This window comes from Acidimicrobiales bacterium, from assembly GCA_041394245.1.
GTDB lineage: Bacteria > Actinomycetota > Acidimicrobiia > Acidimicrobiales > Aldehydirespiratoraceae > JAJRXC01.
In genome coordinates, this window is sequence record JAWKIR010000003.1 from 57,207 (window position 1) to 172,549 (window position 115,343).

Consider the following 115,343-nt stretch of genomic DNA (forward strand, 5'->3'; position numbering starts at 1 on the left):
GACGAATTCGGCCTCGGCCACGTCCACCGGCCCGGGTAGGACCACGGCGAATTCGTCACCGCCGAGGCGGGCCACGAGGTCCCCCGGCCGCACGGCCAGACGCAAGCGGTCGGCGACCACGACGAGGAGTTCGTCGCCCCGGTCGTGGCCCAGCGAGTCGTTGATGTTCTTGAAGCGGTCGAGGTCGAGCAGGAGTACCGCCACCGACCCGGATCCGTCGGCGACCCGGTGGATCTCGTCGAGCAGTCGGCGGCGGTTCGCGAGCCCGGTCAGCTCGTCGTGCGATGCCTGGAACCGCAGCAGCTGCTCGGCCCGGCGACGCTCCGTCACGTCCTCGATGTGGATCAGCCAGAAGTGCTCTCCGCTCTCGCCCTCGATCACCGATCCGCGCATCTGGCCCCAGACTCGGGTGTCACCGGGTCCACGGAACGCCGCCTCCGAGGTCAGCTGACCGTTGGCCTCCTCGGCCCACGCAACGGTCTCGTACTGGTCGTCGTAGACGTGTTGCGGGGACGTGCCGACCAACGCTTCGGCCGACTCCGCTCCCACGAAATCGACGAATGCCTGGTTGCACGTGATCAGTTTGAGTTCCTCGTCGCGCAAGACGACGCCGATCGGCGCACCCAGGAACGCCGCCTGGGCATAGCGCTGGGCCGCCGTCCTGGCGCCAACTTCCTGGATCATCCGGCTGAGCGACTCCAGGAGATCGATCGTGTCCTCTGACCATTCCGACGTACTCGAGGCCGCGAGCATGATGTGCTCGACCGATGATCCGTCCCCTCGAGGGATCGCGAGACGGGTCCGGCCCCAGTCGTCGTCGACGTCGACGACCCGCTGGGCGACCGTGCCCGACGTTCGCGCCGCATCGAGCAGGGAACCGGGCTTCCAGGGTCGTTCGGCCGGAAGCTCGTCGGGATGGGTGTCGTCGTGAACCCAGACAGCCGACCGCAGGTAACGCTCGTGGCGCGACTCGACGGTCCAGTCGACAAGGAGATCGATGCCGCAGAACTCGGCCACTGCTCCCATCACCCGGGCGAGCACGTCGCGGAAGTCGTCGGGCGTCGCCTCGGCCAGTTCCGCTGCGCACTTGCTGAGCAGGCGCTGCGCCGCCAGGCGCTGTTGGGCGACCCGTTCCTCGACCAGTCGGGCCCGGAACTGTCCGAGCATCACGGCGAAGGAGCGGATCACCTCGACGGCGTGGTCGGCGATCGCCCGACTGGCGGCGACGGTGACGAGCGAGTCGATTCGACCGCCGATCGTGACGGGGAACACCGCGATCCGCACACCGTGGCCCCACTGTTCGTCGACGAACGCGGACCACTCGGGTTCGGTCTGCACCGCCTCGATCTCGCTCAGCTGGTCGACCTGCAATTCGCCGGTGAACTGCAGCTCCTGGCCAGGTATCGGGCGCGGACGGTCCGGCACCGACCACGAAGACTCGACGATGCTTCGGCCGGACCGCACCCCGCGAAGGCAAACCCCCTCGAGCTCCAGCTCGACCCCGAGTCGGGCCAGTGCCCGAGCGGCGGCGGCATCGGAACTGTCGAGCGACGCCCCGAGGAACGTCTCCGCGATGTCGGACAGCACGTCGTCGAGGTGGAGCCGCCGGGTGATCTCCTCCTCGGCCCGAAGCCGCACCTGGAGCTGACCCACGAGATCGGCCGTGGCGTTGGCGAGCTCCCGGGCGGCTTCAAGATGCGGAACCTCGCCGGTCGACCAGATGAAGGTCAATGCCGCCGGCGGCAGCCCGGTGCCCCGAATCGGTGCGACCACCGTCGTCCACTTGCCGTCCACACTGTCCCGCAGCGGCGGCGCGTCCGCGCGCTGCGAGTCGAGCACGCTCACCCGGATCTCCGGGGCCATGAGCTCGTCGATCAAGGGCATCGAGTTCCGGTTGAGCGTGGTGCCCACGTCGATCGGGAACGACTCCGGTTCGGACCACGAGTGGGTGATGGAGATCGTCTCCCGATCGGCCTCGACGCGGGCGATGAGTGCGAGATCGGCGCCGAGGTGGGCCGCCATCCGCTCGAGCGTCTCGCCGATCGCGGCGTCGGCGGTGGCCGTATTGGCCTCGAGGAACAACTTGCCGGCGCCAACGAGCGCGCGTTGGGCGACGAGCAGCTCCGACGAGGCCCGCTCCGCGGCGACACGACCCCGCGTCTGGGCGATGAGCGACACGAGCGTGGACAGCGCGTCGAACTCGGTCGGGTTCCAGTCGCCGTCACCGATGCGGCTCACTGCGAGCAATGAGTCGCCCTGACCGACCGACGCCGGGAGCAGTGCGACGGTTCGGGGCGTGGTGCGGAGGTCGAGCGAGTCGGTCATCTCGGGCCCGACGAGCGCATCGACGAGTTCGGCGAGGTCGAGGACCCGCGGCTCCGAGATGTACTCGCGCAGGCTGTAGTCGCCGGCGCCCGGGATGACCGAGATGTCGGGAACCGGGAGACGGCGGAACTCGGGCGGCAGCGGCGTCCTTGCGACCATCGTCGGAATCTCGATCGTGGTGTCGTCGACCACGTCGATCAGGACGACCGATTCGAGGCCGTAGACGTCCTTCACTTCGCGCAGCGCCTGGTCCACCACCGCCTCGAGCGAGTCGGGAGACACGCCTTGGAACCGGGCGGCGAGGGCGACCGTCAGGTCGTCGAGACGGAGACGTTCGCGGAGGCGCTCCTCGATCCTGATCCGGCTGTGGAACTGACGCAGGAGCATCACCACGCCGTGGATCAGCTCGAGATCCCGCTCGTCCCAGCTGTTGGTGGCCGACGCGACCACCAACACCACGCTCTCCTGCGGACGTTCGTCGATGAGGGCGACCAGTGCGTAGCCCCGCCGCCAGCCGCGTCGGGCGCAGAGTTCCTCGCCGACCACCAGTTCGAGACCCACGACGGCGACTCCGCCACCGGCGACGACTGCGTCGCGAACGGCGGGATCGGGTGTCGCCAGGAACCCCTCACCGAGATCCACCCACTCGTCGACCGACCAGGAATGCGTGGCGTGACCCGACATCGTGGCCGGGTCGATCGACCAGATCCCGATCGACAACGCGTCGAGCACCTCGGCGATGCGGGCGATGGCGTTCTCGATGACGGGCGCGGCGGTCTGGGCGGTGGCGTCGATGAACGACGCGCCCAGCTCCCACAGGACATCCTGCGAGACCCATGACCGACTGGGTTTCGACATCGTTCAGTCATCGGCCGAAAAAGCGCCGATCTGAGTCGGCGGTCTCGCCGGTCAGCTCCGGGGAACGCCGTGGTACGGACTTCCCGCCTCTTTCCACTCCCCGAAGAGCTCCATGAAGGCCTCACCGAACGGATCGATGTCCTGGAGCGGCATGGCGGCTCGACGGACCGTGAAATCCATCGGCGCCAGCCGAGCGGCCTCGGCGAACCAGTGCGCAGCCCGCTCGGTGTCGCCCTCTCGGCGGAGGTGCGCGGCGAGACGGAACGCGAGGCGGGCGTCGACCTCGTCGTCGTCCAGATCGTCGATGTCGGAATCGGCATCGTCGGGAACGACGCCGTCGCGAACCCACGCCCGGACCTGGTCCATGTGCGCGTCAGGGGTGATGCCGGTGAAGTCGACGAACAGGTCGCTGCCCACCTCGGCCGAGTTCGGCCGAGCGATCGAACCATCGGCGTCGATCCACACGACCGTGGGCACGTTGCTGATCGCGTAGAGCTCGGCGAGGAGATGGTCACGATCGAGCAGCACCGGGAAGGTGATGCCCTGCGCCCACTCACGCACGTCGTCGACCGATTCGTCGAGGAAGGCGCCGATGACCGTGAATCCATCGGCCTGGAGCTCGTCATGAAGTGTCTGCCACCCGGGCAGCTCGTAGCGGCAACCTCACCAACTGGCGAAGGCGATCAGCAGTCGCTTGCGGTCCTTGAACTCCTCGAGCGAACGAAGCTTGCCGTCGAGATCGGGCAGCGAGAAGCCGGGGGCGACCCGTCCCTTGAGGGCAGCCCGTCGATCGGCGGCCGGCGCACTCACCGCAACGACCGCGGCCTGCTCGTCGACCATCGAGGCCATACCCAGCACCGAGGCGACGGCGCCGAGATCGATCCGGTCACCGTTGCGCACCGCCGCATCGGGACGCACCGGGACGCACACGTCGCCGCGGCACAGTCCTTCGGGCTTGAGTTCCCAACCCAACGCCTCTGCGACACCGCCGGCATCGGTGAGGACCCTCCCGTCGACCACGGCGGCCTCGATCTCGTGCAGCGGAACCGCACCGGTCGCATCCTGGTTGAGTACCTTCACCGTCGGCATGTCTGCCCCCTTCGTGGACGAAGATAGCGTGCCGGGCCATGAGTGACTTTGTGAAGTTCGAACGAGACACGGCGCCGGGCGTCGCCACGATCCGCATCGACCGCCCGAAGGTCAACGCGATCAATGGCGATGTACTCGCCGGCGTGCTGTCGATCTGCGAGCAACTCGTCGACGACACCGACACCCGTGCGGTGGTGCTCACCGGCGGTGAACGCAACTTCGCGGCCGGGGCCGACATCACGGCATTCCCCGACTTCGACCGTGAGGCGGCGCTCGAGTTCTCGCGCTACTTCAACCGCGCCGCGCTGGCGCTCGAGAACCTTCCCCAGGTCACCGTCGCCGCGATCAACGGGTACGCGCTCGGTGGTGGCCTCGAGCTGGCGCTCGCCACCGACTTCCGGATCGCCGCCACCGATGCCCGGCTCGGCATGCCCGAGATCCTTCTCGGCATCATCCCCGGCGGCGGCGGCACGCAACGCCTGAGCCGACTCGCCGGTATCACCCTGGCCAAGGATCTCGTCTACTCCGGTCGCCACATGACCGCCGACGAGGCGCTCGCGGCCCGCATCATCTCGTCGGTCCACGAACCCGACGAGGTGCAGGCAGCCGCCGTCGACCTCGCGGCCCGCTATGCCGGCGGACCCGCCTCGCTGCGCATCGCGAAACGGGTGATGCTCGCGGGATACCACGAGCCGCTCGACGCCGCCGTCGAGATCGAGGCGCAGGGGTTCGCCGACACCTTCGCGACCGAGGACAAGGTCACGGGCGTCGCCAGCTTCATGGAGCACGGGCCGGGCAAGGCGACCTTCACCGGCCGCTGAGCCGGACCTCGGGGCGTTGGTGATCAGGCGACTTCGAGATTGTTGAGGCGAAACGTCGCGAGCGCGAGCGCCGCCACCGCCACGACGAGCGGCACCACGATGCCCGCCACCTGCGACAGGTCGCCGAGGGCGATGTCGACCCCGGTGCGGTCGGTCAGGATCGAGCTGAGGTAGCCACGCACGGCGACCTTCGCCGCCGCGCTGCCGAAGCTCGCGACGAGCCCCTCCCAGATGAGGATGTAGCCGAGCCCCCACACGATCGGGTTCTTCACCACCAACCCGAGCAGCACGAAGATGGCGCTGTAGGCGAGGATGCCGACGATGGTGGCGATCACCGAGGCGACCACCAGCTCGGATCCGGCATCGAGCAGGATCGCGGTCAGGGTCATCGGGATCAGGGTCAGCGGCAGGCTGACCGTGAGCGCGGCGAACCATGCGCCGACGGCCACCCCAGAACGGGGCATCGGCCGGAGCCAGAGGTAGACGAGCGTGCCGTCCTCGCGGGTGTCGCCCAACGACGCACCGGCGAACACGAGGGCGACGATCGGCACCAGCAGCGTGAACCCGATCAGCGAGACGACGAACACCCCGTCCTCGAGCTGCTGCAGCGCGATGTCGGCAGGGGACAACGGGGGGAACTGTTGGTCCGGGGCGGCCCGACCGACGAGCCAGCCGAGGAGCACGACGATGCCGCCGATGCAGATCAGTGCGGTCACCCTCCCACGAGTGAGAAGTTGGCGGACCAGGACCCGGTAGACGACGCGAATCGTGTCGATGACGTTGACCGTGCCGCTCATCGGCCCTCCACCAGGTATCGGAAGACGCTCTCGAGATCGTCATCGAGGGGTCGCACGCCCCGCAGCCGGACGTCGAGTTCGCGGGCGATGGGCGCGAGCTGGCGTCCGAACGTGTCGACGTCGGTCGTGTCGAGTTCGATGCCCTCGGCATCGACATGGGCCCCGTCGACGATGGATCGCCCGAGCAGGGCGGCGGCCAGGCGCCGCGGGTCGTCGGCCTCGACGCGGATGCGGTGCGGACGGTCGTCCATCAGCTCGCGGAGCGCGTGATAGTCGCCCGATGCGGCGAGGCGACCCTGGGCGATGACGAGGATCCGCGATCCCAGCTTGGCCACCTCGTCGAGAACGTGACTGGAGACGAGGAGGCACTTCCCCGCTGCGGCGAGCTCGTTGAAGAGGGCGATCATCCGACGGCGCTGCACCGGATCGAGGCCGGTGAGGGGCTCGTCGAGGATCAGGACCGCCGGATCGTTGACGAGGGCGGCCGCCAGCTTCACCCGTTGGCGCATCCCCTTGCTGTAGGCACCCACGCTCTTGGTGTCGGTCGCATCCAGCTGCACGATGTCGAGCACACGACGCGCCGCGGCGGCCGGGTCGTCGACCCCGTGCATCATCGCGGCGATCTCGACGAACTGGCGGGCGTCGAGCCGGTCGAAGAGTCCGTCCTGTTGTGGCGCGAGGCCGATCTGTCCGCGCACTGCGGTGTCGGTGCGGGCGTCGCGGCCGAGCACGCGGACCGTGCCCCGGGTCGGCGGGGCCAACCCGCACAGCATCCGGAACAGGGTCGACTTGCCCGCACCGTTGGGTCCGAGCAGGGCGGTGATCCCCGGGCCGACGGTGAACGACACGTCGGACACGGCGACGACATCGCCGAAGGCCTTGGTGACGTTGGTGACCGACACCATGGGCGGGGGCGGTGGCGGCTGAGCCGAGGACGGCGGTGGCGGCTGAGCCGCAGGCGGGGGTGGCAGGCTCGACATCATGCACCGGCCCTGCGATAGCGGGCCCAGAGGGTGGCACTCGCGGCGGCCACCCAACCGAGGTTGGCCGCATAGACCCGTTCGGTGGCGATCTCGGGGTACTGGCCGGGGTCGCCGAAGATGCGGGCGATCATCTCCATCGGCATGTTGACCGGATCGAGCAGGCGCCATTGCGTCGACTGGTCGGCGACGTCGACGAGGATCTGGACGACGATCAGCGAACCCAGCATGGTGAGCACCACGGCGAGGCTGGCGAACGCCCGCCGGTCGGTCAGGCTCGCCGCACCCCTGCTGATGAGGGCGTAGACGATCGACGCGAGGGTGCCCGAGACGAGGATCCGGAGCATGGTCAGGATCCAGTCGCCCACCCCGTCGGGGCCGAGCGACGCGAAGGTCATGCCGAGGAGATAGACGATGGTCGGCACCAGGACGATCAGGGCCATCAAGCCGGAAACCGACAGCACCTTCGCACCGAGATAGGTCTGGCGGGTCAGCGGGGTCGACAGGTAGAGCGACAGCATGCCGTCGCGCCGGTCGCGCACCAGCGCCTCGGGCGCGACCAGGCCGGTGAAGAGGACCATCGCGGCGATCGACTGGCGGGCCAGCTCGGAGTAGGCCGGGATGATCCCGACGAGGAAGTCGTTGATGAACTCGTCGCCGCCCAGCAGCACCGCGGCGCCCACGAAGACCACGGCCGGCAGCATGGCGACGATGACGACGAGCGCCGGGGCGATCTTGTGGCGGGCCTTGCGGCCGAGGCCGAGGACGCTGCGGGTCGTGTGCCACGCCGTCGAGCGGACAGCGCCCCACACGCCCTTGCGGCGGCCGTCGAACTTCCGGTAGCCGCGGTCGAGGATCTGGGCGGAGCCGTCGGTGGTCATGTCGGCACCGCCTCGAACAGGTCTTCGAGCCGGCGCCGGCGTTGCTCGATACGCCGGACCCGTGCAGAGGAATCGGCGATCGCGTCGCGGACCGCGTCGGCGATGTCGTCGGCCGACGCACCCAACACGTCCATGCGGGCCGAGTCCGGCTCGCGGGTCACCCGCAGCCCGGCCGCCGTGAGACGGGCGACAACCGCCTCGACGGCATCAGGGACGTCGTCGATCTCGGCGAGCTCGACGGTCACGCCCTCGACATCGCCCACGAGTTCCTTCAACGGTCCCTGGGCGACGAGGCGACCGGCATCGAGGGCCACGACATTGTCGCAGATGCGCTCCACCTCTTCGAGGAGATGCGACGACAGCAGGACGTCGATCTGGTACTCGGTGCTGATCTGACGGATCAGCAGGAGCATCTCGTCACGCTGCACCGGATCGAGCCCATCGGTCGGTTCGTCGAGGAGCACGAGGCTCGGGTCGGCCGCGATGGCCTGGGCGAGCTTGACCCGCTGGCGCTGCCCGGTCGACATCGTGCCGAGGGCCCGGAACCGCTCCTCGCCGAGCCCGACGAGCCACAGGGCATCGCTCGCCCGCGAGCGGGCCTCGCTGCGGGGCATGCCCCGCACCTCGGCGAGGTGCTTCACGAAGTCGGAGGCCGGCATGTCGTCGGGGAAGACGTTGCGTTCGGGGCCGTAGCCGACCATGGACCGGAGTTCGGCGCCCTGGCGCAGCGGGTCGAGGCCCAGCACGGAGACCGACCCGCCCGTCGGGGTCCGCAATCCCAGCACGATCGACATGAACGTGGTCTTGCCGGCACCGTTGGCCCCGACGAGGCCGGTGACGCCGGGCGGCACCTCGAGTGTCAGCGTGTCGAGGGCGCGATGGGTTCCGAAGACCATGGACACCCCGCTCGCCGCAATGACACTCACGGGCGTCATCATTGCCCACACCGGGTCCCCACGGCGTCCACCCCGAGGATGATTCGCGAATCAGTCGACGAGACGCTTCTCGAGCATGGTCACGCGTTTGGTGCCACCCTCGGTGTCCTGCTCGCCGACGGAGGCGAAACCCCGGGCCTCGTGAAAAGCGAGCGACACGTCGTTGCGGGGCTCGATGTTGACCTCGGCGAGCATGACCCGATGGTCGTCGGCCCGGCCTCGGCGGGCGAACTCGTCGTAGAGGCGGGTGCCGACACCGAGACCGCGACCCTGCTCGGCCACCACGATGCGGTCGACATAGATGAACGCGTCGTAGCGGGCGCTGAACCACGCGTAGTTCAGGGATCCGTAGTCGAGACCGGGGCCGATCAGACCGATCACGAAGCCGGCGATGGATCCGTCGGGACCGTCGATCACGAGGAAGCTGTGGGCCTCGGCGAGGAACCAGTCGAGATCAGCACGGCTCAGCTCGTTGACCGCGGGGACGGCCGCGTTGTTGTGCACGAGGATCTCGTCGAGATCCCCTTCCGTGGCGAGGCGGACGGTCATCGCCCCTCCTTACACCAGCAACGCGTCCTCACACCAGCAACGCGTCGGTGATGACCTCGACGAGGGCGGGGCCGTCGTGGGCGAGGGCTGCGGCGATCGCCTCGTCGAGGTCCTCGATCGACGTGACCCGGATGCCCTTGGCCCCGCACACCTCGGCGAAATCGGCGAAGTTCGGGTTGTGCAGCGAGGTTTGCCACACGTCGAGGTCGGCGGCCCGCTGTTCCTTGCTGATCTTGCCGAGCTCAGCGTTGTTCATCACCACGTGGGTGATGTTCATCCCGTACTTGACCGCCGTGGTCAGCTCCATCGCATACTGACCGAACCCACCATCGCCGGAGATGGACACGACGGCCCGGCCCGCGAACTCGGGTCGGCTTCTGGTCGCCGCCCAGCTCCCCATGGCGGCGGGGAACGAGAACCCGATCGATCCGAGGTAGCCCGACATCAACACCGACTGCTCGGCGACCTCGAAGTAGCGGCCGAACGAGTAGGTGTTGTTGCCGACGTCGACGGGAACGATGGCATCGGCGGGCACGAGCCGCGACAGCGCGTCGAACAGCGCTGCCGCGTTGATCCCGTTGCCCTGATCGTCGGCTCGCCGGCTTGCCTTCTCCTCCCGCCAGATCTTCCAGCGCGATGCGGTCTCGGCGACCATCGCGTCGACTCGTTCGGTGTCGGCATCGACCGCAGCAGCAAGGGCCGACGCGGCGATGCCGACATGGGCCTGGACCGGAACGGTCACGGAATGGAAACGGCCGAGGGCCATCGGGTCGAAGTCGATCTGCACGATCGGCTTGTAGTCGGAGATCCCGGTGTGGTTCGCGAACGACACCCCGAACGCGAGCAGCAGGTCCGCCTCGTTCATGAACCAGCTCGCGATGGGGGTACCGCTGCGACCGAGCACGCCGCAGGCGAGAGGATGGGCGTCGGAGACCGACCCCTTGGCCTTGAAGGTGGTGGCCACCGGAGCGCCGATCCGTTCGGCGAGCGCCAGGATCTCGGTGATGCCCTCGCGCGCTCCATGGCCGACGATGATGACGGGCCGCACCGCCGCTGAGAGCGCGTCGACTGCCGCCGCAAGCGCGTCGGCCGGCGGCGCGATCGCTCGACTGCCGGTGCGGCCATCGGGTGAACCGGCCGACACGCCGTCGGCTGCCGGGAGTTCCTGGACCTCATCGGGCAACACGAGATGGGCGACGTCCCGTTCGACGAGCGCAGTCTTGCAGGCGAGGTTCATGAGCTCCGCATGGTCGGAGCCGGCCTGCACGGTCTCGGAGTAACGGGCGACATCCGCGAACGCGGCGGCGAGGTCGGTGTCCTGGAACGCACCCCGACCACGGACCTTCGACGGCACCTGACCCGAGAGCGCGAGCACGGGGGCCCGATCGGTCTTCGCGTCGTAGAGCCCCGTCATCAGATTGGTCGACCCCGGGCCGGCGATGGCGAAGCAGGCGGCGAGCCCGCCGGTCAGCTTGCCGTAGGCCGTCGCCGCGAACGATGCGGCACCCTCGTGGCGGATGCCGATGAAGGTGAGGTCGCCACGTTGCTCTGCGACCCGCATGGCGTCGGCGAACCCCAGATTCGAGTGACCGACCATGCCGAAGACGTGAGTGACGCCCCACTTCGTCATCGTCTCGACCATCACGTCGCTCACGGTGCGGACGCGTGGCGACTCGACCGGGAGCGCGACATAGACCCCGTCGTCGCGCACCTCGGTGCGGAACGCGTCGGGGGCGTCGGCAAAGTCACCGGGGGGCACGCCGTTCTTCGGCGAGTAGTCGTAGCCGTGCCACGGACAGCGCAGCCAGCCGCCCTCGATCGACCCCTCGCCGAGCGGTCCACCCTGGTGCGGACAGGCGTTCCCGAGGCAGCCGTAGCCGCCCTCGGCGGTGTGAGTGACGCAGAGGCTCTCGTGGCCGATCGTCACTGTGGCCACCCGACCCTCGGGAACCTCGTCGAGCTCGACCAGCTTGTGCCACTCGAACTCACCCCCGGGGAGCGCGGGTTCCGTGGTCGAGGGCGTCTCAGTCATCGCACACCTCCGTAGGCGACGCCGGAGAGATCGGCCATGTCCTTGCTGAACGTCGTCAGGTCGTCGAGGCAGAACTCCCGCACGTGGGTGTGTCCGCACGCCCTGGCCAACACGCCCATCAGCTCGGTCGACGCCGCGAAGAACCGATGGAGCCGCTCGGCCGCCTCGTCGACGGGGAGCCGCTCCCGAAGCTCCGGCTTCTGGGTCGCGATACCGACCGGGCAGTTGTCGGTCGAGCACGCCCGCATGCCGATGCAACCGATCGCCTGCATCGCCGAGTTCGACACCGCCACCGCGTCGGCGCCCAGCGCGAGGGCCTTCGCGAAGTCGGTGTGGGTCCGCAACCCGCCCGTGATGACGAGCGTGATGTCGGATCGACCACGGGCGTCGAGATGTCGACGGGCCCGCGCCAACGCGGGGATGGTCGGCACCGAGATGTGGTCGCGAAACACCACGGGCGCGGCTCCGGTGCCGCCGCCACGACCGTCGAGGATGATGTAGTCGACACCGATGCGTAGCGCGGCGTCGATGTCGTCCTCGATGTGCTGGGCCGAGAGCTTCACCCCGATCGGGACGCCGCCCGACATCTCACGGACGTCGTCGGCGAGGCGGCGATAGTCGTCCTCACAGGTGAGATCCGCGAACGTCGACGGCGAGATCGCGTCCTGGCCGGGCTCGAGCCCCCGCACCTCCGCGATCTTCCCCTTGACCTTGATCCCGGGGAGATGTCCCCCGGTGCCCGTCTTCGCACCCTGGCCCAGCTTGAAGTGGAACGCCTGGACGTCGGCGACCTTGTCGAGCGACCAGCCGAACCGACCACTGGCGAGTTCGTAGAAATAGCGGGAGTTCTCGGCCTTCTCCTCGGGAAGCATGCCGCCCTCCCCCGAACAGATACCCGTACCCGCCAGCTCGGCGCCCCGGCCCAGCGCGACCTTCGCCTCCTCGCTGAGGGCACCGAAGCTCATGTCGCTCACGAAGATCGGGATCTCGAGATGGAGGGGCCTCTCCGCGTTGGGGCCGATCACGACGTCGCTCCCGACCGCCACGTCGTCGAGCTGGGGCTTGCGGGCCAGCTGCGCCGTCACGAACTGGATGTCGTCCCACTTCGGCAGCCGGTCGCGCTCGACGCCCATCGATGTGACCGGCCCGTGATGACCCAGGTAGTCGAGGCCTTCGTCGGCCAACCGGCGGATCAGGGAGACGTGTGGCTCGGCCGGGTCACCGTGCGGGTCCTGGAACTCGCCTTGATAGGCCTCGCGGTCGTAGGGCTGGGGGTGCTCCTTGATCCACGCCGCGATCTCCTCTGCGTCGACCATCAGGTCGTCGCCGTCGATCCACGACGAGAACTTGTGGAGTCGCTCGCGGTTGTCGTAGCTCGACACCCCGGTGTGGAACACATAGTCCCAACCGTGCAGCCCACAGAGCAGGTTGTCGCCCACCACGCGACCATCGGCCATGTGCGCGCCCCGGTGCAGACACCGGCCGTAGAGAACCGACTGGTTGTCGTCGAACCGTACGATCACGAGGTCGACCCCGTCGACGAACGCCCCGACCGGTTGGCGGTCCGGCACCTCGCTCCATGCCGCGATCTTCACAGGCTGCATCATCCACTCCTCGTCACCGGCGCCGCTCCACAGCCTGGCCCATCTCGGCGGCCGGCGGTATTTCGGGCCGAACGCGGTACGGATACTCATTGCCTACTCATGCATACTCATTGCCTACCCATTACTTACTGACTGCTGCGTACTCATTGCTGCGTGTGGTTCGGCCGACGGGATGACTCGATGATGGAATCGATGGCGGAGAACGAGGCGATGATGCCCACGCGACGACGAGACGACCGACGGTGAGCGGCGCGATCGGTAGCGACCGTGTCGACGTCGCGATCGTCGGTGCGGGCATCCTCGGGCTGACCACGGCACGGGCCCTGCTCGCCCGCGACCCGCGCCGTCGCATCGTCGTCCTCGAGAAGGAGGCGACCCCCGCGTTCCACCAAACCGGGCGCAACTCCGGCGTCATCCACTCGGGCATCTACTACAAGCCCGATTCGGGCAAGGCGGCCATGGTTGCCGCGGGACGGCACGACCTGATGGCGTTCCTCGACGAGCACGGCATCACCTACGAGATGTGCGGCAAGGTCGTGGTGGCGGTCTCCGACGACGAGCGGCCCCGGCTCGACGCGCTCGAGGTCCGCGCCGCCGAGAACAATGTCGCGACGGAGCGACTCGACCGGGTCGGCCTGCGCGAACGCGAGCCCCACATCGAAGGCGTCGCCGCCCTCCGGGTGCCGAGCGCCGGAATCGTCGACTATGGCGAGGTCTGCGTCGCCCTCGTCGACGATCTCACCGCTGCCGGCGTCGAGATCCGCCTCGGCACACCGGTGACCGGCGCCACGGTGACAGCCGACGGTGTGCGGATCACGACCGGACACGGGACGATCACCGCAGGTTCGATCATCAACTGCGGTGGCCTCCATTGCGACCGGGTCGCCGCTGCGGCCGGCGCCGACACCGACGGCGTCCGGATCATGCCGTTCCGCGGCGAGTACTACGAGCTCGCCCCGGGCGCCCGTCATCTGGTCAACGACCTCGTCTACCCGCTCCCCGATCCCGATTTCCCGTTCCTCGGCGTCCACCTCACCCGCATGATCGACGGCAGCATCCACGCCGGTCCGAACGCGGTGCCCGCGCTGAAGCGTGAGGGCTACCGGTGGCGCGACGTCTCGATGCGCGACTCCGCCGAGATCGCCTTCGCCCGGCGAACATGGATCCTCGCCCGCAAGTACTGGCGCAAGGAGGTCGGCGAGATCCACCGCTCCCTGAGCCGACGCGCGTTCCTCGAAGCGCTCCAGCGACTCTGTCCCGAGCTCACGAACGACGACCTCGAACCATCGGGTTCGGGTGTGCGGGCCCAGGCGATCACGCGTGACGGCACCCTGCTCGACGACTTCGCGTTCGCCGACAGCGAACGAGCCGTCCATGTCCTCAACGCGCCCTCTCCGGCGGCGACGGCGTCGTTCGCCATCGCCGAGACCGTGGCCGATCGCCACGAACGGGTCGTCGCCGGCCTCTGAGACGGTCCCCGCGGCCCGATCCGGATCTGCACGACATCTTCACATCGTCCGCGGGTCTCCCACACCCGAGGTTCTCTACGGTGGTCGCCGTGGGGAAGATCCTTGTAGTGGAAGACGAGCCGGCGATCGCGGCCGCGGTGGCGGCGCGGCTCGAGTCGGTCGGTCATGAGGTCGAGGTGTGCCACGACGGTGCCGAGGCGGTGCAACGGTGCCAGGACCTCGAGCCCGATCTGGTGGTACTCGATCTGCTCCTGCCCGGCCTCGACGGCCTCGAGGTCTGCCGACGGATCCAGGCCGAACGGCGGGTGCCGGTGGTGATGCTCACCGCCCGCGACGACGAGACCGACATGCTGATCGGCTTCGCGGTCGGCGCCGATGACTACCTCACCAAACCGTTCAGCCCGCGGGAGCTGGTCGCCCGGGTCACCGCCGTCCTGCGCCGGGTCGCCGACGAACCGAACGATCCGACCTCGCCCGACCATCGGTTGGGCGCGATCGAGATCTGGCGGGCCAGCCGACGGATCCGGGTCGAGGAGCGCGACGTCCATCTGACCCCGACCGAGTTCGATCTGCTGGCCCAACTCGCGGCCGCGGCGCCGACCGTCATGACCCGCGAGCAGCTGCTCGTGGCGGTGTGGGGATACCGCGACGGATCGGGCGCACGTACCGTCGACAGTCACGTCCGGGCCGTGCGCCGCAAGCTCGGCGACGACGTGATCCGCACGGTGCACGGCATCGGCTACGCGATCGGCGACATCTGATGCAGCGCTTCCGTCCGCTCGATGTCCTCCCCTCGATCAAGCTGAAGCTGTCGGCGATCATCATCGGGGCGATCGCCATCGCCGCGCTGGTGAGCACCATCGGCTTCCGCCTCGACTGGCCGGTGTGGGTCCGGCCCGTCATCTCGGCCACCATCGGTGTGTCGATCATGTGGCTGTTCGCGCGCGGCATCGTCTCCCCGCTGCGGGAGATGGCCGCCGCGGCGACACGGATGGCGAGGGGCGACTACGGGGCGACCGTCACGGCCACGTCGGCCGACGAGGTGGGCGATCTCGCCCGGGCGTTCAACGCGATGGCGCGGCAACTCGAAGAGGTCGACCGCGACCGTCGCGATCTCATCGCGATGGTGAGCCACGAGCTGCGGACGCCGATCACTGCGCTCCAGGCCAACCTCGAGAACATCGTCGACGGTGTCACCGTCGCCGACGACGAGCTGCTGGCATCGATGCTCTCCCAGACCGAGCGGCTCGGCCGGCTGGTGTCGCAGCTCCTCGATCTGAGCCGGCTCGAGTCCGGGGCCACGATCCTCTCGCTCGAGGAGGTCGATCTCGCAGATCTCGGGCACGAGGCCGCGCAGGAGGTCGCGCTGCACCGACCAGACCAGCGCATCGAGATCGACGTCGAGCCCGCCGGCCTCGTCGTGACGGCGGATCGCGAACGACTCCACCAGGTCATCGCGAACCTGCTCGACAACGCGACCCGGTTCAGTCCCCCGGGTGAGCCCGTCGTCCTGCGCGGCTCGCTGCTCGGCGACGACGTGCGGATCGAGGTCATCGACCGAGGCCCGGGCATCCCCGAGGGCGATGCGGTGCGGATCTTCGAGCGCTACCAACGCGGCAGCCACGTCCGTTCGACCGAGTCGGGTGGCACCGGCCTCGGACTCGCCATCGCCCAGTGGGTGGTGGAGCTCCATGCCGGCACGATCACGGCGCGACCCGGCGATCCCCACGGGTGCCGGATCGAACTCGACCTGCCTCGCAACGGCGCAGCCCGATGACCTCGACGCTTCCGCCGCCACCCCGAGCCGAGGACCGCACCGACGTCGAGTCGCCCGAACTCTGGCGCATCGCGCCGTCGGCCGCCGTGCTCGTGTCGCTGCTGGTGGGAGGCCTGGCCGTCGATCTCGGGATGCGACATCCCGCCGGTGCACTGTCCGTCGTCGCGGTCGCCGTCGCCGGTCTGGCCGGACGACGCGGGGGCTGGGTCCGCGGCCCTCTCGCACGACGGCTGCTCGGGCTCTCCCTCCTCCCGGCCTCGATGCTGATGTTGCGCGACGCGTCGTGGCTGACCGTCCTCGACCTCGGCGCCGCGGTCGGGCTGATCGTCCTGGCGGTCGCGGTCCGCGGAGAGCCGCGGTCGATCGGACGGGCGCTGGGGCGCCTCGTCCATCCTGTGGGGGCGCTCGAACCCGCGACGATGTCGGTGCGCCTGGTCGCCGATTCGGCACGGGCCACACTGACCGGCCGCGATGTGCTCGGGCGCCGCATCCTCCGGCTGACGCGAGGACTCTCGATCGCTGTCCCCGTGACCGTGGTGCTGGCGGCGCTGTTGTCGGCGGCTGATGCCGTCTTCCGCTCGTGGCTCGAGGTCCCGTTCGACGCGACGATGATCCTCGACCACGCCGTCGTCGTCATGGTCGGCGCCGCCGCCACAGCGATGCTCGCCGGTCACGGCGCTTGGGCCCGTCCGAGACCGGCGCCGGCTCCGCGCCGGTTCGTCGGCCCGACCGAGGCCTCGGTGGTACTCGCCGGCGTCGTTGCCGTCTACGGCGTGTTCGTGGCCTCCCAGATCATCGCGATCGCGGCCGGCGGCGGCTATGTCGAGCGCACCACCGGCCTCACCTATGCCGAGTACGCGCGGGCCGGCTTCTTCCAGCTCGTGGCCGCGGCGATCCTCACACTGGTCGTGCTCGTGATGCTGCGGCGTCATCGACGCGCCGCCTCCCCCCGACTCGCCCGCCGACTCGTCGTCCTCGAGCTCTCGACGGTCGGCCTCACCCTCGTCGTGGTGGGCGTCGCCATCCGTCGCCTGTTCCTCTACGAGGCTGAATACGGGCTGACGGTGCTGCGGTTCTCGACCATCGTCTTCGCACTGTTCATCGGGTTCGTCTTCATCGTGACCGGGCTCTCGATCGTCGGTCGACTCCGCCACGATGCCGCGGCAGTGGTGATGATCGGCGCCCTGGCAACGCTCCTCGCCGTCAACGTGGCGAATCCCGAACGGATCATCGCCGAACGCAACATCGCCCGCTTCGGCGGCACCGATCAGCTCGACATCGACTACCTCGTCGACCATCTCGGCGCCGACGCGCTGCCCACGATGCTCGCCGATCCGGCGGTCGCCGCCCGCGTGTGTGGGCGACACGTCGACGATCGGCTGATCGTTTTCAACTGGAGTCGGGTACGCGCCGCCGCCGCGCTCGCCGATGCCTGCGGCTAGACGGTGGACGCCTCGGGCTCGGGCTCGGGCTCGGCCAGCTCGCCACATGCGGCCGAGAACGCGGTGCGCCAACCGGCGGTGTCGAGACCGAGGGCCGACGCGGTCTTGATCGCGCTGACCTCGGCCACGGCGGCGTCGTCGGTCGCGAGCGCCTTCAGACATTGCGCCTCGGCCAATGCCACGATCGTCGGGTGGATGCGGTCGCCACCGAGTGGCACGGCTTCGTAGGCGCGGTCGAGGGCGACCCTCGCGCCGGCCTCGTCACCGGCTCGGGCTGCGGCACACGCGGCGGCGCAACGGGCGATCACCCGATCCGCGTAGGTGGAGCGACCCGATTCCTCGACGATCGCGATGTAGGCGTCGCTGTCCCTGCCGACCGCCGATGCGACCAGCGCCAGCGCGGCCCAGCCCCAGCTCGAGCCGTGGTCGGTCTCGGTCGACATGAGCTCGAACAGGCGAGCGGCACCGCCGATGTCGCCCCGCTGGAGATGGATGAGTGCGGTCGCCACGGCGAAGTCGGACTCACCGAGCTGATCCGGATCGAACCGTGCGACCTCGTGGAACGCCCGCCGCCCCATCGCGATGTCGCCGACGGTGGCGGCGGCAGCCACCAGCGAGGTCTCCAGCACCTGCAGGGCCGGATGCTGCCGCTCGTCGGTGAGTTCGTTGGTGAGGATCCGAAAACCCTCGTTGATCCGGCCGGAGCGGACCAGGGCCCTGCCCTCGATCGCCACCGCCTGGGCGGGTCCGAGCGGATCGGAGCCGGCCGGGAAGATCGAACGGGCCTTCTGGGCCCGACGTACGGCCTCGTCGACGCGGCCGGTCCACAGCGCCACGGTCGCCAGGGCGACATGCATCATGCCCTGCGCCCAACGGTCGCCGCGGTCCCGGGCCTCGACGAGGGTCCGCTGGGCCAACTCTTCGGCCTCGGCGAAGCGGCCCGAATGAATGCGCACATAGGCGAGCAGACCACGCGACCACGCCATGCCCGGCAGGTCGCCGATGGCCTCGAACGCCTCGGAGGCCTGCTCGAGCCGCCCTTCCGCCTCGGCCATGCGCCCCGACACGAACGCGATCCACGCGAGGTTCTGGCGGGCCCACGCCATCCCGCCGACATCGTCGACGGAGGCGTACGCCTCGTAGGCGAGGTTGATCGACGATTCGGCCTGGTCGTGTTCGCCCTTGAACAGGCGCACCAACCCGACCCGGCGGAGGCTGTCGGCCTCGAGCACCGGATCGTGCAGTTCGATGGCCTGCACGAGCGCTTCCTCGCCCATGGCGAGCGCCGCGTCCTGGTCGCCCGACCATTGCGCGACCTCGCTGCGCAACAGCGCTTCGCGCACCCGCAGACGGGGATCGTCGCTCGCGGCGACGAGTGGCGCGGCTTCGTCGAGGTCGCGACCGGCCGACGGAAGATGGAGACGGATCAGTGCGGCCCTCGCCCGTTCGAGCAGCACCTCGGCCCGCAGAGGGTGGGTGTCGTCCATCAACTCGAGCGCGTCGCCGAAGAGCTGTTCGGTCCGCTCCATCGCCACCGACCCCGACGTCGAGCGAGCGGCGGCGAGCGTCCACGAGATCGCCTTGTCGAGCACATCGTCGGGCATGCCCTCGACACCGCCGAGCTCCGCCGAGTGAATCGCGGCGCGGCGATAGTGGTAGGCGATCATCTCGGCGCTGCCGGTGTGTCGGTTGCTCTCGATCCACGACGCGATCCCCGCGTGGCGCCAGGCGCGATCGGTCTTGGTGAGACGGCCGTAGACGACGTCGCGCACCAGGTTGGAACGGAACGACCACATCCTTCCCGCGGTTTCCAGCAGATCGGTTCGCTCGAGGATCCGCAGCGCATCGGTGATGTCGGGTTGGTCCCGCTGGAATTCCGCCATGCGCTTGAGCGCGACGAGCTCGCCCCGGATGCCGAGCACGGCGGCATCCTCGATCACGTGGAGGGCGATGTCGTCGAGCGCGTCGAGGCGGGCGCTGATCACGCTGCGCACGTTGGCCGGCAGTGACGCGACGTCACCGTCGGACGACGACTCGACCATGCGCGCCATCTCCTCGAGGAAGAGCGGGTTGCCGCCCGAACGTTCGACGAGCTGGCGGCGGACATCGGAGGGCGCATCCGGGAGCAGCTGACGGGCCAGGAGATCGCCGGCGACATTGTCGAGCGGCTCGACGGAGAGCGCCACGGAGTTGAACCGACCCGGCCGCGGGGCCCATCGGTCGAACATCTCGACCCGGCCGGTGACGAGCACGACGACCGTCCGGCGGCCGAGCCGGTCGATCAGATCGTCGAGCAACCGCAGGACCGCATCGTCGGCCCAGTCGAGATCGCTCAGCCACAGCAGGACCGGCGATCGCAGCGACAACGCATGGATGAGGGCACGGGCGGCCCGCGTTCCTTCTGCGGTGGCCCGATCGGCATCGAGGCGGGTGAGCCCCGTCTCGTAGCCGAGCAGGTGGCGAAGACCTTCGGCGGTGCGGGCCACGTTGGTCTCGTCGGCGGTCGGACCGAGTGCGTCGGCGACACCGGCCGCCACGATCTCGGGGACGTCGTCCTCGGGAGTGTCCGCGTCGATGCCGATGACGTCGCGTATCGCTTCGGCGATCGGCCACCAGACGTTGGCCTCCCCATAGGGCTGGCAACGGCCGTGCAGCACGAGGGCATCGTGTTCGTCGCGGGCGACCGACGCGACCTCGGACCCGAGCCGGGTCTTGCCGACCCCGCTCTCGCCCGCGAGGACGATCAGCTGTGCCCGGCTGCGTCGGTAGGCGGCCTCGACGGCCTTGCGCAGCACCGCGAGCTCGGGATCGCGACCGATCAGCGGGGTCTCCGGGGCATCGCGGCGCTCCCCCGGCCGACCCACCGGTTCGACGGCGCGGTAGGCGGTCACCGGTTCCTCCCGCCCCCGGGCGTGGAGCTGGCCGAGCGACGTGTAGTGGATCACTTCTCGTGTCGCGTCATACGTCGGCGAACCGACGAGGACCGTGCCCGGCTCGGCTGCGGTCTGGAGGCGTGACGCCGTGTTCACGACATCACCCATGGCCGTGTAGTCGTCGCCGGCCGAGATCGCCCCGACGAGCACCTCGCCGGTGTTGACCCCGATCCGGAGGCGGATGCCGACACCGCCGTCGGCGTCGAACCGCTGCACGGTCTCCTGCATGCGCAGCGCGGCTCGTACGGCACGCTCGGCGTCGTCCTCGTGGGCGATCGGCGCGCCGAACAACGCCACAATGGCATCGCCGATCACCTTGTCGACCCGACCGCCGAATGCCGTGATGTCGTCGGCGAGCAGAGCGAAGCAGCGGTCGACGAGGATCTTGACCTGCTCGGGGTCACGGGTCTCGGAGAGCCCGGTGAACCCGACGATGTCGGCGAAGAGCACCGTCACGAGTCGACGCTCGTCGTGCCGCTTCGACATCTCGTGACCGCAACTGCTGCAGAAACGCGCATCGTCCCGGACGTCGTTTCGACAGCTCGGACACTCCATCCGCACAGCGTACGCGGGATCATCCTCGCGGATGACCCCGATTCACCGCGACGGATGATGAAGGCGGGGGCGCGGACTCCGTACGGTGGAGCCATGCGTGTGCTGCACACTCCGATGACGTGGATCCGCGATCATCCGCGCGTCGCCGACTGGCTGCTCATGCTGCTGCTCCAGGCGATCGCCATCCCGATCGCCTTCTACACCGAGGTCGGGCCCGGACAACGGGCCCTGGGCATCGCCGGCTGGACCCTCGTCATCGCGATGAACGTCCCGGTCGCATGGCGCCGGACCGCGCCGGTCGCCGCGCTGTGGACCACGGTTGCGTGCACCGCACCGTTCTGGGTGCTCGACTACCCCGACGATCCCGCCGGCCCGAACCTGCTGATCCTGATCTACAGCCTCGCCGCTCATGCGGGTCGTCCCCGGTCGATTCGGCATTTCTGGGGAGCGTTCGGCGTGATGACCGGTGTGCTCGTCGCCGGGGTGATCTCCGTCGAGGAAGACCTCCCGTGGGTCGCGGTCCCCGCCAATGTCGTCGTCTTCGGTACCGCATGGATCCTCGGCGACAACCTGCGCACCCGCCGCAAGTATCTCGCCGAGCTCGAGGAGAAGGCCGAGCGCAACGAGCAACGACAGCGAGCGGAAGCGCAGCGGGCGGTGGTCGAAGAACGAACCCGTATCGCCCGCGAGCTCCACGACGTCGTCGCCCACTCGATGAGCGTGATGGTCGTGCAGGCCGGGGCCGCCCGACGGATCCTCGACCGAGATCCTGCCCAGGCCGCGGAGGCGCTCGCCGCGATCGAGGAGACCGGACGCGAGTCGCTGACCGAGATGCGACGCATGCTCGGGGTGCTGCGCAGCGAGGGCGAGGAGGCGGAGCTCACGCCCCAACCCGGCCTCGACGACTTCGACCGTCTCCTCCAGACCTGCGGCGAGGCCGGACTCCCGGTCGAACTCGTCGTCACCGGCCAGGTGCGGCACCTCGCCCCCGGTCTCGAGATGAACGCCTACCGCGTGGTCCAGGAGTCGTTGACCAACTCGCTCAAGCACGCCGGTACGGCCTCGGCGGTCGTCCGCCTGCACTATCGGGCCGATGCCCTCGAGGTCCATGTGACCGACGACGGCCGCGGTGCCGCCGCCACGTCCGCCGGCAGTGGGCAGGGTCTCGTCGGCATGCGCGAACGCGTCGAGGCGTACGGTGGCCACCTGACGGCCGGACCCCGACCGGGCGGTGGCTTCGCCGTCGAGGCCACCTTCTTGACCGAACCCGGCTGACCCGAGGACCCCATGACCGACGATTCGCCCGACCCGAGACTCCGCGTGGTCGTCGTCGACGATCAGGCACTGATGCGCACCGGGTTCCGCATGATCCTCGAATCGGCCGACATCGACGTCGTCGCCGAAGCCGAGAACGGCCGCGACGCGATCGCGGTCGTCGCGTCGACCAACCCCGATGTCGTGCTGATGGACGTCCGGATGCCCGAGCTCGACGGCGTCGAAGCGACCCGACGGATCACCGAGTCCGGCTCGATGTCGCGGGTCCTCATCCTCACCACCTTCGATCTCGACGAATACGTCTACGGCGCGCTGAGAGCAGGCGCCGCCGGCTTCCTCCTCAAGGACACCCCACCGGAGAAGCTCATCGAAGCGGTGCGGGTGGTCGCCGCCGGCGAGGCACTGCTGGCACCGTCGGTCACCCGTCGTCTCGTCGAGGAGTTCGCCGCGCGGTCGCCGCAGGCCACCCCGGTCGCCGGGCTCGACCAGCTCACCGACCGCGAGACCGAGGTGCTCGAGGCAATGGCCCGCGGGTTGTCCAATGCCGAGATCGCCGAGGTGCTCTTCGTGGGCGAGACGACGGTCAAGACCCATGTCGGCCGGGTGCTCATGAAGCTGGGCGTTCGGGACCGGGTCCAGGCCGTCGTCGCCGCCTACGAGTCGGGTCTGATCCGGCCCGGTCAGGGATCACCCTGAGGCGACCCTGAGCGGCCGTCATCCTCGCGGATGACCCGGCGTCGCCGCTCGTCCGTCCACGACAGGAGGGGCGAATCAGCACTGCGCCCGACGACGTCGAAGCGGGGAATTCGTACGTTCGGGACAACGAGTCATCCCCCGTTCGAAAGGCGAACCAATGACGGTTCTCGATCCCCCGATCATCCCGCGTCCCCCCACCGGCCCCCGGGCCAGAAACGTCGCGGCGAGCGCCGTCGGCGTCTCCAAGGTCTACGGATCGGGCGACACCGTGGTCCGCGCGCTCGACGACGTCGACGTCGACTTCGTCAAGGGCCACTTCACCGCGATCATGGGCCCGTCGGGCTCGGGCAAGTCGACGCTGATGCACTGCCTCGCCGGACTCGACACGGTGAGCGCGGGCGAGGTGTACGTCGGCGACACCGACCTCTCGGGCCTCTCCGAGCGCGACCTCACGCTGCTGCGCCGCGATCAGATCGGCTTCATCTTCCAGGCCTTCAACCTCGTCCCGACGCTGTCGGCCATGGAGAACATCACGCTGCCGATGGACCTCGCCGGCGTGAAGCCCGATCGGGAGTGGCTCGACGAGGTGATCCGCACCGTCGGCCTGGCCGACCGGACCGGTCATCGTCCGAGCGAGCTGTCGGGCGGCCAACAGCAGCGCGTGGCCGTCAGTCGGGCGCTGGCGAGTCGGCCCCAGATCATCTTCGCCGACGAACCCACCGGCAACCTCGACTCCACGACCGGTGGCGAGATCCTCGCCTTCATGCGCCGGGCCGTGCGTGAGCTCGGTCAGACCATCGTGATGGTCACCCACGATCCCGTCGCCGCGTCCTACGCCGACCGGGTCATCTTCCTCGCCGACGGCAAGATCGTCGACGAGCTGCACGGCCCGACCCCGGAGTCGGTCCTCGACCGCATGAAGTCGCTGGGGAGCTGACATGTTGCGTCTCACCCTCCGCAATCTCGCGGCCAACAAGGCCCGCTTCATGATGACCACCTTCGCAGTGGTCCTCGGTGTCGGTTTCGTCGTCTCGAGCTTCGTGATGTCCGACGGTCTCCGTTCGACGTTCACCCAGCTGTCGGAGGACATCACCGCCGGCACCGACCTGCTCGTTCGTCCCACCAGCGACTTCGGCGAACCTCTGCCCCTCCCGGAGGAGATCGTCGCCGACGTCCTCGCAGTGGACGGTGTCGACAACGCGGTCGCCTTCATGGAGTCGGCCGAGAACGAGATCCAACCGATCAAGGCCGACGGCACGACGATCACCACGTCGGGTCCTCCGCAGATCACGTTCGCGTGGACCAACGAGACCGAGATCGGCGCGTTCACCGTCGTCGAGGGCACCGCTCCCGACGAACCGGGCGAGTTCTCGATGGACCACACGGCGGCGGCCAAGCACGGCTTCGAGGTCGGCCGGACCTACGACCTGATCACCCCGCTGGGCGTCCAGGAGGGATTCACCCTCGTGGCGACCACGAGCTTCGGTGCCGACAACGCAACCGTCGGGGCGACGCTCATGCACGTGTCACTCGACGAGGCACAACGCCTGTTCGGCGATGAAGGTCTCGTCCAGCAGATCGCCGTCAGCCTCGATCCCGGCGCGGATGCCGCCGCCGTCACCGAGGCGATCGCGCCACTGCTCGGCGACACCACGGCCGAGATCGTCGACCAGGCGACCGTCACCGCGGAGCAGGCCGACGAGTTCAACTCGAGCATCACGATCGTGGGCAACGTCCTCCTCGGGTTCGCGATCGTCTCGCTGTTCGTCTCGATCTTCATCATCTACAACACGTTCGCGATCGTGCTCGGGCAGCGGGTGCGGGAGATGGGCCTGCTGCGTGCCATCGGTGCGGATCCGGTCCAGCTGCGCCGCTCGGTGATGGCCGAAGCGGTCATCGTCGGCCTCGTCGCCAGTGTGACCGGGCTCGCCGCCGGCGTCGGCATCGCCGCCCTGCTGACGGCCGTGTTCGAAGCGATCGGTGCCGAGCTGCCGGCCTATCCGACGATCCTGTCGGCCCGCACGATCATCATCGCGATGGTGCTCGGCGTCGGCGTCACGGTCGCCTCGTCGATCGCGCCGGCGCGCACCGCGGCCGGCGTCTCTGCGATCGTCGCACTGCGAGACGGTGCCGTCATCACGAAGGAGAACGGGCGTCAGCGCCTCGTTCGCGGTGGCCTCACCCTGGCCGCCGGCATCGCGCTCGGTTGCCTCGGGCTGTTCGGCCCGAGCCTGTCGACCCTCCCCCTGATCCTCACGTTGGGGCTCGCCGCGGTCCTCGTCTTCCTGGGCCTCGTCCTCGCCAGCCCGGCGGTCGCCCGACCGTTGACCGCGGTGCTCGGATGGCCGGTGGCGAAGCTGATGGGCACGGCCGGCGGCCTCGCCCGCGGCAACGCGAGTCGCAACCCACGACGCACGGCGACAACGGCCGCTGCGCTCATGATCGGGTTGTCGCTCGTCACGATGGGCTATGTCGTGGGCGAGTCGGTCAAGACCAGCCTCGGCAATCTCATCGAGGGCTCGGTGACCGCCGACTACGTCATCGCCGGCAACGACGACGACACGGGCATCTCGCCGGCCCTGGCCGACGACCTGGCGGCGACCGGACGGTTCTCCGCCGTCACGGGCATGCGCTACGACGACGCCCGGCTGGGCGGTGACGTCCTCGAGGTGACCGCCCTCGACCTCGGTGCGGTCGATCAACTCTTCGACATCGATCTCGAGGAAGGCTCGATCCCGTCGTCCGACGCGACCGATGTCATCGTGCTGCACGACGACCTCGCCGCCGACCTCGCCGTCGGGGTGGGCGACACCGTCCCGATCGAGTTCGTGAGCGGCTTCACCACCGACCTCACCGTGGCCGGCCTCTACGCCGACGCGACGATCTTCGAGGATCCACTGGTCCCCGACCAGGTCTTCGACGCGGCCGGCGCATCGGCGACCGACGAGTGGATCGCCGCGGCCCTGCCCGACGGGGTGTCGACCGCCGATGTCGCTCCTCTCGTGGCCCAGCTGCAGCAGACCTACCCCCAGGTCTCGATCGACACGGCTTCGGAGTTCCAGCAGTCGTTCGAGGACACGATCGACTCGGCCCTCCTCGTGGTCAACGCGCTCCTGGCCCTCGCCGTCGTGATCGCCCTGATCGGCATCGCCAACACGCTGGCCCTGTCGGTGCACGAGCGGACCCGTGAACTGGGCCTGCTCCGCGCCGTCGGCATGACCCGGCGCCAGACCCGGCGCATGGTGCGCTGGGAGGCCGTCCTCGTGTCGCTGTTCGGCGCCGTCCTCGGCGTAGCCGCCGGGACCCTGTTCGGCTGGGGCGCCGTGAGTGCGCTGCCGGCCGACACGTTCGGCGGATCGCTCACCATCCCGATCCCCCAGATCGCCCAGGTGGTCGTCCTGGCCGCAACCGCCACCCTGATCGCCGCATGGCTCCCCGCCCGGCGGGCAGGACGGCTCAACGTGCTCGACGCCATCTCCCACTGATCCCCCACCGGCAAGAAGGTATGGGTGTCTGACACCCATACCTTCTTTGGAGCCCCATACCTTCTTGCCGGTGCGTAGGCTCTCCGGAGCAAACCCCCACTTGGAGAAATGATGACGCAGGCGACCGTGACCACCGGACCCGCGGCGCGAGCCGTCGGCGCGAAGAAGTACTACGGCGAGGGCGACACCGAGGTCCGGGCGCTCGACGATGTCGACGTCGAATTCGAACGGGGAAAGTTCACCGCGATCATGGGGCCGTCCGGTTCCGGCAAGTCCACGCTGATGCACTGTCAGGCCGGTCTCGACACCCTGACCGGTGGCCAGGTGTTCATCGGCGACACCGACCTCTCCGCCCTCAGCGAGCGCGAGCTCACCCTGCTGCGACGCGACAACGTGGGCTTCATCTTCCAGGCGTTCAACCTCGTGCCGACGCTCTCGGCGCTGGAGAACATCACCCTCCCCATGGATCTCGCCGGCGTGCAACCCGATCCGGCGTGGCTCGACGAGGTCATCACCACGGTCGGCCTGGCCGACCGCGTCGACCATCGCCCCAACGAGCTCTCCGGCGGGCAGCAACAGCGCGTCGCCGTGAGCCGGGCGTTGGCCAGTCGACCCGAGATCATCTTCGCCGACGAACCCACCGGCAACCTCGACTCCACCACCGGCACCGAGATCCTCGCGTTCATGCGCCACGCGGTCGACTCCTTCGGCCAGACCATCGTGATGGTCACCCACGATCCCGTCGCCGCGGCCTACGCCGACCGCGTCATCTTCCTCGCCGACGGCAAGGTCGTCGACGAGCTCCTCGACCCCGACGTCGAGCGGGTGATCGACGAGATGAAGAAGCTGCGCTGATGATCTGGAAGCTCATCCGCCGCAACGTGGCGGGAAAGCCGTTCCGGTTCCTGCTCACCTGCTCGGCGGTCACCGCCGGCGTGATGTTCGTGGTCGGCATCTTCGTGTTCACCGACGGTCTGCGCCAGACCTTCTCCGAGCTCGCGGGCGACATCGAGGGCAACGTCGACCTCGCCGTGCGCACCGAGGTCGACTTCGGCGGCGACTTCGCCCGCCCGGTCGTCGACGTCGAGGTGGCGGACACCCTGCGCGCCCTGCCCGACGTCGCCGCGGTGCAGCCGCGGATCATCGGCCAGGTCACCGTGATCGACGGCCAGGGCGAACCGCAGGAGGGCAACGGCCCCAACATCGGGTTCAACTGGGAAGCCGAGACGCCCAACCCGCGACTGTTCCTCCAAGAGGGCCGCGCCCCTGAAGGCCCGAACGAGTTCGCCTTCGAGCAGACCTCGTTCGAGGAGGGCGACTTCGTCATCGGCGAGACCTACTCGATCGAGGCTCCCGGCGGCGTCTACGACGATGTCGAACTCGTCGGCACCTTCTTCTTCGCCGCCGAGGACGGCGGTGCCACCGTGGGAGCGAAGCTCGCGACCTTCGAGCTCGACTGGGCACTCGAGATCATCAATCTCGACACCGGCTACAACGACATCACCCTCGTACTCGACGAGGGCGCCGACGTGCTCGAGGCCACGCGAGACATCCGTGCCGCGATCGACCCCGGCCTCGAGGTCGTGACCGGCGAGGTGCTCCAGGACGAGACGCAGGAACAGTTCAACGAGTTCATCGGCGTGTTCCAGACGATCCTGCTCGTCTTCGCCTTCATCATCCTGGTGGTCTCCGCCTTCGTCATCTTCAACGTCTTCTCCATCCTGATCGGCCAGCGCATCCGCGAGCTGGGTCTGCTCCGAGCCATCGGTGCGACGGGACGTCAGGTCACGACCGCGCTCATCGGTGAGGCCTTCCTCGTCGGCGTCTTCGCCATGGTGGTCGGCACCGCACTCGGCATCGGCTTCGGCTGGACACTGCGCTGGCTGCTGCAGCAATTCGACTTCGGTCCGCAGGGCAACGAACTCGTGCTCCGACCCGCCACCTTCGTCTGGGGTGCCGTCGTCGGCATCCTCGTGACGCTGGCCAGCGCCATCGCCCCGGCACTGCGGGCCCGTCACGTGAGCCCGATGGCCGCGCTACGAGAAGATGCCCGGCTGGTCCGCCGCGAACCGGCCGTCAACCTGCCGTTCGGCATCATCGTCACGCTCGCCGGCTGGGTGCTCATCGGCCTCGCGGTGTCGACGGCCGAATGGAGCGTGATCCTCCCGCTCGGGCTGATCGGTGCTTTCGCCAACACCTTTGGAGTCCGCCGCATCAACACGGTCGCGGGCCGCTACGCCACCTTGGCGCTCGGCGTGGTGTTGCTGATCATCGCGGTGGTCGCCGACCTCGATGTGGTGGCCCTGCTGTCACTGCTCGGCGTCGCCGCCATCACACTGTTCCTCGGCGTCAACGCGATCAGCCCCGCCCTCGCCCGTCCGGTCAGCAACTTCCTCGGCCGTTGGCCGCTGGCGATCCTGCTCGGCCTCATGGGCGTCGTGGTCACGCTCGTCGGCCTGGCCGCCACGGTCGGCTCGGCCTACTTGATCGTCCTGTCACTCAAGGACGTCATCACCGATTTCGACATGGCCGGCGTGGTCGGCTTCGTCGCTGCGTTCGTCCCGCTGGCGCTCGCGCTGGCGATCCTGGCCGTCGGCCGTCGCGCCATCGACGCCTCGTTCATCATGGGGTGGCGATGGACCCAGGTCCTCTCCGGCATCGGCATCTTCCTCGTCGGCGCGGTCGGCGGGGTCCTCTCGCTCCTCGGCCTCGTGGGTCTGCTCACCGGCGAGTGGGGCCGCGTCGCGTTCCTCGCGATCGGTGCAGCAGTCTGCGTCGGCGCATGGTCCCTGCGCCGTTTCGTCCCCTCTGCCATGAAGTCCAACGCCAGGATGGCCCGCGAGAACGCCGGCCGAAGCCCGCGCCGCACCGCCTCGGCCGCCGCGGCGCTCATGATCGGCCTTGCCCTCGTCAGCACCGCCACCGTGGTGGCCTCGTCGTTCAAGGCGACGTTCGCCGACATCCTCGAGACCTCGGTCACCTCCGACTGGTTCATCTCACCGACCAACCAGCAGAACCCGACCGCCGGCTTCAGCACCCAGCTGGCCGAGGAACTCCGTGCGCTGCCCGAGACCGCCAGCGTATTGAGCTACCAGTTCAGCCTCGAGGCCTTCCGCACCGAGTTCGACGGGCTCGTCCGTGACAGCTCGGCGACCAGCCTCGCCGAGTCGCTCGACCACATCGACCCCGACATCGTCGAACTCGACGAGACGCTGCTCGGCCGCGACGCGATCCTCGTCCACGAGGACTTCGCGAACGACAACGGCTTCTCCGTCGGCTCGCAGTTCACCGTCCAGTTCAACGACGGCGCCGACGAGACGGTCACCGTCGCCGGTATCTACGCCGACTCGAGCATCTATGGCAACCGCGTCGTCGACCTCGAGATGTGGACCGACCACTTCACGACGGGCATCGACCAGTTCGTCTCGGTGATCATCGCCGATGGCGTGAGCGAGGACGACGCCCGCGCCGCGATCGAAACGGTGACCGACGAGTACTCCCAGGTCAATGTCGACACCCGCGAGGAGTTCCAGGATCGCCAGGAGGGCCAGATCGACTCGATCCTGACCGTGTTCAACGTGTTGCTGCTGGTCGCGATCATCATCGCCCTGCTCGGCATCGCCATCACGCTCGCCCTGTCGGTCTTCGAACGCACCCGCGAGCTCGGACTCGTCCGCGCCGTCGGCATGACCTCCCAGCAGATGCTGCGGATGGTGCTGTTCGAGGGTGCGATCATCGCCGTGTTCGGTGGTGTGCTCGGCGTGGTACTCGGTACGGTCTTCGGCTCCGCGGCCGTCGTGGTGATCCCCGACAGCTTCATCCGGGTGCTCGACGTGCCGGTCGGCAGTCTGTTGCAGTACCTCGCCATCGCGTCGATCGCCGGCATCGCCGCGGCGATCATCCCGGCCCGTCGCGCCGCCCGCCTCAACGTGCTCGACGCCATTTCGCAGGGCTGATCCGGCGCCCGGTCCAGCCGGGGTCGAGCGGCACCGGTATGGGTCGAACGACCCACGCCGACCTCAGTTCGCCGCCCATGCGGCCGACAGGACATCGATGAGCACCAACCCGCGGGGCATCGGCTCGACCGACGACCACATCGTCACTGTGCTCGTTGCCGGAGATCCCGCGCGCACCGACCCACTCCGCGTCCCGGACCGCGAGCTCACGATCGTGGGCCACGTCGCCACCGGGAACGATGCCATCAACACCGTGCTCACCGAACTTCCCGACATCATCCTGCTCGACGTGCGCATCGACGACGCCGACGCACGGGCCGTCTGCCGGCGAGTCCGCGAATGGGCTCCCGCCACGCGGGCGGTCCTGGCCACGCCGTTCGACGACGAACGGGCCTACACCACCCTCGTCGCGGGGGCATCGGGAGCCGTTCTGCTCGGGGCCGACGACGAGACGATGACCCGCACGGTGTGCGAGGTCGCCAGGGGCGAGTCGGTCCTCCTCCCCCGCATGGCCGGGCGAGTGATGCACGACATCGACGCATGGGCCCGTCGGGCCGCCGACCCGATCCATCCACCGCCGACGCTGACCCCGACCGAGCGTGAGGTGCTGCACAGCCTCAGCGAAGGAGTCGACCCGGCAGAGATCGCGCGGATCCATGCCGTCACGACCCGCCTCGTCAACCTCCACGCCGGGTTCGCCGTCGCCAAGCTCCATCGCTATGTCCACGGCGGCGAGCGCATCGCGGCCGACCGTCAGGCCGGCGCCGGCTGACAGGTCGGGCACCACCACGTCCGGCGGCCCTGCCCGCCCTGCGCCATCGACCGGATCCCCGACCGGCAGACGCGGCAACCCTGGCGGTGTCGCCCGTAGACCGCGAGCCCATCGCCGAAGGTCGCGCGTCGATCGCGACCGAGGTTCGCCTGGAGCTGTGTCGCGGCGGTCTCGTAGAGCTGCCGCATGGTCTGCCTCGACAAGTCGGCGAGCGGGGTGAACGGATCGACACCACAGGCGAACAACGCCTCGCACTTGTAGACGTTGCCGATGCCGGCGGCGAGCCGTTGATCGAGGAGCACGTCGGCGATCTCCGCTCGCGGATCGGCCCACGCCTCGACCCGCCGGAGGATCTCGTCGATGTCGACCGGATCGACACAGAGATCGGGGCCGAGATGGTCGAGGCCTCCGTCGCCGCGGCGCCCGATCTCCACCACCGGGGCCGCGAAGCACACCGCCGTCGACGCCTCGGTCTCCAGCACGGCTCGGGCGAGATGGCGGGGCTGTCGCCATCGAGCTCCCCGGTCGTAGAGCTCCCAGCTCCCCGTCATGCGCAGGTGCGACCGCAGGATCAGCCCCCGCTCGACCTCGATCTCCAGGTACTTGCCCCGACTCGCCACCCGTGAGACGACATCGCCGGGCCGGAGCCGTTCCATCCCACGCAGGCGCGGCAACGAGACGGCGACGAGTTCACGGGACTCCAGGGCCGGGCGGAGCCGGAGGGCCACGTTGAACAGCGTGTCGCCCTCGGGCACCTCAGTCGACGCCGAGCACGGCGGCCACGTCGTCGGCGAGTCGATCGACCGCCCGACGGGCTTCCTTGCTGATGCCACCGAACACGGTGAAGGAATGGGTGAGCGAGGACTCGAGACGATGGATCACCGAGACACCCGCCTTCCCCAGTTCGACGGCGTAGCGGTTCCCCTCGTCGCGCAAGGGATCGAAACCGGCCGTGACGACGACGGCCGGGGCGAGCCCCCACAGTTCCTCGGCGAGGCCGGGACTGGCCCGCACGTCGTGGGCCGCCGAGGGATCGGGCAGCGAGGCCTGGGCGAAGAACGCGAGCGTCGCGGCCGACAGCGGAAAGGTGTCGGCGCAACTGTCGCGACTGCCACCGGTCGCGGTCATGTCGATCCCCGGGTAGACGAGGATCTGGGCGATCGGTTGCGGCTTGCCCCGCAGCCGGGCCTGCTGGCACACGACCGCGGCCAACGTCGCACCCGCCGATGTGCCGGCCACCGCGACGCGGGCCGGGTCGATACCGAGGCCCTCGGCGTGAGCGAGCACCCACTCGTGGGCGGCCACGCCGTCGTCGATGAACGCGGGAAACGGGTGCTCGGGGGCGAGCCGATAGTCGATCGACACGACGACGGCGCCGCACCGGTCGGCCAGCGTCGAGCACAACGCATGGTCGGACTCGAGCCCGCCGATGACGAACCCGCCCTGGTGGTACCAGACGATCGCCGGCGCCGCCCCGGAGGTCGACGGCGGGTGATAGATGCGAACCGGCAGGTCGCCGCCGGGGCCGGGGATGGTGCGGTCGTGGATCGACACGGCGTCGACCGGATCGTGCTGGCCGATCCCGGTCAGGGCGTCGAATCCCTCCCGGATCGAGGCAACCGTCGGGTCGCCCATCTTCTGCTTGGCCGCAGCCGCGGCGAACACCTGGATCTGGAGATCCATGGTGTTGCCGTCGATCGAGACGGGCGGGCCGGCGAGCTTTCGCAGGAGCCGCTTCGGGAGGCGACTCGTCGCACGCGTCGCGGCTCGGGCGATCGCGATCTTCACCACGGCGAGCAGGCCCCTACTCGTCGCGCAGGACGGCGACGTCGTGCGGGTGGCTCTCGCGCAAGCCCGCGCCGGTGATGCGCACGAGACGCGTGCGCTGGCGCAGATCGTCGAGATCGGCGGCGCCTGCATAGCCCATGCCCGAGCGCAGACCGCCCACGAGCTGGGCGATGAGTTCGGCCATCGGACCGGCGTATCGGACGCGGGCCTCGACGCCCTCGGCGACATGCTTGCCCGGGGACTGGCCGGTGCCGTAGCGGTCGGTCGCCCGGCCGCGCATGGCGCCCGCGGAGCCCATGCCGCGATAGGTCTTCCACATCGCTCCGTCGACGAGTTCGAGATCGCCGGGGGCCTCGTCGACGCCGGCGAGCAGGTTGCCGAGCATCACGCAATCGGCACCGGCGACGAAGGCCTTCACGATGTCGCCGGAGGTCACCACGCCGCCGTCGGCGATGATCGGCACGCCGAGTTCGCGGGCCGCCGTCGCGCACTCGTGGATGGCGCTCATCTGGGGCATGCCCGCACCGGCGACCACCCGGGTGGTGCAGATGCTGCCGGCGCCCACGCCGATCTTGATGACGTCGGCTCCCGCGTCGACGAGCGCCTCGACCCCTTCACGGGTCACGACGTTGCCGCCGACCACCGGGAGATCGGGCCACCCCTTCTTGATGGTCCTTACTGCGTCGACCACGCCCTGGGTGTGGCCGTGGGCGGTGTCGATGACGAGCATGTCGACGCCGGCCGCCTCGAGCGCCTCGGTGCGCTCGGCGGTGTCGGTGACCCCGATCGCCGCTGCGACCCGGAGCCGACCGTCGGCATCGAGCGTCGAGTAGGGGTTCTCGATCCGCTTGGTGATGTCTTTCACCGTGATGAGGCCGGCGAGACGGCCCTCGTCGTCGACGAGCGGCAGCTTCTCGATGCGGTGCTTGTGGAGGATCGCGACGGCGGCTTCGAACTCGGTGCCCACAGGCGCCGTGACCAGCGGCGACGCCGTCATGAACTCCGAGACGGGCCTGGCGTACTCGTCCGCCGTGCAGAATCGGATGTCGCGGTTCGTGAGGATGCCGACGAGGTGCCCGTCGGTGTCGCAGATCGGCACGCCACTGATCTTGTGCCGACCCATCAGCGCTTCCGCGTCGTCGAGGGTCGCGGTCGGGGGCAGGCTGATCGGCGAGGAGATCATCCCGGCCTGGGCCCGCTTGACACGGTCGACCTCGTCGGCCTGCTCCTCCACCGTCAGGTTGCGATGGAGGACACCGAGCCCGCCCGCTCGCGCGATGGCGATGGCGAGCGGCGCTTCGGTGACGGTGTCCATTGCCGCGGACATGAGCGGGACCCGCAGTTCGATCCCCGCGAGGGAGGTGGTGGTGTCGACCTCGGAGGGCAGCACCTCACTCCACCCGGGGACCACGAGCAAGTCATCGAATGTCAGCGCCTCGGCGCCGGCGAAGATCTCGTCGTTCATCCGGTCACGATAGACGCTCCGATGACTACAAACCGGACCGGCGCCGCCGATTGGTGCACCATGAAGTGGAGGCTCTTACTCGTGGTGTTGCTGCTCGGCGCGTCGTGCGCGTCGCCCGAGCCCCCCGATGCCTGGGCCGTCCACCGGGTGACCCCCACGAACGAGGTCGAGCAACCGACCGACGGCGTCTGCAGCGACATCCGCACCCTCGCCCTCGGATCCCATGCCGACGAGACGACCCTCGATGGCACGCTCGAGGAACTCGCCCGCCTGGCCGCCGTCACCGGCGCAACCGCGGCCCTGCCACTGCTGAACGACATCGGTGCACTCGACGACGACCCGACCCTCTCGGACCGACAGCGTGCCGTGCAGACGCACGACCTGATGGTGCTCGCAAGTCACGCGATCGACGACGCGACGAGCACGGCCTGCGGGCTCCCCGCCTTCAGCGCGCTCTACGCCACCAGCGGCTTCCCCGAGTGCCACTTCGAGATGGAGATCCCGATCGCGGCCTACACCGCGCCGGGCACGCCCGGACGATGCACGACCGAGGGGCGCCCCGATTTCCTGCCGTGCTGGAGCGACGACGGCGATCACCTCGCGATCGACTGCGTCACCGACGAGATCGTCACCGCGGTCGACGGACGATGGGACCCGGCCGGAACCCCCCGATTGATCATGATCGACCGCACCGACCCCGACGAGGCGCCCGGGCCCGAGGTGGTGCGGGCCAACTCTTCGACGGAATGCCGCACCCTCACGTCGCTCTTCCGAACCGCTCCCCTGCCGAACGGCACCATCGCCGACTTCGATGCTCTCGAACGAGCCGCCGCCGGTCTCGATGGCGACATCCGGTCCCAGATCGACGAGTTCGTGAACGCGACGATCAACCCCCCGGACTTCAGCGAGTTCTCCGCACTCGTGTCGGCCCTCGACGACGCGACCGCGGCGGCGTGCGGGTTTCCCTTGGTGAGCGCATGGGCATCGATCACGACACCGCTCACGACGCTGCCCTGCTGGTTGCCGACGGGGGTTCCGTATCCCGCATACGAGATCGCCGACTGCACCACCTAACCTCACCCGCATGGATCGGCCATGCGTGCTGCTGTGCACGGCCAACGGCGTGGGCCTCGGCCACCTCTCCCGGATGATGGCGGTCGGCCGCGCCCTCGAAGCCCACACCGACGTCGTCGTGTTCACGCTGTCGCAGGCGGCTGCGATTCCCGTCGCTCAGGGCTTCCACACCGAGTTCGTCCGATCGTCGGAGTACGGCACCGTCGACGGCACCGAGTGGAACGACTTCTACGCGGCGCGGTTGGGTGGACTCATCGACTTCTACCAGCCGACGGCGATCGTCTTCGACGGACCCCATCCCTACATGGGCCTCTGCAAGGCGATCGCCGATCACCCCGATCGGCAGTGGGTGTGGTTCCGACGGGGCATGTGGAGGGCCGACGCCGGGCATGCCGCGATCAGTCGGTCGAATCTCTTCCCGCTCATCATCGAGCCGGGGGAGTTCGCGGCGGACTACGACCATGGGCTGACCGCGACGCGCCGCTTCGAGGCGCTTCGGGTCGGGCCGGTCACCTTCGGCACGAAGGACTCGGTGATCCCCCGTGCAGCGGCCCGTGCCGAACTGGGCCTCGACCCCGATCGTCCGGCGGCGCTCGTCCAGCTCGGCGCCGGGCAGATCAACGATGTCGCCTCGCTGAGCGGACGGGTGCTCGACGCGCTCCGGCGCCACGACATCCAGGTGGCGGTGGCCGAGAGTGTCCTCGTGCGCGACCCGGTCGAGCTCCCGGGCGATGTCATCCGAGTCCGCCGCTACCCGTTGGCCGCCTACACCGACGCGTTCGACCTCTCGTTCATGGCGTCGGGCTACAACTCCTTCCACGAGGCGCTCGCGCTCGGGTTGCCCACGCTGTTCATCCCGAACCTCCACACGAAGATGGACGACCAATCGGCGCGGGCGCGCTACGCCGCCGAGGCGGGCGTCGGCCTGCAATGGTCGGAAGGCGACCCGACGCCACTCGAATCGGTGATCGATCAGCTCGCCGACCCGGCCGAACAGCGCCGTCTCCGCGAAGGGATGCGCCACCTTCCGCCCGCCGACGGAGCGGCCGCCGCGGCGGCCGCCCTCCGACTCTGGGCGGCGCTGTGATCGCATTCCTCGAGTCGATCTATCGCACCCTGCAGCGGGTGCTCCCGGCCGGGATGGGGCGCCTGCTCCAGCGCGGCGTCCACCAGGTGAAGGCCCAGCGGGCGCGGCGACTCCCACCCCCCTCGCTCGGGTTGGGCGGCGACGGCCCGGTCACGCTCGTCGACCTCCGGGGCATCTCGGCCGAACGCCTCGACGAGATCGCCGAACGGATCGCCGCGGGACCCTCGCCGGTACACAAGGTTCTCCTCCTCGACCGACCCGACTTCCTCGGACTCCGTTCCCGAGGCCTCACGTTCGAGTACATCCCGCCCCGTGATGCGTCGGCGCGCTGGTTCCCGACCGATGCGGACTACGAGGCGTACACCCGGCAGCGCATCGAGGCGATCAGGGTCTCGCTGCGGGTGACCGGTCCGATCGACCGCTCATTAGTCGCGCAGTCGGGGTGATTCCGAGAAGAGCTCGGCCAGCGCCGCCTCCAACCGACCGGGCGCCCGAAGCACGAACGGATCACGCGAGGGCGTGAACTCGCCGGTCAGCCAATCGAGGGCGAGCGCCACCGAAACCTCGGGATCGAGCATGGCGCGCACGCGGCGCACGTCTGTGGCACTTCCGGCACCGAGCCGTGCACATCGGTCCCTCAGCTCGTCGCGTCGCCGAACCAAGGTTTGCACGAGTTCGTCGTCCGACACGGGGAGTCGGCCGGTATCGCCCGAACTCTCCTCGTCGACGATCTCGTCGAGGCGACCGAACGCGTCGTGATACGCCTTCGCGTTCGCCTCCGACATCTCGCCGAGATGCCGGGCGACGCCGACGTCGGGCGAGACGAAGGTCGTCGCGCCCGAGGCCCGGGCGGCATCGTAGAGCCGGATCACGGGACGATCCCGACCGGCCGGGGTGAACCGGCCGACATCGGCGGCCGCCGCCAGGACGATGCCGTCCTCCAACGGCGCGAAGTAGCCGACCTCGAGGCTCTGGACCCTCTGTAGGTCGAGGCCGAGTTCGGTGAGGTGCGTCAGTGTCACCGGCGCGGCGACGAATCGACTCGTCGATTCGAGCATCGAAACGGTCAGATCGAGGAGCACGCCGTCGTGCACCTGCACGCCGGCCGGCCACACCGCAACCAGGTCGGTGTCGACCGTCGCCAGCGCGGTCGCGAGGTCCCAGCCCCCGTCCGCCTCGTCGGCGTGGAGGACGACGACCCGTTCGGGTGGTCGACGAAGACCGTCGATCTGGTGTTCCAGATCGTCCACCTCGGATTCGTCGTGGACCAACGCCACGACCGAGAAGGTGAGCGCCGCCGCGGCGTCTCGCACGTCACCCGATGCGGCGGCGGCACGGGCGTTCGCCAGCGCCGCCGGCGGAGCCGGATCGACCACCAGTCGATCCTTGCGCCCGCGGCGCAGCAAGCCCCGCGCCACCTGCCCCGGAACACGCCGCAACGCGACCGGCCGCCGAGGTGCTCGCCGCAACGCCCGCATGGTCAGTCCCGACCGCGAGGGGGCGTGCAGCGAGTACTGGGACCACCCGCGGGCACACGCCGCGCCGCTCATCGCGCGGATCACTGCGATGTCCTCACCGGCGACGTCGCGTCCGGAGCGCCGTCCCAGCGTCTCGTCGGCCTCTTCGCACAACGCCACGAGACGGTCGATCTCTCGGACCACGGCGGACTCGATCGCCGCGCCGACGTCGGCATCGGCCCCCTCCGCGCTCTCGCCACCGACGACCCTCAGCACCACCGACGGGGCCCGCCCCGACCACGGCACCACGGCTGCCTCGACGACCGTTCCGGGCAACGAATCGAGCAGGGCGGTCAGTGCCGAGACAGTGAGCGGCCCGCGCCTGCGAACGCCGCGACTGCCGCCCTCGGGGTCGAACTCGGCGACGATCAGGAGTCCCGCGCCGTACGGGCAGTCGTCGGTCCACTCGGGGAGCCCGGCGGCGTCGACCTCCACCACGGGTAGCACGCCGGCCCGCCAGGGCTGCGACGGATCGAGCGGCACGGTGGGCACGCCGAGTTCGGCGAGCAAGTCGGCCACCGTCGATCCCGAGTCGGCCAACGCACCCGTCGCAGCACCGATCATCGAGGCGAGTCGCGCCGCGATGCGGGCACCGTGGGCCCCCGACGCGGCGATGATTCCGGTGTCGGTGGTGACCTGTGGAGGGACTCGTGGGGACATGCGGTCGATCGAGGTGGGGAGTCGGCCACTGTAGCCCGAGCGTTCTGCCGTCCGAAGAGCGACGGAACGCCGCCAAGCCGGGGCGATGTCGTAGAATCGTGGGTCTGTACCCCCACGGAAAGCCTCTCCATGTCGAATCTTGATCTCGTCGTCGTCGGCCTCGGCTATGTCGGCATGCCGCTCGCGCAGGAAGCAGTGCGGTCGGGCCTGTCGGTCGCGGGCTACGACGTGTCGACCCGCACGCTCGACGGACTCGCCGCCGGGACCTCCCACATCGACGACCTCAGCGACGACGACATCGCCGAGATGATCGAGGGGGGCTTTCGAGCCACCGATGATGCGACCGTGCTCGCCCAGGCGGCGGCCATCGTCATCTGCGTGCCCACGCCGCTGCGCGACGACACCACTCCCGATCTCGGCGCCGTCGAGGCGTCGTCGGCCACGATCGCCGCCAACCTGACCCCGGGCACGCTCGTCGTGCTCGAGTCGACCACCTATCCCGGCACCACCGACGACATCGTTCGCCCGATCCTCGAAGCGGGCAGCGGGCTGACCGCCGGTGTCGACTTCTCGCTGGCCTACTCCCCCGAACGCATCGATCCCGGTAACCCGACCTTCGGTCTGCGCAACACCCCGAAGGTGGTCGGCGGCTTCACCCCCGCATGCACCGAACGGGCCGTCGCGCTCTACTCGCGGGTCGTCGACACGGTGGTTCCCACCGCCGGCACCCGCGAAGCGGAGATGGCGAAGCTCCTCGAGAACACCTACCGCCACGTCAACATCGCGCTGGTCAACGAGATGGCGATCTTCAGCCACGATCTGGGGATCGACCTGTGGGCCGCGATCGACGCGGCGAAGACCAAGCCGTTCGGCTTCCAGGCCTTCTACCCGGGCCCGGGCGTCGGCGGCCACTGCATCCCGATCGACCCGAACTATCTCTCCTACGCCGTGCGCTCGCTCGGCTATCAGTTCCGCTTCGTCGAGCTCGCGCAGGAGGTCTCCGGTCGCATGCCGGCCTATGTCGCCGCCCGCATCCAGCACCTCCTCAACGAGCATCGCAAGCCGGTCAACGGCTCGAAGGTGCTCCTGCTCGGCGTCACCTACAAGTCCGACATCTCCGACGAACGGGAGACCCCGGCCCGACCCCTGGCCCGACGGCTCCTCGCCATGGGCGCCGACGTGTCGTTCTTCGATCCCCACGTCGAACGGTTCGATGTCGACGGGACCGACCTCCCCCAGCACGACGAGGTGAATACGGCCATGGCCGACGCCGACATCACGGTCCTCCTCCAGCCCCACGCGTTGATTCTCGACCGGGCCGACTTCTCGCTGGCGTCCGCCGTGCTCGACACCCGCGGCAAGCTCGCCGGCGCCAACATCCAACGGCTCTGACCGAAGCGCGCCGCGGCGGCGTCCGCTCAGCCCCGGAACGTCATTCCCCGGTAGCCGGCGGAGAACCCGGCTGATTCGAGCCGGGCCGCCCACGGGGTCTCCCGGATCGGTTCGCCGTCGACCTTGCTGATCTCGAGCTTGGCGAGGCGACCGTTCTTGACGAGTTCCTGGATCGCCGTGATCCACGCCGGCCCTTCGTCGGCCCCCGGGAAGGTGATCAGCGAACGCCCACCGCGCTCGAGCTCGACGAGTGGGCGTCCGTCGTGCAGCACCACGTGGGCGCCGGCGGCCCGCACCGGTCGCCCCGCCGTCTCGGGCCAGGCGAGCGCCGCACCGTAGGGCTGTGCGGGGTCGGTGGCCGCGAGGACGATGGGTTCGCCGTCGGCATCGCAGGCACGGACAGCGCGCAACCGATCGACAGCTCCGGGAAGGGCGAACTGGGCCGCGCCGAGACCGGCGACGAAATAACCGCGACGTACTTCGCCGCGTTCCTCGAGCGCCTTGAGCAGCGGATAGACACCGGCGAACCCGCCCTCGTGGCCTTCGCCCAGCGCGGCCTCGCGGGTCAGCACGCCATAGCGGTCGAGGAGCTGATGGGCGCGGGCGTGGGCCATCTCGGTGGGGGTCGGGACTGGCAGACGCAGCGGCGCCACCAGCGACCATCGTCCGGCCGCGGCGGGCGGACCGAGCCGGGTGAGCCCTCCGGGTCGGGGTCGGCGCCGACGCGCCGTCGCCTTCGCACCGGGCTTCCCCGCCGCACCGGCAACCAACGCACGCAGCGGTGCCAGCGTGTCGTTGGTGACCTCGCCCGCCCACACCAGGTCCCACAGAGCGGCGAGCACCGACGGGTCGTCGTAGGGCAGTTCGGCGGCGGCCACCGCGCCCACGATCTCGGGCCAGAAGGACGCGCCGCGGCTGACGAGGTGGGAGCGAATCGCCTCGTGGACCGGATCGAGGGGCGGATCATCGGCCGGTGGGGCGAGGAGCCCGACCTGGTCGCGAAACAGCAGCCGCACACGACCGTCCGTGGCGCCGATGGCACCGGCGCCCACCCAGACGACCTCGCCGGTCGTGCACAGGGTGTCGAGGTCGCTCGGCTGGAACCCGCCGAGGCGGGCGGGAAGGACGTCGGTTTCGATCACGGAGGCGGCGATCGGTGCGCCCTGGAGTTGGGCCAGTACCTCGGCCAACCCGTCGATGCCGCGGCGACGGCTGCCGACGCCCTGCCACGCGGGAAGGAAGCGGGCGAGCGCGTCGGCCTCGACCGGCTCGATCTCGTGACGCAGCTCGGCCAACGACCGACGTCGGAGCTGGCGGAGCACGTCGTCGTCGCAGTACTCCCGTTCGATCCCTCCGGGTCGGAACTCGCCCCGCACGACCCGCCCCTCGGTCAGCAGACGATCGAGGGCGACGGTCACCCGGTCGACGGCGATCCCGAGCCATCGGGCGATGTCGCGAGCCAGGAACGGTCCGTGTGTCCGGGCGTAGCGTCGACACAGATCGCCGAGCGGATCGTCGACCGGATCGGTGAACACCGCAGGGAGGCCGACCGGCAGCGCGACGCCGAGGGCGTCGCGGAGCCGGGCCGCATCATCGGAGGCGGCCACCCGTGCGCCGTCGGCGATGCGCACCTCGATGACGCGGCGCTCCTCGACGAGCTGACGGGTCCAGGCGACCACGTCGGCGTCGTCGACCGTTCGCGCCTCGAGGTCGAGCATCGAGAGCGGCCCCAGCGTGCGCAGCAGATCGTGGAGTTCGTCGCGATCACGGGCCTTGCGTCCGTCGACGAGGCATTGGAGTTCGAGCTCCACATCGGCCAGCACGTCGGCCGACAGCAGCTCGCGCAGTTCCTCGGCGCCGAGGAGATCACGCAGCAGATCGCGATCGAGGGCGAGGGCCGCGGCGCGGCGCTCGGCGATCGGTGCGTCGCCCTCGTACATGTAGACGGCGATCCACGAGAACAGCAGCGATTGGGCGAACGGCGACGCCTTGGGGGTCTCGACCGGCACGATACGGATCTTGCGGCTCCGCAGCTCGGTCATCACCTGGCGCAGCGCGGGCACGTCGAAGACGTCGTTGACGCACTCCCGCGTGGCTTCGAGCAGCATCGGGAACGACGGGTACTTCACGGCGACCGACAGGAGATCCGCAGCCCGCTGGCGCTGCTGCCACAACGGGGTGCGCTGATCGGGCCGACGTCGGGGCAGCAGCAACGCCCGGGCCGAACACTCGCGAAACCGCGAGGCGAACATCGAGGTCTCCGGGAGACGGGCGATGATCAGGTCGTCGATCTCGTCGGGATCGAAGAGAAGTTCGTCGACCGGGAGCCGGTCCATCGCCTCGGGGAGCCGCATCACGATGCCGTCGTCGCTCCACATGAGCTCGACATCGGCGCCCCATTCGGCCCCGAGGCGGGCCTGGAGCGCCATCCCCCACGGCGCGTGGACCTGGGCACCGAACGGGGTGAGGATGCAGACCCGCCAATCGCCGATCTCGTCGCGGAACCGCTCGACCACGATCGTTCGATCATCGGGCACTGCACCGGCGACTTCGAACTGCTCGGCGAGGTAGGCGATCAGGTTCTGGGCGGCCAACTCGTCGAGCCCGTGGCGCTCCCGCAGACGCGACATCGGGTCGGGGTCGTCGCGGATCTCGCGAACGAACGCGCCGATGGCCCGCCCGAGCTCCAGTGGACGGCCAGGGCCATCACCGTGCCAGAACGGCATCTTTCCGGGCTGGCCGGGGGCAGGGGTGACGATGACCCGCTCGAAGGTGATGTCCTCGATGCGCCAGGTCGATGCACCGAGCAGGAACGTCTCCCCCACCCGACTCTCGTAGACCATTTCCTCGTCGAGCTCCCCCACCCGAGTGCCGTCGGGCAGGAACACGCCGAACAGTCCGCGGTCGGGGATGGTGCCGGCGTTGGTGACGGCGAGTCGCTGGGAGCCGGCCCGACCGCGAACCGTCCCGGCGACGCGGTCATAGACGATGCGGGGTCGCAGCTCGGAGAACTCCTCGGAGGGATAGGTGCCCGACAGCAGGTCGAGCACGTTGCCGAGCACCTCGTCGGACAGGTCGTTGAAGTTCGCACTGCGGCGAACGAGTGCCGCGAGTTCGACGACGTCCCAGTCGTCCATCGCGCACATGGCGACGATCTGCTGGGCGAGCACGTCGAGCGGGTTGCGCGGGTAGTGGGTCTCCTCGATGAGTCCCTGGTGCATGCGATCGACGACGACGGCGGCCTCGAGCAGATCGGCGCGATGCTTCGGGAAGATCTTGCCGCGGCTCGGCTCGCCGACCTGGTGGCCGGCCCGACCGATGCGCTGCATGCCCGATGCGACCGATCCGGGACTGGCGACCTGGATGACCAGATCCACCGCGCCCATGTCGATGCCGAGCTCGAGCGACGAGGTCGCGACGAGGCCCTTGAGATCGCCGCGTTTCAGCTCATCCTCGATCTGCAGCCGTCGCTCCCGCGAGAGCGACCCGTGATGGGCCTTGACCAGTTCCTCGCCCTCCACGGCGCTGGTGCCCGTCTGCTCGTCGCCCGCGCCCACGATCACCGGCGGAGACGGCAGCGTCAGACCCTCGCCGAGCGCCGCCTTCTCGAGTGACAGCTCGTTGAGCCGTGTGGCGAGACGCTCGCTCAGTCGTCGGGCATTGGCGAAGATCAGGGTCGAGTGGTGCGTCTCGACGAGCTCGAGCAGCCGGGGGTGGATCGACGGCCAGATGCTGCGCCGGCCCGGCGATGCCGCCGCCGGACCGTCGATGGGGGCTTCGATCCGCTCGCCGAGTGCACCCATGTCGTCGATCGGGACGACGACCTCGATGTCGAGCTCCTTGCGGGCCCCGGCGTCGACGACGGTGACGGATCGAGGAACGACCGCGCCGTCGGCATCGACGGTCGCGCCGCCGAGGAACCGGGCGATCTCGTCGAGCGGACGCTGCGTGGCCGACAGCGCGATGCGCTGAGGTGGGCGGGGGGTGAGCTCCTCGAGCCGTTCGAGCGAGAGCATCAGGTGGGCACCACGCTTGGTGCCGGCCATCGCGTGGATCTCGTCGATGATCACGTGCTGGACGTTGGCCAGTGTCTCGCGCGCCTTCGAGGTGAGCATCAGGTAGAGCGACTCGGGCGTGGTGATCAAGATGTCGGGCGGGTGGCGGATCAGCTGACGACGTTCCTGCGTCGGTGTGTCGCCCGTGCGGATGCCGACGGTCGGGGTGTGGACCGTCGACCCTGCGCGCTGCGCGGCGAAACCGATCCCCTTCAGCGGCGCTCGAAGGTTCTTCTCGACGTCGACGGCGAGGGCGCGCAACGGCGAGAGGTAGAGCACCCGCGTGCGTTGCTGTTCGTCGTCGGGAACGGGGTCGACGGCGAGTCGGTCGAGCGCCCACAGGAAGGCCGACAGGGTCTTGCCGGTCCCCGTCGGGGCGAGGATCAGTGTGTGGTCGCCGTCGGCGATGGCCGGCCACCCGGTGACCTGGGGTGCTGTCGGCGCGCGGAAGGTGGAGGTGAACCACTCCCGCACCGGCGGCGAGAACCGCGAGAGGGCATCCTGTGCGGCGCGGTGCTCGGGATCGCGGTCATCGACTCCCATGCCGGGCACGCTACCCACGCCGACCGACCCCGTCCCCTCCCCCACTCCGATCTGCGTCGAGTAGCCCCACTCGGGGGGCGGGGAGACTCGACGCAGATCGGAAGTAGGATGTGGGATGGCGCGAGACGAAACTGCCGAGTACGAGTCACCCGAATGGCATCCCGCGTTCGAGGAGTACTGCGAAACGATCTTCGAGCTCGACGAGGACGACTTCGATGTCATCCAGGCCCGGATCGCCGAGCGCCTCGACGTGTCGCGGCCGGCGGTGTCGGAGATGGTGAAGCGCATGGAAGCCGAGGGCCTCATCGAGTCGGGTCGCCAGATCACGCTGACCGACGCGGGACGGGCGCTGGCCGAGACCGTGGTGCGCCGTCATCGCCTGGCCGAGCGGTTCCTCACCGACATTCTCGGACTCTCGTGGGCCGACGCCCACCAGGAGGCCGGCAAGTGGGAGCACGTCATCTCTCCGACCGTCGAGGCCGCGATGATGTCACGCCTCGACGACCCGACCACGTGCCCGCACGGCAACCCGATCCCGGGCAGCGGGTACGAAGCACCCAACCTGGTGACCCTCGATTCGCTGGAGGTGGGCAACGCATTCACCGTGCGCAGGATCCCCGAGGAGCTCGAGTTCCTCGAGGGCATGCTCGACTTTCTCGAGCAGTCGTCGATCACACCGGGGTCGAAGGGCCGCCTCACGGCGATGTCGCCCGACGGCACGGCAACGGTGGAGATCGACGGCGCCGCGATCGGTGTCGGCGAGTTCGCCACCGCCCGCATCCTCGTCACCACCGGCTAGTAGTGCTCCAGTCGGCGCAGGACAACGGCCCAGGTGAGCACGGCCGACACGGCAACGAGCGCGAGTGACGCGAGTGCTCCCTGCGCGAGGGCGCCGCTCTCGCCCGCGCTCCAGATCTCGGTGGCGAGGGTGTCGAACCCGGTGGGAGCGAGGAGCTTCGTCGCCGGGAGCTCCTTCATGGTCGACAACATGACGAGGCCGGCACCGGCGAGGAGGCCCGGCGCCATGAGGGGCAGTTCGATCGTGAGGAGGCGGCGGACACGGCCGGCGCCCAGGGTCGCGGCGGCGTCGCCGAGCCGGGCCGGCACCGCCCCGACGGCAACGTGTGCGGCGCGGGTCGCCTGCGCCCCGAAGTGGAGCACATAGGCGAGGATCAGCAGCGGGAAGGTCTGGTACCAGCGCTCGATGATCGGCGCGTCGATGGCCCAGAAGACGATCGACAGTGCGATCACCACACCGGGAAGGGCGAAGCCGGCCACGACCATCGAGTTGGCGGTTCCGCCGATACGGCTGCGGTATCGGGCCGTGAGCCAGGCCACCGGGAGCACGACCGCGATCGCGATCGCCGCGGTGATCAGGCCCGCCTGCGCGGTGTGGAGCGCGGGTTCGACGAGGGCGCCGAGGTCGGTACCGAGGCCGATGGTGTCGGAATCGGCGCGCAGGCCGCGCCACGCCCAGAAGGCGAAGACCGCCACCGGGCCGGCGAGGGCGTTGCCGAGAAGGGCGACCACGACGACGAGGGCGGGCCAGCGCCATCGGCCCAGCGGCACGACCAGGGCGTCGCGGGTGCGTACGACCTCGACTCGCTGGCGGCGGCGATCGAGCGCCCGCTCGGCACCGACGACCGTCAGCGCCACGACACCGAGCACCAGCGAGAGCCCCATCGCCCGGGGCTGATCGAAGAGTCGGTCGGAGTAGATGTCGCGGGTGAGGGTGTCGTAGCGCAGCAGGTTGACGGCCCCCCAGTCGCTGATGGCATAGAGGAAGACGAGCATCGCGCCGGCCCAGATCGCACCCGACACCTGGGGCAGGACGACCGTGCGGAAGACCGCCCACGGGGACCGTCCGAGGATGCGGGCCGATTCCTCGAGCGAAGGAGAGAGCGCCGCCATGCGAGCGGCCACCGGGAGGTACACGTAGGGGTAGGTGAAGAGCGTCAGCACGAGCCAGGCGCCGCGGAAGCCCTTCATGTCGGGGAGGTTGTCGATACCGACGGGGGTGAGGATCTCCTCGACGAGACCGCCGGTCGCGAACGCGGCGATGAGCGCCGTGGCGCCGACGAAGCTGGGGAACACCAGCGGGAGCGGCGACAGCACCCGCAGCACCCGCCGGCCCGGCAGGTCGGTGCGAATGGTGAGCCAGGCGAGCGCGGTGCCGATCACGACCGACGAGAGTGCGACGCTGAGTCCGAGCCACAGCGACCGACGAAGCGGCTCCCAGGTGTCGGCCGACCAGATGATCGAACCGAGGTCGGTCCCGAGATCCAGGTTGCGCGCGACGACATAGGCGAACGGCCCCAGGAAGACGAGACCGGTGAGAACCCCGAGGAACAGCAAACCGGCCGGCGGGCGCGCACGCGCACCGCCGGCCGGGGCCGTGGAAGCCGACGAGGAGGAACTACTCGACGAGGCCACTCTCTCGAATCAGTTCGATCGTGCCGGTCAGGCCGTCACCGAGCACCGAGTAGTCGATGGTGTCGGTGGCGTAGCCGTCGAGCGCGGGAAGGCCCTCGGGTGCCGCAACGCCGGGGAGCAGCGGGTACTCCTGGGTTTCGGTCACGAACGTCGACTGTGCCGCTTCGCCGAGCAGGAACGCCAGGAGCTGCGCGGCCTCGTCCTTCGCGTCCGACGATTCGAGGACCGCGCCACCGGTCACGATCACCAGCGAACCGAGGTCGGTGGTGTCGAGGAAGTGGTTGACGCTCGGGAGCGACGGGTCGGCTTCGAGCGCCCGCAGGTTGTAGTAGTGGTTGACGAGGCCGAGGGGAATCTCACCCCGCCCCACCGCCTCGACGATGGCGGAGTTCTTCGGGTAGTTCGGCGAGTTGTTGGCCGCCATTCCCTCGAGCCATGCGCGGGTGGCGTCGTCGCCCAACTCGCTGCGCATCGCAGTCACGAAATCCTGGAACGAGCCGTTGTCGGGGGCGACGCCCACCTGGCCTGCGTACTTCGGATCGGTCAGGTCGAGCACCGACGCCGGAAGATCGGACGGGTCGACGAGCTCGGAGTTGTAGACGATGACGCGCACCCGGCCGGTGATGCCGACCCACGTGTCGTCGTTGGCGGCATAGCCCTCGTCGACGAGCCCGGTGAGCGAGCTGTCGAGGGTTGCCAGGCGATCCTCGCCCGCCAAGAGGCCGAGCGCTCCCGGGCTCTGGGAGATGAAGACGTCGGCGGGCGAATTGTCGCCCTCGGTCTGGATCAAGAGGGCGAGGTCGGCCGACCCCTCGTAGCGGGCGTTCACCTCGATGCCGGTCTCGGCGGTGAAGGCGTCGAGGAGCGGCTCGATGAGCTCCTGCTCGCGGCCGGAGTAGACCGTGATGGACGAGGCGCCCTCGCCGGCATCGCCGGTATCGCCGTCGCTGCTGTCGTCGCCGCACGCGGTGGCGAGCAGGGCGATGGCGAGGAGCGCGGCCGGCAACCGGCGTACGGTGCGCGAGCGTGGGTGTTTCGGAGATGGTTTCGTCATAGGCGAGAACCTAGCCAGGATCGACGGATTGTTAGGCGTCCTTAACATGTGATCTGCGTCACACCACCGTGGCGGCATCGGGTGCGTACGCGACGGTCGGCACCCCTCGGTGCCCGACTGCCACGGTGTCGCCGGCCCGGTGGGCGGGTGCGCCGGTGACACGACTCCGAACGACCGTGCCGTCGTCGAGCCGCACCGTCGACAGGGCATCGTGCCCGTAGTACTCTACGTCGACCACCACGCCTCCGGTCCCGTCGGACAACACGATCTCCTCCGGCCGGATGAGGACCCGGACGGGGCCCGTCCGCTCGTCGACGAGACCGATGACACCGAGAGGGGTCTCGGCCCGGTCGCCCCGAGCATCACCGGGAACCAGCTCGGCCTCACCCACGAACGAGGCGAGCCACGGGTCGACCGGGTTGCGGTAGAGCTCGGCCGGCGACGCCTGCTGCACCACCCGGCCGTCGCGCATGACGGCGACCTGGTCACCGAGCACGAACGCCTCGTCCTGATCGTGGGTGACGAACATCGCCGTCACGGACAGATCACGAAGCAGCCGGGCGACGTCGGCGCGCACATCGGCGCGGAGGTTGGTGTCGAGACTGGAGAACGGCTCGTCGAGCAGCAGGACATCGGGTTGGGGGGCGAGGGCGCGAGCCAGCGCGACCCGTTGCTGCTGGCCACCCGACAGCGAACCCGGGAGCCGATCGGCGAGATCACCGACACCGACCATCTCGAGCAGCACACCGACCCGCCGACGGGCCTCCGGGTTGCGACGCCCGAAACGGCGGAGGCGAACGTCGCGCGGCAGGCCGTAGGCCACGTTCGCGGCCACGCTCAGGTGCGGGAACAAGGCCCAGTCCTGGAACACGAGCCCCACGCGACGCTCCTCAGCCGGCACACTCGTGCCGTCGCCGGCGACCCGCTGATCACCGAGCCAGACCTCACCGCTGTCGATCGACTGGAGACCGGCGATCACCCGCAACAGGGTGGTCTTCCCGCAGCCGCTGGGGCCGAGGATCGCCAGCTGCTGACCGGCCGACGCCTCGAGCGAGACACCGCGGAGCACGGGCGCGCCACCGAGGTCGAGGCGCAGGTCGTGCACGGCGACGCCGGGTTTGTGAGGCATGCTTTACAAGCTACCGGCGGACGCCCTGCGGCCACCACTTGCCCCGCCTGCCACCGGGGAGCACCACCCTCGGCGCCGCACTCATTCCCCTCGGCTGATCGAGCGCACTCGCCACTCGGCGCCGGGCTTGGCCGGCAGACCGCCGGGTTGGCCACACGCGATGGTCGGCACCGCACGGCCCGTCTCGACCTCGACTCGCCAGCGTTCACCCTCGGCCACCACCTCGACCACCGTGACCTCACCGTCGACGGAGCCGGCGTCGAGCACGGCGGCGGTGCGTGCCACGGTGTCGAAACGCCAATCGTCGACCTCGGCCATGACGGCCCGTTCCGCCATCTGCGCGGGACCCCCGGCCACACCGATCCAACCGCGGCATCGTCGAGCGACGGCCGCCGGGCTGATGTCGGATCGGAGGATCCCGATCATCTCGTCGACACCGACCATCCCCCACATGCGTCCGTCCGGCAGGGTCACGCCGGTCGGGGCCATGCGATGACCGCCGGTGTGACTCACCCGCCGCAGGGAGAGACCCGGGTCGAGCGCGTGGAGTGCGGCGTGCATCGAGGTTCCCCGCGAGCCGCAGCAGACATCGTGGCTGCCCTGGGTGCACAGCAGCAGCTCGCGGCGGGGCTCGGTCGACACGACCGATGCCGGCGAGGCATCGAGCCCCTCCGCCAGGAGCCGCTCGAGGAGGTCGGCCACCACGAGCGGATCGACCTGGTGTTCGGTGCGGGAGAACTGCGCGCCGTCGGTGAGCCGGTGGGTGACCACGCGGCCGACACCGTCGTCGAGCGGGACGGCCGCGAGCACCCGCACACGGCGTCCGGCCTCACCGGCCGCCATCACGAGTTCGGGCACGGCGGTGAAACCGGGCGCCGCCCAGACCGGCTTCGGCCAGGGAAGGGCGACGTCGACCACGATCAGTTCGTCGACCCACAGCGCACTCCCGCCGGGGTCGAGATCGATCCGTTCGGCGTGGGGCGCGCAGCGTTCGGCGGCGGTGGCCGCCGGCAGCAGCGCAGGGTCGAACGCCAGGCTCATGGTTCGGTCAGGATCGCAGGCAACGGCTCACGATGCACGACGGCGATGCGCTTCGTGGCCCGGGTGAGGGCGACATAGAGCGACCTGATGCCCTGCCGTTCCTCGTCGATGATCCGGGCCGGCTCGACGATCACCGCCGCGTCGACCTCCAACCCCTTGACCAGCCGCACCGGCACGACGGTGACCCGCTGATCGAGGCCGTGGCGGGTCGGTCCACCCACCGGCATCTCGCGGGCCTCGAACGCCGCGTTGACCTCTTCGACGAGCGAGTCGGGGACCACGACGGCGACATTGCCCTCGGCGACGGCACGCAGTTCGGCCTGCACGGTGTCGACGAGGCCGTGCACGAAGTCCTCCACCCGCACGATGCGGGGCGGGTCGCCATCGGTGCGCACCGGTTGCGGCGGCCGCAACCCGGGAGCGGCAACCGGCAACACCTTGTTCGCGAGCGCCATCGCCGGCCCCGGGATCCGGTAGCCGATGGTGAGCTCCCGATACCTGGCCTCGCGCTTCTCGGGCAGGGCACCGACGACGGCATCCCACCCGTCGTTGGCCCAGGCGCCGGTCGCCTGGGCGATGTCGCCGACGATGGTCATCGAGCCGTTGAGCGATCGACGGGCGATCATGCGCAGCTCCATCGGCGAGAGGTCCTGGGCCTCGTCGATGCAGATGTGGCCGTAGGTGCGCACGGCATCGAGGTCGCGCTTGCCCGGTCGATAGCCGAGCAGGGCACGGCCCTCGTCGAGCAGCGGCACGTCCTGGAACCGCCAGATCACCTCGTCGGCGTGACGGGACCGGGGCCGATGGAGACGCTGGATCTCCTCGTCGGTGAAGACACCGCGATTGGCGGACCGCAGCAGGGCCCGCGAGCCGTAGAGATCGTGGAGGAGATGCGGCGGGCTCAGGACCGGCCACATCCAGTCGAGCGCCTCGCGGATCGGCAGCTCGTGGCGGATCCGCTCACGCACCGTCTTCGCGTCGACGTGGCGTCGCGCGCTGGCGGCCAGCTTCTGGAAGAACAACTCCTCGACGATCTTGCGGCCGGAGTTGTGACCCCGTGACCGACGCCGGGCCTCCCTGATGATCCACGCCGATTCCTCGGCCGTGATGCGCAATCGCTGCAGGCCGAAGCCGACGACGAGTTCGTCGCGCAGCGCCCGCTCGCGGTCGTGGACGGCGCGGGCGAGGACCTTGATCATGCGCGGGTCGCCCTTGATCCGCGCCGCCGGCTCGTCGTCGAGCTTGTCGACACGAACCCGGGGGCGAAGGAGATCGGCCAGCACCGCGATGTCGACACCGGCTTCGCCGAGCGAGGGCAGGACCTGCTCGATGTAGGCAACGAACAACCGGTTGGGGCCCACCACGAGGACGCCCTGACCTTCGAGCGGGAAGCGATGCGTGTAGAGGAGGTAGGCCGCCCGATGGAGCGCGACCACCGTCTTGCCCGTGCCCGGACCGCCCTGCACGACCAGTACGCCCGGCATCTCCGCCCGGATGATCTCGTCCTGCTCGCCCTGGATCGTCGCGACGATGTCGCCGAGACGGCCGGTGCGCGACGCCTCGAGTGCCGCGATGAGGGCGCCCTGACCGCGGGTTCCCACGTCCTCGGCCGTGATGTCGCGGAGATCGCCGAACAGCTCGTCGTCGATGCCGAGCAAGGTGCGGCCCCGGGTGGCGAAGTGACGCCGGCGCTCGATGCCCATGGGTTGACGGCCGGTGGCCCGGTAGAAGGGCTCGGCGATGGGGGCCCGCCAGTCGACCACGACCGGATCCTGCTCGCGATCCCACACCCCGAGCCGTCCGATGTAGAACTTCTCGTCGGTCCCAGCCGGATCGATGCGACCGAAGACGAGCGACCGGTCGCCCAGATTGAGCTGGCTCAGGCGGTTGACGGCGCCCTCGATCATCGACTCCCGCTCGAAACGGTGCTGGTTCGTGCCGCCCCGCTGGGCCTCGTGACCGCCGGTGATGCGATGGGCCCGCTCGCGCGCGTCCTCCAGGCAGGCGTAGGCCCAGTCGAGATGCGCCTGCTCGGCGTCGAGCTCGGGATGACGGTCGGACACTGGCTGGGTGGACACTGGTTCGGCAGACACTGGTTCGGCAGACACGGGGGTGGGGGGACTCCCAGGGAGGGGGGAAACGGTTCAGTGTACCGGCACCCCAAGAGGCCACGACCCCCGTACCCTCTGCTGGGATGTTCTCGATCGGACTCGTGCTCAGCGCCGGCGGACCGCTCGGCGACCCCTGGCATGCCGGGGTCCTCGGGCGGCTCGAGGAGACCACCGGTTGGGACTCCCGGACCGCCGATCTCGTGATCGGCACGTCGGCCGGCTCGATCACCGCGCTGACCCTGCGTGCCGGGGTGGCTGCCGTCGACCGCAAGCTCCACATGACCGGTGGGCCGGTCAGCCCTGAAGCAGCGGAGATCTACGCCCGCATCGTCACGCCCTACGACGCGCCGGAGGTCGACCGCGACTGGCGGCCGGCCTCACCGAAGATGGCCCTGCGGGCAGTGTGGCCGCCATGGAAGCTCGATCCGGTGCGACTGGCGATGGCGAACCTCCCACGGGGAAATCATTCCGGAGAGCCACTCGAGAAGCGGATGAACGAGCTCCTCCCCGACGGCTGGCCGGAGCAGCCGACCTGGATCGTCGCCGTGCGCATGTTCGACGGTCGACGGGTCGTCTTCGGTCGCGACGACGTGCGGGGCACCGTCGGGCAGGCGGTGCGCTCGTCGTCGGCCGTTCCCGGCTACTACACGCCCGGCCGGGTCGGCGACCGTGAATACATCGACGGTGGCGTGCACTCGTCGACCAATCTCGACCTGGCGGCGATGCTCGGGTTCGATCTGGTGATCGTGTCGTCTGCCATGACCGCCGCCGAGGGCAGCCGCAACTGGGTCACCGATCCGACACGCGCCTGGTTCAGCGGCAAGCTCGACGACGAGGTGGCCGAAGTCCGCGCCCGCGGCACCGCGGTGGCCGTGATCGAGCCCGATCGCGACACGATCGGTGCCCTCGACAAGCACGCCGACAACGCCCGCGCCAACGCGGCCGAAGCCGGCGCCGCCGCCGTCGACCGGGTGCTGGCGCGCCCCGAAGGCGCCGGTCTCGTCGAGTTGATCGGGCGAGCCGCGAGCGACTGAACCGCCGGGGGGCGTTCAGCATCCGCCGCCGGGCGACGGGATGTCGGGGATCGAGGGGTCGATCACCTCGACGTGCACATGGGGGTTCGACGGGGTCGCCGTGAACTCGTCGACCTGGGATTCGAACGGGAGTCGTGTCGCGCGCGGCGCGATGACGGTGATGCCCGCCTCGAGTCGGTCGCCCACGCCGACGAGGAGGCCGTCGATGTGGAAGATCTTGACCTCCCACCCCGGCGCCGTGTCGGGTTCGATGACCAGGAAGTCGTCGGAGTAGTCGCAGTAGAGCACATAGGTTCCACCCCGGATCACCGTGCCGGTCACCGGCGATCGGATCTCGACCTCCGGGTCGACGACGATGTCGGCCGCCGTGCGCGACCCGGTGTTGCGGCCCCGGCTCTCGAGCGTGACCGAGGGTGCCGCGCCCTCGACGGTCGTCTGCTGCTGGGACCCGTCGTGGCCCGCTTCGTGGAAGCCGATCAGCTCGACGCGCCGGGCCGGATGGAAGAGTTCCACGGGGCCGGCCGTCGAGAACAGGGCGTAGTCCTGTTCGGTGTAGACGGGCCCGTCCGGCACGGTCGTCGTCGTGCTGGTGCTGGTCGTCGTCGTGCTGGTCGTCGTCGTGCTGCTCGTGCTCGTACTCGTCGTCGTGCTGGTCGTCGTCGTGCTGCTCGTCGTCGGCGACAGCTCCTCGGCGAGCGCCGGCTCGGCGATCCGCAGGTCGCCGTTGTCGCCGAGACCGCACGACGTCGTCACGACGACCAGGGCCGCGAAGACGAGCGGTGATGCTGGAAAGCGGGAGCGACGCGACATCGGAGCGATGGTACCGCCGGCCCGCTGCCGTCCCGGGGCGCCCCCGTCGGTAGCCTCGACGACATGTCCGCCGGCCGATTCGACGATCACCCCTTCATCCGAGCATGCCGCGGCCTCCCCCACGACCGCGTGCCGGTGTGGTTCATGCGCCAGGCCGGACGTTCACTCCCGGAGTACCGCGCCATCCGGGGCGAGGGCACGATCCTCGATGCCATCGCCGACGCCGACCTCTCGACCGAGATCACGCTGCAACCGGTGCGCCGCTACGGCGTCGACGCGGCGATCCTCTACTCCGACATCGTCGTCCCGGCCCACGCCGTCGGGTTCGGGCTGACCGTCACGCCCGGGGTCGGCCCCGAGGTCGAGCATCCCTTTCGATCAGCCACCGACCTCGACCGCCTGCGGCCGCTCGATCCCGAAGCCGACACGCCCTACGTGCTCGAGACGGTCCGCCAGCTCGTGGCCGAGCTCGACGTTCCCCTGATCGGTTTCGCCGGCGCGCCGTTCACGGTGGCGTCGTACCTGATCGAGGGTCGACCCTCCCGCGACTATGTCAACACCAAGAGCCTGATGTTCAACGACGAGTCGTTGTGGCACTCGCTCATGGACCGGCTCGCCGACATGGCGATCGCCTCACTGCGCTCCCAGATCGACAGTGGTGCGTCGGCGATCCAGCTGTTCGACTCGTGGGCCGGCGCGCTGTCGCCGCCCCAGTACGAGCGCTACGTGCTCCCACACTCGTCCAAGGTGTTGGCCGGCGTGGCCGACACCGGCGTGCCCCGCATCCACTTCGGAGTGGCCACCGGCGAACTGTTGGAGCTGATCCGCGACGCGGGCGCCGACGTGGTCGGCGTCGACTGGCGGGTTCCGCTCGATCGGGCTCGTGCCCGCCTCGGCGACGGCGTCGCCCTCCAGGGCAACCTCGATCCGACCATGGTGCTCGCCGGGGTGGAACCGGCCGTCGAGGGCACCCGCGACGTGCTCGCCCGCAACGCCGGCCATCCCGGCCATGTGTTCAACCTCGGCCACGGCGTGATGCCTGCGGTCGACCCCGACGTCTTGAGCGAGGTCGTCCGGATCGTCCACACCGAGGGTCGCGTCAACCCGTCGTGAGCGAACTCGTCGTCGTCGTGGGCGGTGGCATCACCGGCCTCGCCGCGGGCCACGAGCTCCACCGCCAGGGCCGGGAGTTCGTCGTGTTGGATGCCGCCGGACGAGTCGGAGGGAAGATCGCCGCCGGCCCGGTCGAAGGATCGGGTCTGGCGTTCGACGTCGACATGGCGGCCGACGGATTCCTCGCCCGGGAGCCAGAGATGACGGAGCTCTGCATCGAACTCGGGCTCGAATCTCACCTCACCTCACCGCGGCCGGGCGGCGCGTTCATGTGGGTCGACGGCGCGCTGCGACGGATTCCGCCGAGCGTGCTCGGCGCGCCGCTCGATCCCGATGCGGTGGCCGACAGCGGCATCGTCTCGTCGGCCGGCGTCGACGCGCTGCGCGCCGGTCTCATCGCCGACCTCCCCGCCCTGCAGGGCGACGCCACCGTGGGCGCCGTGCTGCGACCTCGGGTCGGCGACGAGGTCTTCGACCGGCTCGTCGATCCGCTCATCGGCGGCATCAACGCGGGTACCGCCGACGAGATGTCGATCCGCGCCGGTGCCAGGGCACTCGCCGACGCGGCTGCGACGGGCGGGCCGTTCGGCCAGGCCCTGCGCGACCATGTCGCCGCGACCGTCAGCGGTGGTCCGGTCTTCCATGGCATCAGGGGCGGCAGCCAGCGCATCATCGACGCGCTGGCCGACGAACTGGGCGACGCCATCCGCACCGGTGCAGAGGTGTTCGACCTCGAGCGCGACGGCGATGCATGGATCGTGCGGACCGACGACGAGACACTGCGGGCCGGCCGCGTCGTCGTCACCACACCGGGTTGGGTGAGCGCGGGTCTCGTCGCCCCGCACGCTCCCGAAGCCGCGGCGGTGCTCGCGGGACTCGCCTACGCCGATGCCGTCCTCGTCACCTTCGTGGCCCACCGCGACCAGATCGCCCACGACCTCGACGGGGCCGGCTTCCTGGTCCCCCGCGACCAGGGGCTGCTGATGACGGCCTGTTCGGTGTCGTCCTACAAGTGGGAGCACTACGACGACGGCGAACACGTGATCCTGCGCGTCTCGGCCGGCCGCACCGACGACGGTCGCTGGCTCGAGATGTCGACCGAGGCCGTCGTCGACCGGCTGCTCGACGAGCTCCGCCTCACGGTCGGGCTGACCGGCGATGCCGTCGCCCGGGTCAGCGAGTGGCGCCGCTGTCTCCCGCAGTACCGGCCCGGCCACCTCGAACGCTGCGATCAGATCGACGAATGGCTCCGCCGCGACGCGCCGGGTGTCACGGTGGCCGGGGCATCGATGCGCGGGCTCGGGCTGCCTGCCTGCGTGCGCCAGGGACGTGCCGCGGTCGCGACCGCCGACTGACTGGGCGACCACTCTCTGCAAGATACCCTTGCGAGGATTGTCGATGGATCCCTCACACCCTACGGTGTCGTCATGGTCGAAGACTTCCCCACGAAGAAGAAGCGCCGCCCCCGTGCCGAGCTCAAGGAGCTCATGATCCAGGGAGGCGTGGAAGTACTCCAGGAGTTCGGCGTCGAGACCCAGCTCTCGTCGGTGAGCTACGCCAAGGTGTTCGAGCACGTCGAGCGGACCCATGGGGTGCGCATCACCTACGGCTCGGTCCACGAACGGATCTGGAACTCCCTCCAGGAGTATCAGCTCTCGGTCATCGAGCGCGCCGGGGTCTGGGATCAGGACGGTGCCTCCGCCGACGGCGGCGACTACGACTGGGCCGACTGGCTGCAGACGATGGTTGCGCTGTCGTCGGCGAGCGACGAGTCGGTCGCCGAGGCGGCCACCAACGGCGCCCGCGCCACCTATGCCACCCGTACTGCGACGAGCTCCGCCCCGGCCGATGAACTGATGCCCGCCGACGACGACGTCGACGACGTGGCCGAGATCCTCGCCGTCGCCGTCGCCGACGGCCTCCAGCTGCGCTCGTTCCTCACCGGCGACGACACGACGCACCTGATCCCGCTCGCCCAGGCCATCGTCCACGAGTGGGCACGACACCGCGGGGGTCGGGCGAGCACCCAGGTGTGACGCTCGGCACAGCGCAGCCGCTGTGTGACTTCGGTCTCAATGTTGCAATTGTGTGACGGAACGGGTCTACCTTGTCGGGCGCTGAGGCGTTGGTGACCGCCCCGCACCCCTGCCCACGACCAGCGAGTCGTGTGACCGGTCACCCAGCTCAACGCCACGACACGGGCCCCGCCCGAGGAGGCAGCACTCTTCATGCGTCGAACGATCCGATTGCTCGCGTTCGCACTGGCCGCGTTGTTCGCGACCACCGCGTGCACCCCCGAGGGCCTCGCCCTCTACCTCGACACCACCGAGGAAGTCCGCGACGTCCTGTCCAACGAGGAACTGAGCCGGCTTCGGACCTGCGAATCGACCGACAACTACGAAGCCGTCTCACGCAGTGGGCTCTATCGCGGCGCGTACCAGTTCGATCAGACCACCTGGGACGACGTCGCCGGCCGCTTCTTCCCGTGGCTGGCCGGCGTCGATCCCGTCGATGCCGAACCGTGGTGGCAAGACGCCATGGCGCGCGCACTCTGGTCCGAGCGCGGCCGGCAGCCCTGGCCGATCTGTGGCCACAAGGTCTGAGGCGGGAGCATTCCCGTCGACACGCACGTATCGAACATGTGCTGACGCCTGTGGGAGTCTGACGGCGTGACGCCGTCAGACTTTCACTCGTCGGATCTGCCGCCGACCGCCAACGCGCTGGCGATCAGCACCGACGCCACCGGAGAACTCCTGGTCCCGCTGCTCGCGGCCGACACCGGTCCGGCTCGCGACTGGGCCGAGGCGGCCGAGGCGGACCAGGTCGCTCGTCCCGAGGATCTGGCCGAGGGCGACACCCACCTCAACGTCATGCGGACGTTCTGCTTCGCGGACCTGAGCGGCTTCACCGCCTACACCCGAGAGCACGGCCCTCACGCAGCGGTCCGTCAGCTGGGCGAGTTCCGGCGCGTCACCCGCAACGTCGCCGCGAAGCGAGGGGTGCGGGTGGCGAAGTGGCTCGGCGACGGTGTCATGGTCGTCGGCACCGAACCGGCACCGACGATCGCGCTCGGTGCGCATCTGGTGCACCACTTCTCCGACTCGGCCATTCGGGTCCGGGTCGGCCTCGCCACGGGTATCGCCCTTCTCTTCGAGGGCGACGACTACATCGGCGAGCCCGTCAACCTCGCCGCGAAACTGTGTTCGGCCGCGTCACCCGGCGAAGTGCTCGCCGTCACCGATCCCGACGACCTTCCGAGATGGGTCACGAGCGGGGGCGACGTCACCGTGCGCATCAAGGGCGTCGGCTCCGTGGGTGGCGTCCACCGTCTCCGGGTCGACACCTCCGCAACGTGAACCGCAGCCGTGTCGTGAACCGCAATCGCGCCCTGAGCGCGCTCGCCGGCCTCAGCATCGCGGCAGCGCTCCCACCGTGGGGTTGGTGGCCGCTGGGCCTCGCCGGGCTCGGGCTGTGGTTCCACCTGCTCGAGGGGGTCTCGGGACGGACCCGCTTCCGCCGGTCGCTCGCCGTCGGCGCGTTCTGGGCGTTCCCGTCGACACTGTGGATGTTCGATCTGACGCCTCCCGGCTGGCCCGTGGCCGCCGGCGTGTTCACCGTTCTGGTCGCACTGGCCGGCTGGGCGACACCTTCGCAAGGCCCGAGACGTTCGCTGACCTTCGCGTCGGCCGTCGTGATCGCCGAACTGATCCGCTGGCACGTCCCGTTCGGTGGCGTGCCGATCGCGACGCTGGCCATGGTGTCGGTCGACACCCCGTGGTCCATCGCCGCCCGATTCCTCGGATCGGCCTTCCTCGTCCTCGTCACGGTGTTCATCGCCGCCGGCCTGCGCGACGCCGTGGTCCAGCGGCGCGTGCCGTGGTCCCCGATCGGCGCCCTCTGCGCGGCGGTCCTCCTCGGCTATCTCGGCGGTGTCGGCGTCGACACCGTGCGTACCATCGACGTCGTCATCGTCCAGGGTGGTGGTCCACAGAACACCCGGGCCGACACGTGCGAGAACCGGCGGGTGTTCGAACGCCACGTCCGGGCCACCGAACTCATCGCCGACGACGAGGACGTCGACCTGATCCTGTGGCCCGAGGACGTCGTCCATCCGGTCGACGACGCGATCCCCACGCCCTCGCGCTGCGATGCGCCGGTCTTGCGGGCCGACGAGGCACTGGGTGAGCTCCGCCGGCTCGCGGCGGAGAAGGACGCGACGATCGTCAGCGGGTGGTTCGAACCGTCCGACGACCGGACCTTCAACCAGAACTTCTCGGTGATCACGACGCCCGACGGCGAGACGGGCGACCGCTACGACAAGGTGCGTCTCGTCCCCTTCGGTGAATTCGTCCCGCTCCGCTCGTTCCTCGAGAACTTCAGCGACGAACTCCCGGGTCGCGATGTCCGCGCCGGCACCGAACCGGCCGTGCTCGAGTCCGAGTTCGGCCCACTCGGCATCTCCATCTCGTGGGAGATCTTCTTCGACTACCGGGCCCGCGACGCCATGAACAACGGCGGGCAGATCCTCCTGAACCCCACCAACGGCTCGTCGTACTGGCTCACGATCGTCCAGACCCAGCAGGTCGCGTCGAGTCGTCTGCGAGCCATCGAGAACGACCGCTGGGTCCTCCAGGCAGCGCCCACCGGCTTCTCCGCCGTCGTCGGCGCCGACGGCACGGTGCACCAGCGCACATCCGTGAGCGAGCAGGCGATCCTTCGTCAGGCCGTGCCGCTGCGGGAGGGCCGCACCCTGGCCACCATCGCCGGGCCGTGGCCGATGCTGCTGGTCTGCCTCACCGTCATCGGCCGCAGCCGACGACGGGTCACACCTCGATCGAGAGCGTGATCGGGCCGTCGTTGACCAGCTCGACGGCCATGTCGGCGCGGAAGCGTCCGGTGGCGACCACCGCCCCGAGCGAGCGCAATTCGGCCACGACGGCGTCGACGAGTGGCTCGGCGATCTCGGGCCTCGCCGCGTCGGAGTAGCCCGGCCGGCGGCCCTTGCGGGTGTCGCCGTAGAGCGTGAACTGGCTGACCACCAGCACCTCGCCGGTGGTGTCGGCGACCGAGTGGTTCATGACGCCGTCGGCGTCGTCGAAGATCCGCAGGTTCCAGATCTTTTCTGCCAACCTGGCGGCCTGGGCGGGGGTGTCGGCGTGGGTCACCCCGACCAGGGCGAGGATTCCGGCACCGATCTCGCCGGTGATCTCAGGGTCGGGACCGTCGACACCCACGGTCACCTTGGCCCGACTCACCCGTTGCACCAGTGCTCGCACCATCCGTTTCTACACGGCGCCCGCGTGCCCGATGGCACCGCGAGTGTGGAAAACCGCCGATCCAGGGCATCATTTGACGTCCCCTTCGTCCCCGCGGAAGCCTGGTACGTCATGCCTTTCGACCGAGATCGCGCCCTGCGTATCGCGCTCCTCACCTATCGCGGCAAGCCGCATGTCGGCGGACAGGGCGTCTACGTCCGCCATCTCAGCAAGGCGCTCGTCGATCTCGGGCACCACGTCGAGGTGTTGGGCGGGCCGCCCTACCCCATTCTCGACGAACGTGTCCCCCTGATCGAGCTTCCCAGCCTCGACATCTGGGGCGACCCGCACCCGATGCGCAAGCCCCGCATCTGGGAGTGGAAGGACTGGACCGATGTCGCCGAACACGTCTCGTTCAGCACCGGCAACTTCTCCGAACCGATGGCCTTCAGCCTCCGGGCCTGGCGCCACCTGCGCACTCGCCGCGCCGATTTCGACCTCATCCACGACAACCAGACGCTCGGTTGGGGCCTCCTGAAGCTGCAGCAGGAGGGCTGGCCGATCCTCGAGACGATCCATCACCCGATCACCGTCGATCGCCGGCTCGAGCTCGAGCACGCCCGCACACCGTGGGAGAAGTTCGGCAAGCGTCGCTGGTACTCGTTCACCAAGATGCAGACCCAGGTCGGCAAGCGCATGCCCCGCGTCATGACCGTGTCCGAGTCCTCCAAGGGCGACATCAGCGCCGACCACGGGATCGACCTCGACAAGCTCCACGTCGTGCCCGTGGGCGTCGACCCCGAGCTCTTCCTCCCCGTGGCCGGCGTCGAACGTCGGCCCGGTCACCTCGTCACCACCGCATCGGCCGACGTGGCGATGAAGGGCCTCAAGTTCCTGCTCGAAGCCGTGGCCAAGCTCCGCACCGAGCGCCACATCGAGCTGACGATCATCGGCAAACGCCGACCCGACAGCCATGCGAGCACCGTCATGACCGAACTGGGTCTCGACGACTGTGTCCACTTCGTGTCGGGCGTACCCGACGAACGGATCGTCGAGCTCTACAGCGAGGCCGAACTCGCCGTGGTCCCGTCGCTCTACGAGGGGTTCTCGCTGCCGGCGATCGAGGCGATGTCGTGCGGTGTGCCGCTCGTGGCCACCACCGGCGGGGCCCTGCCCGAGGTCGCCGGCACCGACGGCGAGACCTGTTTCCTCACCGAGCCCGGCAACAGCGAAGCCCTCGCAGCGACGATCAAGATGGCGCTCGACGATCCCGAGCTGCGGGCCAAGGTCGGCGCGCAGGGCCGCCAGCGGGTCATCGACCAGTGGTCGTGGCGCCACACCGCCCTCAAGACGCTCGATCAGTACTGGGCCGTGCTCGACGAGCACGAAGCCCGCGGAGGCGCGTGATGCTGACGGTCGACTACGACAAGTTCGATCTACGCGCCGGGGATCTCCTGCTCGATCTCGGGTGCGGCTTCGGCCGCCACACCTACGAGGCGCTCGTGCGCGGGGCCGACGTGGTCAGCTGCGACATGGCGCTGCCCGAGCTCGAGGCGATCCGCAACACCGGCCCGATCCTGGTCGACGACGGCCTGTTCGACGGCTCGCTGATGCGGGCGCAGGTGCAGGGCGACGGCACCCGACTCCCCTATCCCGACGAGACCTTCGACAAGATCATCGCCTCCGAGGTGCTCGAACACGTCCCCGACGACCAGGCGGCCTACGACGAGTTCATGCGGATCCTCAAGCCGGGCGGCACCATCGCCGTCACCGTGCCCGCAACCTTCCCCGAGAAGATCTGCTGGAAGCTGAGCGACGAGTACTACGCCCCCAAGGCCGAGGGGGGCCATGTCCGCATCTACACCGAAGACGAGGTGCGGGAGAAGCTCCGCGGCGCCGGGCTCGACCCGGTCGGCTCGCATCGTGCCCACGCCCTGCACTCGCCCTACTGGTGGATCCGGTGCGCCGTCGGCGTCAACAACGAGATCGACGACAACTGGTCGGTGAAGACGTACCACAAGCTCCTCGAGTGGGACATCGTGAAACAGCCGTGGTTGACTCGCACGGCAGAGAAGGTTCTCAACCCCGTGCTGGGCAAGAGCCTCGTGGTCTACGCGACGAAATCGCCGTTGCGCTCGAAGCGGATGCGGGAGGACGCACATGCTGCCTGACATCCCCGGCGTCCTGTCGGCCCAGCAGGTCCGCGACACCGCCGACCACATCGCGTCCTGGCAACTCGACTCGGGCATGATCCCGTGGTTCCCGGGTGGCCACGCCGACCCGTGGAACCACATCGAAGCGGCGATGGCACTGGTGATCGGCGGACGCCGGGCCGAGGCCGAGGCCGCCTACCAATGGCTCGTCGATCTCCAGCGCCCCGACGGCTCCTGGCACCAGTACTACCTCGCCGACGGGGTCGAGCAGGACAAGCTCGACGCCAACGTCATCGCCTACATCGCGGCCGGTGTCTGGCACCACTACCTGCACTTCCGCGACCTCGGGTACCTCGAGGAGATGTGGAAGGTCGTCGAGCCCGCGATCGACTTCGTGCTCGAGCTCCAGCAGCCCCGCGGCGAGATCCTGTGGGCCCGCCACCCCGACGGCACCCCTTGGTCGTTCGCGCTGCTCACCGGGTCGTCGTCGATCGCCCACAGCCTGCGTTGTGCGGTGGCCATCGCCAACGAGCTCCACCACGAACGCCCCGACTGGGAGCTCTCGGTCGGTCTGCTCGCCCACGCCATCCGCCACGAACGCGACGAGGCGTTCTCCCCGAAGCACCGCTGGGCGATGGACTGGTACTACCCGGTCCTCGCCGGCGTGATCACCGGCGAGGCGGGCCGTGCCCACCTGGCCGACCGCTTCAACACGTTCATGCTCGACGACAAGGGCATTCGCTGCGTCAGCGACCGGCCGTGGGTCACCACCGCCGAGACCTGCGAATGCGCGCTGGCCCACATGGGCGTGGGCGAGCACGACATCGCCATGCAGCTCTTCACCGCCGCCCAGGCGACCCGCGAGGACGACGGTCGCTACATCACCGGCATCGTCCACCCCGAGGGGACGCTGTTCCCGCCCGAGGAGCGCTCGACCTACTCGTCGGCCGCGGTGCTGCTCACGGCCGAAGCCATCGACGGCACGAGCCCGGCCGCCCGCCTGTTCTCCGACCACGAGTTCCTGCCGGCGATCATCGACGTCGACCCGTCCGACCAGTCGGCCGACTCGACCATCGACGGACGCACCCGCGACTGAACCAGCGGTTCCGCCCGCTCAGACGACGCCGAGCTCGACCGAGTCGGCGATGGCGGAATCCCCGTGGGGCGACTCCGCCCGGGCGGGGAGGAAGCGAGCGGCGAATGCCGCACCGCTGAGCGCCACGAAGGCGGCGACCACACAGGCGACCGACATACCCGACAGGAACGCCTCGTTGACCGCGCCCAGGTAGGCGGGCGCCCCGTCGCCGAGACCCTGGGCCACGAATCCGGCGGCGCCGACCGACTCCTCGGTCAGGTGACGGGCCTCGTCGGGCAGCTGCAGGATGAACTCGCTGTCGCGGAGGGCACCGACATAGATCGAGCTGAAGACCGAACCGATGATGGCCACCCCGAGGGTGCCGCCGAGCTCGCGGGTCGTGTCGTTGACGGCCGAGCCGATGCCCGCCTTGTCGGCCGGCAGGGAGCCCATGATCGACTCGGTGGCGGGCGCAGTGGTCAGGCCGAGCCCAACACCGAGGAACACCATCTGCCCGACGATCTCGAGGTAGGGCGTGGCTTGGGAGACGGCGGAGATCCAGAGGAAGCCGACGCCCATGAGGGTGAGTCCGGCGGTGACGACCCGCTTGGTGCCGATCCGCTCGACGACCTTGGGAGCGATCACCGCCGCCGTCGCGATCGAGAGCGCCACCGGGATCGTGCGGACGCCGGCCTCGAAGGGGCCGTATCCGCGCACGAGCTGGAAGTACTGCGTCACCAGGAAGATGAACCCGAAGAGGGCGAAGAAGGCCGACGTCACGGCGACGCTCGCGGCGCTGAAGCGCAGGTTGGTGAAAATCCGCACGGGGAGCATCGGCGAGGGCACCCTCAGTTCCCAACCGACGAAGGCGGCGAGGGCGACCGCGGCGACGACGAACCCGGCGATGGTGGAGCCACTGGCCCATCCCCACTCCGGGGCCTCGATGATCGTGAAGACGAGCGCGCTGATCGCGCCGATCGACAGCAGCACACCACCGACGTCGAGCTTCGGTGCGGTCGCGTCACGTGACTCGGGGACCAGGACGACGGACGCTGCGACGGCGAGCACCACGATGGGGACGTTGATGTAGAACACCGATCCCCACCAGTAGTGCTCGAGCAGCCATCCGCCCACGATCGGGCCGGCCGCCACCGCGACACCACTCGTTGCGGCCCACACGCCGATGGCCGCCGCCCGTTCCTTCGGATCGGCGAAGACGTTGGCGATGATCGCCAGGGTGGCCGGGAAGATGAACGCGGCGCCGATGCCCATGAGGGCCCGGCTCACGATCAGCGCGCCGGCCGATCCGACCGACCCGGCGACGACCGACGTGATCCCGAAGGCGACCAGACCGACGATGAGCGAGCGCTTGCGGCCGAACCGGTCGCCCAGTCCGCCGGCGGCGAGGAGCAGCCCCGTGAACACGAGGAGGTAGGCATCGACGATCCACTGGAGCTCGCGGGTGGACGCACCGAGGTCGACCGCCAGCGACGGCAGCGCGATATTGACGATGGTCCCGTCGAGCAGGGTCACGAAGACCGCGAGACAACTGACGGCGAGGATCGCCCAGCGGCGACGGTGGACGGCGGGGGACACGGATGCGGTAGCGGCGGTCTGATGCATGTTGACAACGTAAAGATCCGTGCTTGCCAGTGTCAAGATGCTGTGGCCCATGGCACACTGAACCCGTGACCGAGAAGAGCTACCACCACGGCGACCTCGCCCAGGAGCTCCGTCACGTCGCCGCCGACCTGATCGCCGAGCGCGGCGCCGCCGGGTTCTCGCTGCGAGAGGTCGCCCGCCGGGCCGGCGTCTCCCATGCAGCGCCCGCCCACCACTACGGCGACGCCACCGGGCTGCTCACCGCGGTGGCGATCGAAGCGTTCGTGCATCTGCGGGCCGCGATCCTCGCCGCGATCGAGGGCATCGACGATCCCGGCGACCGCATCGTCGCCGCCGGCCGCGCCTATGTCGAGGTCTCCGGGTCGAACCCCGGCCACTGCGCCGTGGCGTTCCGCCACGACCTGGTACACGCCGACGATCCGGTGCTGCAAGCCGCAGGCGAGGGCGCCCACGGACTCTTCCGCTCGCTCGTCCAGGAATTCGCCGACCGCCACAACCCCGAACTCGACGTCGACACCGCAACCCGGCTCGGATGGGCCGCCATGCAGGGCCTCACCCAGCTCTATCCGAGCATGGTCGACATCGAGGTGCGCCACGGCGCGGCATCGTTCCCGGACCGGGGCCAGGTCGCCGAGGAACTCGGCCGCATGATCGTCCGCGGCTTCATGCCGACCCGAGCGTCTCCGACCGACCGGTCGTGAACGGTCAGATACCGTCGGCGATGCGCTCGAGCACTCGGAGCGAGCCGACCGCGGCGAGCTCGCGGAAGGCACCCGAATCCATGGCCCGGCAATAGATCTCGTAGGGCGGGCGACCGCCGTCGTCCGGATTCGGGAAGACGTCGTGGATCAGCAGTCGACCGCCGACGACCACGTGGGGCACCCAGATCTCGTAGTCGCGGTGCGCCGGATCGTGCCCGTGGCCTCCGTCGATGAAGAGCAGGGCCAGCGGTGTCGCCCACGCGCTGCCGACCGTCGGCGAGTCGCCGACCAGCGCCACCACGGTCCCTTCGAGGCCGGCATCGTGGATCGTGCGGCGAAAGATCGGCAGGGTGTCCATCTTGCCGATCTCGGGATCGACGAGATCGGGCTCGTGCCACTCCCAGCCGGCCTGGTTCTCCTCGGACCCACGATGGTGATCCAGCGCGAAGAGCACCCGGCCCCGCTCCCGCGCCGCGGCACCGATGTAGACACCCGACTTGCCGCAATAGCTGCCGACCTCGAGGAACGGACCCTCCACCTCGACACCCTTCGCCGCCTCGTGCAGCGCAACACCCTCGTCGGGCGGCATGAAGCCGCGAGCGGCCTCGGCGAACGTACGGATCTCGGGGTCCATCACACCACTTCGACTTCCACCTCGCGGCGCACGCCCCACATCATCCGGTCGAGCACGATGTACTTGGCGACCCACACCACACCGAAGGCCGAGAAGTTCACGCCGATCAGCACGAGCGAGCTGTCGGTGAAGAATCCGGCGATCCCCACGCACAGACCGGAGAAGGTGAGGCCGATGAGCGCGAGGATCCAGAACGGCGCAACCTCGGCCTTCATCGAGTTCGCGCCGCGCTGCTGCCACACCCAGCGACGACTCAGGATGTAGGCCGGGATCGTGCTCACCATCCACGCGATCAGCACCGACAGCACCCTATGGAGCTCCAACACCGCGAGGCAGATCAGCAGCGTGCCGTTGCCGGTGAACACATTGACGACCGAGACGCCGCAGTAGCGGAGGATCTTCCTTCCGTGCTCCTCGAGGAGGCGCGTCAGCCCCAGGCGCTCGACGGTCGACATGGGGGTGGAGGCTAGCGTCATACCCCTTCTTGTCGGCCGACCGCGGGCCGGTGTTGACCGTGCGGCAGTATGTCCCCATGCAGCACGACGTCGATGATCTGGTCGACCTCCTCGATCTCGAGGCGATCGAGGTCAACATCTTCCGCGGGGTGTCACCCGACGAGAACCGACAGCGGATCTTCGGAGGTCAGGTGGCGGGCCAGGCGCTCGTCGCGGCGGCCCGCACGATCGACGACGACCGCGCCGTGCACTCGCTCCACGCCTACTTCCTGCGCCCCGGCGATCCGTCGGTCCCGGTCCTCTACGAGGTCGACCGCATCCGCGACGGTCGCTCGTTCACGACCCGACGCGTCGTCGCCATCCAGCACGGTCGGGCCATCTTCAACCTCGCCGCGTCGTTCCACATCCACGAGCCGGGGCTCGAACACCTGGAGCCCATGCCCGACGTGCCCGCAGCCGACGGACTCCCCACCCGGGCCGAGCGGTTCGCCGAGGCGGGGATGGACGACCCGTTCCCCGACCACCCGCACCCACTCGACTTCCGCTATGTGACGAGGAGCCCGCTCGATCGCGGCGATCCACAACCACCCGTGCAGCAGGTCTGGTTCCGCGCCGACGGCACGCTGCCCGACGACCAGGTGCTCCACACCTGCCTGCTCACCTATGCGTCCGACATGACCCTGCTCGACACCACGCTGCTCCCCCACGGCACCGGTTCGGGTGACGACACGATCCAGATGGCCAGCCTGGACCACGCGATGTGGTTCCACGGCGAGTTCCGGGCCGATGAGTGGCTGCTCTACGACCAGCACACGCCGGCGGCCACCGGAGCGCGCGGCCTGGCCACCGGTCGCGTCTTCACCCACGACGGTCGGCTGATCGCCAGCGTCGTGCAGGAAGGCCTGATCCGAAAGGTGCCCAAGTGAGGGTCCACCGTTCCGTCGCCGTGCTCATCGCGCTCACGCTCCTCGCCGCGGCGTGTGGCAACGACGACCCCGTCGGCGAGTCGTCGGTCACCACGGTCCCGGTCGTGACCACGGCCCCCACCACGTCGGCCGAAACCACCGACCCGGCCACCGACGAGACATCCGACGAGACCGCGACCACGACGACCACCGAGGCCCCCGACCCCCGTTCGGTCAACGGCAATCTCACCCGGGTGAGCGTTGCGCCGTCGGTCCTCGGAACCTTCCGGGAACCGGTCGACATCGCGGTCGCGCCCGACGGCGAACTCTGGCTGGCGCAACGACAGGGCATCGTCTCCGTGCTCGACCCGGTCACCGGCGAACTCGGCGACACACTGGTCGACCTCTCGGCCGAGACCGTGGCGGGAGGCGAGCGCGGTCTGCTGGGCCTCGCGGTCGACGCCGACAACCTCTACGTCAACTTCACCGACCTCGACGGCACCACGAACATCGACGCGTTCGTGCTCGATGCCGCCGGCCGGCCCGGCGAACGCCACCATCTGCTGTCGATCGAGCAGCCGTTCGCCAACCACAACGGGGGCGGGCTCCAGATCGGCCCCGACGGACACCTCTACATCGGCGTGGGCGACGGCGGCTCGGGGGGCGATCCCCTCGGCGCCGGCCAGGACCCGACCCAGATCCTCGGCTCGCTCCTGCGCATCGATCCGACCCCCGGCGCGGCGACCCCCTACGCGATCCCCGCCGACAATCCGTATGCCGACGGCGAGAACGGTCGGCCGGAGATCTTCGCGATCGGGCTGCGCAACCCCTGGCGCTTCTCGTTCGATCCGATCACCGACGACCTGTGGATCGCCGACGTCGGCCAGAACCAGTGGGAAGAGGTCGACCTCCTCCTCGGCGCCAACGGCTTCGGTCTGGGTGCCAACCTCGGATGGAATCTGCGAGAGGGCACCCACGAATACAGCGGCGCCCGACCCGAGGCCAACGTCGACCCGGTGTTCGAGTATCCCCACGCCGGCAGCACCCCGAGCGGCTGCAGCATCAGCGGCGGGGTCGTCTACCGGGGCCTCAACATCCCCGACCTCATCGGCTCCTACGTGTTCGGCGACTATTGCGAGTCGTCGCTGTGGGCCCTGTCGATCGTCGACGACGCCGTCGTGTTCCGCGATCTCGGAGTACCGGTCGACAACCTGGTGGGCGTCGTCGCCGATGCCGACGGCGAGCTGCTCGCCCTGTCGCTCAGTGGCGACGTGACCCGCATCGTCGCGGTGTGAGAGGGCGCCGTCGTCTCCTGACCGGTGCCCTCCTCACCGTGGCCGCGGTCAGCGGAGCATGCGCCGAAGGCGCCCGCCCCGAGCTGACCGAAGTGACGCTGGCGCCGACCAGCTCGACCACGACGCTCGCACCGACGAGCACGACGACCGAGGCGCCGGTCGTGCACCCCCCGGCCCCGGACGGACGCGTGTATCCGGCCGTACCCGCCGATCCGATCGCGGCGGCCGAGCGTCTCTACGAGATCGAGCGACGGATCCACTCCGAGGATCCGGAAACAATCGGAGCACGGGCCTGGGCCGATCTCGCCCACGAGCAACAGATGCTCTACCGGATCATCGGCCGCAACGCCGAGTGGATCCGCACCACACTCGCCGACGCCCCCGACGAGTACCTGACGATCATCGAACGGCACCTCGCGGCGCGACAGGCGATCGGCGACATCGGCCACGGCGGCGACCCGCCGGTCAACGTCCCTGCGTGGGAGATCGTGGAGCCGCTCGACGCCGACGAACTCCGAGCGCTCTACGAATCGGCCGAAGCGTCGACCGGGATCCCCTGGTCGTTCCTCGCGGCCATCAACCTGATCGAGACGGGCTTCGGACGAATCGACGGGCTCTCGACCGCGGGCGCACAGGGACCGATGCAGTTCCTCCCCACCACCTGGGAAGAGGTCAGCGACGGCGACATCGACGATCCCCACGACGCGATTCCTGCCGCCGCCCGCTATCTCGTGCGCCGTGGCGGACCCGACGACATGCACAACGCGCTGTTCGGCTACAACAACTCCGACGCCTACGTCGCCGCGGTGACCCACTACGCGAATCTGTTCCGCGACGACCCGTCGTCGTTCCTGGCCGCGCACGCATGGGAGATCCACTACTCGGCCGCGATCGGTGACCTCTGGTTCCCTGTCGGCTACCGACGCGAGGAGGCGCAGCCGGTGACCGACTATCTGGACGAGGCGCCGTGGTCGGCGCCACCTCCCGCCGCCTGACCTCTACGCTCGGCCCATGGTCGAGACGTACATCGCAACCGAGTGCAACGCCGAACTGCGCGAGGCAATGGACCGGCTGGTCCCCCAGCTGTCGAAGTCGAACCCCCCGCCGACCGACGATGCGCTGCAGGAGATGATCGATTCCGACGCGTCGATCCTCTTCATGGCCCGTGACGAGACCGGCATCCTCGGCACGCTCACGCTCATCCTCTTCCGGATCCCTACCGGCATCCGGGCATGGATCGAAGACGTGATCGTCGACGAGGCCGCCCGCGGCAAGGGCGTCGGTCGCATCCTCAACGAGGCGGCGATCGAACATGCCTTTGCCGCCGGCGCCATCACCGTCGACCTGACGTCACGCCCGAGTCGCGAGGCGGCCAACCGCCTCTATCAGCGCATCGGGTTCGTTCAGCGCGACACCAACGTCTATCGATTCAGCCCACCCGAACAGCAGGACTCGTAGCTAAGCGGGGAGCAGGACCGACTGGATCTCGGTGAAGGGACCGAAGCCCTCCGGGCCGAGCTCCCGACCGATGCCGCTCTTCTTGAAGCCACCGAACGGGCTCGCCATGTCGAGGATCGCCGCGCTGTTGACCGCGACCACCCCGGTGCGGATCTGGCCGGCGATCTCGGCGGCCCGGTCGATGTCCTGCGTCCACACCGAACCGCTGAGGCCGTAGTCGCTGTCGTTGGCGATCGTGATCGCTTCGTCGACGGTGTCGTACTTGATGCACGACAGCACCGGCCCGAAGATCTCCTCACGGGCGATCTTCATGTCGTTGGTGACATCACGGAACACCGTGGGCTCGACGAAGAATCCCTTCTCCATGTCGGCGAGGTTGCCACCGGTGACGACGACGGCACCCGCGTCCTTGCCGGCCTGGAGGTAGCCACCGACCTTTTCGTGCTGACGCTTCGCCACCAGCGGGCCGAGCACCATCGCCGGATCGGTCGGGTCGCCGTAGGGCAGTGCGCCGACGGCGGCACCGAGCGCTTCGGTGATCTCGTCGTAGCGGCTGCTCGGCACGAGGATGCGGGTCTGGGCGCCGCACGCCTGGCCGGTGTTGAGCATGCCCGACATCACGAGATCCCCCATGACGGCGTCGAGATCGACGTCCTCCAGCACGATGGCGGCCGACTTGCCGCCGAGCTCGAGGGTGCAACGCTTGATCTGCTCACCACAGATGCCGCCGACGATGCCGCCGGTGAGGGCCGAGCCGGTGAAGCTGACCTTGTCGATGTCGTTGTGACGGACGAGGTACTCGCTGCCGACACGATCGGCCGAGACGACGTTGACGACCCCGGCGGGAAGGCCCGCCTCCTTCGCGCACTCGCCGATGAGGCGGCCGTGCAGCGGTGTCTCGGGAGCGGTCTTCAGGATCATCGTCGAACCGGTGGCGATGACCGGGCCGAGCTTCATGGCCGCGATGAACAGCGGGACGTTCCACGGCACGATGCCGGCGCACACGCCGACCGGCTGGCGGTTGACGAGCACCCTCTGACCCATGGATCCCTGACGCTGCTCCTGCCAGGCGTAGTTCTTCGCGATGTTGACGTATTGGTCGAGCACCATCGTCGATGCGAAGACCTGCATCATCATCGACTGGGTCGCCGGCGTGCCCACCTCGGCCGTGATGACCTCGGCGAACTCCTGGGCCCGGGCCTGGATCGCCTGTGAGAAACGGCTCAGCGCCTCGACCCGCTCATCGGGCGTCCATGTGCGCCACTCGCCGTTGAACGCAGCGACCGAGCTCGCGACCGCCCGATCGATGTCGGCCGGTCCACAGTCGGGCACCGAACCGATCACGGCCTCGGTCGCCGGGTTGATGACCTCGATGCGGTCCGTTGCCGTTGCGGTGACATGTTCGTTGTCGATGAAGATGGTGGTCTGGTCGTCCATGGACCAGACGTTAGCCACGCCGTCCGTCCGTGCCCAGATGGGCCGTTCGGCACGAATCCGAAAATATGTCAGTTCAATGACGGAACCGACCCGCCGAGACGTAGTACGATGCCCGATGCGGGTAGGTCGGCTCGTCCCCCAGGGGTCGGCTTCCAAGGAGATTCAGGTGTCCATCTCGAAGATCACCGGCGGCTATGTCTTGGCGAACGGGGTCGACCGCGCCACTGCAGATGCGTTACGAAAGCAATACGACGGTGCAGTCGTGAGCCGCAACGCGGATGGCACCTACCGGGTGACCCGAGCACGCTGAGGCTCTCGCGCCGATAGCGTTGCGGGCGTGTCGACGCACGAGAAGTCTCCTGCCCACGTCCGCTGGCTCTCCAATGTTCCCGAGCTCCGCTCGCCGGTGCTGATCACCGCTTTCGAGGGCTGGAACGATGCCGGCGATGCTGCCAGTATCGCCGCGGCCCACCTCGCCGATCGTTGGGACGGCACCGCGCTCGCCGAGATCGACGCTGAACACTTCTACGACTTCAGCACGACCCGCCCGCTCGTCCAGCTCGACGAAGACCGTCAACGTTCCCTCGTCTGGCCGACGAACCAGTTCCGGGCCTGCCGGGTCCCCGGGGCGTCCCGCGATGCCGTCGTCCTGCTCGGCCTCGAACCCCAGCTCCGCTGGCGCACCTTCTGCGATCAGATCATCGAGACGGCACGGGCGCTCGATGTCAGCCAGATCATCACCCTCGGCTCGCTGCTGGCCGACGTGCCCCACTCCCGGCCCGTCGAGGTCTATGGCGCGACCGACGACGCGACGCTGATGGCCGAGCTCGAGCTCGAACCGTCCACCTACGAAGGACCCACCGGCATCGTCGGCGTTCTCGCCACCCAGTGCCGCGATGCCGAGATCCCCACTGCATCGGTGTGGGCCGCCGTCCCCTCCTACGTGCCGGGCGCGCCATCGCCCAAGGCCGGGCTCGCGCTCGTGGAGCGCGTCTGTGAGGTCATCGGCACGTCGATCTACTGCACCGACCTCGAGATCGCCGCGGCGACCTATGAGCGCCAGGTCGACCAGCTCGTCGCCGAAGACGACGACACCGCGGCCTATGTGGCCGATCTCGAAGACGCGTGGGACGACGAGGACGAACACGGCGAGGTCGAGATCGACGAGGAACTCGACGACGACCCCGAAACCCTCCTGGCCGAAGTCGAGCAGTTCCTGCGCGACAACGAGTAACTGTCGAGCCGTCGTTCGCGGTCAGAGATGGCGGTTGAGCCAGGCGATCACGGTGTCGACGATCTCGAGACCCTCGGCCTCGTTGAAGAGCTCGTGGCGGAGACCGTCGTAGAGGATCCGTTCGGCGTTGGGGAGCGTCTCGAAGATGTCGCTCGCCGAGGCCGGGACCAGACGGTCGTCGGTGCCGTGCAGCACCAACGTCGGCATCGCGATGTTGTCGATACCGGCTCGCGCCTCAGTCATGGCGGTCATCAACTCATGGCCCAGCCGAGCGGTCGGAAACGGGACCCGATAGGGATCGGCGTAGAAGACCTCGCCGACCTTCGGATCCTTCGACAACAGCGCCGGGTCGCCTTTCTCCCTGACCTCGAACCTGGGCGCGATCCGGCTCGCGAGTGGTGCGACCAGGCGGAGATGGGTCGGAATCTCGGCGTCGAGCGCCGGACCCGAGAGCACGAGGAGATCCGGTTGGGGACGGTCGGTGTCGACGGCGTACCGGGTCGCCATGAGCCCACCCATCGAGTGGCCGAGCAGCACTGTCGGCAGGCCGAACTCACGCACCTGTGCGAGCTGATCCTCGACGTCGTCGGTGAACCGGGACCAGCGGTCGACGTGACCGCGGCGTCCTCCACTGCGTCCGTAGCCGCGATGATCGATGGCGACGACCTCGAAACCCGCATCGGCGAGGCGCCGGCCGACATGTTCGTAGCGTCCGCTGTGTTCGGCGATGCCGTGGAGCAGGAGCACTGCGCCGTGCGCGTCGCCCGCTGGCTGCCAACGGCGACGAAGCTGCACGAGACCGTCGCGGGTCGTCCCGTGGTCGGCGGCGGAGGTGACGGGTTCGTAGGCGGTGGGGGTGGTCATCGGGCGTCCTCGTGGTCGGCATCGCCCCGCCACGGCGGGTTGCGCGGATGATCGAACTGTACGGCGAGATCCTCGCCCCTGATGGCCCGGAAGGCCTGATCGGCCCAGAGCTCGGCGTTGGCCGTCGGCACCGGGAGGGCATCCTCGGCGAACCAACCGACGTCGCTGCATTCGAGGGGATGCGGGTTGAGTCCTCCGCCGGTCATCCGACAGTGGAAGACGAGCGAGATCAGCGGGATGCGGGTGAAGCCACGGCGTTGCCCGTCGAGGATCGCGATGGGACGCACCACGTCGCACTCGATGCCGGTTTCCTCGTAGACCTCCTTCACCACGACCTCGGCCGGCGAATAGCCGACGTCGGCCCAGCCGGTCGGGTAGAGCCAGACCCCCGAGTCGGCTCGCTGGATCAGCAGCAGCTCGCCGGCGTCGTTGCCGACCACCGCGCCAACGGTGATCTTCGGGGTGACGTAGCCGGCGACACCGGCGCCCACCCGATCGAGCCATTCCTGCACCTGCTCCTCGGGATGGAACCCTCCCTCGACATGGGACCGGATGTCGGCCGCCACGGCGAGCACCTCCTCGAAGCGTTCGCGCTCGTAGAGGTTCTCGGTGAAGCCGAGCCCGGTCCGGGCGGTGGCCGAGAGGGCCTCGGCCCACCGGATCAGTTCACGCTCGGTGGCCCGGCGCGGCGCGGGAGGCATGTCGTTCACACCACGAACCCTACGCAACCTGCGGCACCGGTCAGGCGTCGGCGACGAGAGCGGTGAGGATGGCGAGTTCGATCTCGCGCTGGTGGGCGATGTCGGTGACCTTCTGACCGTCGGAGTCGAGCACGTAGAACGCATCGACCACGTCGTCGCCGAGGGTCTGGACCTTCGCCGTGTAGATGTCGAGATCGAGGTCGGCGATCGCCCGCGTGACCCGGTAGAGGACGCCGATCGAGTCGGGTCCACGGACCTCGAGCACGGTGTAGGACGACGACATCTCGTTGTCGATGATGACCTGGGGGTCGATCAGCACCGCCGTGGTGGCTCGCTGGTAGCGATAGTTGCGGGCGCGTTGGATGAGCCGGGCCCGGATGGCCACACGGCCGCGCAACGCCCGCCGCACGTCCTCCTCGACCTGCTTCGGTCGCTCGTCGAGTCCGATGCCGCCGCCGACCCGCAGCACCTCGAGGGCACGGTCGTCCTCGGTGTGGAGCTGTGCCTCGAGGATCTCGACGCCGTGCAGGGCGAGGGCACCGGCGACCCGGGAGAACGTGCCCCGCCGGTTCTCGGTCATGACCGTGAGCTCATGGCCCACGAGTTCGACGTGCTCCACGCCGGTCCGGAGCCGGGCGAGCAGCTCGTCGGACGGGAACACCGACGGGATGACCCTTCCGCCGGTCTGGATGAAGTGACTGGCCCGTTCGACCAGGTCGCTGACCAGGCCGGCCTTCCAGCTGTTCCACGCCGAGTTGCTCGTGGCGATGGAGTCGGCCTCGGTGAGCGCACCGAGCAGTTCGAGCGTGTTGACCGAGTCGATCTCCTCGGCGACGAAGCGGATCGTGTCCTCGTCCTCGAGATCACGGCGACTGGCGACATCGGGCAACAGCAGGTGGTGTCGCACGAGCACCGCGAGCACGTCGACGTCGGCCGGCGGGTAGCCCATGCGGGTGCCGATCCGGCGCACGAGGTCGATGCCCACTTCGGAGTGGTCTCCCGGGTAGCCCTTGCCGATGTCGTGGAACAACCCGCCGAGGACGAGCAGGTCCGGTCGCTCGACCCGATCGGCGATGCGGGCCGCCTCGGCCGCTGCCTCCATGAGGTGACGATCGACCGTGTAGCGGTGATAGGCGTTGCGTTGCGGGCGGCTGCGGTTCGGCGCCCACTCGGGGATCAGGCGCGACAAGAGGTCGACCTGGTCGAGCGCTTCGAGAGTGCGGATCGCATCGTGCCCGAGCAGGAGGAGATCGACCAGGACGTCGCGTGCCTCGTCCGGCCAGGGGTCAGGAAGGTTCGGGCTCTCGTCGGCGAGACGGTCGAGCACGGAGCGCTCGATGAACGCATCCTCCTTGGCGGCGAAGTAGGCGATGCGGAAGGGAAGGACCGGATCGCTCGCCACGGGCGCGTGGTCGTCGAGCAGCAATGTCTCATCGACGATGCGGATTCCGTGCCCGAGATCGCGGACCTTGCTGCGCCAGCGACGACGGGTCGACCGCAGGTGCATGCGGTGCAGCACGGCGTCGGTGATCCAGGCAACCGTTCGCGCCGCCTGGGCGATGTCGGCCATCAGGTCGTCGGCGTCGCCGTAGCCGAGCGCAGCGGCCACCTCGTCCTGGTCCTGCAGGAGCAACTGGTTCGAGTGCCGGCCGGTCGACCGGTGGAGCTCGACGCGCGCCGACAGGAGCGCATCGTGGGGACCCACCAGGCCCTGACGCTCGGACTCCTCCATCAGGCCGTCGTCGGCGAGATCGATCCAGTGCAGGGCATGGACGTCGCGCAGTCCACCGCGTGAGAGCTTCAGGTCGGGTTCGAGCAGGAACGCCACCTCGCCTGCCTCGGCGTGGCGTTGACGCGTCCCCTCCGACAGGAGGTTGAGCATCTTGTCGGCGTTGGAACGCCACTGGGCCCGAGACCTGGCCGCGAGTTCGGTGACCAGCTTCTCCTCACCCCCGATCAGCCGGATGTCGAGCAGCGACGTCGCCGTGTCGAGATCACCGGCCGCGAGATCGAGCGCCTCGTCGATCGTGCGGACGGCGTGGCCGAGCTTCATGCCACTGTCCCAGATCGGGTACCAGATGTTCTCCGCCACCTCGGCGACATGGCCCGAGCCGTTGTGGATCAACAGGAGGTCGAGGTCGGAGCCCATGCTCAGATCTCCGCGGCCGTAGCCGCCGACGGCGGCGAGGGCGACCCCGCGCATCTCTCCCACGCCGCCGACCACCGATTGCAACCACGCGTCGATCTCCGCGGTGTAGGCCCGCGACAACGCCGTGCCGATCAGGGAGGAATCGGCGAGAACCGCCGACGTTGCCGGAATGCTGCTCATGCGACCTCCAGTGTCGCCCATCCGCACCCCCAACCCGCCACACCGGTGTCAGACACCCGCTACACCGGTGTCAGACACCCGCTACACCGGTGTCAGTCGAGGTAGGCGGTCTCGGCGTGCTGGGTCTGGTCGAGGCCGGTGATCTCGTCCTCGTCGCTGACCCGGATGCCCATCGTTGCATCGAGCACCTTGGCGATGGCGAAGGTCACGACGAACGAGAAGACGAGCACCGAGACGATGGCCAGGACCTGGCTGACGACGAGGGCGCCGTCACCGAAGAAGAGCCCGTCGACGCCGTTGATACGCGAGTCGGCGAAGAAGCCGAGGAGGACACCGCCGACGATGCCACCGACCATGTGGACGCCGACGACGTCGAGCGAATCGTCGTAGCCGTACTTGGTCTTGAGCTGGATGGCGAAGTAGCAGCACACCGACGCGACGAACCCGAAGATGATCGGTGACAATCCGCCGACGTAGCCAGCGGCCGGCGTGATCGCGACGAGGCCGGCGACGACACCGGACGCGCCGCCCAGTGTGGTCGCATGACCGTCACGCAGCCGCTCGATCGCGAGCCAGCCGATCATCCCCGCAGCTGCGGCCACGAACGTGTTGAGCAGCGCCTGTACTGCGACGCCGTCGGCGGCCCCGGACGAACCGGCGTTGAAGCCGAACCACCCGAACCAGAGGATCCCGGCACCGATCATGACCATGGTCAGGTTGTGCGGCGGCATGGCGGTGTGGGGCCAGTCCTTCCGCCTCCCGAGAACGAGCACGACCGCGAGGGCGGCAACGCCGGCGTTGATGTGGATGGCGGTCCCGCCGGCGAAGTCGATCGCCGCCGGGTCGAGCTTCGAGTGGTGCCACCCGGTGTAGACCCAGTAGGTGACCGGTGTGTAGACGAGGATCGACCACAACGGGACGAAGACGGCCCAGGCCGAGAACTTCATGCGATCGGCGACCGCACCCGAGATGAGAGCCGGAGTGATCGCCGCGAAGGTCATGAAGAACGCAACGCGGATGAGCGACTCCGGATTGCCGGTGAGGTCCTTCAAGCCCGCCGCATCGAAGTTGCCGATGATGGCTTCGAGCCCGTCACCATCGCCGCTGTTGCCCAGCGAGTAGGTGAACAAGACCCACAGCAGCGGCACGATGCCCAGGCAGTAGGTGTTCATGTTCAGCATGTTCAGCACGTTCTTCGAACGCACCATGCCGCCGTAGAACAGCGCCAGGCCCGGCACCATGAACACGACGAGCGCCGTGGAGATCAACATCCACGCGATATCGCCTGATTCCATCTCAATTCCTCCCCCCGTCGACGCGGGGTCTCCGCGATCGAACAGGGGGCAACGTACGGAGCGACTGTTTCGAGAGTGTTTCGCCAGACTGATGCGTGTGTTACATCGTCTCGGCAAGGTCCCGTCTAATAGGGCCAGTCCCGGCTGTGGTGGCCCAAGATCCGCGTCAGCGAATACAGCTTTGCCGTCAGCAAGATCTTGATGGCGACGTTGCGGACGAACCACGGAAGTTGCAGCGCTTGACGCCCGAAATCGACCACTCGCTCCGACGACGTCAGGTGCTCGCGCCGGTACTCGGCCATCGACTGCGAACGACCCACATAGCGCCACTCGCCCCCCACGAAGGTGGTCGTCATCAGCGCCAAGGTGACCCCGATCGAACTGAACGAGTCGTGGATCAGCATCGTGCCGCCACCCGACACCCGGTTGCCCCACTCGACGATGTCGGCTCGGGCCGGACCGAAACGATGAGCACCGTCGATGTAGAGCAGATCGATCTCGCCGTCGACGTCGTCGAGGGCGTCGTCGCTCATCTTGCGCACATGGGTGACCCGATCACGGACACCGGCGTCGGTCAGGTTGCGGTTGTAGACCGTGTGGTCGTCGTCGCCACGTTCCTGGTCGGCTGCGATCTCCTGTGGTCCGCGATCGCTACCGGCGTGGGGGTCGATCGACACGATCTCGATGCCGTCGGCCGCAGCCGAGGCCAACACGATCAGGGAGCGACCGCGAAAACTCCCGATCTCGACGATGCGGGTACCGGGCCCGAGGTCGCTCGCCCGGTCGTGGAGACGTCGGGCCTGGTCGTCGGTCATCCATCCTTCGACGTCGGCGACCCGGGCGAGAACGTCGGAGAAGGAGCGGCGGTCGGTCACGAGGCAGGAGCCTATCGAGGCCCGGAGAACGAGGCGTCAGGAGAGGAGCTCGGCCGCCCGGCGGAACACCTTCGAGCGCGGCAACGCATCGACGCAGCCGGCGGCGAGCGCCGCCCGGAGCGCGTCGGTGTCGACATGCGCACCGTAGGCGACCACCGGTGGGCCGAGCGCCACCACGTCGGCGGGGTCGAGACCTGTCGCGAGGTCGAGCAGGATCAGTGTCGCGCCGACGAGTTCCGGCCCCGCGAGCGAACGCACCACGACGACGTCGGGCAGCGCCGCCCGAAACCGGCTGCCGTCCATCAGGTCACGGGTGACCACGACGGCGCTCATCGGTCGAGCTCCCGACGACGACGGAGGTGCACATGGGCACGCGCCGCACCCCACAGGAGGCCGGGTTCGTGCAGGGTCGGGTCGATGTCGGCGAATGACGCAGGACCGAACCCGAACAGATCGTCCGGGAAGGCGCGCACGTCGAACTCGTCACGTGGGGGCGGCACCGCGCGACGGTCGACGAGGAGCCGGGTGATCCCGCCCGTCGCCGCCCGAATCGCGGCCAGCGGATTGCCGGCGCCCGCATCGACGTCGGCCGAGAGGACCCGGCGGAGCTCCGGCACGAGCGCGTCCATCGTGTCGGAGATTGCCGCCTCGAGCTGGTCCGATGCCAGGTCGGGAGCCACCGTCGACGCGCACCGGTGCAACCACTCGGGCACCAGCCGTTCGAGCAACCCCGTGAGTTCGCGGGCGATCGCCGCCAATCGTGCCTCGTCGTCGGCGAGTGTCGGCTCGGCGGTCACGGGAGGAATACTACGGTGACCGAGGTGACCGTCGTTCCGACCGATGCAGTTCCCCGGGGTCGAGGGCCTCTGACCGCGAGTCCCCGGATCGGCGCCGATGTCGGCGGCACGTTCACCGACATCGTCATCGAATCGGCCGGCGCGCTGCATTCGACGAAGCTGCTGACCACCCACGACGCACCCGAGCGCGCCATCCTCGAGGGGATCGCCCGCGTGGCCGCCGACACCGGGATCGATCTGCACGATGTGGCCCAGATCATCCACGGAACGACGCTCGCCACCAACGCGCTGATCGAGCGACGCGGTGCTTCGACCGCACTGGTCACCACCGCGGGCTTCCGCGACGTCATCGAGACACGGACCGAGAGCCGGTTCGAGCAGTACGACCTCGACATCGTGCTCCCGCGTCCACTCATCGAGCGCAAGGACCGTTTCGTGGTCACCGAGCGACTCGATGCCCGCGGCGACGTGCTCGTCCCCTTCGACGATGCCGGCGCCCACGAGATCATCGAGCGGATCGCAGCCGGCGGTTACGAGGCCGTTGCCGTCGGGTTCCTCCACAGCTACCGCAATCCGGTCCATGAGCAACGCTTCCGCGACCTGCTGCGGACCGAGCTCCCCGACGTCGCCGTGTCGATCAGCAGCGAGGTCTCACCCCAGATGCGGGAGTACGAGCGGTTCAACACCGCGTGCGCGAACGCCTACGTGCAGCCCCTCATGGCCTCGTATCTGGTCCGTCTGCGTGACCAGCTCCGTGATCGCGGCGCCGCCTGCCCACTCCACCTGATCCACTCGGGCGGCGGCCTGATCGATGTCGAGACCGCGGCTGCGTTCCCCGTGCGCCTCGTCGAGTCCGGGCCCGCCGGCGGCGCGATCTTCGCCGCCGACCTCGCCCGACGCTACGGCCGCGACCGCATCGTGTCGTTCGACATGGGCGGCACCACGGCGAAGATCAGCCTGATCGAGGATTTCACGCCACAGACGGCCAAGACCTTCGAGGTCGACCGCACCGCCCGGTTCAAGAAGGGCAGCGGCATGCCGATCTCGATCCCGGTCATCGACATGATCGAGATCGGCGCCGGCGGCGGTTCGATCGCCGGCGTCGACAGCCTCGGGAGGATCCGCATCGGCCCGCGCAGCGCCGGCAGCGAGCCCGGGCCGGCCGCCTACGACCTCGGCGGCACCGAACCGACGGTCACCGACGCCAACCTCGAACTGGGACGACTGCACCCCGAGACGTTCGGCGCCTCCGACATCACGCTCTCGCCGCCGCAGGCCCGCGAGGCGATCGACCGGCACGTCGCCGCGCCACTGGGGATGAACGCTCACCTCGCCGCGGTCGGGATCATCGAGGTCGTCGACGAGAACATGACCAACGCGGCCCGAGTCCACGCGGTGGAGAACGGCAAGGACCTCGCCGGTTGCTCGATGATCGCCTTCGGTGGTGGCGCACCGCTCCACGCGGCCCGGCTGCTCGACAAGCTGGGCCTCGACGAGCTGATCGTGCCGCCCGGCGCGGGCGTGGGTTCCGCCATCGGGTTCCTGCGGGCACCCTTCAGCTACGAGGCGATCCGCAGCTTCTACACCACCACCGCCGACTTCGACCTCGACGGTGCCACCCGAGTGCTGGCCGAACTCACCGACGAGGCCCGTTCGTTCGTCCGCGCCGGCACCGACGCCGAGCTCACCGTCCAGAGCCAGGTGGCGATGCGCTACAAGGGTCAGGGCTGGGAGATCCCGGTGACCATCGACGTCGAGGCGTTCGGCCCCGAGACGCTGGCCCACGCGTTCACCGAGGCATACATCGAACACTTCGGTCGGGCCATCGACGCCGTGGTGATCGAGATCGTGAGCTGGGCCGTCCGGGTCGCCTCGGTCAGCGCGACGCCCGACCCGATCGATCTCACCACCGCCCACGTCGTCGACCACGAGCCTGCGCGACGCCGCCTCGTCCACGACCCGACCATCGGCGACGACGTCGACACCGCCATCGTGCGGCGCGACGACCTGACAGTCGGCACACGGGTGGTCGGGCCGGCCGTCATCGTCGAAGAGCAGACGACCACGGTGCTCGCGAGCCATCACCACGCGGTGGTGCAACCCGACGGATCCCTGCTCGTGACGAGGAACGGCGGCCGATGAGCACGCGCGAACTCCACTACCAGGTGATGTGGAACCGGCTGATCTCGATCGTCGAGGAGCAAGCGGTGACCCTCGTCCGCACCGCGTTCTCGACCTCCGTGCGCGAAGCCGGAGATCTCAGCGCGGGCGTGTTCGACCGCGAAGGCCGGATGATCGCCCAGGCCGTCACCGGCACTCCGGGCCACGTCAACACAATGGCAGCGGCGGTCGCCCATTTCATCGACGACATCGGCCCGGAACGCATCCACCCCGGCGATGTCTATGTCACCAACGACCCGTGGAAGGGCACCGGCCACCTCCACGACATCACCGTGTGCACACCGGTCTTCCACCGCGGCGCCCTGATCGGGTTCTTCGCATCGACGGCGCACGTGGTCGATGTCGGCGGTCGCGGCTACGGACCCGACGCCCACGAGGTCTACGAGGAGGGCATCCGGATCCCGATCATGAAGTGGGCCGAGCGGGGCACGCTCAACGACGACCTGGTGCTGATCATCCGCAACAACGTCCGCGAAGCCGATCAGGTGGTCGGCGACATCCACGGATTGGCCGCCTGCAACGAGACCGGCCGCCGCCGTCTCGTCTCGATGCTCGACGAGTTCGACCTGCCCGACCTCGACGACGTCGCCGCGTTCGTCTTCGACCGGACCCGCCGAGCCACGCTCGGGGCGCTCGCCTCGGTGCCGGGGGGGACCTACCGCAACGAGATGACGGTCGACGGCTACGACCACGCGTTGACCCTCGCGGTGACGCTCACCGTCGACGACAGCAGCATGCACGCCGATTTCACCGGCACCTCCCCGATCAGCGCGTTCGGTATCAACGTGCCGCTCACCTACGCGCAGGCCTATTTCACCTACGGGATGCTCGTGGCCCTTGCCCCGGAGCTGCCCAACAATTACGCCTCGCTGGCTCCGTTCACCGTCTCGGCCCCACCCGGCGTGATCCTCAACGCCCAGCACCCCGACCCGGTCGCGGTGCGTCACGTCATCGGCCACTTCGTGACCGATCTGTGCCTCGGGGCACTCGCCGAGGCACTCCCCGGGGTCGTTCCCGCGGAAGGAGCGGGCGCGCTGTGGAACTTCCAGGCGAGCGCCCGCAGCGCCTCCGCGACCGATCCCCGACCTCCGGTCGAGATCCTGATGTTCAACAGCGGCGGCACCGGTGCGCGGCCCACTCTCGACGGCCTGTCGGCCACTGCGTTCCCGTCCGGCGTGCGGACGATGTCGGCCGAAGCGACCGAACAGGTCGGTCCGATCATCGTCTGGATCAAGGAGCTCCGGCCCGACTCGGGGGGTGTCGGCCGACAACGTGGTGGCCTCGGCCAGATCATCGAGGTGGGGCCGGCCGAGGGCTATCAATTCGAGTTCTCCGCCATGTTCGATCGTGTCGACAACCCGGCCCGCGGCCGCCACGGCGGCGGCGACGGAGCGCCGGGAAAGGTCGAACTCGATGACGGCACCCCCTTCGCGACCAAGGGAAGGCAGACCGTGCCGGCCGATCGCCGTCTCGTCATGCACCTCCCGGGCGGCGGCGGATTCGGCGATCCGGCCGAGCGCGACCCGGCCGCCGTCACCGACGATCGCGCGCAGGGCTACATCACGTGAGCGGGCGCAGCGGCGGCCAGTGCGTGGTCGACAGCCTCGTCGCCCACGGCGTGACCACGACATTCGGCGTCCCCGGCGAGAGCTACCTCACCGTGCTCGACGCGCTGCACGACACCGACATCGGGTTCGTGATCTGCCGCCAGGAGGGTGGTGCGGCCTACATGGCCGAGGCGTGGGGAAAGCTCACGGGCACGCCGGGCGTCTGCCTGGTCACCCGCGGACCAGGGGCGACCAACGCGTCCATCGGTGTCCACGCGGCGCAGCAGGCATCCACACCGATGGTTCTCCTCGTGGGTCAGGTGGCGACTCACGAGCAAGGGCGTGAGGCGTTCCAGGAAGTCGACTACCACCGGATGTTCGGCGGTCTGGCCAAGTGGGTGACCGAGATCCGCTCGGCCGACCACGTCGGTTCGGTCATGGCCGAGGCATTCCACCGGGCTCTGAGCGGGCGCCCCGGGCCTGTGGTCGTCGCATTGCCCGAAGACGTGCTGCAGGCGCGCACCGACGTCGCCGCGGCACCCCCACGACCGATCGACCCTCAAGAGCCGAGCGCCGACGACGTTGCCGCGATCGTCGCCTCTCTCGCTGCCGCGAAACGCCCGGTGATCCTGGCCGGAGGAGGCGCTTGGACCCACGACGCCCGACGCGAGCTCGTCCGCTTCGCCGAACGGTCCCGGATCCCGGTCGTGGCGGCCTTCCGGTTCCATGACCTCATGGACAATCACAGCGAGTGCTACGCAGGCGAAGCCGGGGTCGCCATGCCGCCGGCCGTGAGGGAGACCCTCAGCCGCGCCGACTGCGTGCTGGGGCTCGGCGTGCGTTTCGGGGAGATGACCACTGCTGCCTGGAGCATCTGGCCGGTCCCCGACCCCGGCGTTCCGCTCATCCACGTCCATCCCGATCCGACGCAGTTCGGTCGCATCCACACGCCCACGGTGGCGGTGCCGGCCCGGCCCGGCCCGATGCTGCGCGCACTCCTCGCCGCCGAGGTCGAACCGCACGACACCGGCTGGCGCCGGGAAAGGCGTGACGCGTTCGCGGCGACGCTCGAGTGCCCGCCCCAACCGGGCCCGCTCGACATGGGCGAGGTGATGGCGTGGCTTCGCGCCCACCTGCCGTCCGAGGTGGTGGTGACCAACGGCGCGGGGAACTTCACGGTCTGGCCCAACAAGTACATGCTCTACGGTCCCGACGCCCGGCTGCTGGCACCTCAGAGCGGTTCGATGGGCTACGGATTGCCTGCCGCGGTTGCCGCGAAGGTGGCGCATCCCGAGCGCACCGTCGTCTGCTTCGCCGGCGACGGCGACCTCCAGATGAACGTCCAGGAACTCGGGACCGCGCTCCAGGCCGACGCCCAGCCGATCGTGCTCGTGATCGACAACGGCACGTACGGCACCATCCGCATGCACCAGGAACGCAGCTTTCCCGGGCGCGTGGTCGGCACCGACCTCGTGAATCCCGACTTCGTGGAACTCGCCCGCGCCTATGGCTTCCATGCGGAACGGGTGGCGCAGACCGACGAGTTCCCGGCTGCGTTCCGACGCGCCGAGGCATCGCCGTCGGGCGCGCTGTTGCACCTGACCGTCGATCCGACACAGCTCACCCCGACCCAGTCCATCGCCCAGGCCCGGGCCCACGCCACCCGACTGTGAAGGTCGGCGTCGAACCGACGGGCGGCGGGCGCTATCATCCGCGCCGCATGTCGCGCACTCTGGTTGCTCTCTCGCTGCTCGTCGGGGTACTTCTCGCCTCCCCTGGTCTCGCGGCCGCGCAGGACGAACCTGCCGTCCCGACGCTCAGCGGCGTGCTCGTCGACGACGACCAACCCGTCGAGGGCGCGACGATCGAGGTCCGTGAGATCGACGGCGAGTTCCGCGTCACCGTGGTCACGGCCCCGGACGGGAGCTGGCGGGTCGAACTGCCCGAACGGGGCGCCGTCTACGAGGTCGAACTCGACCTCTCGACCTTGCCGAACGACGTCGCGTTGAGTCCCGACGGCAACGCGGTCGCCACCCCGAGGATCTCCCAACCGGGACAACAGCGAATCGTCAGCTTCCTGCTGGGCCCGGGCCTCGCCGGCGGCTCCTCGACCGGGGAGCAGTTGGCACAGTCGCTGGTCAACGGCATGAAGTTCGGCCTGATCATCGCGATGAGTTCGATCGGACTGTCGCTGATCTTCGGCACGACGGGGCTCATCAACTTCGCCCACGGCGAGCTCGTCACCTTCGGTGCAGCCCTGGCCTGGTGGCTCAACACGCAGACGATCGAGGCGACGTTGATCCTCGCAACCGTCATCGCCGTGATCGGGGGCGCCGCGCTCGGCGGAGTCGTCGAACTCGGGTTGATGCGTCCGTTGAGGAAGCGCTCGCTCGGCGCGTTCCAGTTCGTCGTCGTGACCATCGGCTGCTCACTCGTCGGCCGCCAGCTCATCCAGATCTGGATCGGCGAAGGCAACGAGAGCTATCGCGAGTACCAGATCCAGAAGCCGTGGGAGATCGGCCCGCTCGACCTGACCCCGCGCGACGCATCGATCATGGGTGTCAGTCTCTTCGCACTGATCGGCGTGGCGACCGTCCTCCAGCTGACCCGGATGGGCAAGGCGATGAGGGCCGTGTCCGACAACGCCGATCTCGCCGCGTCGTCGGGCATCGCGGTCGATCGCGTGATCCTCAGCGTGTGGATCGCCGGCAGCGGCCTCGCGGCGCTCGGCGGCGTGCTCTTCGGCTTGTCCGAAGTGGTCGAGTTCGACATGGGCTTCCGCTTCCTACTCCTGATCTTCGCCGCAGTGGTGCTCGGCGGGCTCGGGACGGCCTACGGCGCCATGGCCGGGGGCGTCATGATCGGGCTCATCACCGAGGTGAGTACGGTGTGGGTCCGACCCGACCTCAAGTTCGTGTGGGCTCTGCTGGCACTGATCATCGTGCTGCTGCTGCGTCCCCAGGGCATTCTCGGCAGCAAGGAGCGGGTGGGCTGATGGACGTCTTCACGATCCTGCTCGACGGCTTGCGTGCTGCAGTGGGCCCCAACGCCGCCATCTTCGCCTTCCTTGCCATGGGGCTCAACATCCACTACGGCTACACCGGCCTCAACAACTTCGGCCAGGTGGGTTTCATGATGGTCGGCGCCTACGGCACCTCCATCGCCGTGGTCACGTGGGGCTGGAGCCTGTGGCTCGGCATCCCCGTCGGACTGCTCGCCGCGGCCGGGTTCGCGCTCCTCCTCGGCATACCGACCCTGCGGCTCCGATCCGACTACTTCGCCATCACGACGATCGCCGCGGCCGAGATCATCCGGTTCCTCATCCGCTCCCCGGCCTCCACCGACTTCACCGGCGGCCCGTTCGGCCTCCAGGGCGTGGCGGGTGCCTTCCGCGACCTTAACCCGTATCCGGAGACGTGGGAGATCCGCTGGCGCAACTTCAACTTCTCGAACCCCGACCTGTGGCTGCTGACCGTCGCCTGGGTGTCGGTGGTCGTCATCACCATCGTGGTCGCCCGTATGACGAGCAGCCCGTGGGGCCGCGTGTTGCGCTCGATCCGAGAGGATGAGGACGCCGCTCGCAGCCTCGGGAAGAACGTGGTGAGCTACAAGATGCAGGCGCTCATCATCGGAGGGATGATCGGCGCGTTCGGCGGTGTCATCGACGTGCTCCAGACCGGCGGGGCCGTGCCCGAAGGATTCCGGGCCGAGACCACCTTCTTTGCCTACGCAGCCCTGATCCTCGGTGGCGCTGCCAGCCGACTCGGCCCGGTTGTCGGCTCGATGCTCTTCTGGTTCATGCGGATCGGGATCGAGAGCCTCGTGCGCGACGTCTCCGAACGCTCCTGGCCGCCCGACTTCCTCAGCGACTTCCTCGCTGGTCGCGAGGGTTTGATCTCCATCACCTGCATGGGTCTGATGCTGGTGGCGCTCATGGTGTATCGACCGCAAGGATTGCTCGGCAACCGCGAGGAGGTGGTGCTCGATGCCCGCTGACCAGCTCGCCGCAGTCGCCCCCGAACCCGGAGTCGCCAAGCCCGACCCGCTGCTCGTCATCGACGGCGTGACCCGGCGCTTCGGTGGCCTCACCGCCGTCGATGTCGCCCACCTCGAGATCCCCCGCAATGCGATCACCGCGCTGATCGGGCCCAACGGAGCCGGCAAGACCACCTTCTTCAACCTGCTCACCGGATTCGATTCCGCCGACGAAGGCTCCTGGTCCTTCGACGGGATTCCGCTGGCCGGGGTTGCGCCGTATCGCGTCGCCAAGCACGGCATGGTCCGCACGTTCCAGCTGACGAAGGCGCTCACCCGGCTGTCGGTTCTGGAGAACATGATGCTCGGCGCCGTCGACCACCCGGGTGAACGCGTCTCCCGAACGCTCATCCCACGCCTGTGGCGCCCCACCGAGGAACGTGTCCGTGAACGAGCCGAGGAGTTGCTCCAACGGTTCAACCTGACCCACATGCGCGACGAGTACGCGGGCACCCTCTCCGGAGGTCAGCGACGCCTCCTCGAGATGGCCCGAGCGATGATGACCGACCCGACCCTGCTCATGCTCGACGAACCGATGGCCGGCGTGAACCCTGCCCTGGTGCAGTCGCTGCTGAGTCACATCACCGATCTGCGCGATCACGGCACCACCGTCGTGTTCGTCGAACACGACATGGACGTGGTGATGGAGATCAGCGACTGGGTCGTCGTGCTCGCGCAGGGTTCGGTGATCGCCGAGGGCACCCCCGCCAGCATCGTCTCCAACGATCGCGTCATCGATGCCTACCTGGGCGACCCCACGGAGGAATCCTGATGGCTCTGATCGATGCGGTCGACCTGGTGGCCGGCTACGTCCCCGGCGTCAACATCCTCAATGGTGCGTCGCTCACCCTCGAAGAGGGCGAGATCGTCGGCATCATCGGCCCCAACGGCGCCGGCAAGTCGACGCTCCTCAAGGCGATGTTCGGGCTCGTCGACATTCGCGACGGCGACCTGACGATGCGGGGCCAGTCGATCCGGGGCAGGCGAGCCGACGAACTCGTGGGGCTCGGCATCGGCTACGTACCGCAGAGCGACAATGTGTTCCCTCGTCTGACCGTGCGCGAGAACCTCGAGATGGGTTGCTTCCAGCAACCGAAGCTCTTCGACTCCCGATTCGCCGCCGTGGTCGATCTCTTCCCTCTGCTGGCCGACCGGGCCGGCCAGCGAGCCGGGTCGCTCTCCGGTGGCGAGCGGCAGATGGTGGCGATGGGTCGAGCCCTGATGATGGACCCCTCGGTGATTCTTCTCGACGAGCCGTCGGCCGGTCTCTCCCCTGCGTTCCAGTCGCAGGTGTTCAAGCAGGTGACGGTGATCAACAAGGCCGGCGTGTCCGTGGTCATGGTCGAGCAGAACGCCCGGCGCTGCCTCGAGATCTGCAACCGGGCGTACGTGCTCGATCAGGGGCGCAACGCCCACACCGGCACCGGTCAGGAGCTCATGCACGACGAGAAGGTCATCGAGCTCTATCTCGGCTCGCTGGCCGTGCGCGACTGAGACGTCGACCGACGGCCACCTCCACCCCCACGCGAAGGGGCCCGGTGGCGAACCACCGGGCCCCCTAATCGTGTTCTGGGGGATTCGTTCAGCCGAAGCCGAACGGATCGATCAGAAGTTCAGGTCGATGTCCTGGGAATCGACGGGAACGAGCACGCCGTCCTGGAACTGCGCGATGGCGTAGCGACCGAAGGTCGGGTCGCCACCGGCGTCGAGGTTGATCGGACCAGCCACACCGTCGTAGTCGATGCCTTCGCCGGCTTCGATCGCAGCAACGCAATCGGCATAGGTCGTGCAGTTGGTGTCGCCACCATCGTCGTTGGTCACCTCGATCGCAGCGGCGATCAGGGCGTCACCGTCGGTGGTGCCTGCCTGGGCGTAGGCCAGCGCCAGGGTGATCACGCAGTCGTAGACCTGACCGCCGTAGATGAGGTTGCCGTCGGTGAGCTCGGTGAGACGCGAGTTGAACTCCTGGCCACCGGAGGCACCGATGAGGGTGAGCCCGTCGATGACGTTGGGGTTGGCCTCGTCGATCGCGGCGTTGAGCGTGTTGAAGAAGATGCCGTCGGCGCCGTACATGGCGTCGGCCGGAACACCGGCTTCGAGCGCAGCCTTGATGATCGGGAAGGTCTCATCGAAACCGATGATCACGACGGCGTCGGCGCCGGCGTCGGCAACCTGGCCGACGACCGCATCGGACGCCACGTTCTCGGGATCGTAGGTGACGATGGTGTTGGCGACGCCGAGACCGTCGAGCTCGCCGGCGACGAGGCCGGCAAGCGCGTTGCCGTAGTCGTCAGCGCGAGCCACGAGGGCCACGTTGGTCCGGCCGTCGGCGGAGACGACGTCGGCGATGATCGGCGACACGGCTTCGTCGGGCGGGACGGTGCGGAAGTAGTAGGCCGCGTTCTCCTGGCCGGTGAAGGCCGGCGACGTGTTGGAACCCGAGCACTGCGGGATCTTCGCGTCGAACAGGGTCTGGATGATGTCCTGCGACACGCCGGATGCCGCAGCACCGACGATCGCGTTGGCACCCTCGCCCAGCAGGCGGGCAACGGTTTCCTGAGCGACTGCGCCATCGGTGCCGGAGTCGCCGTTGATGACGGTGACGTTGGCCCCGGCCGCAGCGAGGTCGGCCGCGGCGAGCGCCGCAGCCTCGGTCTGGGGCGGGCCGAGGAAGGCGAGACCGCCGGTCTCGGGAAGAACGGTGCCGATGATCAGGCCTGCGCCGGTGTCGGTGCCGCTGTCAGTTCCGCTGTCGGTGCCACTGTCCGTGCCGCTGTCGGTGCCGCTGTCGGTGCCGCTGTCCGTGCCGCTGTCGGCACTGCTGTCGCCCGAGTCCGCGCTGTCGTCCTCGTCGTCACCGCAGGCTGCAGCGACGAGCGAGAACGAGAGCAGCACGGCAAGCAAAGTCAGGAGCTTGCGTGAAAGCTTCATTGTTGGATACCCCTCCATTGGGATCGTGCGCGGGAACGCGGCCCCGCGTGGCCGTTGTCGTTGATCGCAGAGTGTAGGGGCCGATGGCGGCGGACGCGGTGCAGCAACCACGACACCACCACGGGAAGTGGTCGCGCGACCACGATTGCTTCAGGCGGTGCGGGCCATGATCTCGTCGACCGGCCCGACCATCCCCGTGTAGAAGGGGCCGAACTCGGCGTAGACCGCCGACGCCGTGTCGTAGCGCATCGTGTAGACGGTGTCCTTCAGATCATCGAGCCGCACACCGAACAGGGTGACGCCCCACTCCCAGTCGTCGAGGCCCGTCGACGAGGTGATCAGCTGCACGATGCGACCGGCGAACTTTCGGCCGGAGGTTCCGTGCTCCATCATGAGCGCCTTGCGGTCGTCGTAGGGAAGCGTGTACCAGTTCTGGTCGACGTTGCGCCGCTTGGTCATCGGGTAGAAGCACCAGGCGTGCTTCCCCTCGGGCGGCAGCTCCGGATAGAGCCGCATGTTCGCCATTTCTTCCGGCAGGCCCTGGGCGTACTCGGACAACTCGGTGATCGACACGAAGCTGTCGATCACGAACAGCCCGGCTTTGACCAGACCGGTCTGGAGGTCGCGGAGGCGCCAACCATCGGCGTGGAGCGCCATGAAGCACAGCGACGCCTTGTGGCCGAGCACGGCGACGGTGACGACCTGGACCTCGTCGGCCTGCGCCGCCTTCACCGCGGCGATCACCGCGGCATCGTCGGTGTCGGGCGTGCGCTCACAGAAGAGATGGACGACAGCGACGCCCTGGGAAGTGGTGACCGGATCGAGCATGGTGTCGAGTCTAGGGAGCCCGTTCGCCGGAGCTAGCGTCGGCCCATGACGACGAGACGGACTTCGTGAAACGCATCCAGTGCTGGTCGGGGCCTCGCAACGTCTCGACCGCACTCATGTATTCATGGCGCCAGCGGGCCGACACGACGGTCGTCGACGAGCCGCTCTACGCCCACTATCTGAGCCGAGATGACCGCTCGCACCCTGGCGTCGCCGAGGTCCTGGCCAGCCAATCGACCGACCCCGACGAGGTGATCCGCGAGATCATCCTCGGCCCGTGCCCCACGCCGGTGCTCTACGTGAAGCAGATGGCCCACCATCTTCGGGGCGTCGACCGCTCGCATCTGCGCGAGACCGAGAACATCATCCTCACTCGCCATCCACGGGAGATGCTCGCTTCGCTGTCGATCCAACTCCCCGAGTGCGACCTGTCCGACACCGGGCTCCTCGAGTGCGTCGAGCTGCTCGACGCGGTGCTGGCCGAGGGTGGGCGACCGGTCGTCGTCGAGTCGCAGACCCTCCTGCGCGACCCCGAGCGCGTGCTCACGAAGGTCTGCCAACACGTCGGACTCGAGTTCGACCCGGCGATGCTGTCGTGGCCGGCCGGGCCCAAACCCGAGGATGGCGTGTGGGCACCGCACTGGTACGCCGGCGTCCATCGATCGACGTGCTTCGGTCCACCGTCCGCGACAGAGCGCTCCCTCCCGCCCCGCCAGCAGGCCGTTCTCGACACCGCACTGCCCCTCTACGAACGCCTCACGACGTACGCAGTGGCCTGATCGCCGGTAGCCTTTCGCTTCAACTTCGAGGCGGGGAACAGTCCCGTCCGCTCCTGGAGGAGATCACACTATGAAGAAGTCCACGAGCCGCCTCTGGCGGATTCTGGCCCTGCTGTTCGCGGTGGCACTGATCGCAGCTGCCTGCGGCGACGATGACGACGACACCAGCGCCGGGGACGATCCGGCCCCGGTCGACGACAGCTCCACCGATGACGACATGGCCGACGACAGCTCCACCGACGACGACATGGCCGACGACAGCTCCACCGACGACGACATGGCCGACGACAGCTCCACCGACGACGACATGGCCGACGACGACATGGCGGCCGAGTACGACCTCGGCGGCCGGACCGTCACGGTCGGCGTCGAGAACGCCTACCTTCCGTTCAACTATGTGCCCATCGGTGGAACCGAGGGCGAGGGCTGGGACTACGACGCCTGGAACGAGATCTGCCGCCTTCTCAACTGCGAGGCCGAGTTCGTGGTGGCCGGCTGGCCCGACGTCATCGATCAGGTTGCCCAGGGCGACATCGACACGGCGGCCGACGGCATCTCGATCACCGACGAACGCAAGGAGATCGTCGCCTTCTCGCAGGCCTACATGACCGTCGACCAGAAGTTCATCGTCGCGATCGGCGACGACCGCTACAGCAGCGCCGACGACGTCATCAACAGCGACGCACTCATCGGCACCCAGGTCGGCACGACCAACTACGAGCTCGCCACCGACCTCGTGGGCGAGGACCGCATCAGCGCGTTCGATCAGTTCGGTCTCGCCGTCCAGGCGCTCATCAACGGCGATGTCGATGCCGTGATCATCGACGATGCCGCCGGCCAGGGCTACGTCGGTGAGAACGCCGATGCCGTCGAGCTCATCGACGACGCACTCCAGGCCGATCCGCTCGGGTTCATCTTCCCGCAGGACAGCGACCTCATCGACGCCGTCGACTACGCCATCGACCAGATGCGCGACAGCGGCTTCCTCGACGAGCTGGGCCAGAAGTTCTTCACCGACGCCTTCTCGATCACCTACGACGACATCGAAGGCTGAATCGAGCAGACGCTCACATGAACTGACAGAGTGCGTCGGGCGGAAGCGTCCGGCGCACTCTGCGTTTTGAGGCCGCCCGTTCTCGGGCGGTGCGTTCTCGGGACCGAGCGACCTGGAGGGAACATGACGGGAATCAGCGGACGAGCCGCATCCATACCGACGACGAACACCGAAGAGGTCAAGGGTCGGGAGTTCCAGTGGTGGCTCCTCGTCATGTTGTTGATCATCGGGTGGATGGCGATCCAGGTCCTGACGACCGACCGCTACGGCGAGGCATGGGAGAACATCGTCCCCGGACTTCGCACCACGCTCTACCTGACGGTCGTCTCCTTCGCCATCGCCGTGCCGCTGGGGTTGGCCATCGGGATGGCTCGATTGTCGAGGAACCGGATCGTCAACACGATCGCGCAGGTCTACATCGAGTTCGTCCGCGGCATGCCGATGCTGGTGTGGCTGTTCGTCGTGGCGTTCGTGCTCACCCGCGACCTCGCGGACCTGATCAACGTCCGGACCCGCGACATCGACATGCTCTACCGAGGCGCTGCGGCCCTCAGCCTCTTCTACGCCGCCTTCATCGCCGAGGTCTTCCGCGCCGGCATCCAGTCGGTGGGCGCCGGCCAGGTGGAAGCGGCGCGGGCCGTCGGACTCGGCCGCTTGCAGGTCCAGCGACACGTCGTGCTTCCCCAGGCCCTCCGAAACGCCCTCCCCGCCCTCGGCAACGACTTCATCGCGTTGATGAAGGACACTTCGCTCGTCTCGGTGCTCGCGATCGGCGATATCACCTACGAGGCCCGGATCTACCTCGGCTCGAGCTTCCGGATCCGCGAGTCGTACTTCATCCTGGCGATCATGTACGTGACCATGACGCTGATCCTCAGCCTGGGTCTGCAGTGGTGGGAACGCAGGCTCGACATCCCCGGCCCCTCGGCGGACTGAATCAGTCGACGTAGACGGTCAACGCACCGTCGCGGGCGAACCCTGCCAGCTGGAGACCGGCCCGCTCTGCCGTCGCGACCGCCAGCGCGGTCGGGGCGCTCACCGCCACCAGGGCCCGGGCGCCCGCCGCCCACGCCTTGTGGACCAGCTCGAAGCTCGCCCTTCCACTGACGACCACTCCCCTCCCCGTGAGGGGCATCCGGTCATCGAGCACGGCACGACCGACCAGCTTGTCGACAGCATTGTGGCGGCCGACGTCTTCGCGAATCAGCGACAGCGACCCGTCGACTTCCACGATCCCCGCCGCGTGCACCGCGCCGGTTGCCTCGAACAACTCCTGGCCGGCGCGCAACCGATCAGGGGCCGCCGCGAGGACGCCCCACTCGAGTGCATCGCCGCTGACCGGCTCCAGCCGGGTCGCGAGATCGTCGATGTCGTCGGTACCGCAGAAGCCGCAGGACGACGTGGTGGTCCCCAGGCGGGGCGTCGGCGCGGGGGCCCTTCCGCCGGTGGACACCCCCACGACGTTGTGCGCCGTCGCCGATGCCGATCCATCGGTGCGGTACTCCACCTCGACCACCACATGACCACCGAGCAGCCCCTCGTTGTGGCAGAACCCCACGGCGAGCTCGAAGTCGTCGCCCGGCGTCCGCATCGTCGTGGCGACCCGGATGCCGTCGAGTTCGATCGCGAGCGGCTCCTCGGACGCCAGCATCGTCGCGTGGGGATCCGCGGGCGGTTGGGGGGCCGGCCATCGCCGAACCAGCCGGCGTTCACTGCCCGATCGCACGCTCACGATCGACAGGCTACGACGAACGGGTCAGCTCGGCTCGAAGATGATGCGTCAGCGGCTGACCCATCGCGGCCATCCACATCTCGGTGATCAGATGGTCGCCGGCGACCTCGATCCGGCGACGGACCTCGCTGATGGGCTTCGCCGTCCGCGTGCCCTCGACCCGCTCGGTCCGCAGGTCGACCACCACAGTGCCGCCCACCTCGGCGATCGAGCCGATATGGATCTCCACCACACCCGTCGGCTGGGTGAGCACGAGCTCCAGCGCCGCATGCGGTTGCGGCCGGAGATAGCCGACCTCGGTGTGGAGCGGCGCGTCGTTCAACGGATCGCGGGTCCGCTGCGTCATCGACAGGAACGGCTTGCCCACGTGGCCGAAGGTCAACTCCTCCAGATACGAGAAGTCGGGGATCGTCGGATAGTGCCCCTCACCGGGACCGCGCCATGTCCCCAACAACGGAGCGAGGGCCTCGCAGGCCGCGTGCAGTTCAGGACCGGTACGCATCGAAGATGCACGCTACCCACTTCCCCCGACCGCCATCGACCCCACCCCAAAACGTTCTGAAGGCGAGCCGACCCGACAATTGCGGGTCGACTCGCCTTCAGAAGCGATTGGGGGGACTTGCTCAGAAGTCCATGTCGGGCATGCCCATTCCGCCACCCTCTTCGGGGGCGTCGGCGACGACGGCCTCGGTGGTGAGGAACAGGGCTGCGATCGACGCGGCGTTCTGCAGGGCCGAACGGGTCACCTTGGCGGCATCGATGATGCCCGCCTCGACGAGATCGATGTACTCACCGGTCGCGGCGTTGAGGCCCATGTTGCCTTCGAGGTTGCGCACCCTGTCGACGACGACACCGCCCTCCATGCCGGCGTTGATCGCGATCTGGGTCAGCGGACCCTCGAGCGCCTTCGCCACGATCTTGGCGCCGACCTGCTCGTCGGGGTCCTTGATCTTGCCGAGTGCGGCGGTGACCGCGGCCTGCGCCCGGATCAGCGTCGTGCCGCCACCGGCGACCACGCCTTCCTCGATCGCGGCCTTCGTGGTCGACACGGCATCTTCGATGCGGTGCTTCTTCTCCTTGAGCTCCACCTCGGTGGCGGCGCCGACCTTCAGCACGGCAACGCCGCCCGACAGCTTGGCGAGACGCTCCTGGAGCTTCTCGCGGTCGTAGTCGGAGTCGGTGTTGTCGATCTCGGCCTTGATCTGGTTGATCCGACCCTGGACGTCGGCGTTGTCGCCGGCGCCCTCGATCACGGTCGTCTCGTCCTTGGTGACGACGACCTTGCGGGCCTCGCCGAGCATGTCGAGCGTGGCGGCGTCGAGCTTCAGGCCGACCTCTTCGCTGATGACCTGGCCACCGGTGAGGATCGCGATGTCCTGCAGCATGGCCTTGCGACGTTCACCGAAACCGGGGGCCTTGACCGACACGGAAACGAACGTGCCGCGGATCTTGTTGACCACGAGCGTCGCAAGGGCCTCGCCCTCGACATCCTCGGCCACGATCAGCAGCGGACGACTCGACTGCATGACCTTCTCGAGCACCGGTACGAGATCGCGCACGGCGCTGATCTTCGAACCGACGAGGAGGATGTAGGGATTCTCCAGCACGGCTTCCATGCGCTCGGCGTCGGTGACGCTGTAGGGCGAGATGTAGCCCTTGTCGAAGCGCATGCCCTCGACGAAGTCGAGGTCGAGCCCGAAGGTCTGGCCCTCTTCGACGGTGATGACGCCGTCCTTGCCGACCTTGTCGATCGCCTCGGCGATGGTCGCACCGATCTCGGGATCGGCCGACGAGATGGCAGCGACGTTGGAGATCTGTTCCTTGTTCTCCGAGACGTCCTGGGAGTTCTCGCGGATCGCTGCCACGGCGATCTCGACGGCCCGCTCGATGCCACGCTTCACCGACATCGGGTTGGCACCCGCAGCGACGTTCTTGAGGCCTTCACGGACCATCGACCATGCCAACACGGTGGCCGTCGTGGTGCCGTCGCCGGCGACGTCGTCGGTCTTCTTGGCGACTTCCTTGACCAGCTCGGCGCCGATCCGCTCGAAGGGATCCTCGAGGTCGATCTCCTTGGCGATCGACACACCGTCGTTCGTGATGGTGGGGGCGCCCCACTTCTTCTCGAGTACGACGTTGCGGCCCTTCGGGCCGAGCGTGACGCGCACGGCGTCGGCGAGCTTGTTCATGCCCGCCTCGAGGCCGCGGCGGGCCTCTTCATCGAACTGAATGGTCTTGGCCATCATTCCTCCGGAAAGCGTGTCGTTGGCACTCTCGTGCTGAGACTGCTAATTCAACCCGGAGGCGGGCGCTTTCGCAACCACGACCACTGAGGGCCGCGTCGATCGTCAGCCGCCGGCGACCGCGGGAACGATGCTCAGGGTCTCCCCGGCCGGAACCGGGGTACCGAGACCGTCGAGGAAGCGGACGTCGTCGTCACTGACGAACACGTTGACGAAGCGACGCAGCGCGCCGTCGTCGTCGAGGATCCGCTCCTTGAAGCCCGGATGGGCTCCTTCGAGACTGTCGAGCACTTCGGCGACCGTACCCCCGTCGACCGCGATCTCGGCTTCGCCGGCGGTCAGGGTGCGAAGGGTGGTGGGAACTCGGACGGTGACACTCATGGCTGTTGCTCCGGGACGGAAGGGGAAACCGGTAAATCCCGACCAACTTTATCGGGATATACGCCGCTTCCTCAACCGGAGAAACACGAATCGGCACTTCAGCCGGCCACCGGATCTCCCGATGCGATCAGTACGGCACCGAGCTGACGCCCCGGACGCCCCCACCCCGCCCTCCCCCAGCAACGATCCTCCTGAGGAGACCCGCAATGAGCCTTGATTCCCGCGCCAAGGCCCACGACCGCCTCGCCGAACTCGTCGGCGAACTGAGCGGCGTGGAACATGCCAACGCCCGAGTCGCCCTCGACGAGGCGTTCGCCCGCAACGGCGACACCGGTGACCAACTCCTCAACATCGCCGACGCCATCATCACCCTTCGCAGCGGCACCGCGGAGATCACCAGCGACGCGTGAATTACCCTGGCGGCCGTGGAGATCGACCGCGGGCAGAACTCACCGAAGCGACAAGGCATTTCCCTGCCTGCTCGACTCGCGATCGGCGCACTGGCGATCTTCGGCGTGATCACCATGGTCCAGTGGGTGATCGGCGCGCTGCTCGGCGTGATCAAGTTCGGGCTCGTCCTGGTCGTCATCGTGGCGGTGGGCGCATGGGTGGTCGGCGCCAAGGGGTCACGCTGAGTCGAGCAGGTCTCCGGCCGCCTCGGTCAGACACGCGAGCGTCTCCGTCATCGCCCGAGCCTCACCGAAGCGCGAACGCAGATCGATGACCGGGATGGGCGACACCACCCCGGTATCCGCCTGCCCCACGATCGCCACGGCAGGCACTCCGGCCGCGGCCGCCAGCGCCGCCACGCCACCGACGACCTTGCCGTCGAACGAGCTGGCGTCGAGCCGTCCTTCCCCGGTCACGACGAGATCCGCACGCTCGACGGCGTCGTAGAGATCGACCGCTTCGGCGATGAGGGTGAACCCGTCGGCCAGCGTCGCCCCCGCCGCGGCGAGACCCCCGCCGAGGCCGCCGGCGGCGCCGCTGCGATCGAGTGCACCGACGTCGACCCCGTGCTCGTCGAGGTACACCTGGGCCAGCCGCTCGAGTCGACGCCGAAGCAGCGCAACCTGGGCCGGGGTGGCCCCCTTCTGCGGCCCGAACACCTCGGCCGCGTCGACGAAGCGGGTACGCACATCACAGGCGACCTCCAGGCTCACCCCCCGATAGCGCGCCAATGGCGCCATCGCCCGCAGGGCGCCGAGGCCGCCATCGGTCGTGGCCGATCCACCGAGGCCGACGATGATCCGGCGCGCGCCGGCCTCGGCCGCCGCCGCGATCAGCTCGCCCGTCCCGGCCGTGGTGGCCTCCATCGGATCGTTGCTCTCGCACCCGCCGGCGAGCACCAGACCCGACGCGCGGGCCATCTCGATCACTGCCACCTGGCCTCGAAGTGCCCATTCCGCCTCGACGGGCTGCCCGAGCGGCCCGGTCACCGTGGTGACGCGATTCGGCCCGCCGAACGCGTCGAGGGTTCCCTCGCCACCGTCGGCCATCGGTTGCACGATGCACTCGCCACCCCGGACAGCGACCGCGATCGCGACCGCGTCACCCACCTCGCGCGCTGTCGCCGTTCCCCGGAACTTGTCGGCACAGACAACGACACGCATGACCCAATGGTGCCCCACAACCTCCGACGCCGACCCCTCGGGCCGGTACCGTTGACTCGTGGCCCCTCCTGTCGTCCTGGTTTCGAATCGCGGTCCGCTCTCGTTTCGCGAGGACGGCGGTGAGCTCGTCGCCACGCGAGGCGGAGGGGGTCTCGTGTCCGGATTGGCGCCGCTCGTCGCCGGCACCGACACCGTCTGGATCGCCGCGGCCCTGACCGATGCCGACCGCGCCGCGGCCGATCGGGGGGTGATCGAGGCCGATGGAATCCGCGCTCGCACACTCGCCATCGACCCCGACACGCTGGCTCGGGCCTATGACGGCGTCTGCAACTCGATGCTGTGGTTCCTCCATCACGGACTCCACGACCTGAGTCGTCGCCCGGTGATCGACGCCGGCTTCCGGGCCGCATGGGACGCCTATCGCACCTACAACCGGGCCTTCGCCGATGTCGTCGCCGACGAGGCCCCCGACGGCGCCGTGGTACTCGTACAGGACTACCACCTGGCGCTCCTGGGCCCGCTGCTGCGGACCCGGCGGCCCGACCTGCGCTCGGTCCACTTCTCCCACACCCCGTTCGCTCCTCCGCATCTTCTGCGCGTGCTCCCCCACGAGCTGGCCGTCGAACTGCTCGAGGGCATGGCCGGCCACGATGCCTGCGGCTTCCACTCGGTTCGCTGGGCCGACGACTTCCGCCGCTGCTGTGCGGAGATCGCCGGTCTCGACCCCACCACGTTCGTCTCCCCGCTGGCCCCCGACGCGTCCGACATCCGGGGCGTCGCCCGATCCGAGCGGTGCCAGGCCGAGGTGGAGCGGATCGATGCCGAACTCGGCGCTCGCCGCCTCATCGTCCGGGTCGACCGCATCGAGCTCTCGAAGAACCTGCTGCGTGGCTTCCGTGCCTACGACACGATGCTGCAGGACCGACCCGACCTGCGGGGCACCGTCGTCTTCCGGGCGCTGGGCTACCCCAGCCGTGAGGGGCTGCCCGAGTACCTGGTCTACCGAGCCGAGATCGAGTCGTTGGCCGACGTCGTCAACCGGCGATGGGCGACCGACGAGTGGCAGCCGATCGAGCTCGATCTCGTCGACGACTTCCCCCGCTCGGTGGCCCACCTGCGCCGCTACGACGTCTTGATGGTCAACCCCATCCGCGACGGTCTGAACCTCGTCGCCGAGGAGGGCCCGCTGGTCAATGAACGCGACGGCACCGTGATCCTCAGCCGCGAGGCAGGGGTCCACGACGTGCTCGACGGTGCCGTACGGTCGGTCAACCCGTTCGATGTCGGGGATCAGGCGGTGGCATTGGCCGAAGCCCTCGACATGGACCTCGCCACCCGTCGAGGCCTCGCCGACGAACTCCGCCGACGGGCCGAGGCGAGAGGCCCGGTCGACTGGCTGGCCGACCAGCTGGGTGCCGTCGGCGAACCGGCACCCGCATCCGACTAGGCGGAGGCCGACTCCGCGATCGACAGGAGACGGCGGAGCAGCGCTTCGGCGCCGGTGGGACCGTCGACGACGACGTCGGCACGCTGCCGCAGGGTCGGCGGCGCTTCGAGCGAGTCGACCGCCACCCGCAGCGTGGTGACCCCGCGTCGTGCGAGCTCGTCGAGTCCGTCGAACGCCGGAAGGTCGCCGAGATCGTCGCCGAAGTACGCCACCGGATCGAGATCCCCGGCCAGCTCGATCAGCGCGGTTCCCTTGTCGCGCGTGATCGGCGGATGGAGCTCGAACGATCGCTTGGCCGGCCGCTGCTCCATCCCGGTTCGTTCGGCCTGCTCGACGACCCACGCCAGCATGGGCGCAGCCAACGATTCGTCGTTGCGATAGTGCACCGTCAGGGAGAGTCCCTTGGCTTCCACCACGGCCGACCCGAATCGGGCGATCGCGTCCTCGATCAACTCCTGCACCGTCACTCGATACGACTCGGCTTCGGGCAACGTGTGGCGCACCCCCGCCCGTCGCCACTCGAGCCCGTAGAGCCCGACGATGTCGACCTCGATCGGCACCATCGCGTCGAGGTAGTCGACCGGACGACCCGAGATCACCGCGACGCGACCGAAGGCACCCCACAGGTCGACGAGCAGACGGTCGACGCCCTCGCGGATCACCGCGGCGTCGGGTTCCGGGGCGATGTCGGCGAGGACACCGTCGAAATCGAGGAAGAGTCCTGCCCGATCCGGTGCCCACCCGAACGAGTCGAGTGGGTCCTGTGTCACTTCAACGCGTTGTCGGTCCCGAGGACGACGATGATGTCGGCGGCGGCGGTCTCGGCCGCCACACCGTTCTCGAGCGTCGCGGGGTCGTCGGGAGCGATGTCGAGCACGGTCGACGGACCCGAGAGCGCCTCGGCCACGACCTTCGCCTCATCGGCGAACCCGGTCACGAAGTAGACCTTCGAGTCGGTGAGGGGTGTCCCGGCCGCATTGCCGGCCGTCCAGACGTAGCCCAGCGCGCCGAGTGTCTCGCCTCGCGCCCCGGCCAAGCCGGCTTCACCGGTGCCGTTGAGCACCGCGACCTTGATGGTCGACGGATCGTCGAGAACGGCAGGTGTCGTGTCGGTCGGATCGGTCGAGTCGGTCGGATCGGTGCTGTCGGTCGGATCGGTCGAGTCGGTCGGATCCGTGCTGTCGGTCGGATCGGTGCTGTCGGTCGGATCGGTGCTGTCGGTCGTGCCGTTGCCGTCGGTCGAGTCGGTCGTGCCGGGTCCACCGACCGCAGCGTCGGAATCCCCGCCGTCGAAGCCCCACGCGAGCAGTGCGAATCCGATGACGACCGCGATCGCGATCAGGATGCCGCCGCGTGCCGCGGCCGAACCGGCCGACTTCGCGAACGATCCGTCGGATGCGGCGTAACGCCCTGGTGAAGTCATCAGCTGTGCTCCTCGCTGGTCGCGCCCACATGGTCGGCCCGTGATCGACGGCGCCGATCACGCATGCGCCGCAGCCGACGGACCACGAGCGGATCGTGGGCCTCGGCTTCGGGTCGGTCGATGAGCTCGTTGAGCAGTTCGTAGTACCGCGTCGTCGACATCTCGAGCTGTTCGTTGATCGCGGCTTCCTTCGGACCGGGCTCGGTCCACCACGATCGCTCGAAATCGAGCATTGCGCGTTCGCCCTCGTTGAGCTCCATCCGCACAGCCTTGCAGATACTTGGGCATCGGTGGAGCCGGGCGCCCTCTAACCTGTCCTGCACGCCCGAGTAGCTCAGTTGGTAGAGCAGCTGTCTTGTAAACAGCAGGTCGCAGGTTCGATCCCTGTCTCGGGCTCCAGGCCACGGTCGCGGGCGTCGCTCACGGCGCCGGAGTGGCCCGTCGACGAGCCACCTCGAAGCAGGCGACCGCCGCTGCGGCCGACACGTTGAGCGAGTCGAGCACCCCGAGGAGAGGGATCGACGCGATGGTGTCGCAGCGCTCGCGCACGAGACGCGACAGTCCGGGTCCCTCGGCACCGAGGACGAGCGCCACCGGCTCGTCGGCCACGGGAAGATCGTGAATGGCCCGATCGCCGCCGGCATCGAGCCCGACCGTCCAGACCCCCGCGTCCTTCAACGTCTTCATCGCCGAGGGCAGGCCGGCGACCAGCGCCATCGGTAGGTGCTCCACCGCTCCGGCCGCCGCCTTGGCGACCGTGGGTGTGATGTGGGCGGCCCGGTGACGGGGCAAGACGATGCCCGTCACTCCGGCGCACTCGGCGGTGCGGAGGATCGCACCGAGGTTGCCCGGGTCGGTGATGCCGTCGAGGAGCAACAGGAACGGTTTGGTGCCGTCGAACCCCGGGGTCAGCAGATCGTCGAGCGGCGTCGGTCGCAGTGGTTGGGCGAGCGCCATGACGCCCTGGCTCCCCTCGCTCCGGGTCATCGACTCGAACTTGGCGCGGCTGATCTCGGTGATGGTGACCTTGGCTTCGTCGGCCAGGTCGATGATCTCGTCGAGGATGGGGGCCGGGTCGAGGTCGCCGGCGAGGACCACCTCGCGGGTGCGCCTCGTGCCGGCGAGCAGGAGTTCGCGAACGGCGTGCCGGCCCTCGATCTGGTCACCACCGAGCGAACCGTTCTTGCCCTGGGCGCCGTCGGCTTCACGCAGCGGGGTCGTGCCGCGCTGACCGTCGCGGCGGCCACCACCCTTCGGCCCGCTCCCTCCCCGCGGCGCGCGGGGTTGCCCCTTGCCCCGCCCGGTGGGCTTCGGGCCGCGTGGGCCACCCTTCGGGCCGCGTTTGGGTCCGCGACTCATCGCGCCACCAGCGCCACAGCCCACGCCACGATGCCCTCACCGCGACCCAAGGAGCCGACTCCTTCGCTTCGTCGGCCGGTCACGGTCACCGGCGCTCCTGCCGCTTCGGTCAAGTTCGACTCCATCTGTGCTTTCACGGGGGCGATCTTCGGTCGATCGAGGACGACCGAACAGTCGATGTTGCCCGGCCGCCATCCTGCCTCGCGCACCGCCGCCGCAGCTCGACGGAGCAGCTCGATGCTGTCGGCGCCCGAGAGGGCCGGGTCGGTGTCGGGAAACATCTGGCCGATGTCGCCGAGTCCGGCGGCACCCAACAGTGCGTCGATGCAGGCATGAGCGACGACATCGGCGTCGCTGTGGCCGGCCAACCCGCGTTCGTCGGGGAATGCCACGCCGCCGAGCACGAGAAGCCGGTCGGGGTCGTCGCTTCGGGCGTGGACGTCGAAGCTCTGCCCGACCCGGAAGGGGATCGGCTCGGTCATTCGTCGTCACCTCGCAACAGGACGGACGCGATGTCCATGTCGAGCGGCGTGGTGAGTTTGATGTTGCGCCGGTCGCCGTCCACGACCACCACTGTGCCACCGTGGTTCTCCACAACGGTCACGTCATCGGTCGCTTCTTGGCCCGACGCATGGGCCCGGCGCAGCGCGTCGGCCGAGAATCCCTGGGGCGTCTGCACCGCGATCACGTCGTCGCGATCGACGACACCGCCGACCCGGCGGCGCAACGTGTCGGTCACCGGCACCACCGGGGCGACCGCATCGGCCCCGCTGCGCACGGCCGCGATCACCCGCTCGTAGACGGCATCGCTCGCCAGCGGACGGGCCGCGTCGTGGACCAGGATCACCGCGGCGTCGGTGGGAACCGCTGTCAATCCCCGACGCACCGACCCCGCCCGCGTGTCGGCGCCCGAGACCGAGTGGAACTCGACGCCGGCGGGCCCGGTCACCGCGACGACATCCGGCACCGGCTCGGACGGCGTGACCAGGACGATCCCGTCACTGTGGCGAGCGGCCGTCGCGATGGACCGGTCGACGACGCGAACCCCGTCGAGATCGAGGAACTGCTTGGGCCCACCGAAGCGGGTGCCCGACCCGGCGGCGACCACGACCGTCCACACCGACCCCGTCGTTCGGCCACTCATCGGAACGACTTGGATGCACGGGGTGAGGTCACCTGTCTAGTGTGGTGCTCTCCCATGCCTGACACCAGCACTCTCCGCGCCACGCTGCTCTTCGCCGATGTCGGCGAGGAGCACCTCACGACGATCGCCGAGGCCGCCTCCGAGCGCACGCTCCGGCGCGGCGACGTGCTGTTCACCGAAGGCGAGGACCCCGACCACATCTACCTCGTCACGTCGGGACGCATCGCGATCGCCAACAAGTCGATCGACGGCCGCGAGTCGGTCGTCGCCTTGATGGAAGCCGGTGACCTCTTCGGCGAGATGCCGCTGTTCGACGGCCTGGGCCGCTCGGCCGAAGCACGGGCGCTCGAGGCCTCGGGTGTCATCGAGATCCCCTACGCCCCGGTTCGGGCGCTCTACGAGAGCGAGCCGGCCGAACTCTGGAGCGTCGTCAAGCTCCTCGCCCAGCGGCTCCGGTCGATGGACGAGACATTGGCCGACAGTGTGTTCCTCGACGTCACCGGACGCACTGCGAAGCGCCTGCTCGAGCTGGCCGGCGACAACGACGAGTTCATGCTCCCGATCACGCAGGAGGAGCTGGCCGGCATGGTCGGCGCGAGCCGCGAACGCGTCAACAAGGCGATCGCTTCGTTCGTGAAGCTCGGGTGGCTCGACCAGAGTGATCGTCGCTACGTGATCACCAACCGCGAACAGCTGTCGATCCGCTCCCGCTAACCCCAGAGCCAGGCGTCGACCCGGCGCCACGCGTCGGCGGCGTCGTCGGCGCGATGGGCCGGCCGGCCGGGGTCGTGGACGAAGCCGTGATCGGCGCCTTCATAGGCGGCGATCGTCACCCCGGTCGCTGCGAGTGCGGTGACCTCCTCGGGCAACGTGTAGGGGTCGACCGTGCCGATCACCGCGAGCAGCGTCGATGCGTCACCCCGGGCGATGTGGGCGAGCGGCTCGTCCTGCCCGGCCCCCCGCCATCCCTCGGGCACGTGGATCATGCCGTAGAACGACGCGAGTCGAACGAAGCGACCGGTCGACACCGCCTTGTTGACGTACATCCCGCCCATGCAGAACCCGATGGCGCCCACACGTGCGGCACCTGTCGCCTCGGCGGCGGCCACCATGTCGCCGAGTACGTCGGCATCGCGCAGGTCGGCGGCCGCGGCGAAGCGTCCCTGCAGGTCGAGCTCGCTGTGGCCGGGATACAGGTCGGGAGCGACGACGGTGCAGTCCCACTCGGCCGCCAGCCGGGCCACGAGGTCATCGAAGAGCGGACGCAGGCCCATGATGTCGGGAACGACGACGAGTCCGCGTTCGCTCGACGTGCCGGCCGTCTCGGCCACCGTGCCGGTGGGAAGGGTGATGCGCATGCACGCATCATCGCACGCAGGCCGCGGACGCAGCTACGAAGGACCGACGTCGGCAAGCTGCACCGCGGCAGCGAGGGTCGGCGCCCGCAGGACTGCCAGTCCTTCGGGCGCCTCGCCGGTCGCGTGGGGGACGATGGCCCGACGGAACCCCATCCGCGCCGCCTCGTTCAGCCGGCGATTGATGTGGCTCACGTGGCGGAGCTCACCGCCGAGGCCGACCTCGCCGACCACGACCAGGTCGTCGGCCAGCGGATGACCGGTCAACGACGAGGCGACGGCGAGGGCGAGACCGGCATCGGCCCCCGGATCGACGATGCGGGCACCACCGACCGCGAGCGCGTAGACCTCCGCGTTCGACACCGGGAGCCCCACACGTCGTTCGAGCACGGCGAGGAGCATGGCGAGGCGACCCTGATCGAGGCCCTGGGCACTACGCCGTGGGGTGGCGAGCTGCGACGGAGCGACGAGTGCCTGCACCTCGACGAGCAGCGGGCGGTTGCCGTCGACCGTCGGCACCACGGCCGAGCCGGAGACGCCGGTCACGCGGTCGGCGAGGAAGAGGCCGCTCGGGTCATCGACCGGGGCGAGCCCCAGCTCGTCCATCTGGAGGAGGCCGACCTCGGACGTGGGACCGAAGCGATGCTTGGATGCCCGCAGGAGACGCAGACCGTGCTGACGATCGCCATCGAACTCGAGCACGGTGTCGACCACGTGCTCGAGCACCCGGGGCCCGGCAAGGGTGCCTTCCTTCGTGACATGCCCCACCAGCAGCAAGGCGACGCCGCGACGCTTCGCCTCCTGGACCAGCTCGTGGGCGCACTCCCTGACCTGGGACACCGAACCCGGTGCCGACGACATGTCCGGGTTCACGAGGGTCTGTACCGAGTCGATCACCACGACCTCGGGCTTCACCTCATCGAGATGACCGAGCACGTGGGGCAGGACGGTCTCACCGACCAGCCAGAGATCGTCGTGGAGCGCGCCCAGCCGATCGGCGCGGCTGCGCACCTGCGATGCCGACTCCTCGCCGGACACATAGAGCGCCCGCTGCCCGCCGGCGGCGACCGACCCGGCGAGCTGGAGCATCAGCGTCGACTTGCCGATCCCCGGCTCGCCCCCGACGAGGGTGACCGAGCCGGGGACGAGCCCACCACCGAGCACCCGATCGACCTCGGCGAGGCCCGTGGAGCGCAACAGCGACGACTCGTCGGCGACCTCGGCGATCGGCAGGGCGACACTGCTGCGACCGACGACGGGCGTGGTGGTGTCGCGCACATCCAACTCCTCGACGAGCGTGTTCCACTCCCCACACCCATCGCATCTGCCCGCCCACTTGGGGGCGGCCGCGCCGCACGTGGTGCAGCGGTGAACCGTTCGAGTCCGTGCCATGGGGGCACCCTAGATGGCGGGTGTGACAGTCGACGCGAGCGGGTCGACCGTCAGCCGTTGCGGCTGCGCAGCAGATCCTCGAAGCCGCGGACCACGGTGTGGGTCGTCTCGGGAGCGGCCTCGTTGCCGGCGACGAAGAGCCCGGTCGCCATGCCGAGCGCCTCGGCAGCATCGAGATGCTCAGGCACGTTCGAGAGATAGAAGCAGTCGAACAGATCGACCGACATCGTGCGCCGGGTCGCCTCGAACAGCGCCGGTTCCGGCAGGATCGAGCCCACGTCGCCACTGACCATCCACGACGCGAGGGCATCGTCGAGGGCGGCCATGCGCCGCAGACGATCGCCCCACGCGCGGGGCTGGTTGCCGACTGCGGCCACCGGGAGTTGGCTGGCGCCCATGCGATCGAGGAACGGGTGCAGCCCCGGGACCAGCCGGAACGACGACAGGTACCGTGTCTCGATCTCGTCGGCCACGGGGCCGAGGCCGACCTCGGCCCAGAACTCCTCGACCGAGAGCCGACCGAGCACGAGCCGACGGTGCAGCTCGCGCACCCGACCGGCATCGACATCGGGCTGCTCGGCCGTGATCAGCGGCAAGAGCAGCCCCTCGAGCGGATCCGTCGGGCGGACGACGACGCCGTGCACGTCGATCACCAGGAGGCGGAGCATGCGCCGCCGCGGACGGCTCGCCTCCTCGGCCCTGGTCGCCGCGTTCTGCTGACGGCGCCGTACGTCACGACGACGCCGACCCTTCGGCGTGCGCATCTTCGCGAGCGTGAACCCGGCGAGTCGGGACAACAGGATCGCCAGGAAGGACAGGAAGGCGAGCAGGGCGACGATCGCCCAGACCCGGGGCAAGATGTCGTCGGTCGAGGAACGGGCGTCGAGCTCGAGCGATTCGCTCACGCCGAACCGGGTCTCCCAGACGACCGACTCCCCCTCCACCTGGCCGGTGTCGGACGCTTCCGAATCGGGAAGACGCACCCGCACGACGACGAGGTCGTCACCGTTGCGCTGCTCCGCGATCAGCGATTCTCGTGCGGCGACACCCACCGTCGGCGGCAGGAGGTCGTCGGCGAAGGAGGCGAGGTCGGGGTTGGGGTCGAGGGTGGCCGAGAACGCGTAGTCGGTCGTGGCCGGCCCGAGCCCGATGCGATCGAACGAGTGTGTGATCTCGAGGACCACGTCGTCGAAGAGCACGCCGTCGCCGGCGATCTCGGCCAGTACCGCCGGCAGGGCCTCGGCAGTGGCGAACGCCTTCGACAACGCAACGGTCATCGCCCCGGCCGCATCGATGTCGGGGCCGTCCACGGTCCATCCCGCCGATGCGAGGTCGTCGAAGCGGAGACCGTCGGGGGCATCGGGCAGCGCCTCGACCGCGGCGGCATCGGCCACCACGGTCACCGTGACGACGCCGGACCCGTCGTCGTCGACTGCGATGTCGATCGTGGTGTCGACCCGGCACGCGCTCGCGACGAGGACGAGGATCCCCAGGAGCAGCAGTTGAACCCGACGCATTGAGACGACGCTAGACGCCAGAAGCCGGACGCGGTTGCCAGGACCGCGCGGGGCCCCGGATCCGTTGATGATCGAGCGATACCGAGGTGTCAGAAGGCTTCGCCGCCGTCGACGGCGTCGGCCAGCTCGGGTTCGGGCGGCTCGAAGCCCTCGATGGCCCGGAAGACCACCACGAGTTCGTTGTTCTTCTCGGGGTCGGGCTCGACGTCGACGATGATGATCTCGCCGGCGCGGAACTCCTTGTAGAGGAGCTTCTCCGACAGCGGATCCTCGACGAGGCGCTGGATCGCACGACGCAACGGCCGAGCCCCCAGGGTCGGGTCGTAGCCCTTGTCGGCCATGTGGTCCTTGGCGGCATCGGTGAGCTCGAGGCCCATGCCCTGCCCACCCAGCTGCACGGCGGTGCGGGCGATCATGAGATCGACGATCTGACGGACCTCGGGCTGGCTCAGCTCGTGGAAGACGATCGTGTCGTCGATCCGGTTGAGGAACTCGGGCCGGAAGTGCGCCTTGAGGGCGTCGTTGACCTTTTCCTTCATCTTCTCGTAGTTGACGGCCTCGTCGCCGGTGCCGAAACCGATCTGCGCCTTGCGCAGGTCGGCGGTGCCGAGGTTGGAGGTCATGATCAGCACGGTGTTGCGGAAATCGACGGAACGACCCTGGGAATCGGTGAGTCGGCCCTCTTCGAGGATCTGCAGCAGCGTGTTGAAGACGTCGGGATGGGCCTTCTCGACCTCGTCGAAGAGCACGACGGAGAAGGGCTTGCGGCGCACCTTCTCGGTGAGCTGGCCGCCCTCTTCGTAGCCGACATAGCCGGGAGGTGAGCCGACGAGTCGGCTGACCGTGTGCTTCTCCATGTATTCCGACATGTCGAGGCTGATGAGGGCACTCTCCTCACCGAAGAGGAACTCGGCGAGGGTCTTGGCGAGCTCGGTCTTGCCGACGCCGGAGGGGCCGAGGAAGATGAACGAGCCGCTCGGGCGCTTCGGATCCTTCAGCCCGGCACGGGTGCGGCGGATCGCCTGGGAGACGGCCTTGATGGCGTCTTCTTGGCCGATGACCCGCTTGTGCAGCTCGTCTTCCATGCGAAGGAGCTTCTCGGTCTCCGCTTCGGTGAGCTTGTAGACGGGGATGCCCGTCCACAGCGAGAGCACCTCGGCGATGGCCTCTTCGTCGACCTCGTCGAAGAGATCGACACCCGATGCCTTGGCCTCTCCCTCGAGCGACTCGCGACGAGCGAGGAGTTCCTTCTCCTTGTCGCGCAGGCGACCGGCTTCTTCGAACTGCTGCGACTCGACGGCGTCCTTCTTGGCCTTGACGACGTCGGAGATCTCGGCTTCGAGTTCCTTGTATTCGGGCGGGGTCTCCATGCGCTTGATGCGCAGACGGGAGCCGGCCTCGTCGATCAGGTCGATCGCCTTGTCGGGAAGATGACGGTCGGCGATGTAGCGGTCGGCCAGGTTGGCCGCGGCGACGAGGGCCTGGTCGGTGATCGTGACCCGATGGTGGGTCTCGTAGCGATCGCGCAGGCCCTTCAGGATCTCGATGGTGTGGGCAACCGTCGGCTCGTCGACCACGACCTTCTGGAAACGACGCTCGAGCGCTGCGTCCTTTTCGAGATGCTTGCGATACTCGTCGAGCGTGGTCGCACCGATGGTCTGGAGTTCACCGCGGGCGAGCATCGGCTTGAGGATCGAGGCGGCGTCGATCGCGCCTTCGGCGGCGCCGGCACCCACCAGCGTGTGGATCTCGTCGATGAAGAGGATGATGTCGCCGCGGGTCTTGATCTCCTTGAGCACCTTCTTCAGGCGCTCCTCGAAGTCACCGCGGTAGCGCGATCCGGCGACGAGCGCCCCGAGGTCGAGCGTGTAGAGCTGCTTGCCGTGGAGGGTCTCGGGCACGTTGTCGTCGGCGATCGCCTGGGCGAGCCCCTCGACGATCGCGGTCTTGCCCACACCGGGCTCGCCCACGAGCACGGGGTTGTTCTTGGTACGACGTGAGAGGATCTGCATGACCCGCTCGGTCTCACGACTGCGCCCGATGACCGGATCGAGGCCCTTCTCACGGGCGAGCTGGGTCAGATTGCGACCGAACTGGTCGAGCACGAGGGAACCGGACGCGCTGTCGCCGCCCGACCCGCCCGAGGTCGCCCCGGCCTTGTCGCCGCTGCCGCCACTGCTCCCGGAGGACTCACCGGAGCCGCCGGAACCGGAGTAGCCGGAGAGGAGCTGGATGACCTGCTGGCGCACGCGGCTGAGGTCGGCGCCGAGCTTCACGAGCACCTGGGCGGCAACACCCTCGCCCTCGCGGATGAGGCCGAGCAGGATGTGCTCGGTCCCGATGTAGTTGTGACCGAGCTGCAGCGCTTCCCGCAGGCTCAGCTCGAGGACCTTCTTGGCCCGCGGGGTGAACGGGATGTGGCCGCTGGGCGACGAACCGCCCTGGCCGATGATCTCCTCGACCTGATTGCGCACGGCCTCGAGGCTGATGCCGAGCGACTCGAGCGCCTTCGCGGCGACGCCCTCGCCCTCGTGGATGAGGCCGAGCAGGATGTGCTCCGTCCCGATGTAGTTGTGGTTGAGCAGGCGCGCTTCCTCCTGCGCCAACACCACCACTCGTCGAGCCCTGTCGGTGAACCGCTCGAACATCGGTATTTGCCTCCCAGGTCTGGGTCGTTCAGGAGAGTGTATCGGTGTGATCCGGCCGCGAACGGTCGAATCGGGCAACTCCTGTCGGTCCCATCGGCAGACGGGGGGCGACTGTGAACCCCTCGGGTGCGCCGTACTGCCTGTTTTCACGTAGCCTCACGGCGTGGCTGCGTCCCCACTCGCCATTCTCCCGAACATGGAAGACGACCTGAACCGGGTCGAAGAGGAGCTCCTGCGCGTCGTGGCTTCCGATGGCGACTTCCTCACCGAGATCGCCAGCCACCTCATTCTCGCCGGCGGAAAGCGGGTCCGGCCGGGATTTGCGATCGCCGCGTCGTCCGTGCTCGACCCGACCGGCGCGGCCGCGAGCATCGACGTCGTCCGCGGGGGCTGCGCCGTCGAACTGGTCCACATCGGCTCGCTCTACCACGACGACGTGATGGACGACGCGACGACGCGACGCAGCGTCAAGAGTGTCAACGCCCAGTGGGGCAACCTGCGGGCGATCCTCGCCGGCGACTACCTGCTCGGCCGTTCTTCGGAGATCGCCGCCGGGCTCGGCACCGAGGTCGCCGGCATCCTCGCCACGACCATCACCGAGCTGTGCGAGGGCCAGATCCTCGAACTCGAATCGGCCTACAAGCCCGACCGCACGATCGACACCTACGAGCGCTCCATCTCGGGCAAGACCGCCTCACTGCTGGCGGCCGCCTGCCGCATCGGTGCGATCGTCGGTGACCTGCCCCGTGGCGTCGTGGAGTCGATGACCGAGTTCGGCAAGGCCTACGGCATGGCGTTCCAGGTCGTCGACGACATCCTCGACATCGTCGCCACCGACAAACAGATCGGGAAGGCGGCAGGCAACGACCTCATCGAGGGCATCTACACCCTGCCGGTCATCCACGCGCTCGCCGATCCGACCATCGGTGCCGAACTCCGACCGCTCCTCACCCCCGACATCACGATCGCGCAGCGTGACCGGGCCCGCGACCTCGTGCGCCAGAGCAACGGGGTCACCATCGCCCTCGACGCGGCCCGGAGCTGGGCCGACAAGGCCGCCGCGACGCTCACCGACCTTCCCGACACACCGGGTGCCCGAGCCCTGCGGGCCGCGGCCGATCACCTGATCGAGCGAGCCGCCGCGCCGCTCGGCCGCAAGCGCTTCAGCCGCAAGCCCCGCTGACCACCCGGTCGTCACCACCTCCACCCGAAATTGAGGCGAGTTCACCCGCTCAGGGCGGGCAAACCCTCCCTAATTTGGCGGGGTTGGGGGACGGGGCGCGGGGGATTGCGTGGGATCGGCCGCCGGTGCCTCGTCGATGCCCTGTTCGGGGCGCAGGGTCGGGAAGAGCACCACATCGCGGATCGTGGTGGTGCCGGTGAGGAGCATGACCAGACGGTCGATGCCGATACCGAGGCCGGCGGTGCCGGGAAGCCCGTATTCGAGCGCCCGCAGATAGTCCTCGTCGACGACCATCGCTTCGTCGTCGCCTGCGGCACCCTCGGCCTCCTGCGCCTCGAACCGAGCGCGCTGTTCGACCGGATCGGTGAGCTCGGAGAACCCGTTGCAGAGCTCGCGACCGGCCACGATCGCCTCGAAGCGCTCGGTGTAGCCGGGCCGTTCCCGGTGCTCGCGAGACAGCGGCGACACCTCGACGGGATAGTCGGTCACGAAGATCGGTCCCCAGAGTTCCGCCTCGGTGGTCTTCTCGTAGATCTCGAGGATCAGCTTGCCCGGCCCGTAGTGGTCCTTCGCCTCGACGCCGAACCGGTCGCAGAGCGCCCGGAGCTCGTCGATCGGCGTGTCGAGGCTGACCTCGACACCGGCATGCTCGAGGATCAGCTCCTCCATGGTCGCCCGCCGCCACGGGGTCGACAGGTCGACGGCGCGGCCGTCGTAGTCGATGGTGGTCGAGCCGATGACGTCGAGCGCGGCGGCCGCGACGAGCTCCTCGGTGAGCGTCATCATGTCGTTGTGGTCGGCGTAGGCCCAGTAGAGCTCGAGCATCGTGAACTCGGGATTGTGGCGCGGCGACATGCCCTCGTTGCGGAACACACGACCGATCTCGTAGACCCGCTCCATGCCGCCGACCACGAGTCGCTTGAGGTAGAGCTCCGGCGCGATGCGCAGGTAGAGGTCGGCATCGAGCGCGTTGTGGTGGGTGACGAACGGCTTGGCCAGCGCACCCCCCGGAATGGGGTGCAGCATCGGGGTCTCGACCTCGATGAAGTCGCGTTCGCCGAGCCAGCGGCGGATCGACGCCACGATCGCGGAGCGCTGCCGGAAGGCGGTACGCGCCTCTTCGGTGACCCAGAGATCGACGTAGCGCTGTCGGTAGCGCAGGTCGGGGTCGGTCATGCCGTGCCACTTGTCGGGGAACGGACGCTGCGCCGGCGCCAGGACGGTCCATTCGTCGACGCGCACCGAGAGCTCGCCGCGCTTGGTGTTCATCACGACGCCGGTCACGAGGATCCAGTCACCGATCGACAGGCCGGTGAAGCCATCGAAGTCGGGCGTCGACTTCGCCATCGCGAAGAGCTGGATCCGACCCGTCGAGTCCTGCAACACACCGAACGCGAGCTTTCCCTGATCCCGCCGCAGCATCATCCGGCCGGCGATGGACACGACGACGTCGGTCTCGGCACCGGCCTCGAGGTCGGCATGGTCGCGGAGGATCTGGGCGGCCGTCGCGGTGACGTCGGCGCGGTACGGCAGGGGTTCGGTCATCGTTCGTTTCGTTGGTGGACGATCCGTAGACCGTGGAGGGTGAGGAACGGCTCGACGTGCTCGATCGACTCGGCCACCGGGGCGATCAGGTGGGCCAAGCCGCCCGTGGCGACGACATTGATGTCGCCCAGCTCACCGGCGAACCGTTCGACCATGCCGTCGATCATCGCGGCGAAGCCGTAGACGGCACCCGACTGGATCGACTCCACCGTCGACTTCCCGATCACGCTGCGGGGTTCGACGAGTTCGATGGCCCGGAGTTGAGCGGCCCGCCCGAAGAGCGCGTCGAGGCTGATCTCGATGCCCGGGGCGATGGCACCGCCGAGGAACTCGCCCTCGGAGGAGATGACGTCGAAGTTGTTGCCCGTGCCGAAATCGACGAC

At 68.9% G+C, this 115,343-nt stretch carries 101 protein-coding genes, 1 tRNA gene and 1 pseudogene (2 of these 103 cut by a window edge); 50 read left to right on the plus strand and 53 right to left on the minus strand.

From position 1 onward, the window contains the following. From R2707_14855 to R2707_14865, 3 genes and pseudogenes are all read right to left on the minus strand, one after another. Positions 1-3,183, minus strand: partial view of an EAL domain-containing protein gene (locus tag R2707_14855; GenBank protein MEZ5246379.1) — the 5' portion only. The gene continues 981 nt to the left of window position 1, outside the view; only the first 3,183 of its 4,164 coding nucleotides appear in the window; its start codon is at positions 3,181-3,183; its stop codon lies beyond the left edge, outside the window. A 51-nt stretch (positions 3,184-3,234) separates the two neighbouring features. Then, positions 3,235-3,834 (minus strand): annotated as a pseudogene (locus R2707_14860) (redoxin domain-containing protein). Between the two features lie 12 nt (positions 3,835-3,846). Next, entirely contained in the window at positions 3,847-4,272 is a 426-nt protein-coding gene (locus R2707_14865; GenBank protein MEZ5246380.1) for a hypothetical protein, read from the minus strand. 38 nt (positions 4,273-4,310) lie between these two features. On the opposite strand from R2707_14865, the gene R2707_14870 reads away from it, so the two are divergent. Further along, a complete protein-coding gene (locus tag R2707_14870) occupies positions 4,311-5,093 on the plus strand; it encodes an enoyl-CoA hydratase/isomerase family protein (protein MEZ5246381.1) in 783 nt (260 codons plus the stop codon). 23 nt (positions 5,094-5,116) lie between these two features. On the opposite strand, the gene R2707_14875 is transcribed toward R2707_14870, so the two are convergent. From R2707_14875 to R2707_14905, 7 genes are all read right to left on the minus strand, one after another. Continuing rightward, on the minus strand, positions 5,117-5,890 hold the full coding sequence (locus R2707_14875) for a hypothetical protein (protein ID MEZ5246382.1): 774 nt from the start codon (positions 5,888-5,890) through the stop codon (positions 5,117-5,119). Then, complete coding sequence (locus R2707_14880; GenBank protein ID MEZ5246383.1) at positions 5,887-6,795, minus strand: ABC transporter ATP-binding protein; 909 nt, start codon at positions 6,793-6,795, stop codon at positions 5,887-5,889. Before R2707_14880 ends, R2707_14875 begins: the two co-directional genes overlap by 4 nt. Before the next feature lie 74 nt (positions 6,796-6,869). Then, a complete protein-coding gene (locus tag R2707_14885; protein MEZ5246384.1) occupies positions 6,870-7,751 on the minus strand; it encodes an ABC transporter permease in 882 nt (293 codons plus the stop codon). Then, entirely contained in the window at positions 7,748-8,677 is a 930-nt protein-coding gene (locus R2707_14890) for an ABC transporter ATP-binding protein (GenBank protein MEZ5246385.1), read from the minus strand. The genes R2707_14885 and R2707_14890 overlap by 4 nt, the downstream gene beginning before the upstream one ends. Positions 8,678-8,737: 60 nt before the next feature. Beyond that, positions 8,738-9,235 (minus strand): GNAT family N-acetyltransferase, encoded by a 498-nt coding sequence (locus R2707_14895; GenBank protein ID MEZ5246386.1) that lies wholly within the window; start codon positions 9,233-9,235, stop codon positions 8,738-8,740. A 28-nt stretch (positions 9,236-9,263) separates the two neighbouring features. Beyond that, on the minus strand, positions 9,264-11,267 hold the full coding sequence (locus R2707_14900) for a thiamine pyrophosphate-binding protein (GenBank protein MEZ5246387.1): 2,004 nt from the start codon (positions 11,265-11,267) through the stop codon (positions 9,264-9,266). Then, positions 11,264-12,874, minus strand: coding sequence for a glutamate synthase-related protein (locus R2707_14905; protein ID MEZ5246388.1), 1,611 nt, complete (start codon positions 12,872-12,874; stop codon positions 11,264-11,266). Before R2707_14905 ends, R2707_14900 begins: the two co-directional genes overlap by 4 nt. Positions 12,875-13,113: 239 nt before the next feature. Here R2707_14905 and lhgO point away from each other — a divergent pair, with 239 nt between their 5' ends. The 4 genes from lhgO to R2707_14925 all read left to right on the plus strand — a co-directional run bounded on the left by lhgO (position 13,114) and on the right by R2707_14925 (position 17,559). Continuing rightward, positions 13,114-14,340 (plus strand): L-2-hydroxyglutarate oxidase, encoded by a 1,227-nt coding sequence (gene lhgO, locus R2707_14910; protein MEZ5246389.1) that lies wholly within the window; start codon positions 13,114-13,116, stop codon positions 14,338-14,340. 89 nt (positions 14,341-14,429) lie between these two features. After that, on the plus strand, positions 14,430-15,101 hold the full coding sequence (locus R2707_14915; protein ID MEZ5246390.1) for a response regulator transcription factor: 672 nt from the start codon (positions 14,430-14,432) through the stop codon (positions 15,099-15,101). Next, the gene (locus R2707_14920) at positions 15,101-16,117 is read left to right on the plus strand and encodes a HAMP domain-containing sensor histidine kinase (GenBank protein MEZ5246391.1); all 1,017 of its coding nucleotides are present in this window, start codon (positions 15,101-15,103) and stop codon (positions 16,115-16,117) included. The genes R2707_14915 and R2707_14920 overlap by 1 nt, the downstream gene beginning before the upstream one ends. Beyond that, positions 16,114-17,559: a DUF4173 domain-containing protein gene (locus R2707_14925; GenBank protein MEZ5246392.1), complete on the plus strand. Its 1,446-nt coding sequence runs from the start codon at positions 16,114-16,116 to the stop codon at positions 17,557-17,559. Before R2707_14920 ends, R2707_14925 begins: the two co-directional genes overlap by 4 nt. On the opposite strand, the gene R2707_14930 is transcribed toward R2707_14925, so the two are convergent. After that, a complete protein-coding gene (locus R2707_14930) occupies positions 17,556-20,978 on the minus strand; it encodes an adenylate/guanylate cyclase domain-containing protein (GenBank protein ID MEZ5246393.1) in 3,423 nt (1,140 codons plus the stop codon). The two genes, R2707_14925 and R2707_14930, sit on opposite strands and share 4 nt — an antisense overlap. 162 nt (positions 20,979-21,140) lie before the next feature. Here R2707_14930 and R2707_14935 point away from each other — a divergent pair, with 162 nt between their 5' ends. The 7 genes from R2707_14935 (at position 21,141) to R2707_14965 (ending at position 31,231) form a co-directional block, all read left to right on the plus strand. After that, positions 21,141-22,322: a sensor histidine kinase gene (locus R2707_14935; protein ID MEZ5246394.1), complete on the plus strand. Its 1,182-nt coding sequence runs from the start codon at positions 21,141-21,143 to the stop codon at positions 22,320-22,322. Positions 22,323-22,334: 12 nt separating this feature from the next. Continuing rightward, positions 22,335-23,018: a response regulator transcription factor gene (locus tag R2707_14940; GenBank protein ID MEZ5246395.1), complete on the plus strand. Its 684-nt coding sequence runs from the start codon at positions 22,335-22,337 to the stop codon at positions 23,016-23,018. A gap of 157 nt (positions 23,019-23,175) precedes the next feature. Then, entirely contained in the window at positions 23,176-23,955 is a 780-nt protein-coding gene (locus R2707_14945; GenBank protein MEZ5246396.1) for an ABC transporter ATP-binding protein, read from the plus strand. Position 23,956: 1 nt separating this feature from the next. Beyond that, entirely contained in the window at positions 23,957-26,503 is a 2,547-nt protein-coding gene (locus R2707_14950; GenBank protein MEZ5246397.1) for an FtsX-like permease family protein, read from the plus strand. Positions 26,504-26,629: 126 nt separating this feature from the next. Then, on the plus strand, positions 26,630-27,358 hold the full coding sequence (locus R2707_14955) for an ABC transporter ATP-binding protein (GenBank protein ID MEZ5246398.1): 729 nt from the start codon (positions 26,630-26,632) through the stop codon (positions 27,356-27,358). Further along, positions 27,358-30,459 (plus strand): ABC transporter permease, encoded by a 3,102-nt coding sequence (locus R2707_14960; protein MEZ5246399.1) that lies wholly within the window; start codon positions 27,358-27,360, stop codon positions 30,457-30,459. The genes R2707_14955 and R2707_14960 overlap by 1 nt, the downstream gene beginning before the upstream one ends. 97 nt (positions 30,460-30,556) lie before the next feature. Continuing rightward, positions 30,557-31,231, plus strand: a complete 675-nt coding sequence (locus R2707_14965) for a response regulator transcription factor (protein MEZ5246400.1) — start codon at positions 30,557-30,559, stop codon at positions 31,229-31,231. Here R2707_14965 and R2707_14970 read toward each other — a convergent pair. Genes R2707_14970 through guaB form a run of 3 tightly spaced genes read right to left on the minus strand, consistent with a single transcriptional unit; the run spans position 31,213 to position 34,484 of the window. After that, a complete protein-coding gene (locus R2707_14970; GenBank protein MEZ5246401.1) occupies positions 31,213-32,064 on the minus strand; it encodes a DNA-formamidopyrimidine glycosylase family protein in 852 nt (283 codons plus the stop codon). The two genes, R2707_14965 and R2707_14970, sit on opposite strands and share 19 nt — an antisense overlap. Continuing rightward, the gene (locus tag R2707_14975; GenBank protein ID MEZ5246402.1) at positions 31,988-33,022 is read right to left on the minus strand and encodes an alpha/beta hydrolase; all 1,035 of its coding nucleotides are present in this window, start codon (positions 33,020-33,022) and stop codon (positions 31,988-31,990) included. The genes R2707_14970 and R2707_14975 overlap by 77 nt, the downstream gene beginning before the upstream one ends. 13 nt (positions 33,023-33,035) lie before the next feature. Then, complete coding sequence (guaB, locus tag R2707_14980) at positions 33,036-34,484, minus strand: IMP dehydrogenase (protein MEZ5246403.1); 1,449 nt, start codon at positions 34,482-34,484, stop codon at positions 33,036-33,038. 60 nt (positions 34,485-34,544) lie between these two features. Between guaB and R2707_14985 the strand changes: the two genes are divergently transcribed. From R2707_14985 to R2707_14995, 3 genes are read left to right on the plus strand one after another with little or no spacing between them, the layout of a single operon-like run. Further along, on the plus strand, positions 34,545-35,558 hold the full coding sequence (locus R2707_14985; GenBank protein ID MEZ5246404.1) for a hypothetical protein: 1,014 nt from the start codon (positions 34,545-34,547) through the stop codon (positions 35,556-35,558). A gap of 10 nt (positions 35,559-35,568) precedes the next feature. Then, positions 35,569-36,645, plus strand: coding sequence for a glycosyltransferase (locus R2707_14990; GenBank protein MEZ5246405.1), 1,077 nt, complete (start codon positions 35,569-35,571; stop codon positions 36,643-36,645). Then, the gene (locus tag R2707_14995; protein ID MEZ5246406.1) at positions 36,642-37,091 is read left to right on the plus strand and encodes a hypothetical protein; all 450 of its coding nucleotides are present in this window, start codon (positions 36,642-36,644) and stop codon (positions 37,089-37,091) included. Before R2707_14990 ends, R2707_14995 begins: the two co-directional genes overlap by 4 nt. On the opposite strand, the gene R2707_15000 is transcribed toward R2707_14995, so the two are convergent. Next, positions 37,071-38,822 (minus strand): hypothetical protein, encoded by a 1,752-nt coding sequence (locus R2707_15000; protein MEZ5246407.1) that lies wholly within the window; start codon positions 38,820-38,822, stop codon positions 37,071-37,073. The genes R2707_14995 and R2707_15000 overlap by 21 nt on opposite strands. 129 nt (positions 38,823-38,951) lie before the next feature. On the opposite strand from R2707_15000, the gene R2707_15005 reads away from it, so the two are divergent. Next, positions 38,952-40,214: a nucleotide sugar dehydrogenase gene (locus R2707_15005; GenBank protein ID MEZ5246408.1), complete on the plus strand. Its 1,263-nt coding sequence runs from the start codon at positions 38,952-38,954 to the stop codon at positions 40,212-40,214. 26 nt (positions 40,215-40,240) lie between these two features. Here the strand turns inward: R2707_15005 and R2707_15010 are convergent, their stop codons facing one another. Next, the gene (locus R2707_15010) at positions 40,241-44,812 is read right to left on the minus strand and encodes a DEAD/DEAH box helicase (protein MEZ5246409.1); all 4,572 of its coding nucleotides are present in this window, start codon (positions 44,810-44,812) and stop codon (positions 40,241-40,243) included. A gap of 115 nt (positions 44,813-44,927) precedes the next feature. On the opposite strand from R2707_15010, the gene R2707_15015 reads away from it, so the two are divergent. Beyond that, on the plus strand, positions 44,928-45,611 hold the full coding sequence (locus R2707_15015; GenBank protein ID MEZ5246410.1) for a metal-dependent transcriptional regulator: 684 nt from the start codon (positions 44,928-44,930) through the stop codon (positions 45,609-45,611). Here the strand turns inward: R2707_15015 and R2707_15020 are convergent. The 5 genes from R2707_15020 to R2707_15040 form a co-directional block, all read right to left on the minus strand. Next, positions 45,608-47,167, minus strand: coding sequence for an iron ABC transporter permease (locus R2707_15020; protein MEZ5246411.1), 1,560 nt, complete (start codon positions 47,165-47,167; stop codon positions 45,608-45,610). The two genes, R2707_15015 and R2707_15020, sit on opposite strands and share 4 nt — an antisense overlap. Before the next feature lie 61 nt (positions 47,168-47,228). Further along, complete coding sequence (locus R2707_15025; GenBank protein MEZ5246412.1) at positions 47,229-48,251, minus strand: extracellular solute-binding protein; 1,023 nt, start codon at positions 48,249-48,251, stop codon at positions 47,229-47,231. 106 nt (positions 48,252-48,357) lie between these two features. Next, positions 48,358-49,428 carry an ABC transporter ATP-binding protein gene (locus tag R2707_15030; protein MEZ5246413.1) on the minus strand — a complete coding sequence of 357 codons (1,071 nt, stop codon included), beginning with the start codon at positions 49,426-49,428 and terminating at the stop codon, positions 48,358-48,360. An 81-nt stretch (positions 49,429-49,509) separates the two neighbouring features. Then, positions 49,510-50,469: a sucrase ferredoxin gene (locus R2707_15035; protein MEZ5246414.1), complete on the minus strand. Its 960-nt coding sequence runs from the start codon at positions 50,467-50,469 to the stop codon at positions 49,510-49,512. Next, entirely contained in the window at positions 50,466-52,547 is a 2,082-nt protein-coding gene (locus tag R2707_15040; protein MEZ5246415.1) for an AAA family ATPase, read from the minus strand. The genes R2707_15035 and R2707_15040 overlap by 4 nt, the downstream gene beginning before the upstream one ends. Positions 52,548-52,663: 116 nt before the next feature. Between R2707_15040 and R2707_15045 the strand changes: the two genes are divergently transcribed. Continuing rightward, positions 52,664-53,614: a patatin-like phospholipase family protein gene (locus R2707_15045; GenBank protein ID MEZ5246416.1), complete on the plus strand. Its 951-nt coding sequence runs from the start codon at positions 52,664-52,666 to the stop codon at positions 53,612-53,614. Between the two features lie 15 nt (positions 53,615-53,629). On the opposite strand, the gene R2707_15050 is transcribed toward R2707_15045, so the two are convergent. Further along, positions 53,630-54,424: a hypothetical protein gene (locus tag R2707_15050; protein MEZ5246417.1), complete on the minus strand. Its 795-nt coding sequence runs from the start codon at positions 54,422-54,424 to the stop codon at positions 53,630-53,632. Between the two features lie 63 nt (positions 54,425-54,487). Between R2707_15050 and hemE the strand changes: the two genes are divergently transcribed. From hemE to lnt, 6 genes are all read left to right on the plus strand, one after another. Next, on the plus strand, positions 54,488-55,537 hold the full coding sequence (hemE, locus tag R2707_15055; protein ID MEZ5246418.1) for a uroporphyrinogen decarboxylase: 1,050 nt from the start codon (positions 54,488-54,490) through the stop codon (positions 55,535-55,537). After that, complete coding sequence (hemG, locus tag R2707_15060) at positions 55,534-56,892, plus strand: protoporphyrinogen oxidase (protein ID MEZ5246419.1); 1,359 nt, start codon at positions 55,534-55,536, stop codon at positions 56,890-56,892. Before hemE ends, hemG begins: the two co-directional genes overlap by 4 nt. A 72-nt stretch (positions 56,893-56,964) precedes the next feature. After that, entirely contained in the window at positions 56,965-57,573 is a 609-nt protein-coding gene (locus tag R2707_15065) for a hypothetical protein (GenBank protein ID MEZ5246420.1), read from the plus strand. A 192-nt stretch (positions 57,574-57,765) separates the two neighbouring features. After that, positions 57,766-58,140 (plus strand): transglycosylase family protein, encoded by a 375-nt coding sequence (locus R2707_15070; GenBank protein ID MEZ5246421.1) that lies wholly within the window; start codon positions 57,766-57,768, stop codon positions 58,138-58,140. A 66-nt stretch (positions 58,141-58,206) separates the two neighbouring features. Next, entirely contained in the window at positions 58,207-58,893 is a 687-nt protein-coding gene (locus tag R2707_15075; GenBank protein MEZ5246422.1) for an adenylate/guanylate cyclase domain-containing protein, read from the plus strand. Then, positions 58,890-60,383: an apolipoprotein N-acyltransferase gene (gene lnt / locus R2707_15080; GenBank protein ID MEZ5246423.1), complete on the plus strand. Its 1,494-nt coding sequence runs from the start codon at positions 58,890-58,892 to the stop codon at positions 60,381-60,383. Before R2707_15075 ends, lnt begins: the two co-directional genes overlap by 4 nt. Here lnt and dtd read toward each other — a convergent pair. Then, positions 60,361-60,816, minus strand: coding sequence for a D-aminoacyl-tRNA deacylase (gene dtd, locus R2707_15085; protein MEZ5246424.1), 456 nt, complete (start codon positions 60,814-60,816; stop codon positions 60,361-60,363). The genes lnt and dtd overlap by 23 nt on opposite strands. 108 nt (positions 60,817-60,924) lie before the next feature. Here dtd and R2707_15090 point away from each other — a divergent pair, with 108 nt between their 5' ends. From R2707_15090 to R2707_15100, 3 genes are read left to right on the plus strand one after another with little or no spacing between them, the layout of a single operon-like run. Then, positions 60,925-62,199 (plus strand): glycosyltransferase family 4 protein, encoded by a 1,275-nt coding sequence (locus R2707_15090; protein MEZ5246425.1) that lies wholly within the window; start codon positions 60,925-60,927, stop codon positions 62,197-62,199. Beyond that, positions 62,199-62,963, plus strand: coding sequence for a class I SAM-dependent methyltransferase (locus R2707_15095; protein MEZ5246426.1), 765 nt, complete (start codon positions 62,199-62,201; stop codon positions 62,961-62,963). The genes R2707_15090 and R2707_15095 overlap by 1 nt, the downstream gene beginning before the upstream one ends. After that, complete coding sequence (locus R2707_15100; GenBank protein MEZ5246427.1) at positions 62,953-64,041, plus strand: hypothetical protein; 1,089 nt, start codon at positions 62,953-62,955, stop codon at positions 64,039-64,041. Before R2707_15095 ends, R2707_15100 begins: the two co-directional genes overlap by 11 nt. 18 nt (positions 64,042-64,059) lie before the next feature. On the opposite strand, the gene R2707_15105 is transcribed toward R2707_15100, so the two are convergent. Beyond that, positions 64,060-65,643 carry an MFS transporter gene (locus R2707_15105; GenBank protein ID MEZ5246428.1) on the minus strand — a complete coding sequence of 528 codons (1,584 nt, stop codon included), beginning with the start codon at positions 65,641-65,643 and terminating at the stop codon, positions 64,060-64,062. A 65-nt stretch (positions 65,644-65,708) separates the two neighbouring features. Here R2707_15105 and R2707_15110 point away from each other — a divergent pair, with 65 nt between their 5' ends. Next, positions 65,709-66,344 (plus strand): TetR/AcrR family transcriptional regulator, encoded by a 636-nt coding sequence (locus tag R2707_15110; GenBank protein ID MEZ5246429.1) that lies wholly within the window; start codon positions 65,709-65,711, stop codon positions 66,342-66,344. 4 nt (positions 66,345-66,348) lie between these two features. Here R2707_15110 and R2707_15115 read toward each other — a convergent pair whose 3' ends face one another. Next, a complete protein-coding gene (locus tag R2707_15115; GenBank protein ID MEZ5246430.1) occupies positions 66,349-66,978 on the minus strand; it encodes a class I SAM-dependent methyltransferase in 630 nt (209 codons plus the stop codon). Then, positions 66,978-67,433: a GtrA family protein gene (locus R2707_15120; protein MEZ5246431.1), complete on the minus strand. Its 456-nt coding sequence runs from the start codon at positions 67,431-67,433 to the stop codon at positions 66,978-66,980. Before R2707_15120 ends, R2707_15115 begins: the two co-directional genes overlap by 1 nt. 77 nt (positions 67,434-67,510) lie before the next feature. Here R2707_15120 and R2707_15125 point away from each other — a divergent pair, with 77 nt between their 5' ends. The 4 genes from R2707_15125 to R2707_15140 are packed head-to-tail and all read left to right on the plus strand — an operon-like array spanning position 67,511 to position 71,091. After that, positions 67,511-68,359 carry an acyl-CoA thioesterase II gene (locus R2707_15125; protein ID MEZ5246432.1) on the plus strand — a complete coding sequence of 283 codons (849 nt, stop codon included), beginning with the start codon at positions 67,511-67,513 and terminating at the stop codon, positions 68,357-68,359. Beyond that, positions 68,356-69,633 (plus strand): PQQ-dependent sugar dehydrogenase, encoded by a 1,278-nt coding sequence (locus R2707_15130; protein MEZ5246433.1) that lies wholly within the window; start codon positions 68,356-68,358, stop codon positions 69,631-69,633. The genes R2707_15125 and R2707_15130 overlap by 4 nt, the downstream gene beginning before the upstream one ends. Beyond that, positions 69,630-70,628, plus strand: coding sequence for a lytic transglycosylase domain-containing protein (locus R2707_15135; GenBank protein ID MEZ5246434.1), 999 nt, complete (start codon positions 69,630-69,632; stop codon positions 70,626-70,628). Before R2707_15130 ends, R2707_15135 begins: the two co-directional genes overlap by 4 nt. A 16-nt stretch (positions 70,629-70,644) precedes the next feature. Further along, positions 70,645-71,091, plus strand: coding sequence for a GNAT family N-acetyltransferase (locus tag R2707_15140; protein ID MEZ5246435.1), 447 nt, complete (start codon positions 70,645-70,647; stop codon positions 71,089-71,091). Here the strand turns inward: R2707_15140 and R2707_15145 are convergent, their stop codons facing one another. Further along, positions 71,092-72,528, minus strand: a complete 1,437-nt coding sequence (locus tag R2707_15145; GenBank protein ID MEZ5246436.1) for an aldehyde dehydrogenase — start codon at positions 72,526-72,528, stop codon at positions 71,092-71,094. A 166-nt stretch (positions 72,529-72,694) separates the two neighbouring features. Here R2707_15145 and R2707_15150 point away from each other — a divergent pair, with 166 nt between their 5' ends. Together R2707_15150 and R2707_15155 are read left to right on the plus strand one after the other, a co-directional pair. Beyond that, positions 72,695-72,838 (plus strand): hypothetical protein, encoded by a 144-nt coding sequence (locus R2707_15150; GenBank protein MEZ5246437.1) that lies wholly within the window; start codon positions 72,695-72,697, stop codon positions 72,836-72,838. A 27-nt stretch (positions 72,839-72,865) separates the two neighbouring features. Beyond that, the gene (locus R2707_15155) at positions 72,866-73,762 is read left to right on the plus strand and encodes a PAC2 family protein (GenBank protein MEZ5246438.1); all 897 of its coding nucleotides are present in this window, start codon (positions 72,866-72,868) and stop codon (positions 73,760-73,762) included. Positions 73,763-73,783: 21 nt separating this feature from the next. Here the strand turns inward: R2707_15155 and R2707_15160 are convergent, their stop codons facing one another. The 7 genes from R2707_15160 to R2707_15190 all read right to left on the minus strand — a co-directional run bounded on the left by R2707_15160 (position 73,784) and on the right by R2707_15190 (position 80,623). After that, positions 73,784-74,626: an alpha/beta hydrolase gene (locus R2707_15160; protein ID MEZ5246439.1), complete on the minus strand. Its 843-nt coding sequence runs from the start codon at positions 74,624-74,626 to the stop codon at positions 73,784-73,786. Then, on the minus strand, positions 74,623-75,327 hold the full coding sequence (locus tag R2707_15165; GenBank protein MEZ5246440.1) for an NUDIX hydrolase N-terminal domain-containing protein: 705 nt from the start codon (positions 75,325-75,327) through the stop codon (positions 74,623-74,625). The genes R2707_15160 and R2707_15165 overlap by 4 nt, the downstream gene beginning before the upstream one ends. A gap of 40 nt (positions 75,328-75,367) precedes the next feature. Continuing rightward, complete coding sequence (locus R2707_15170; protein ID MEZ5246441.1) at positions 75,368-77,656, minus strand: [protein-PII] uridylyltransferase; 2,289 nt, start codon at positions 77,654-77,656, stop codon at positions 75,368-75,370. 92 nt (positions 77,657-77,748) lie between these two features. Continuing rightward, positions 77,749-78,951, minus strand: a complete 1,203-nt coding sequence (locus R2707_15175; GenBank protein ID MEZ5246442.1) for an ammonium transporter — start codon at positions 78,949-78,951, stop codon at positions 77,749-77,751. Between the two features lie 125 nt (positions 78,952-79,076). Beyond that, the gene (locus R2707_15180) at positions 79,077-79,826 is read right to left on the minus strand and encodes a class I SAM-dependent methyltransferase (protein MEZ5246443.1); all 750 of its coding nucleotides are present in this window, start codon (positions 79,824-79,826) and stop codon (positions 79,077-79,079) included. 36 nt (positions 79,827-79,862) lie between these two features. Next, positions 79,863-80,159 (minus strand): hypothetical protein, encoded by a 297-nt coding sequence (locus tag R2707_15185; protein ID MEZ5246444.1) that lies wholly within the window; start codon positions 80,157-80,159, stop codon positions 79,863-79,865. Further along, on the minus strand, positions 80,156-80,623 hold the full coding sequence (locus tag R2707_15190) for a hypothetical protein (protein ID MEZ5246445.1): 468 nt from the start codon (positions 80,621-80,623) through the stop codon (positions 80,156-80,158). Before R2707_15190 ends, R2707_15185 begins: the two co-directional genes overlap by 4 nt. A 24-nt stretch (positions 80,624-80,647) precedes the next feature. On the opposite strand from R2707_15190, the gene R2707_15195 reads away from it, so the two are divergent. Genes R2707_15195 through R2707_15225 form a run of 7 tightly spaced genes read left to right on the plus strand, consistent with a single transcriptional unit; the run spans position 80,648 to position 89,880 of the window. Beyond that, the gene (locus tag R2707_15195) at positions 80,648-82,765 is read left to right on the plus strand and encodes a hydantoinase/oxoprolinase family protein (protein MEZ5246446.1); all 2,118 of its coding nucleotides are present in this window, start codon (positions 80,648-80,650) and stop codon (positions 82,763-82,765) included. Further along, entirely contained in the window at positions 82,762-84,372 is a 1,611-nt protein-coding gene (locus R2707_15200; protein ID MEZ5246447.1) for a hydantoinase B/oxoprolinase family protein, read from the plus strand. The genes R2707_15195 and R2707_15200 overlap by 4 nt, the downstream gene beginning before the upstream one ends. Next, a complete protein-coding gene (locus R2707_15205; protein MEZ5246448.1) occupies positions 84,369-86,024 on the plus strand; it encodes a thiamine pyrophosphate-binding protein in 1,656 nt (551 codons plus the stop codon). The genes R2707_15200 and R2707_15205 overlap by 4 nt, the downstream gene beginning before the upstream one ends. Before the next feature lie 47 nt (positions 86,025-86,071). After that, complete coding sequence (locus R2707_15210; protein ID MEZ5246449.1) at positions 86,072-87,346, plus strand: branched-chain amino acid ABC transporter permease; 1,275 nt, start codon at positions 86,072-86,074, stop codon at positions 87,344-87,346. Further along, positions 87,346-88,347, plus strand: a complete 1,002-nt coding sequence (locus tag R2707_15215; protein ID MEZ5246450.1) for a branched-chain amino acid ABC transporter permease — start codon at positions 87,346-87,348, stop codon at positions 88,345-88,347. Before R2707_15210 ends, R2707_15215 begins: the two co-directional genes overlap by 1 nt. Beyond that, on the plus strand, positions 88,337-89,158 hold the full coding sequence (locus tag R2707_15220) for an ABC transporter ATP-binding protein (GenBank protein MEZ5246451.1): 822 nt from the start codon (positions 88,337-88,339) through the stop codon (positions 89,156-89,158). Before R2707_15215 ends, R2707_15220 begins: the two co-directional genes overlap by 11 nt. Continuing rightward, complete coding sequence (locus R2707_15225) at positions 89,158-89,880, plus strand: ABC transporter ATP-binding protein (GenBank protein MEZ5246452.1); 723 nt, start codon at positions 89,158-89,160, stop codon at positions 89,878-89,880. The genes R2707_15220 and R2707_15225 overlap by 1 nt, the downstream gene beginning before the upstream one ends. Before the next feature lie 111 nt (positions 89,881-89,991). Here R2707_15225 and R2707_15230 read toward each other — a convergent pair whose 3' ends face one another. After that, positions 89,992-91,317 (minus strand): ABC transporter substrate-binding protein, encoded by a 1,326-nt coding sequence (locus R2707_15230; protein MEZ5246453.1) that lies wholly within the window; start codon positions 91,315-91,317, stop codon positions 89,992-89,994. Between the two features lie 150 nt (positions 91,318-91,467). Further along, positions 91,468-92,145, minus strand: coding sequence for a chlorite dismutase family protein (locus R2707_15235; protein ID MEZ5246454.1), 678 nt, complete (start codon positions 92,143-92,145; stop codon positions 91,468-91,470). Between the two features lie 65 nt (positions 92,146-92,210). Between R2707_15235 and R2707_15240 the strand changes: the two genes are divergently transcribed. The 3 genes from R2707_15240 (at position 92,211) to R2707_15250 (ending at position 94,914) form a co-directional block, all read left to right on the plus strand. Beyond that, entirely contained in the window at positions 92,211-92,924 is a 714-nt protein-coding gene (locus tag R2707_15240) for a hypothetical protein (GenBank protein MEZ5246455.1), read from the plus strand. 70 nt (positions 92,925-92,994) lie between these two features. Continuing rightward, entirely contained in the window at positions 92,995-93,978 is a 984-nt protein-coding gene (locus R2707_15245; GenBank protein MEZ5246456.1) for an ABC transporter substrate-binding protein, read from the plus strand. A gap of 123 nt (positions 93,979-94,101) precedes the next feature. Beyond that, on the plus strand, positions 94,102-94,914 hold the full coding sequence (locus R2707_15250) for an amino acid ABC transporter permease (GenBank protein MEZ5246457.1): 813 nt from the start codon (positions 94,102-94,104) through the stop codon (positions 94,912-94,914). A 1-nt stretch (position 94,915) separates the two neighbouring features. On the opposite strand, the gene R2707_15255 is transcribed toward R2707_15250, so the two are convergent. The 4 genes from R2707_15255 to R2707_15270 all read right to left on the minus strand — a co-directional run bounded on the left by R2707_15255 (position 94,916) and on the right by R2707_15270 (position 98,334). Next, on the minus strand, positions 94,916-95,710 hold the full coding sequence (locus R2707_15255) for a formate dehydrogenase accessory sulfurtransferase FdhD (GenBank protein ID MEZ5246458.1): 795 nt from the start codon (positions 95,708-95,710) through the stop codon (positions 94,916-94,918). Between the two features lie 10 nt (positions 95,711-95,720). After that, positions 95,721-96,212, minus strand: a complete 492-nt coding sequence (locus R2707_15260; protein MEZ5246459.1) for an FABP family protein — start codon at positions 96,210-96,212, stop codon at positions 95,721-95,723. A gap of 121 nt (positions 96,213-96,333) precedes the next feature. Beyond that, positions 96,334-97,953 carry a chaperonin GroEL gene (groL, locus tag R2707_15265; GenBank protein ID MEZ5246460.1) on the minus strand — a complete coding sequence of 540 codons (1,620 nt, stop codon included), beginning with the start codon at positions 97,951-97,953 and terminating at the stop codon, positions 96,334-96,336. Positions 97,954-98,058: 105 nt separating this feature from the next. Beyond that, positions 98,059-98,334, minus strand: coding sequence for a ubiquitin-like small modifier protein 1 (locus R2707_15270; GenBank protein MEZ5246461.1), 276 nt, complete (start codon positions 98,332-98,334; stop codon positions 98,059-98,061). Between the two features lie 206 nt (positions 98,335-98,540). On the opposite strand from R2707_15270, the gene R2707_15275 reads away from it, so the two are divergent. Continuing rightward, positions 98,541-98,744: a hypothetical protein gene (locus R2707_15275; GenBank protein ID MEZ5246462.1), complete on the plus strand. Its 204-nt coding sequence runs from the start codon at positions 98,541-98,543 to the stop codon at positions 98,742-98,744. Positions 98,745-98,759: 15 nt separating this feature from the next. Further along, positions 98,760-98,969, plus strand: coding sequence for a hypothetical protein (locus R2707_15280; GenBank protein MEZ5246463.1), 210 nt, complete (start codon positions 98,760-98,762; stop codon positions 98,967-98,969). Here the strand turns inward: R2707_15280 and R2707_15285 are convergent. Further along, positions 98,961-99,947, minus strand: coding sequence for a glycerate kinase (locus R2707_15285; protein ID MEZ5246464.1), 987 nt, complete (start codon positions 99,945-99,947; stop codon positions 98,961-98,963). The two genes, R2707_15280 and R2707_15285, sit on opposite strands and share 9 nt — an antisense overlap. Positions 99,948-100,005: 58 nt before the next feature. On the opposite strand from R2707_15285, the gene R2707_15290 reads away from it, so the two are divergent. After that, entirely contained in the window at positions 100,006-101,394 is a 1,389-nt protein-coding gene (locus R2707_15290) for a trehalose-6-phosphate synthase (protein MEZ5246465.1), read from the plus strand. Here the strand turns inward: R2707_15290 and otsB are convergent. From otsB to R2707_15305, 3 genes are read right to left on the minus strand one after another with little or no spacing between them, the layout of a single operon-like run. Further along, on the minus strand, positions 101,391-102,164 hold the full coding sequence (gene otsB / locus R2707_15295) for a trehalose-phosphatase (protein MEZ5246466.1): 774 nt from the start codon (positions 102,162-102,164) through the stop codon (positions 101,391-101,393). The two genes, R2707_15290 and otsB, sit on opposite strands and share 4 nt — an antisense overlap. Next, positions 102,161-102,817, minus strand: coding sequence for a LytR C-terminal domain-containing protein (locus R2707_15300; GenBank protein MEZ5246467.1), 657 nt, complete (start codon positions 102,815-102,817; stop codon positions 102,161-102,163). The genes otsB and R2707_15300 overlap by 4 nt, the downstream gene beginning before the upstream one ends. Continuing rightward, positions 102,817-103,077, minus strand: coding sequence for a DUF3263 domain-containing protein (locus tag R2707_15305; protein MEZ5246468.1), 261 nt, complete (start codon positions 103,075-103,077; stop codon positions 102,817-102,819). Before R2707_15305 ends, R2707_15300 begins: the two co-directional genes overlap by 1 nt. A gap of 63 nt (positions 103,078-103,140) precedes the next feature. Between R2707_15305 and R2707_15310 the strand changes: the two genes are divergently transcribed. After that, positions 103,141-103,216 (plus strand) — tRNA-Thr (locus R2707_15310). Positions 103,217-103,237: 21 nt separating this feature from the next. On the opposite strand, the gene rlmB is transcribed toward R2707_15310, so the two are convergent. The 3 genes from rlmB to R2707_15325 are packed head-to-tail and all read right to left on the minus strand — an operon-like array spanning position 103,238 to position 105,320. Then, the gene (gene rlmB / locus R2707_15315; GenBank protein ID MEZ5246469.1) at positions 103,238-104,176 is read right to left on the minus strand and encodes a 23S rRNA (guanosine(2251)-2'-O)-methyltransferase RlmB; all 939 of its coding nucleotides are present in this window, start codon (positions 104,174-104,176) and stop codon (positions 103,238-103,240) included. After that, entirely contained in the window at positions 104,173-104,658 is a 486-nt protein-coding gene (gene ispF, locus R2707_15320) for a 2-C-methyl-D-erythritol 2,4-cyclodiphosphate synthase (protein MEZ5246470.1), read from the minus strand. The genes rlmB and ispF overlap by 4 nt, the downstream gene beginning before the upstream one ends. Then, positions 104,655-105,320 (minus strand): IspD/TarI family cytidylyltransferase, encoded by a 666-nt coding sequence (locus tag R2707_15325; protein ID MEZ5246471.1) that lies wholly within the window; start codon positions 105,318-105,320, stop codon positions 104,655-104,657. Before R2707_15325 ends, ispF begins: the two co-directional genes overlap by 4 nt. 54 nt (positions 105,321-105,374) lie before the next feature. On the opposite strand from R2707_15325, the gene R2707_15330 reads away from it, so the two are divergent. Beyond that, positions 105,375-106,034, plus strand: a complete 660-nt coding sequence (locus R2707_15330) for a Crp/Fnr family transcriptional regulator (GenBank protein MEZ5246472.1) — start codon at positions 105,375-105,377, stop codon at positions 106,032-106,034. On the opposite strand, the gene R2707_15335 is transcribed toward R2707_15330, so the two are convergent. The 4 genes from R2707_15335 to R2707_15350 all read right to left on the minus strand — a co-directional run bounded on the left by R2707_15335 (position 106,031) and on the right by R2707_15350 (position 112,232). Continuing rightward, the gene (locus tag R2707_15335; protein MEZ5246473.1) at positions 106,031-106,678 is read right to left on the minus strand and encodes a dienelactone hydrolase family protein; all 648 of its coding nucleotides are present in this window, start codon (positions 106,676-106,678) and stop codon (positions 106,031-106,033) included. The genes R2707_15330 and R2707_15335 overlap by 4 nt on opposite strands. 33 nt (positions 106,679-106,711) lie before the next feature. Beyond that, positions 106,712-108,067 carry a DNA repair protein RadA gene (radA, locus tag R2707_15340; protein ID MEZ5246474.1) on the minus strand — a complete coding sequence of 452 codons (1,356 nt, stop codon included), beginning with the start codon at positions 108,065-108,067 and terminating at the stop codon, positions 106,712-106,714. A gap of 50 nt (positions 108,068-108,117) precedes the next feature. Then, positions 108,118-109,584 (minus strand): hypothetical protein, encoded by a 1,467-nt coding sequence (locus tag R2707_15345; protein ID MEZ5246475.1) that lies wholly within the window; start codon positions 109,582-109,584, stop codon positions 108,118-108,120. A gap of 89 nt (positions 109,585-109,673) precedes the next feature. Continuing rightward, on the minus strand, positions 109,674-112,232 hold the full coding sequence (locus tag R2707_15350) for an ATP-dependent Clp protease ATP-binding subunit (protein MEZ5246476.1): 2,559 nt from the start codon (positions 112,230-112,232) through the stop codon (positions 109,674-109,676). A gap of 163 nt (positions 112,233-112,395) precedes the next feature. Between R2707_15350 and R2707_15355 the strand changes: the two genes are divergently transcribed. Further along, positions 112,396-113,415 (plus strand): polyprenyl synthetase family protein, encoded by a 1,020-nt coding sequence (locus R2707_15355; protein MEZ5246477.1) that lies wholly within the window; start codon positions 112,396-112,398, stop codon positions 113,413-113,415. A 69-nt stretch (positions 113,416-113,484) separates the two neighbouring features. Here the strand turns inward: R2707_15355 and lysS are convergent, their stop codons facing one another. Continuing rightward, positions 113,485-114,960, minus strand: coding sequence for a lysine--tRNA ligase (lysS, locus tag R2707_15360; GenBank protein MEZ5246478.1), 1,476 nt, complete (start codon positions 114,958-114,960; stop codon positions 113,485-113,487). Continuing rightward, positions 114,957-115,343 carry the final stretch of a type III pantothenate kinase gene (locus R2707_15365; protein MEZ5246479.1) on the minus strand. Its footprint extends 408 nt past the window's final position, so 387 of the gene's 795 nt are visible here — the last part of the coding sequence; its start codon lies beyond the right edge, outside the window; it ends in the stop codon at positions 114,957-114,959. The genes lysS and R2707_15365 overlap by 4 nt, the downstream gene beginning before the upstream one ends.

Coding starts and splice junctions, on each gene's coding strand:
- R2707_14865 (MEZ5246380.1), bottom strand. CDS start 4,272: ATGCCGACGGTGAAGGTACTCAACCAGGATGCGACCGGTGCGGTTCCG.
- R2707_14870 (MEZ5246381.1), top strand. CDS start 4,311: ATGAGTGACTTTGTGAAGTTCGAACGAGACACGGCGCCGGGCGTCGCC.
- R2707_14875 (MEZ5246382.1), bottom strand. CDS start 5,890: ATGAGCGGCACGGTCAACGTCATCGACACGATTCGCGTCGTCTACCGG.
- R2707_14880 (MEZ5246383.1), bottom strand. CDS start 6,795: ATGGTGTCGGTCACCAACGTCACCAAGGCCTTCGGCGATGTCGTCGCC.
- R2707_14885 (MEZ5246384.1), bottom strand. CDS start 7,751: ATGACCACCGACGGCTCCGCCCAGATCCTCGACCGCGGCTACCGGAAG.
- R2707_14895 (MEZ5246386.1), bottom strand. CDS start 9,235: ATGACCGTCCGCCTCGCCACGGAAGGGGATCTCGACGAGATCCTCGTG.
- R2707_14900 (MEZ5246387.1), bottom strand. CDS start 11,267: ATGACTGAGACGCCCTCGACCACGGAACCCGCGCTCCCCGGGGGTGAG.
- R2707_14905 (MEZ5246388.1), bottom strand. CDS start 12,874: ATGATGCAGCCTGTGAAGATCGCGGCATGGAGCGAGGTGCCGGACCGC.
- R2707_14920 (MEZ5246391.1), top strand. CDS start 15,101: ATGCAGCGCTTCCGTCCGCTCGATGTCCTCCCCTCGATCAAGCTGAAG.
- R2707_14925 (MEZ5246392.1), top strand. CDS start 16,114: ATGACCTCGACGCTTCCGCCGCCACCCCGAGCCGAGGACCGCACCGAC.
- R2707_14930 (MEZ5246393.1), bottom strand. CDS start 20,978: ATGTCGAAGCGGCACGACGAGCGTCGACTCGTGACGGTGCTCTTCGCC.
- R2707_14935 (MEZ5246394.1), top strand. CDS start 21,141: ATGCGTGTGCTGCACACTCCGATGACGTGGATCCGCGATCATCCGCGC.
- R2707_14940 (MEZ5246395.1), top strand. CDS start 22,335: ATGACCGACGATTCGCCCGACCCGAGACTCCGCGTGGTCGTCGTCGAC.
- R2707_14945 (MEZ5246396.1), top strand. CDS start 23,176: ATGACGGTTCTCGATCCCCCGATCATCCCGCGTCCCCCCACCGGCCCC.
- R2707_14950 (MEZ5246397.1), top strand. CDS start 23,957: ATGTTGCGTCTCACCCTCCGCAATCTCGCGGCCAACAAGGCCCGCTTC.
- R2707_14960 (MEZ5246399.1), top strand. CDS start 27,358: ATGATCTGGAAGCTCATCCGCCGCAACGTGGCGGGAAAGCCGTTCCGG.
- R2707_14965 (MEZ5246400.1), top strand. CDS start 30,557: ATGAGCACCAACCCGCGGGGCATCGGCTCGACCGACGACCACATCGTC.
- guaB (MEZ5246403.1), bottom strand. CDS start 34,484: ATGAACGACGAGATCTTCGCCGGCGCCGAGGCGCTGACATTCGATGAC.
- R2707_14985 (MEZ5246404.1), top strand. CDS start 34,545: ATGAAGTGGAGGCTCTTACTCGTGGTGTTGCTGCTCGGCGCGTCGTGC.
- R2707_14990 (MEZ5246405.1), top strand. CDS start 35,569: ATGGATCGGCCATGCGTGCTGCTGTGCACGGCCAACGGCGTGGGCCTC.
- R2707_15000 (MEZ5246407.1), bottom strand. CDS start 38,822: ATGTCCCCACGAGTCCCTCCACAGGTCACCACCGACACCGGAATCATC.
- R2707_15005 (MEZ5246408.1), top strand. CDS start 38,952: ATGTCGAATCTTGATCTCGTCGTCGTCGGCCTCGGCTATGTCGGCATG.
- R2707_15010 (MEZ5246409.1), bottom strand. CDS start 44,812: ATGGGAGTCGATGACCGCGATCCCGAGCACCGCGCCGCACAGGATGCC.
- R2707_15015 (MEZ5246410.1), top strand. CDS start 44,928: ATGGCGCGAGACGAAACTGCCGAGTACGAGTCACCCGAATGGCATCCC.
- R2707_15030 (MEZ5246413.1), bottom strand. CDS start 49,428: ATGCCTCACAAACCCGGCGTCGCCGTGCACGACCTGCGCCTCGACCTC.
- R2707_15035 (MEZ5246414.1), bottom strand. CDS start 50,469: ATGAGCCTGGCGTTCGACCCTGCGCTGCTGCCGGCGGCCACCGCCGCC.
- R2707_15045 (MEZ5246416.1), top strand. CDS start 52,664: ATGTTCTCGATCGGACTCGTGCTCAGCGCCGGCGGACCGCTCGGCGAC.
- R2707_15050 (MEZ5246417.1), bottom strand. CDS start 54,424: ATGTCGCGTCGCTCCCGCTTTCCAGCATCACCGCTCGTCTTCGCGGCC.
- hemE (MEZ5246418.1), top strand. CDS start 54,488: ATGTCCGCCGGCCGATTCGACGATCACCCCTTCATCCGAGCATGCCGC.
- R2707_15065 (MEZ5246420.1), top strand. CDS start 56,965: ATGGTCGAAGACTTCCCCACGAAGAAGAAGCGCCGCCCCCGTGCCGAG.
- R2707_15070 (MEZ5246421.1), top strand. CDS start 57,766: ATGCGTCGAACGATCCGATTGCTCGCGTTCGCACTGGCCGCGTTGTTC.
- dtd (MEZ5246424.1), bottom strand. CDS start 60,816: ATGGTGCGAGCACTGGTGCAACGGGTGAGTCGGGCCAAGGTGACCGTG.
- R2707_15090 (MEZ5246425.1), top strand. CDS start 60,925: ATGCCTTTCGACCGAGATCGCGCCCTGCGTATCGCGCTCCTCACCTAT.
- R2707_15095 (MEZ5246426.1), top strand. CDS start 62,199: ATGCTGACGGTCGACTACGACAAGTTCGATCTACGCGCCGGGGATCTC.
- R2707_15100 (MEZ5246427.1), top strand. CDS start 62,953: ATGCTGCCTGACATCCCCGGCGTCCTGTCGGCCCAGCAGGTCCGCGAC.
- R2707_15105 (MEZ5246428.1), bottom strand. CDS start 65,643: ATGCATCAGACCGCCGCTACCGCATCCGTGTCCCCCGCCGTCCACCGT.
- R2707_15115 (MEZ5246430.1), bottom strand. CDS start 66,978: ATGGACCCCGAGATCCGTACGTTCGCCGAGGCCGCTCGCGGCTTCATG.
- R2707_15120 (MEZ5246431.1), bottom strand. CDS start 67,433: ATGTCGACCGTCGAGCGCCTGGGGCTGACGCGCCTCCTCGAGGAGCAC.
- R2707_15125 (MEZ5246432.1), top strand. CDS start 67,511: ATGCAGCACGACGTCGATGATCTGGTCGACCTCCTCGATCTCGAGGCG.
- R2707_15140 (MEZ5246435.1), top strand. CDS start 70,645: ATGGTCGAGACGTACATCGCAACCGAGTGCAACGCCGAACTGCGCGAG.
- R2707_15145 (MEZ5246436.1), bottom strand. CDS start 72,528: ATGGACGACCAGACCACCATCTTCATCGACAACGAACATGTCACCGCA.
- R2707_15160 (MEZ5246439.1), bottom strand. CDS start 74,626: ATGACCACCCCCACCGCCTACGAACCCGTCACCTCCGCCGCCGACCAC.
- R2707_15165 (MEZ5246440.1), bottom strand. CDS start 75,327: ATGCCTCCCGCGCCGCGCCGGGCCACCGAGCGTGAACTGATCCGGTGG.
- R2707_15170 (MEZ5246441.1), bottom strand. CDS start 77,656: ATGAGCAGCATTCCGGCAACGTCGGCGGTTCTCGCCGATTCCTCCCTG.
- R2707_15175 (MEZ5246442.1), bottom strand. CDS start 78,951: ATGGAATCAGGCGATATCGCGTGGATGTTGATCTCCACGGCGCTCGTC.
- R2707_15185 (MEZ5246444.1), bottom strand. CDS start 80,159: ATGAGCGCCGTCGTGGTCACCCGTGACCTGATGGACGGCAGCCGGTTT.
- R2707_15200 (MEZ5246447.1), top strand. CDS start 82,762: ATGAGCACGCGCGAACTCCACTACCAGGTGATGTGGAACCGGCTGATC.
- R2707_15210 (MEZ5246449.1), top strand. CDS start 86,072: ATGTCGCGCACTCTGGTTGCTCTCTCGCTGCTCGTCGGGGTACTTCTC.
- R2707_15215 (MEZ5246450.1), top strand. CDS start 87,346: ATGGACGTCTTCACGATCCTGCTCGACGGCTTGCGTGCTGCAGTGGGC.
- R2707_15220 (MEZ5246451.1), top strand. CDS start 88,337: ATGCCCGCTGACCAGCTCGCCGCAGTCGCCCCCGAACCCGGAGTCGCC.
- R2707_15225 (MEZ5246452.1), top strand. CDS start 89,158: ATGGCTCTGATCGATGCGGTCGACCTGGTGGCCGGCTACGTCCCCGGC.
- R2707_15230 (MEZ5246453.1), bottom strand. CDS start 91,317: ATGAAGCTTTCACGCAAGCTCCTGACTTTGCTTGCCGTGCTGCTCTCG.
- R2707_15235 (MEZ5246454.1), bottom strand. CDS start 92,145: ATGCTCGATCCGGTCACCACTTCCCAGGGCGTCGCTGTCGTCCATCTC.
- R2707_15245 (MEZ5246456.1), top strand. CDS start 92,995: ATGAAGAAGTCCACGAGCCGCCTCTGGCGGATTCTGGCCCTGCTGTTC.
- R2707_15250 (MEZ5246457.1), top strand. CDS start 94,102: ATGACGGGAATCAGCGGACGAGCCGCATCCATACCGACGACGAACACC.
- R2707_15260 (MEZ5246459.1), bottom strand. CDS start 96,212: ATGCGTACCGGTCCTGAACTGCACGCGGCCTGCGAGGCCCTCGCTCCG.
- groL (MEZ5246460.1), bottom strand. CDS start 97,953: ATGGCCAAGACCATTCAGTTCGATGAAGAGGCCCGCCGCGGCCTCGAG.
- R2707_15270 (MEZ5246461.1), bottom strand. CDS start 98,334: ATGAGTGTCACCGTCCGAGTTCCCACCACCCTTCGCACCCTGACCGCC.
- R2707_15275 (MEZ5246462.1), top strand. CDS start 98,541: ATGAGCCTTGATTCCCGCGCCAAGGCCCACGACCGCCTCGCCGAACTC.
- R2707_15285 (MEZ5246464.1), bottom strand. CDS start 99,947: ATGCGTGTCGTTGTCTGTGCCGACAAGTTCCGGGGAACGGCGACAGCG.
- R2707_15300 (MEZ5246467.1), bottom strand. CDS start 102,817: ATGACTTCACCAGGGCGTTACGCCGCATCCGACGGATCGTTCGCGAAG.
- R2707_15305 (MEZ5246468.1), bottom strand. CDS start 103,077: ATGGAGCTCAACGAGGGCGAACGCGCAATGCTCGATTTCGAGCGATCG.
- rlmB (MEZ5246469.1), bottom strand. CDS start 104,176: ATGAGTCGCGGACCCAAACGCGGCCCGAAGGGTGGCCCACGCGGCCCG.
- ispF (MEZ5246470.1), bottom strand. CDS start 104,658: ATGACCGAGCCGATCCCCTTCCGGGTCGGGCAGAGCTTCGACGTCCAC.
- R2707_15325 (MEZ5246471.1), bottom strand. CDS start 105,320: ATGAGTGGCCGAACGACGGGGTCGGTGTGGACGGTCGTGGTCGCCGCC.
- R2707_15330 (MEZ5246472.1), top strand. CDS start 105,375: ATGCCTGACACCAGCACTCTCCGCGCCACGCTGCTCTTCGCCGATGTC.
- R2707_15335 (MEZ5246473.1), bottom strand. CDS start 106,678: ATGCGCATCACCCTTCCCACCGGCACGGTGGCCGAGACGGCCGGCACG.
- radA (MEZ5246474.1), bottom strand. CDS start 108,067: ATGGCACGGACTCGAACGGTTCACCGCTGCACCACGTGCGGCGCGGCC.
- R2707_15345 (MEZ5246475.1), bottom strand. CDS start 109,584: ATGCGTCGGGTTCAACTGCTGCTCCTGGGGATCCTCGTCCTCGTCGCG.
- R2707_15350 (MEZ5246476.1), bottom strand. CDS start 112,232: ATGTTCGAGCGGTTCACCGACAGGGCTCGACGAGTGGTGGTGTTGGCG.
- lysS (MEZ5246478.1), bottom strand. CDS start 114,960: ATGACCGAACCCCTGCCGTACCGCGCCGACGTCACCGCGACGGCCGCC.